The organism is Pseudomonas sp. BLCC-B112, assembly GCF_028550695.1.
GTDB lineage: Bacteria > Pseudomonadota > Gammaproteobacteria > Pseudomonadales > Pseudomonadaceae > Aquipseudomonas > Aquipseudomonas danubii.
The window spans coordinates 230,687-346,029 of sequence record NZ_JAQQGK010000004.1 but is presented as its reverse complement, the minus strand read 5'-3'; the positions used below and the strand labels follow the sequence as shown (position 1 = coordinate 346,029).

Here is a 115,343-nt window from a genome sequence, read left to right as displayed (position 1 = left end):
GAAGAGGCACTCATGATTGCCAGGGCCGGGCGTACGCGGTGCTTGGCCAGGCCCTGGATGAACTGCACACCGTCCATGCCAGGCATCAGCAGATCTGTCAGTACCAGATCGAAATGCCGTTGCTTGAGACGCTCGAGAGCCTCGGAACCGTTGCTCGCGACCTCCAGCTGGTAAGGCCCCAGCTCGTTGAACAAGTGTTGCAGGTACATGTACTGAAACGGCTGATCTTCGACGATCAAAATGCTACAGGACTTCATGAGGGGCTCTTTCATAGGGCGCCAGATAGTTGAACAACGCTCTTAGTGCAAAGGGCTTGACCAGGCAGTGGTTCATCCCGGCTGCAAGACAGAGCTCTTCTTCTCCGCGCATTGCATTGGCCGTCGCCCCGATGATCGGGATCGAACAGCCTTGACGTCGAAGCTCCTTGGCCAGTTCATAGCCGTTGAGCTTCGGCATGTTCACATCAGTCAACACCACGTCGAAGTGCCCGTTTCTCCAGATGGACAAGGCATCTTCTCCGTTCGAGGCCAGTTCCACGCTGCAGCCCAGCTCCTCCAACTGGTCCTTGAGGATCAACTGGTTGATCACGTTGTCTTCGGCCACCAGCACATGCAGGCTGAGTTTTTTCAGTTCGCGGCTGTCGGTATGTTCCTCGCTCTGGGCCACCCAGACGCCCTGTGCCTGGCTCACCGCCTGGTGGATCGCCCGCAGGTTGTTGGTGTTCACCTGCCAGCTGCCGCCACGGATCCGCGGTTCGTTGTGGCCGTCACCACTGGCGAGCACCAGAGGGCCCTGCCAATCGGGCTCCAGGCGATGCTCGACGATCCCCGGGTGCAGCTCGATCAGCACGTTGCCGCGGCTGCGATCCGACTGCGTGGGCAGGCTGAACTGGGCCCGGGCGCCCCAGCGCCGTAACCACCCGGCTACGGATTCCGCCAGTTCGCGGACCGGGGACACCACATAGATCATCTCCGGCAAAAGCGGGCTGATCAGCGGGGTGTGGGACACCATGGGGCAGGCTTCCAGGGGCAGGGTGAGGGTAAAGCTGCTGCCCAGCCCGAGTTCGCTGACCATGCGGATGTTGCCGTTCATCAACTGCGTCAGGCGCTGGCAGATCGGCAGGCCCAGGCCCGTGCCGGCGATGACATTGGTGTTGCCTTCGGTCTGGTAGAAGGGCTCGAAGATCAGCGCCTGGTCGTCCTGGGCGATGCCGCGGCCAGTGTCAGATACCTGCCAGAGGATGTTGCTGCGTTCGCCGTCACGACTGTCCACCCGGACTCGCAGGACGATACGTCCTGAGTCGGTGAACTTGACCGCGTTGTTCAGCAGGTTGCTGAGGATCTGGCGGATCCGTGTGACATCACCAAGAAGAATTTCCGGCAACTGCGGGTCCACGCAAGCATAGAACTGCAGTCCCTTGGCGTGGGCGGCAGCGGCATAGCCCTGGATGATCTCGTGCACCAGATCCAGGGAGGAGAATTCACTGAGTTCCAGGGCCAACTGCCCGGCCTCGATCTTGGACACATCCAGCACGTCGCAAATCAGTTGCAGCAGAGTGCCGGAGGAGCCTTCGATGGCCCGCAGGTAATCCTTTTGCTGGTTGTCCAGGTGGGTTCGGGAGAGCAGTTCAAGGGTGCCGAGCACGCCGTACAGCGGTGTGCGGATTTCGTGGCTCATGGTGGCCAGGAACAGCGTCTTGGCTTCGTTGGCGGTATCGGCCAGGCGTTTGGCTTCTTCCAGGGCCGCTTCGATCTGCTTGCGTGCGCTGATATCGCTGAAGGCACAGAACAGCACGTCCTCGCCGTTGTAGCGGGTCGGTGCCGAGCTGAGATAGAGATGGCGGCCATCGGCGGTTTCAAAGTAATCCGAACTATTGGGGCGGTTGGGATCGAAGGCCTGTTCGATCCAGCCGGCACAGAGTTGATCGCGCTCGGTGCCATTGCCCAGCCATTGCTGAGACAGGGTGTTCTCCAGCACCACCCGGCCATCGCTGCGACGCAGCACGCACAGGGCTACCGGAGCGATCTGGATCACGTCGCGACTGAAAGCTTCGCTTTCGATCAAGGCTTGGATCCGGTCCAGCGCTGGAGCGATCAGGCGCACCTCGACCCAGTGGGTCAAGAAACCGATCAGTGCCATGCCGAACAGGCTGATGAGCAAGGCTACAAACAATTGCGGCCAAAGACTCTTGAGCAGATTGTGCAAGTCGAAGGAGTACACCAGTTGCCAGTCCGATGACCCCAGTTGCTTGCGGATCACCAGATGGTCGGGCCACCAGCGGCCGCCGAGAAAGCCGAAGAAGCTGCCGCCCTTGACCTGCTGCACGTCCTCGCTCAGTTGTGCGCTGGGGGTGCTGCTGAAAATCAGCCCGCCGTGGGAATTGAACATCATGAAATCCCCGGCGCTCTGGTCACTGAGGGCCGCGGAGACACTCTTGCCGTCCATCTCCAGGCCCAGCCAGCCAGAGTTGGCGTAGCGCTCGTCAAGGCGGGTGAAAATGTACAACTGGGCAGTGCCCGAGGAGTGATCCATCAGCCACAACTCTTCACCCGGCGGGACTTCGGAGAACTTCAGCGTGGCCAATTTGGCCAGCAGCGGTCCGGGCAGATACGCCGATTCAGGCTGGGTACTGAACAGCCGTTGCACTTGGGATTGTTCGCCGCCGGGGACATACAGCAGGTTCAACTGTTTGCTTTTGAGATAGTCGCGCATGCGTTTGGTAAGCCAGATCCCCCATTGGTTTCCCTCCGGCCCACCCAGATGCAAGTGGATTTCCTCCGCCGGGTCGGCACTGGGCTCGTAGGCCTCGTTCTGCCGGGATTTGTGTACGGCGGACAGGCTCAGGCTTTCCAGCAGGGCTTCACGGCTGGTGAAGAAAGTCTGGGCTTCGGCAATGGCGCTGCTCATGTAGCTGCGCCGTTGTGACAACTCGTTGCTGATACTTGAACGCAAGAAGTTGTAAACGGCACCCAGCAGGCCGATCAAAAAAATCAGCGCCACGACACGAAGCAGCCGACGGGCTGCTTCAGGACTGGAAAAAAGGGGATTGATCTGATGCAGGTAGCTTTTTAATCTCATCCGCCAACTGTAATTGTGGGGCATGCCAACCAGGGATCAGACAATTCTTAAATAGCTGGGTACAAAGTAGCTTTGTGGTGTTTATGTTTATCTGGAACTTAGTTGTTTGTCTGAAACAGCAACTTTCCTATCAGCCATTTTCTTGCAACTAGTCTTTTGTAACTTTTCCTGAACTCGAGAGTTTCTTATTCCGTTACAGCGGTTTCAGACCATCTCCAGGTGCTGTTTACGCCGGGGCGGAGTAAACACTTGATCCAGGGCTTGCAGGTCCTGGGGTTCCAGTTGCAGTTCACCGGCCTGGGCGTTGAGCCGCAGGTGCGCCGGGCGCACTGCCTTGGGAATCACCAGCACCTGGTCCTGGCGCAGCAACCAGGCCAGGGCTACCTGGGCTGAGGTAACCCCGTGGTTCCGGGCAATCTGCTGCAATACCGGTTCGGCCAGCAAGGCGCCGCCCTGGCCGATCGGGCAATAGGCCATAAGCGGCATCCGTCGCTGTTGGCAGGCGGGCAACAGGTCGAACTCGATACCCCGCGACTCCAGGTTGTACAGCACTTGATTGGTGGCGCAGGCCTGTGCATCCAGTTCCTCCAGGTCAGCCACGTCGAAGTTGGAGACCCCCCAACGGCGAATCTTGCTGGCTTCGCGCAGCCGTTCGAAGGCTTCGACGGTTTCCGCCAGCGGATACTGTCCGCGCCAGTGCAGCAGGTACAGGTCGATGACCTCGGTACCCAAGCGTTGCAGGCTGCGTTCGCAGGCCAAAGGCAGACCCTTGCGACTGGCATTGTGGGGATACACCTTGCTCACCAGGAACACCTGATCGCGGCGCCCGGCAATGGCCTGGCCGACCACCTCCTCGGCGCCGCCTTCGCCGTACATCTCCGCGGTGTCGATCAGGGTCATGCCCAGCTCGATTCCGCTGCGCAGCGCGGCGATTTCCTGATCCCGCTGCCGGCGATCCTCCCCCATGCGCCAAGTGCCCTGGCCAATGACCGGAACCTGGGTATCCGCGAGCTCGAGCGTGCGCATGCTGCCTCCTGGGATCTGTAGCGAGTCGGATGGGGAGGGCACAGGGAAACAAAGCCATGGGCGGCGGTCAAGGCCCGCCAAGCCCAGGGCGAGGGTGGAAATCATATATTCCTAAAATGCATAAAATTCTAATTATTTATTCCTTTGAAGGCTTTGGCTAAAGGTGCATGTTTGTCACCAGCCGCTCAATTCCAGAGTCCGGTGCCAGCAGAGGAATTTTCAGCATGACCATTCAAGCGATCAACGTACGCAACCAGTTCAAAGGCGTGATCAAGGAGATCCACGAAGGCCAGGTGGTATCGGAAATCGACGTGCAGACCGCTTCGGGCATTGTCACCTCGGTGATCACCACCCGCTCGGTGCGCGACCTGGAACTGAAGATCGGCAGTGAAGTGATCGCCTTCGTGAAGTCCACTGAAGTGTCCATCGCCAAGCTCTGAGACACGCACCTCGGACGTCGTCAATTCACAGGGGAGTGAAACATGCCGCACTCGCTGGATATCACCGCGTTACCCGTGCTCGACCTGAGCCAGTTGGAGGGGCGCCCGGAGCAGCGCCAGGCCTTTCTCCAGAGCCTGCGCCAGGCGGCGCGGGATGTCGGGTTCTTCTACCTCACCGGGCACGGCATCGACAGTGGCCTGCTGCGTCGGGTGCAGGATCAGGCCCGGGCCTTCTTTGCCTTGCCCGACGCCGACAAGGCGGCGGTGGGCATGATCCACTCGCCGCATTTTCGCGGCTACAACCGCGCGGCCTCGGAGATTACCCGAGGCCAGCCGGACCTGCGCGAGCAGTTCGACCTGGGCGCCGAGCGCCAGGCCTTGCCCCAGGACCCGCAAAGTCCACCCTGGGCCCGCCTGCAAGGTCCCAATCAGTGGCCGGCACAGTTGCCGCACTTCAAGCCCCTGTTGTTGGAGTGGCAGCAGGCAATGACCGGCATGTCGCTGCGCCTGCTGCGAGGTTTTGCCCAGGCCCTGTCATTGCCGGAGCATGCTTTCGATCCCTTGTACGGCGAGCGGCCCAATGAACATATCAAGCTGATCCGCTATCCCGGCCGCGCCCCGGGACAAAGCAACCAGGGCGTAGGCGCCCACAAGGATTCCGGATTCCTCAGCTTTTTGCTGCAGGACCAGCAGGCCGGTCTGCAGGTGGAAGTGCAAGAGGGCCGCTGGATCGACGCACTCCCCAGGGACAACACCCTGGTGGTGAACATCGGCGAGCTGCTGGAACTGGCCACCCACGGCTACCTGCGGGCCACGGTGCATCGGGTGCTCTCGCCACCGGCGGACCGCGATCGCTTGTCGATTGCCTTTTTCCTCGGCGCCCAACTGGACGCCCGAGTGCCGCTGTATCCCTTGCCCGCAGCCCTGTTGCAGGAAGCCCGGGGCCCGGCCAGCGATCCGGACAATCCATTGTTTCGTGAGGTGGGCTGGAACTACCTCAAGGGCCGCCTGCGCTCCCACCCCGATGTCGCCCAGCGCTTCTACCCCGATGCCCTGGTACCCAAGGCCCTGAGTGCCTGATCCCGATTCGCCGACCCAAGGACATAACCATGTTGAACAAGAACCTGTTTGCCCTGGCGCTGCTGGCCGGCCTGGGTCACCTCCTGCCGGCGGTTGCCGCGCAGCCGTTGCGGGTCGCGGCAGACCCGGTGCCCCACGCGCAGATCCTCGCTTATGTGCAGAAGCTCGACCCGCAACTGGCGTTGCAGATCATCGAGATTCCCAACGGCGTGAACTCCAATGAGTTGCTGGCCCACGGCGATGTGGACGCCAACTACTTCCAGCACCTGCCTTATCTCAAGTCCCAGGAACAGGCCCTGGGCCAGCCGTTCGCGGTGGCCGCCAGCGTGCACATCGAACCCCTGGGCATCTACTCCCAGCGGCACAAGAGCTTCGATCAGGTACCACAGGGCGGCACAGTGGCGGTGCCCAACAATGTCACCAACCTGAGCCGCGCCCTGTACCTGCTGCAGAGTTACCAGCTGATCCGCCTCAAGCCCGGCTTCAGCGATCCGGCCCGTGACCAGGCCACCCCCAAGGACATCGCCGACAACCCCAGGCAGTTGAAGATCCTGGAAATCGAATCACCGCAGATTCCCCGGGCCCTGGAAGATGTCGACCTGGCGGTGATCAACGGCAACTACGCCCTGGAAGCGGGCCTGGTGCCAGCCAAGGATGCCCTGGGGCTGGAACAGGCCGAACACAATCCCTACGCCAATATCCTGGTGACCACCCCCCAGCTGCAGGACGACCCACGCATCCGGCAGCTGGCCAAGGACCTGCGTTCTCCTGAAGTGGTCAAGTACATCACCGAGTCCTACAAGGGTTCGGTGATCCCGGCCGCGGACCGCCAGCCATGATCCAGGTGGAGCAGGTCAGCAAGGTCTATGGCGAAGGCCAGCCGCCGGCCCTGGATCGGGTGTCACTGACGGTTCCCGCCGGCGCGGTCTACGGCATTCTCGGCCGCAGCGGTGCCGGCAAGTCGACCCTGTTGCGCTGCCTGAACCTGCTGGAGCGCCCCAGCAGCGGGCGCATCCTGATCGATGGCCAGGACCTCGGCACGCTGTCCGAAGGCCAGCTGCGCAGGCAGCGCCAGGGCATCGGCATGATCTTCCAGGGCTTCAACCTGCTGCATTCACGCACGGTGCAGGACAACGTCGCCGTGCCCCTGGAAATCGCCGGCCTGGGCAAACCGCAGCGACAAGCCCGGGTCCTCGAACTGCTGGACATGGTAGGGCTGAGCGACAAGGCCCAGGCCTTTCCTTCCCAACTGTCCGGTGGCCAGAAGCAACGGGTAGGCATTGCCCGAGCCCTGGCCGCCGGCCCCCGTTATCTGCTCTCGGATGAAGCCACCAGCGCCCTGGACCCGGAAACCACCGCCTCGATCCTGCAACTGCTGGCGCAAATCAACCGCGAGCTGGGGCTGACCATCGTGCTGATCACCCACGAATTGGAGGTGGTCAAATCCATCTGCAGCCATGCCGCTTCCCTGGCCCAGGGCCGGTTGCTGGAGTGCGGTGCGATTGCCCAACTGCTTGCAGACCCGCAATCGGCCCTGGGTCGCGCCTTGCTGCCGGGCTACAACCTGCCGTTCAACGGCAGCCAGCCCGAGGCCGAGCTGACATTTTTCGACAACCAGCGTGCCGCGCCGCTGCTTGCACAACTGAGTCGCCAGCAGGCATTGGAGCTCAAGGTGCTGGCTGGCGGGGTCGAGTCGGTGGGCGGCCGGCGGGTAGGGCGCCTGCGCATCGCTGCCGCCGGTGCCGACGTCGGAAAATTCCAGCAACTGCTGACGGCCCTGGCCCAGCGAGGCATCCGGAGTGAACGCCTGTGAACCGCAGTATTGATTGGCAGGAACTGGCGCAACTGCTAATAAACGCCACCGGCGAGACCCTGTACATGGTGCTCCTGGCCTCGCTGTTCACGGTGCTGATCGGCTTGCCTCTGGGCGTGCTGCTGTTCGTTAGCCGCAAGGGCGGTCTGCGCCCCATGCCGCGGATCAATCGCCTGCTGGGCACCCTGGTCAACCTGGGACGTTCCTTGCCCTTTGTGGTGCTGCTGATCGCCTTGATTCCCCTGACCCGGCTGGTGGTCGGCACCACCCTGGGCAGCACCGCAGCGGTGGTGCCCATCACCATCGGCGCCTTTCCATTTTTTGCACGGATCGTCGAGAACGCCCTGGATGAGGTGGACAAGGGCCGGATCGAAGCGATCCTGGCCATGGGCGGGCATATCGGCCATGTGATCTTCAAGGCGCTGCTGCCGGAGGCCTTGCCGGCACTGCTGGCGGGGCTGACCCTGACCCTGGTGATGCTGATCGGCTTCTCCTCCATGGCCGGGGTCATCGGGGGCGGCGGCTTGGGCGACCTGGCGATCCGCTACGGCTATCAGCGTTTCAACAACCAGATCATGGTGGCCACGGTGCTGGTCCTGGTGTTGCTGGTGCAGGGAGTACAGAGCGGCGGCGACAGGCTGGTGCGCTCCCTGGTGCACCGCCGTTAAACCCTGTGCGGGTGCCACTCAGCGCCCTTCATGCTGCTTGCGATAGGCCCCGGGCTGCAGGCCCACGGCCTTGGTGAAGGCCCGGGTGAAGGCGGCGATGGATTGATAACCCACGCTCGCCGCTGCCTGCTCCACGGTCTGGTTGGCCTTGAGCAATTGGCAGGCATGGCGCATGCGCAGGGCCAGCAGCACCTGCCCCGGGGACTGCCCGGCCAGTTCATTGAAACGCTTGAAGAACGCCGAACGCGACAGCCCGGTCAGGGCCGCCATGCTTTCCAGGGGCCAGGGCTGGCCGGGTTGCTGGATCAACTGTTCCAGCAGCGGGGCGAATCCCGGATGCCGAGCCAGGGCCACCAGGCCGCCGAGGTCCTGGTTGTCGCTGACCTGCTGGCGCAGCACATAGAGGAACAGCAGGTGGCTGAGACGCTCCAGCAAGGCCGAGGACGGTGCCGGGGTGCGCTGGCACTCGTCGAGAATCAGTTGGAACAGCGCACGGGCGGCGCTGAGGGACGGATCGCCGGCCCGCAGGATCAGCCAGCCCGGCAAGCCGTCGATGATCAGCGAAGACAATCCCGACTTGAAGTGGAAGAAGCCGCAGACCAGGCCCACGCCATCCTGGGCGCTGGAATCCAGGGCCGTCATGGCCATGCGCGGCAGTTGTTGCGCCACTGCGGACTGCTGGGCGCTGGACAGTCGATAGCCCAGGTCCTGTAGCAGAAACACCGCATCTCCGGCGTCCAGGCGCAGCGCCTCGGGCAAGCCATCGATGTGCAGCCAGCAATGGCCCTGGACGATCAGGTGGAAACTGGCCCGGGCCAGCCCCTGGGTGCTGGCGTGCCAGCCACCGCAGTAACGCCCGACATGAAACAGGCTGGCATCCAGTTCCAGGCCTTCTAATAACCAATCAACCAAGGGGCTTGATGAAATCATCTAAGGGAAACACTCAGGAGCAAGTAATCGCTACTTTAGAATATGGATCGGAATTCTTATAACCAACAGACTTGACGCACACCTACATACCAGGAGTCCACTCCATGTCCCGCGTCACTCTACACACCTTGCACAGCGCCCCAGAAGCCGCCCGGCCATTTCTTGAAAATGCCCTGAAAAATTCCGGCTACATTCCCAACCTGCTGGGCATCCTGGCCAACGCCCCGGCCGCCCTGGAGACCTACGTCACGGTCTCGGGCCTCAACGCCAAGGCTGATCTGAGCCTGGCGGAGCGGGAAGTGGTGCAGTTGATCGCCGCCACCACCCATGGCTGCGATTTCTGTGTCGCAGGTCATACCGCGGTGGCCCTGAACAAGGCCAAACTCCCGGACCCGGTGATCAGCGCCCTGCGTGAGCAGAGCAGCTTGCCCGAGGCCCGTCTGGAAGCCCTGGCGGCCTTCGCTCGGGAAGTGATCGCCACCCGGGGCAAGGTCAGCGACCAGGGCTACGCCCAGTTCAAGGCCGCAGGGTACAGCGAAGGCAACGCCCTGGAAGTGATCCTGGGCATCAGCCTGGCGACCCTGTGCAATTTTGCCAACGTGTTCGCCGGGACCGAACTGAACCCCGAGCTGGCCCAGTATCGCTGGTCGGCCCAAGGTCAATGATTCAAGGCGCCGGTTATCCAACGGCGCCCCCTTCAAGGAGAAAACCACATGCTCAGTGCGCACTTGAGTGAATGGCTGGATGCCCAGGCCCAGGCGCTGGACCAGGGTCACTGCGATCCCCAGCAGGTACTCGCTCGCCTCGCCGGGGCCGATGTGCTGCGGGTCGGCATCGACCAGGAACTGGGGGGCAGCGGCGGCGAGCTGACCGATGCCCTGGAAGTCATGGCCGCGGTGGCCAGTCATTCCCTGGCGGCCGCCTTCGTGTTCTGGGGCCAGCGGGCCTTTATCGAATACCTGCTGCACAGTCCCAACCAGGCGCTGCGCGAGCGCTTGCTGCCCTCGTTGCTCAGTGGCGAGCTGGCCGGGGCCACCGGGCTGTCCAACGCCATGAAATTCCTGTCCGGAATCGAGGCGCTGCAAGTCAAGGCGCGGGACCAGGGCCAGGGCTGGAGCCTCAACGGCCGCCTGCACTGGGTCACCAACCTGCGCAAGAGCGGTTTTGTGGTGGCGGCGGCCATCGAGCACGAGGAGGGCGGTGCGCCCTTTATCCTGGCGATCCCCGATGCCTTGCCCGGGCTGCAGCGCTCCGACGATCTGCAACTGATGGGCCTGCAATCGAGCAACACCGCGGCCCTGGACTTGAGTCAGGTGCAGGTTCCGCGAGACTGGCTGCTGCACGAGGACGCCCGAGTCTTCCTGCCGGCCGTGCGCCCGGCCTTTCTCGGTCTGCAATGTGCCCTGGCCATCGGCCTGGCGCGCCGGGCCCTCAGGGAAGTGGAAAGCCATGTCCAGGGCGCCCGCTCGATTCTCATTGAGCCGTTGCACGAGCAGCGCCAGCACCTGGAACAGACCGTTGCCGAGCTCAAGGAGGGTCTGCTCGACGGGCGTTTCCTGACCCAGCCCGCAGCGCTGTTCCGGGTGCGCATCGCCTTGGCCGAGGCCACTGCCAACGCCGTGCAACTGGAGTTGCAGGCCAGCGGTGGCAAGGCCTACCTCAATGAATTCGGCAGCGGCTTTGCCCGGCGCTGGCGCGAGTCGGCCTTTGTGCCCATCGTCACGCCAAGCCTGGTGCAATTGCGTGCCGAACTGCAGCGCCAGGCGCGTAACGCAGCATGAGCGCGTTGTTGAATGCGCAGAACATCAGCCTGGGCTATCCCGGGGCCGAGGGCTGGCACGTGGTGCTGGAAGACTTCGAGCTGCAACTGCAAGCCGGCGAAGTGGTGTCCATCCTCGGCCCAAGCGGGGTCGGCAAGTCCAGCCTGTTGCGGGTCCTGGCCGGCCTGCAGCAGCCCCACAAGGGGCAGGTCAGCCTGTTGGGCGAGGTGCTCAGCGGTCCTCATCCTCGGGTCGCGGTGGCCTTCCAGGACCCCAGCCTGTTGCCCTGGCTGACCCTGGAGCACAACGTCGCCTTCGGCCTGGATTTTGCCCGCCAGCCGCACTTGAGCCAGACGCAGCGTCAGGTCCGTATCGACCACGCCATCGCCGCCGTTGGCCTGGACCATGCCCGTCGGCAGTACCCGGCCCAGCTCTCCGGCGGCATGGCCCAGCGCACGGCCCTGGCCCGCTGCCTGGCCCGGCAGCCGCAAGTCTTGCTGTTGGACGAACCCTTCGGCGCCCTGGACGAGGTGACCCGGGCCGACATGCAGCAACTGCTGCTCAAGGTGATCGGCCAGCACCGCACGGCCGCGCTGCTGATCACCCACGACATCGACGAAGCCCTGCTGTTGTCCGATCGGGTGCTGCTACTGGGTAACAGCCCGGCGCGCACCCTCGGCCAGTGGCACATCGACCTGCCGGCGCCCCGCGCCGAACGGATCGAGGAGCTGGGCGCCTTGCGTATCGAGATTCTCAAAACCCTTCGGCGGGCGAGCCGCAACCCCCTTAATTCCCCATTGCCTGCACCGTCGGAGATTGACCATGTGCCTGGACGACTTCACTCACACGCGTCGTGACTTCCTCAAACTCAGCGCGCTGCTGACCGCCGGCGGCGCCTTGCCGCTGCTCAACAGCCTGCACGCCCGCGCCGCCCAGGAGCCGGATGCGCCGGTACGCATCGGCTACCTGCCGATCACCGACGCCACGCCGTTGCTGGTGGCCCACAACAACGGCCTGTTCGAGGCCGAGGGCATCAAGGCCGAACGCCCGGTGCTGCTGCGCAGCTGGGCGCAGGTGATCGAGGCGTTCATTTCCGGGCAGGTCAATGTCATTCACCTGCTGTCGCCGATGACCGTCTGGGCCCGCTACGGCAGCCGGGTGCCGGCCAAGGTGGTGGCCTGGAACCATGTCGGCGGCTCCGGCCTGACCGTGGCCCCGGGTATTACCGAGATCAAGCAATTGGCGGGAAAGTCGGTGGCGATTCCGTTCTGGTACTCGATCCACAACGTGGTGGTGCAGCAACTGTTTCGCGACAACGGCCTGGTGCCGGTGAGCAAGGCCGCCGACAGCGCCCTGGGCGCCAACGAGGTCAACCTGCTGGTGCTGCCGCCATCGGACATGCCGCCGGCCCTGGCCAGCCAGCGCATTGCCGGCTACATCGTCGCCGAGCCCTTCAACGCCCTGGCCGAAGAGCTCAAGGTGGGGCGGGTACAGCGCTTTACCGGGGATGTCTGGCGCAATCACGCCTGCTGCGTGGTGTTCATGCATGAGCACGACCTGAACAACCGCCCCGAGTGGTCGCAGAAAGTGGTCAACGCCATCGTCAAGGCCCAGCTCTGGACCCGGGACCACCGCGCCGAGGCTACGCAGTTGCTGTCCAAGGACGGCAGCAATCGCTACACGCCCCATGCGCCCCAGGTCCTCAACCGGGTGCTGGCGCCAGCGGCCAGCGACCGTGAGGCTTATCTGGCCAGCGGCGCGATCCAGCACAGCCACTGGGACGAGTCGCGCATCGACTTCCAGCCGTATCCGTTTCCCAGTTACACCGAGGAATTGGTCAAGCGCCTCAAGGACACCCTGATCGAGGGCGACAAGGGCTTTCTCGCCAACCTCGACCCGGCGTACACCGCCCAGGACCTGGTGGACGATCGCTTTGTGCGCAACGCCATCGCCGCAGTGGGCGGGCTCAAGGCCTTCGGTCTGGCAGACAGCTTCGAACGCAGCGAGGAGTTTGGTCTTTGATGGGCAAGCAACCTTCCTCCCTGAGCCATTGGGTCCTGGGCCTGGCGGGGCTGCTGAGCCTGCTGCTGGGCTGGTGGCTGGGGGTGCACCTGCTGGGAGGCGGCAACGGCCTGGCGGCGCGTTTCTCCCCCGAGGCGACCTTCGCCAGCCTGGTGGAACTGCTGGGGCGCGGCGAGCTGTATGAGCATGTGCTGGTGAGCCTCAAGCGCATCTTGGTAGGGCTGCTCCTGGCCTTGCTGATCGGTGTGCCCCTGGGCCTGCTGGTGGGCAGCTACCGGCACCTGGAGGCGGCGACCACCCCGGCGTTCCAGTTCTTGCGGATGATCTCGCCGCTGTCCTGGATGCCCGTGGTGGTGATGCTGATGGGGGTAGGGGACCAACCGATCTACTTCCTCCTGGCGTTTGCCGCTCTGTGGCCGATCCTGCTCAACACCGCGGCCGGCGTGCGTCAACTGGACCCGCGCTGGCTGCAACTGAGCCGCAGCCTCAGCGCCACCCGCTGGGAAACCTTGCGCAAGGTGATCTTGCCCGGGGTGGTGGGGCATGTCCTGACCGGGGTGCGACTGTCCATCGGCATTCTCTGGATCGTCCTGGTGCCCTGCGAAATGCTCGGTGTCAGCGCCGGCCTGGGCTACTTCATCCTCGACACCCGGGACCGCCTGGCCTACTCGGAACTGATGGCCATGGTGCTGCTGATCGGCGTGCTCGGGTTTGCCCTCGACGCCCTTGCCCGTGGCCTGCACCGACGCTGGTCCCATGCCTGATCCGGCTCCCTCTCCCGCAGGCGCCGGCTTGTCGGCGAACAGGTCATGGAGACAGTCGTGCGTGCCGCCACGCCTTCAAGCCGGGTCAGCGCTGCTCTGCTCCGGCTGAACCTGGGCCTGACGGGCCTGTTGCAGCAGAGCGACCCATTCATTGGCAAAGCGGTGACAGTCCCCCGGCCAACGCGCGGTCAGCAGGTTGCGGTCGCGCACCACAAAGCCGCGCTCGGGGTGCTGCGCTGAATCCCGGCGCGGCAGCCAGGGCCCGGAAAGAAAATCTGCCGGGCTGGCCAGTACCTGCTTGATCTCTTGCTCGACGCTGTGGTCGTAGGTGCGGTAATAGCGCCCCAGCCACGGCGCGGTGACGATCCAGGCCGCCAGTTCCATGGGTCCTGCGAGCAGGGCGGTGACCTTGCGCCCGTAGAGCACCGAGCGTCCGCTGTCGCGGTCGATGCAGCGGGCCAGCGCGAGTGGGCCGTGACACACCGCGGCCACGGGTTTGTCGGCCTTGAAGAACGACAGAATGATTCGCCTCACATCCGCGGACTCCAGCAGGCTGCGCATGCCCCGGGCATGCCCGCCCGGAATCAGCAGGCCCTCGAAGGCTTGCGGATCGACGTCGGCATAGTTCAGGGGGCTGAGAAACGCTGGGTCGCGGGTCATGCTGTGGTAGTGCTCAAGGTCAGCGGCGGGGGTCATCAACAGCGGATTGAGCGGACCGAAGCCCAGGCTCACCAGGCGCGAGTCGGCGTAGGCCGGGAACCCCAGGGGCGTGGCGAATTGCGCGTCAAAGCCAGCGTCCCTGGCGGCCTGCCAGGGCAGGCTGCTTTCAGTGGGATCGTAGTCGGCGTGGGGCAGCAAGATCAGGATCATGGCGCGCGCTCGCAGCACAAAGGGTGCGCTGCAGGTTAGCAGCCCCTGGCGTGCGTGCAGGCGCTCATGGCACGCCGCTGGCACAGCGTGTCATGGCTGCCCACTTGGCCGCTCACTTGGCCGCCACGGCGGCGCGGGTGCGTTCGATCTCTTGCACCAGGCCGTCGATGCGTTGCAGCTGCTCGCGGTTGTCGTGGTCCCAGGGATGGAAGCCCGGCTTGAAGAATTGCAGCCAGGGCAGGGCGATGCGCGGGAACACGCCCTTGGGACCGTAGAGGTACTTGATCACCTGCCACAGGCCGCGCCAGTGGCCACCGCGACGGCGGTCGGCGATGAGCATGCGCACATGGAAGTCGAACACCACCAGCCAGAAGGTCAGGGTGGTGAAGAGCATGGTCCCGGTGCGGATCAGGTAGCGCTTGGGCCCGGGCTTGAGCACGGTGTTAAAGACGTCGTAGGACACCGATTTGTGTTCGGTTTCCTCCAGGGCGTGCCACAGCCACATCTGCCGGTAGCCTTCTACCGAATCGCCGAAGCGACTGGGGTCGCGCAGCAGCAGGTCGGCAAGGATCGCCGTGTAGTGTTCCAGGGCCACGGTGATGGCCAGGTTGAAGGCCGCAGGGAAGTGCTTTTTCTGGAAGTCGAGGATCATCCGCAGCCGCCGATCCAGCAAATGGGCCGGCAGCCCGGCGTCCTGCAGCAAGTCGTTGTAGCGCACGTGCTCGCGGCTGTGCATGGCTTCCTGGCCAATGAACCCCTGGATCTCGCGCTTGAGCTCGGGGTCGTGAATCTGCTCGCGGTAGTGGCGCACGCTGTCCATGAAGAACAGCTCGCCGGCAGGAAACAGCAGGGACAGGGCATTGAAGAAGTGGCTCACGTGGCTGCCTTGTTCGTGCCAGTCGCAGGCACGTTCGGCAGGCAGTTCGACCTGGATGTCGCGGCGGATGGGCAGCATGGCTGGCGCTCCTCTAGACATGAAATGGGTACGCGGCGCTACAGGCCGCGCTCGTCCTGGGCCTCGTAGACTGCCGGCCGTTCCTGGCTCGGCTTGGGCGCCATGCGCCGGCTGATCCACACCACCAGGGCCTGATAGGCGCCGGGCAGCAGGCGCACCAGCAGATCGAGGAAGTGCGCGTCGCGGCCGATCAGCACCCGGCGCTTGTTTTTGCGCACCCCATGCAGGATCACCTTGGCGGCGGTTTCGGCGCCGGTGATGAAGAGCTTTTCGAAGTCATCCCGGGCCTGCTGTTCGCTGTCGATCAGGAAGCCCTTGACGTTGTCGCTGATGCGGCTGCTGCGGGCGATGTCGGTACGGATGCCGCCCGGGTGCACGCAAGTGGCAGAGACGCCGTTGCCTTGCAGGTCCAGCTCCTGGCGCAGGGATTCGGTAAAGCCGCGTACGGCGAACTTGGTGGCGTTGTAGCCGCTCATGCCCGGTTGGGAGAACAGGCCGAAGACGCTGGAGGTGTTGATGATATGGCCGTCGCCGGATTGCTTGAGGTAGGGCAGGAAGGCCTGGGTGCCGTGGACCACACCCCAGAAATTGACGTCGACGATCCACTCCAGGTCCGCCAGGCTCGAACCTTCCACGGTGCTGGACAGGGCCACGCCGGCATTGTTAAAGATCAGGTTGATCTGCCCGTGTTCGGCGGCGCTGGCGGCGGCCCAGGCGAACATCGCTTGGCGGTCGCCGACGTCCAGTTCCTGGCTGCTGATGCGCAATGGCAGCAAGGTCGCGGCCCGGGCCTGGGTCACGGTCTGGGCTAGTCCCTGGGGGTTCTTGTCGGCCAGGGCCAGGTGGCAACCCTCGCGGGCCAGGGCAATGGCCAGGGCACGACCCATGCCGGAGGCGGCGCCGGTGATGGCCGCGACTTTACCGTTAAAATTTTTCATCGATGGCGGCCTCTTGCAGGTTCAACGGGCGCGCTGCGGCCGGCGTGGCGGCAGTCCCGGGGTGGAGCAGGTGAGTGGTCAGGTAGTCCTGGAGCTGGAAGTGCTGCACGGTCTTCCTGAAGCTCCAGGTAGAGCCGGGCCAGAGGGTGGTGTTCTGGCCGCTGCGGGGGTCCAGGTACCAGCTGCGGCAACCGCCGGTGGACCAGATGGCCCCGGCCAGGCGCTGTTGCAGACGCTGGTTGTACTGGCTCTCGACCTGGGGCTTGACCTCCAGGCTGGCGATGCCGTCCAGGCGCATCCGTTCCAGGGCCTTGAGGATGTAGTCCACCTGAGCCTCGATCATCAGGATCATCGAGTTGTGCCCAAGACCGGTGTTGGGGCCGACGATCATGAACAAGTTGGGAAAGCCCGGCAGGCAGGTGCCGAGGTAGGCATGGGCGCCCCCGGACCAGGCGTCCATCAGGTCCTGGCCCCGGCGGCCGAAGAGCAGGCCCTGGGGAATCGGGTCGGTGGCCTGGAAGCCGGTGCCAAAGATGATGCAGTCCACCGGGTGGCGGGTGCCGTCGGCGGTGATCACGGCATCGCTGTCGATGCGCTGGATGGCATCGCTGATGACCCCCACATTGCCTCGGGAGAGGGCCGGGTAGTAGTCGTTGGAAATCAGGATGCGCTTGCAGCCGATGGTGTAGTCGGGCGTCAGGCGTTGGCGCAGGAGCGGATCGGCGACTTGCTTGCGCAGGTGCCGCAGGGCCACGCGCTGTACCACTTTCATTAGTTTCGGCCTGCGGGCGAAGGCGATCACCCGGCTTTCCAGGGCCCAGTACAGAGCCGAGCGCACCAGCCGCTGGGTGAAGGGCAGGTGCTTGAAGGCCCAGCGTTCCGCCGCGCTGAGTTCGCGGTCGGGTTTGGGCATGATCCACGGCGGGGTGCGCTGGAACAGCTTGAGCTGCGCCACCCAGGGAGCGATTTTCGGGACGAACTGAATGGCACTGGCGCCCGTGCCTATGACCGCCACGCGCTTGCCTTGCAGGGAGTAGCGATGGTCCCACTGCTGGGAGTGAAAGCGCTTGCCAGTGAAGGTGTCCAGGCCGGGAATCTGCGGGATCGCCGGACGCGAAAGGCCGCCCATGCCGGACACCAGCACCCGCGCGCTGACCTTGCGGCCATTGCCGAACCTCAGTTGCCAGCGCTCTGAAACCTCATCGAAGACCGCCTGCTCCAAGCCCATGTTGAAGTGCAGAAAGGGCGTCAGGGCGAAGTCCCTGGCGCAGTTCTCCAGGTACTCGCGGATTTCTGCCTGGGGCGCGAACTGCCGGGTCCAGTTCGGGTTGGGTGCGAAGGAAAAGGAGTAAACGTGGGATTGCACGTCGCAGGCGCAGCCGGGGTAGTGATTGTCACGCCAGGTGCCCCCCAGGGACGCGGCTTGTTCGGCGACCAGGAAGTCTTGCAGCCCGGCTTGCTTGAGCTTGATCGCCATGCACAGCCCGGCGAAACCGGCGCCGATGATGGCGATGTCAACGACCTCGGGGTCGTTGGGTGGCGAGTACGCATTCATGGTGTGTACCTCGATTGTGGTGACGCTTGGGGTGACTTTCGTCGGTGAGTGAAACCTCAGGATTGCACAATTTAAAATAATGTTTTAAAAATTAATTTAAATAAATCACCTGAAAAAGTCACCTACGCCATTCGCTTGTGGATCTTGCAGGGCTCATCCGGACCTGGGATGAGACGCCACAGGCAGTACCGGGCCAAGGCGACAGCCACTGCGGCGGATCATCCTGGTCCTGCAGCGCGGCGCAGGGAAGCTGGGGGGACGGGTTATGCAGTGGCTGGTAGCGGCGGCGGTATTTCTGGCGGTCAGCGCGGTGCTTTGGGTGGTGAGCTTGCGTATCAACCGCAGGATCGAACGTCAGGTGCCGATCAACGGACGCTTTCTCGAAGTCGGCGGTGAACGCCTGCACTACACCGACGAGGGCCGCGGCCCGGCACTGCTGATGATCCATGGCCTGTCCGGCTGCGGTCGCAACCTGACCCATTCCCTGGCGCCGCAACTGCGCGAACGGTTCCGGGTGATCACCCTCGACCGCCCCGGCTCAGGCTATTCCACTCGGGCCCGCGGTGCGGCGGCGGACCTGCCGGCCCAGGCCAGCCTGGTGGCCAAGTTCATTCGCACCCTGGACCTGGGGCAGCCGCTGGTACTCGGGCATTCCCTGGGCGGCGCCGTGGCCCTGTCTTTGGCGCTGGATCATCCGCAATCGGTGTCCGGGCTGATCCTGGTGGCGCCCTTGACTCATCCGCAACGCATGCTGCCCTGGGTGTTCCTGTCCCTTGGAGTACGTCCGGCCTTCCTGCGTCGCTGGATGTCCCTGACCCTGGCGGCGCCCATGGCGATGCTCGGCCGTCGCGGTCTGGTGAAGGCGATATTCGCCCCGGACCCGGTGCCTGAGGACTTCGCCGAGCGTGGCGGCGGCTTGTTGGGGATGCGTTCGGACAACTTCTATAACGCCTCCAGCGAGATCGCGGTGGTCAATCGCGCCTTGCCGGGCATGGTCAAGCGCTACCCCAGCCTGAAGCTGCCGGTGGGGCTGATCTATGGTTCGGCGGACTCGATACTCAATTACCGCCGGCATGGCGAGACCATGGTGGGCAAGGTGCCTGGGTTGCAACTTGAGATCGTTCCAGGTCGGGGGCACATGCTGCCCATCAGCGCCGTCGAGCGAGTGGTGGCCATGGTCGAGCACATTGCTGCACAAGCCGTACCACAGCGCAGCGCCACCGTGCTGCGCCCGCCGTTCGCGGCATCCCGAGCAGGCTAGGGGCGTTGTAGGTGGCGATTGCGATCGTCGCGCAACGACTCTGGCAGCAGCTGTAAAGGCTTCACGGGCGACATTCAAAACAGGCCGAGAAAATAGTTGACGAGCTAACGAACCCGAGCTATTTTTTTAAAAAAATGTTTTGAATGTTTTTTTTGAAAGTGCAATTGAGCGATTAAAATAATGAAAATAACGCCATTTCACGCTTTTGTTTTTTCATCTGTTCACGCTCCCTACAGCGCCGTCGCGCTGTCCTCTATGGCATCCCTGCCGACGGCCATCCTGCGGAGGCTGCCATGACTGTCTCCGTGGCGGCACCCGGCGTCTGGACCGATGGCAAGCGTCACCTCTGGTGGCTGGGCACCTTGCCGATGATCACCCCTTTGCTCGCAGGCCTGTTCGCACTGACCACCGGTGTCCAGGTGTTCTGGTGGAGCGGGGTGGTGGTGATCTTCGGCCTGATTCCCCTGATTGACGGCCTGCTCGGAGAGGACGCCAGCAACCCGCCGGAATCCGCGGTTCCCGATCTGGAAAAACAACCCTACTACCGTTTCATCGTCTACAGCTGCGCCGTGCTCTCGGTGGTGTCCCTGGTAGTCACCGCCTGGATGGCCATCAAGGGGGTCGACTGGATCATGGCCGGTGGCTTGTTGCAGCTTAGTGAACAGCTGCACCTGCAGGGCAGCCTGGCGAGCTTCGCGGCCTTCCTGACCGAACGTGCGCAACTGCATGGCAGCGTCGGCTGGTTCACTTACCTGGGCATGGCCATGTCCACCGGTGCCGCCACCGGCATCGCCATCAACATCGCCCATGAGCTGGGGCACAAGAACCGCGGGATGTCCAAGTTCCTGGCCAAGCTGGCCCTGGCCTCGACTTTCTACGGGCACTTCTTCGTCGAACACAACCGTGGTCACCACGTGCGCGTGGCAACCCCTGAAGATCCCGCCAGCTCTCGTCTTGGCGAATCCTTCTGGAGCTTCCTGCCGCGTACTGTGTGGTTCAGCCTGCGCTCGGCCTGGCACCTGGAAAGCGAGCGCCTGCACAAACTCGGGCTGCCGACCCTGCACTGGAAGAACGGCGTGCTCAGTGCCTGGCTGTACAGCGTGGTGCTCTGGGGCGTGCTGATCGCCTGGCTCGGCGCGGCGGTGATTCCCTTCCTGGTGATCCAGGGCATCTACGGTTTCTCCCTGCTGGAAGTGGTGAACTACGTCGAGCACTACGGTCTGCTGCGGCAGAAACAGCCCAACGGCCGGTATGAGCGCTGCTCGCCGCGTCATTCCTGGAACAGCAACCGCATCGTCACCAACATCTTCCTGTTCCAGCTGCAGCGTCACTCTGACCACCATGCCAACCCGACCCGTTCGTACCAGGCCTTGCGCCACTTCGACGAGTCCCCGCAACTGCCCTATGGCTACGCCACCATGATCGTCTGGGCCTATGTGCCGGCGCTCTGGCGGCGACTGATGGACCACCGGGTCCTGGCCCATTACTCGGGGGATGTGCGGTTGGCCAACCTGCATCCGGCCAAGCGTGCCGAACTGCTCAAGCAATACGGTTTCACCGACACCGATTGAGACACCGCTCTTTAGTTGGACCGCTCACCCCTTCAAGTGCCCGTGAACCGCCTGCGTTTGCCTGCTTGAAGGGTGAGCCCCGAATACAGAAGTCCTTGAACACGTTGACCGACAACAACAATAAGCAACTGTAAGGAAGTCACGGATGTCTATTTCACCTCTGATCGCTGCCCGTCTGTTTGTGGTCATGCTGGGTGTGTCACTGATGGGCGCCGCCGATGCGGCGCGCATCGAGCCGGCCAACACCGAGTTCACCGCCAAGGGGCCCATCAGCTTCGCCAAAAGCATCATCAATGCCGACTGCACCATCCAGGTCAGCGGCAAGGTCAGCCCCGACGGCAGCTTCGCCAGCGTCGAGAAAGTCGACTTCAGCGGCGGCCTCAAGTGTGGCCAGGTGGAAGCCACACACCTGCCCTGGAAGCTGATTGCCAAGGATGAAACCAGCGGCGCCATGTCCGGCATCCAGGTCACCGTACACGCCCCCCTGGTGGGCGGCGATTGCGGGCCGAGCACCGCCGAAGGCAGTTGGAACAACCGCACCGGCAAGCTGGAGGCGACCCAGGTCAGCCTTGAGGGCGGCTGCACCATCAAGACCGTATCGATCCAGATGCCGCCCACGTTCCGGGTTGCGCCCTGAGTCACAACAGATTCCATGGAGGGACGCTGATGAACTTGCGATCAAGTAGTCCGAAAGCGCCGGCAGCTCAAGCCCGGTCGGTATCGCCATAGCGTGCTCCAGCACCGAATTCGGTCGAACTGGAGAGCCGATGGCGTCATCGACACCCTGGCGAGGCTGATAACCCCCTGGCAACTGCCTGTTGCCTAAATCTTGAGGAAAACAACAATGCAAAGCATCAAGACTCTGGTATCCGTAGCTTCTTTCGCCATCTGCCTGGGCGCCGCGTCGATGGCCAACGCTGCCACCATTGCACCTGCCGGTGCGTCCTTCTCGGCACCGGGCACCATCTCGGTGTCTTCGCCGGCATCGTTTGGGATTCCAGTCAATTGCAACATCAACTTCACCGGTACCGTGGCGGCCAACGGCTCCAATGCCTCGATCACCGGCGCCACCGTCAGCGGTAGCAACTCGCTGTGCGGCGTGCCGGTTCTGCTGAACCTGCCTTGGACCCTGACCGCCTCCAGCGCTACCGCGGGCACCGTGACCGGGGTCAACTTCAAGATCCTCTCCAACTGCAGCAGCACGCCGGTGACCATCAACGCCACTTGGAACAACGCCACCAACACCCTGAGCATTCCTTCGGCGCAATCCGTCGGCAGTTGCAAAATCACGGCGTTGAGCGTCAAGCCGAACCCAGCCTTCACCGTAACCCCTTGAAGTTGATCTGACTTCAGCCTGTTGATCACTTGCTGAAAAAACAGGCGCCTCGTTTGAGGCGCCTGTTGCAACGCCCTGGATCGGTGGTGGCCGATCGCGGTCGATAATAATAAGGAGTGGGGCATGAATAATAAGAAACACAAGATCCAGGCCGCTATTGGCCTGGCGGTGCTGGGTGGCCTGATTGGTTCCGGGTCGGTGCAGGCGGGTGGTTTCTCAACTCCGACCTATGGCGCTCCAGGCTGGGGTCGGGCGTTTGGTGGTGGTTCGCTGTTCAAGAATGATCCCAGTGCTGCGTACAACAACCCGGCAGCCATGGCGTTCATCGATCACAACGTGGCACAGATGACCGTGGATTACGCGCGGATCAAGATGAAGTTCAAAGGCAACGTCAACGACTATCAGGGGAATCCGGCCTCCATCACTCCCGTGGATGACACCGGCGCTCCCAGCGGCGCGGCGATGCCCCTGACCGGCGATGGCGGGGAGGGTGGTTTCACCGCCTGGTTGCCCACCGGTTTCATGGTGATGCCGATCAACGATCGCTTTGCTTTTGGCCTCAGCCAGGTCGTGCCCTTGGGCATGCGCAGCACCTGGGACGAAGGCTGGAAAGGTCGTGACTTCGCCGTGGATACCAAGATTGAGACTGTCGGCCTGACCGGGGCCCTGTCGTTCAAGGTCCGTGAGGATTTCTCCATCGGTGCCGGGGTCATCGTGCAGCACAGCAAGGGCTTCGTCAGCCAGAACCTCAACGTCAGTGGTTCGGCGGGCATGTCGGTGCTTCCTGGAGCGCCCTCGGGCATTGGCTCCAACCTGATGCGGGTCAAGGTCGATAACACTTCGGTCGGCTGGTTCACCGGCATCACCTGGAAACCCACCGAGCAGGACACCCTGGGCCTGAACTATCACGCCAAGATCAAGAACAAGATGGAGGGCAAGTACAACATTCGTGCCGACGCCCTGGGCCGCAATTTCATGACCCAGCCGGCCGGTCCCAACGGTGAAACCCTGACCGAACTGGCTTATCCGGGCCTCAAGCTAAACCCCGATGGTGCCAACGCCAGTACTCAACTGGACATTCCGGCTACCGCCGGCCTGGACTGGGTCCACGTGTTCAACGATCGCTTCACCATGGGCGCCAGTCTGCTCTGGACCCAGTGGTCGTCGTTCAAGGACCTGACGCTGAAGTCTGATGGCAACACCCTGGTGGCGATTCCTTACAACTACAAGGACTCGATGATGTACTCCCTGGGTGGCGACTATCGCTTCACCGATGAGCTGACCCTGCGCGCTGGTGTGGCCTTCGACCAGACCCCGACTCGCAATTCGACCCGTGACCCACGGATTCCGGATAACGATCGCTGGTTCACTTCCATCGGTTTTGGCTATGACATCAAGGCCATTCCCGGGCTGACCATCGACGGCGCCTATTCCCGGCAGTTCGTCAAAGAGGCCAAGCTCAAGACCGTCAACGTTGACCGTCTCGGCGGTTCCACCATCGACGGCAAAGTCGACTCCAAGGGCGAAGTGGTGAGTCTCTCCGCGACCTATCACTTCTGAGGCCTCGCGCTTCATCCATGCCTTGAGATAACGGCAGTACCAAGGGAGTGTGCGACTGCCGTTGGCTGGACGGGTCACCTCAGGACCCGTCTCGACCTGCCTGCTTTTCCAACCTTTGGCTGACATCGTTCAGCCGTTATGCGTTGCCGAAAACACTCAAAACAATATTTAAAAATAAAATTTGAAACATGCTTCTTTCCTTTGTAGGGTGATCGTCGAGGGGCCGGCACAACGCCCGGGCTCCCAGTGGTTGTCTCGTTAGAACAAGAGAGGTATTCCATGATTGTCTGGTTATTGGTGGGACTCGCCGCAGCCTGTGCACTGGCCTATCGCCAGGCCGCCGCGGCCCTGTGGCTGGGCAGCGGCCTGGTGTGGCTGGCGGCAGGTTATCTGTTCAATCTGGTGGGCACCCTGGGACTGACCCTCGGCGTGCTGCTGGTGCTGGCGCCGGCCGCGCTGCTGAGCATCAAGCCCCTGCGCCGTGCCTTGCTCACCCGCAAGGCCCTGGCCATGTTCCGCAAGATCATGCCGGCCATGTCCGACACCGAGCGCGCCGCCATCGAATCCGGCACGGTCTGGTGGGACGCCGAGCTGTTCAGCGGCAAGCCCGACTGGCCACGCCTGCTGCAGGCCGCCCCGGCCAGTCTGAGCGCCGAAGAGCAGGCGTTCATGGACAACGAAGTGGAAACCCTGTGCAACATGGCCAACGACTGGGAGACCACCCAGATCTGGCAGGACCTGTCGCCCAAGGCCTGGCAATACACCAAGGACGCGGGTTTCCTGGGGATGATCATTCCCAAGCAATACGGCGGCAAAGGCTTCTCCCATTACGCCCATTCCCAGGTGGTGATGAAACTCTCCACCCGCTGCTCGGCGGCGGCGATCTCGGTGATGGTGCCCAACTCCCTGGGCCCGGCCGAGCTATTGCTGCACTACGGCACCGAGGCCCAGCGCCAGCATTACCTGCCGCGCCTGGCCCGTGGCGAAGACATTCCGTGCTTTGCCCTGACCAGCCCCTATGCCGGTTCCGACGCCGGGGCCATTCCCGACGTCGGGGTGGTGTGCAAGGGCCAGTTCGAAGGCCAGGAAGTCCTGGGCTTTCGCGTCACCTGGGACAAGCGCTACATCACCCTGGGCCCCATCGCCACGGTGCTGGGCCTGGCCTTTCGCGCCGAAGATCCGGACGGCCTGCTGGGTAGCAAGGGCAGCCTGGGGATTACCTGCGCACTGATTCCCACCACCCATCCGGGGGTCAATACCGGGCGTCGCCACTGGCCGCTGAACGCGGTGTTCCAGAACGGCCCGACCACCGGCAAGGATGTGTTCATTCCCCTGGAATGGGTGATCGGCGGTGGCGCTCAAGTGGGCAACGGCTGGCGCATGCTGATGGAGTGCCTGGCGGCCGGGCGGGCGATTTCCCTGCCGTCGGCCAACGTCGGCCTGGGCAAGGTGGCAGTACGCGGCACCACGGCCTATGCGGCGATGCGCAAGCAGTTTGGCCTGCCCATCGGCAAGTTCGAAGGCGTTCAGGCGCCGTTGGCACGCATGGCCGGGCACCTGTATGCCTGCGATGCGGTGCGCAAGGTCTCAGTGGCGTCCCTGGATGCCGGCGAGAAACCTTCGGTGATCTCGGCGATTGCCAAATACCACGTCACCGAACGCGCCCGGGCTATCGTCAACGACGGCATGGACATCGTCGCCGGCAAGGGCATCTGCATGGGCCCCAACAACTTCCTGGCCCGGGCCTACCAGCAAAGCCCGATTGCCATCACCGTGGAAGGCGCGAACATCATGACCCGCTGCCTGATCATCTACGGCCAGGGGCTGATCCGTTGCCATCCTTATGTGTTCCGTGAAATGGAAGCCGCTCGCGATGGTGGACGCAAAGGCCTGGAAGCGTTCGACAACGCCATGTTCGGCCATATCAGCTTTGTCTGCGCCAACACCGTGCGCGCTGCGGTGCATGCGCTGACTGGCGGACGCCTGATCAAGGCCCCGGCCAACACCGACAAGGCCCTGGCTGGCTATTACCGGCAGATCCAGCGTCTGTCAGTGGTGCTGGCCCTGGCTTCGGACATTTCCATGGGCGTGCTGGGCGGTGCCCTCAAGCGCAAGGAAAGCATCACCGGACGCCTGGGGGACATTCTTTCCCAGCTGTACATCCTGTCCTGCGTGTTGAAGCGTTTCGAGGACGATGGCCGACCCCAGGCCGATCTGCCGCTGGTGCATTGGGCGGCCCAGGATGCCCTGCTGCGGGCCCATGAAGCCCTCGCCGAGGTGCTGGACAACTATCCGTCCAGAGCGGCTGCGCGGATTATTCGTGGCCTGAGCTTCCCCCTGGGCATTCCCCAGCACAAACCCAGCGACCGCTTGCTGGCCGAGGTGGCCGAGCTGGTGCAAACCCCAGGCGCCACCCGCGACCGCCTGTTGGCCGACTCCTACATCCCGCAACCGGACATCGACAAACTGGCCTACGGCGAACTGGCGTTCCGCCTGCAACCGCAAGTGGAACTGATCGAGGCCCGGCTCAAGCCGGCGATCAAGCAGGGTGCCCTGGCGCCGTTGCCGATCTCCCGCGAGGCCTTCGGCGTGTGGCGGGTCCAGGCTCTGGAACAGCAATTGATCAGCCAGGACGAAGACGAGCTGCTCAGTCGTTACGTGGAATACGGCGATCACGCGATCCAGGTCGACGACTTCCCCCAGGACTTCGGTCTGCTGGAAGCCTTGCAACAGCGTCAGGCGCACTTCGAGCAAAGCGCCAAGCCGGCCTCGCGCAAACGTGCCGCCAGCAGCGAAGACGCGGTGCTGGCCAGCGATTCGGCCTATTGAGCCTCTACTGGATTGGATCGGGATCTCTTTATGTCTGACGGTTATCTTTCGTTCGTCAATTCCGGGTGGGGCCGCTGGCTGGCCCAGCGGACCGGCCTGCCACAACCGCTGCCGCTGCAACGCCAGCGCGAGGGGCAGGGCGGCAACCTGATCAACCCGGTGGTCCTCGCCGCGGCGCCCGAGGGGCGCCTTCTGGGCGAGCTGCAACGGATCTTCGCCGCCACCGACACCGTGGCGGCCCAGGCCGCAAGCATCAACGCGCCCTCGACCGTGAAGGTCCAGGGCCTGGTCTTCGACGCCAGCGGGCTGGCGGATATCGCCCAGCTCGATGAGCTGTACCGCTTCTTCCACGCCAATGTCCGGCGCCTGACCGCCCACGGTCGGGTGCTGGTGCTGGGCACGCCGCCGGAGCACTGCAAGGCGCTGGCCCAGGCCGTGGCGCAGCGGGCCCTGGAGGGTTTCGTGCGCTCCCTGGGCAAGGAGTTGCGCCGGGCCATTACCGCGCAACTGCTGTATGTCGAGCCCGGTGCCGAAGGTGAACTGGACAGCAGCCTGCGATTTTTCCTGTCCCGTCGTTCGGCTTATGTTTCGGGTCAGGTGGTGCGCATCGGCGAGCCGGTGGATGTGCCCCGGCACATCGACTGGGCCCAGCCACTGGAGGGCCGGCGGGCCCTGGTCACGGGGGCCTGTCGCGGCATCGGCCTGGCCATTGCCCAGGTCCTGGCCCGGGAAGGCGCCCAGGTGGTGTGCCTGGACATTCCCCAGGTCGAGGCTGAGTTGCAGCAGGCGGCAGCGGGCCTCAAGGGCAGCGCCCTGGCCCTGGACATCACCGCTTCTGGTGCCGGGCAGCGGCTGCTGGAGTTCGTCGGTGAGCACGGTGCTTTCGATATCGTCGTGCACAACGCCGGCATCACCCAGGACAAGACCCTGGCGAAGATGACTGAAGCCGCTTGGCGCAAGGTCATGGCCGTCAACCTGGAAGCACCGCTGTTACTGAGCCAGGCGCTGCTGGAGGGCCAGGGCCTGAACCCGGGGGGACGGATCGTCTGTGTCTCGTCGATTTCCGGGATCGCCGGCAACCTCGGGCAGAGCAACTACGCCACGTCCAAGGCCGGGGTTATCGGTCTGGTGGAGAGTCTGGGGCCACTGGCGGCGCGTCAGCAGATCACGGTCAACGCGGTGGCACCGGGCTTTATCGAAACCCAGATGACCGCGAAGATCCCGCTGCTGATTCGCGAGGCCGGACGGCGCATGAATTCCATGTCCCAGGGCGGGCAGGCCGTGGATGTGGCGCAAACCATCGCCTGGCTGGCCCATCCGGCCTCCGGCGGGATCAATGGACAGGTGGTCCGCGTCTGCGGACAAAGCCTGCTGGGGGCCTGAACCATGAATGCCGACTCTGCCATTCGCATCATCGAACCGCCGCCGTCCCGGGGCCAGTTGCTGTACGACGGCATCCGCAGCTTGCGCAAGCCCAAACTGGAGGCCGTCCCCAAGCTGCCCAGCGAGCGCCTTGTACGCCCGGCGGTGGAGCTGCAGGCCGCCGAAATCGCCCGTTATGCCCAGGCCTGTGGCTTTCGCCGGGAGCACGGTGTGCCGCTGGCCTTTCCCCATACCCTGGCGTTTCCCTTGCACCTGTTGCTGCTGACCCACCCGACGTTTCCCTATCCGGCCAGCGGCATGGTCCACCTGGCCAACCGTATCCGTCAGTACCAGAAACTGGAGGAAGGGCAGGCCCTGCGCCTGGAAGTGTTTGCCGAGCGTTGGCTGGCCCATCCCAAGGGCCAGGCCTTGTCGATTGCCACCCGGGCCCACAGTGGCGGCAGCCTGGTCTGGGAAAGCGACAGCCTGTATCTGCGCCGTGGCGTCAGCGCGCCCATTGGTGAGCCCTGGCAAGGCTCGCTGCCGCTGGATGAACATGCCCTGGTGCGCACTCAACGTTGGAGCCTGGGGGGCGACCTGGGGCGGCGCTTTGCCCAGGTCAGCGGCGATTTCAATCCGATCCACACCTCCTGGCTCGGCGCCCGGCTGTTCGGTTTCCGTCGGCCCATCGCCCACGGCATGTGGACCCTGGGCCGGGCACTGGCAGCGCAGCAACCACCCCATCCACTGGCGGCGGCGGAGCTGGACTGCGAGTTCAAGCTGCCGATCTTCCTGCCGGCGGCGGTGACCCTGTGGAACCGTCTGCCCGACGGTCCGCGCCATGCGTTCGAAGTGCGCAACAACGCGGGGGACAAACCCCACATGCGCGGCCTATTTATCTGGGGAGCTGGGCAATGACTGAGTACAGTTTCAATCCGGCGCCGGTGCGCCGGGTGGCGATCATCGGCGGCAACCGGATTCCGTTCGCCCGTTCCAATACGGTGTATGCCAACGACAGCAACCAGGACCTGCTGGTGGCGGCGTTGCAGGGGCTGGTGGATCGCTACGGCCTGTCGGGCCAGCGCCTGGGGGAGTTCGCCGCGGGGGCGGTGATCAAGCATTCCCGGGATTTCAACCTGGCCCGGGAAAGCCTGCTGTCCACCACGCTGTCGCCGCAGACCCCGGCCTACGACGTGCAGCAGGCGTGTGGCACCGGGCTGGAGGCGGCGCTGCTGGTGGCCAACAAGATCGCCCTGGGGCAGATCGAAGTGGGCATCGCCGGTGGTGCCGACACCACTTCCGATGCGCCCATCGGCATCAACGAAGGGCTGCGGCGGACCTTGCTCCAGGCCAATCGCGCCAAGGGCGCCGGCAACAAACTGCGCAGCTTGCTCAAGGTGCGCCCGGGGATGTTCTTCAAGCCGCTGTTGCCGCGCAACGGCGAGCCACGCACCGGCCTGTCCATGGGTGAGCACTGTGAAGAAATGGCCAAGCGCTGGCATATCAAGCGTCTGGCCCAGGATGAACTGGCCCTTGCCAGCCACCAGCAACTGCAGGCCGCTTATCAGCGCGGCTTCTTCGACGACCTGATCACCCCGTATCGCGGCCTGACCCGGGACAACAACCTGCGGGCCGATGCCAGCCTGGAGAAGCTCGCCGGCCTGGGCCCGGCCTACGACCGCCACAACGGCACCCTGACCGCCGGTAACTCGACCCCGCTCACCGACGGCGCCTCAGTGGTGCTGCTGGCCAGCGAGGAGTGGGCCGCCGCCCACAACCTGCCGGTGCTGGCCTACCTGCGGACCGGGGAAACTGCTGCAGTGAACTTTGTCGATGGCACGGAAGGGCTGCTGATGGCTCCGGCCTACGCGGTGCCGCGCATGCTCGCCCGGGAGGGCCTGGGCTTGCAGGATTTCGACTTCTACGAGATTCACGAGGCTTTTGCCGCCCAGGTGCTGTGCACCCTCAAGGCCTGGGAAGACCCCGACTACTGCAAGGACAAACTCGGCCTCGACGGCGCCCTGGGCAGCATCGAGCGCAGCAAACTCAACGTCAACGGCGGCTCCCTGGGCTGCGGGCATCCCTTTGCCGCCACCGGCGGGCGCCTGTTGGCGACCCTGGCCAAGGCGATCCACCAGCGCGGTTCCGGCCGCGGGCTGATTTCCGTTTGTGCAGCCGGCGGGCTGGGTATCACCGCCATCGTCGAAAAATAAAATAACCAGGAGACTGCCAATGAGTGTCGTGAGCCTGCAACCCGCCGAGCGTATCTGGCTGAACGCTTACCTGCCGGGTGTGCCCAGCGATATCGAAGCCGACATCGACCGCTACCCGTCGCTGCGGGAAGTGTTCCTCGAACACGTGGACAAGTACCGCCACCGGGTGGCCTACGTCAGCATCGGCACCGAGATGGGCTACGACCTCTGGGAGAAGCGCGTATTCGCCTTCGCCGCCTGGTTGCAATCCAAAGGGGTGAAGAAGGGCGATCGGGTGGCCCTGATGATGCCCAACTGCCTGCAATATCCGATCTGCCTGTTCGGCACCCTGTTGGTGGGGGCGGTGGTGGTCAACGTCAACCCGCTGTACACCGCCCATGAACTGCGGCACCTGCTCAAGGACAGCGGCGCCGAAACCGTGGTGATCTTCGAGAACTTCGCCCACACCCTGGAGCAGGCGATGCCGGGCAGCCAATTGAAGAACGTGGTGGTGGCCGCCATTGGCGACTTGCTGGGCACCTTCAAGGGCGCGGCCTTGAACTTCGCCCTGCGCCACGTGCAGAAGCAGGTGCCCAAGTTCAACCTGCCAGGCTCGATCCGCTTCCCGGCGATGATGAAACTGGCCGCGGTGCTGGAGCCCCGTCCAGTGGAGCTGAAGCAGGATGACATCGCCTTTTTGCAATACACCGGCGGTACCACCGGCGATGCCAAAGGCGCCATGCTCACCCACCGCAACATCCTCGCCAACCTGATGCAGGCCAAGGCCTGGGTTGGCGACCAGTTGGACGAAAACCAGCAGGAAACCAACGTCACCTTGCTGCCGCTGTATCACGTGCTGTCACTGACGGTGAACTGCCTGATGTTCATGTGCCTGGGCGGGCGCAACATCCTGATCGCCAACCCCCGGGACGTGAAGCGGGTGCAGATGATCCTGCGCAAGGAGAAGTTCAGCGGCATCGTCGGGGTCAACACCCTGTTCAACGGCTTGCTGGAGAACGAAGAGTTTCGTGGCCGGGACTTCTCCGACCTGAAGCTGGCCATCGCCGGCGGCATGGCCACCCACACCGCCGTGGCCCGGCGCTGGAAGGAAGTCACCGGGGTGCCGATCATCGAAGGTTACGGCCTGACCGAATGCTCGCCGGTGGTGAGCATCAGCCCCATCGACATCGCGCGCATGCGCGAGGGTGACTTCACCGGGACCATCGGCGTGCCGCTGCCGTCGACCTGGGTGCGTTTCGTGCGTGAGGATGGCGAACTGGCGGAGCTGGGCGAGGAGGGCGAGTTGCAGGTGCGTGGCCCCCAAGTGATGAAGGGCTACTGGCAGCGTCCGGAAGAAACCGCCAAGGTCCTGGACCGTCACGGCTGGCTGTCCACCGGGGATATCGGGGTGATGAACGAGCAGGGCTTCATCCGCCTGGTGGACCGCAAGAAGGACATGATCCTGGTGTCCGGCTTCAACGTGTACCCCAACGAGATCGAAGATGTGGTGGCCTTGCATCCGGGCGTGGCGGAAGTGGCGGCGATCGGGGTCGAGGATGGGGTGACGGGGGAGAAGGTGAAGATCTTCGTGGTTCGCAAGGACCCGAACCTGACCCAGGAGCAGTTGCTGGCCCACTGCCGCGAGTACCTGACCGGCTACAAGGTGCCGCGCTACGTCGAGTTCCGCACCGAAGAGTTGCCCAAGACCACCGTGGGCAAGGTGCTGCGCCGCGCCCTGCGTTAGTTCCGAGGGCGCCTGAGGTTGTTCTGAAGATCGCCAAGCAAGGCCCTGCGGGCCTTTTCGCAGCCTCGCCGGGGCTCGGCAGCGGCTACGATCGGTGTAGCCGCTGCCGAAGGCTGCGAACGGCCCGCAGGGGCGCAAGAGTCCCGAGGGCGCTAGAGGTCTTCGGGCGATAGCCAGGCAAGCCTGAACCTACAAGGCGTTGGGCAGGCGGACCTGGCCCGGCTGCAGGCCAAACACTTCGACACCCTCAGCCGTCGATTGGCCGACGCTCACCGGCAGCCGTTGTGCCGGCTGATCGGCGCTCGCCCGATATTCCACACTCATGCCATCTGCGCCGCGCTGGATCGCTGCCGGCGGGATGACGATTGCCTGGTCGTTGCGGTAGGTGATGATGGTCAATCGCGCACTCATGCCCAGGCGCACCCGCTGCAGTTGTTCGCGGGTCAGCGTAGGGATCGACAAGGTCACCGGGAATTGCGCGCTGGCGCCGCTGGCGTCGCCGGGCAGGGCCAGGCTGCTGACGATGTCCACCTGGCCATTGAGGCGTTCGCCATCAAAGCCGTCACCGAGGATTTCCACGCTCTGGCCCTGACGCAACTGGTTGATGTCCAGCTCCGAGACCTTGCTGACGATCTTCAGTTGCTCGATGTTGGCCAGGCCGAACAGGGCCTGGCCCTGGCCGACCTTGCTGCCGGTTTGCACCGGGCCCGAGGCCCCTGCCGAGGCGATTTGGCTCAGGTTGACGCCCGGCGCCGGCACCACGATGCCGGCAAACGGCGCGGTGACGTCCTTGCCCGCCAGCAGGGCGCGCAGGGCTTCGTATTTGACCGTGGCATTGGTCAGTTCCATCTCGGCAATCTGCCGGTATTCGCCCTTGCCCTGATCCAGGGCCTGTTGCAGCTCGCCCTGGGCCGCGCTCAGGTCCAGGCGCTGGGTCTGCAGTTGTTGGGTCAGGTCGTCCAGTTCGTTGCGGGGAATGATGCCCCGGGCAAACAGGCTCTGGCTTTCACTGAGCTTGCGCTCGGAATTGCTGACCGCCATCTGCGAGGAACGCAAGGTCCGCCGGGCACGGGTGACCTGGGCGCTGTTGTTCCAGTCCTGCAGTTCCTGGACGCTGCGTCGGGCCTTGAGCTGGACCGACAAGGCTTCGCGCAACTGGATCTCGATCAGGCTGGGGTCCATTTTCAGCAGGGTCTGGCCGGCCTCCACCCGTTGGCCCTGTTCCACCAGGTTGGCCAGGACAATGCCGTCGAACGGCGCCGTCAGGCTGATGGTGCGCTGGGGTTCGATCTTGCCCACCAGGCCGATCTGATGAATCAGCGGCGCGCTGCTGACCTCGATCCAGCGGCCCTTGTCGGTCGCTGTGTGGTCCGGGGCGTGGTAACCGATCAGCGCCACGCCGGCCAAGGCCAGCACCACCAGCGCCGCGCCCCCTTGCAGGTAGCGTTTGCGCGAGCTTTTCTGCTCAGTAGTCATTGAGCGCAATGTCCCAGGTCTCCAAGGTCGTGCCCAGGGTCAAGTCCAGTTGGGTCTGGGCGTTGAGGTAGGCGATAAGTGCGTTGAGGCGGGCGTTTTCACTGGTGCGCAGGTCGCTTTCATAGCTCAGCACCTGAAAGTTGCTGGAGCGTCCGGCGCTGAGCTTTTCCCGTTCGATCTCCAGTTTGCGCTTGGACAGTTCCACCGCGCGCTGGGCAATTTCGTACTGGCGCCAACGGGTGCCGAGGTCGCGCACCACGTCATTGACACCGCGCTCCAGGGCCTGGCGGGCATCGGCCAGGACCAGCGCCTGGTTTTCCACGTCGACCCGGGCATGGACTTCCGCCTGGCGGGTACTGAGGTCGCCAATGGGGATTTGCACCTGGACCCCGGCATAGCTGTCCCAGGTCCTGCCCGCGCCATTGCCGCCGTCGTTGTCGTAGCGGTTGCGCACCTGGTTGGCACCGGCCACCAGGGACACGTCCCAACGGCCCTGGTCCTTGGCGATCACCAGGTTCAGATCGGCCTGCTGGCTGCCGAGCAAGGTCGCCAGGTAACTGGGTTGCTGGAGCTGGGCCAGGCGCAGGGCGTCCTGCTGGTCGATGCTGATCCTGGCGGCTTCCAGGGCGTCGCTGGCGCGAATGCGCGTGGACAGGTCCAGGGCCAGCAGCCGCAGCAGCGACAGGCGATTGATGTCCACCTGATTGCGCGCTTCTTCGACCCCCAGTTCCTGGCTGGCGATATCGGCTTCGGTCTGCACGATCTCGAACTCGGCCATGCGCCCGGCGGCGATCAGCGCCCTGTTCACCTGGAGCAGGGCATTGGCGCGCTTGAGGGCATCCTCGACGATCGCCAGCTGTTGCTGGGCCCGCAGCAGCTCGCGGTAGGCGCCGATGATGTCGCTGATGGTCTGCGCCACGTTGGCCTTGAGGTTGAGGCGATAGGCCTGTTCGTTGATCCGCGCCAGGCGTAGCGGGGCGGTGGTCACATCCCAGCCGGCGCCCTTGAGCAGGGGCTGGATAATCGCCAGGTCGAGGCCGTCGCGCCGGTAGTAGCCGGCCCGATTGGCATTGCTCAACTCTTGCCGCCAGGCCATGTTCAAGCGGGTGCCGTACTCCCCCAGCAAACTGGAACTGGGCGTGAGCATGGCGTTGCGTACCCCGTCGTTGCTGCCCTTGTTGGCCTGATAGGTGCCACTGAGCAGCAGCTTGGGATTGAAGGCATCTTCCGAGACCCGCAGATCGAACTTCTGCGCCACGCGCTGCAAGTAGGCGCTGCGAATCCCGCGGTTGTTGCGCAGGCCCAGGTAGACCGCATCGGCGAGGGTCAGGTCGGTCTGCTGCTGGCTCAACAGGACGCTGCGTTCATAACCGCTGTGCAGGGTCGGGGCTGACGCTTGGCGAGCCACATTCATGTCCTGGGAGGCGGCTTGCCCCAAGGGGCTGATCAGCCACAGCAGCAACAGCCCGGCGCGTTGGCGATCATTCATCGCGCAGCGCCTCCACCGGTTGCAGGCGCGAGGCCGAGATGGCCGGGTACAGGCCGAAGAACAGGCCGATCAACAAGGTGCTGCCGATGCCCAGGGGCAAGGATGCAGAGGCCAGGGAAAACTGCCAGCCGGAAACCCGGGCATAGAGGTAGGCGGCGCTCATGCCCAGCACCGCCCCGGACAGGGCACCGACGGCCGTGAGGGTCACGGCTTCGAGCAGGAACAGGTTGCGGATATCCCGGCGCCTGGCGCCCAGGGCCATGCGGATGCCGATCTCCCGACGCCGTTCCGAGACGTTCATCAGCATCACGTTCATCACCCCGACCCCGCCCCCCACCAGGGAGATGCCCCCCAGGGCCATCAGCAGGTAACCGAAGGTGCGGCTTTGTCGGGTCATGCCGTCGATGATCTTTTGCGGTATCTGTACTTCCACGCCCCGTCCCGGTAGCTGTTTTTTCAGCGCATCGCCCAGGGCCGTGGCCAGTTGGTTCATGTCCTGGGAGGGCGCGGCGCGGGCTATCAGGTTGCTGATCTGCGCACTGGAGGATATTCGCCGCATGCCTTCCAGGGGCACGAACAGGGATTCGTTGGTCTGCACCGGGATCAGCACGGCAGCCGGTTGCGGTTGCAGGATCCCAATCACCTGGAACAGATAGTCATTGATGCGAATTCTGTCGCCCAGGCGCAGTGGTTCATGGGGCTGGCTCAGGGCCTGGGCCACTTGTGCCCCCACCACCGCGTAGGTTTCGGCGGCATCGAATTCCGAAAGGAAGCGTCCTTGCTGCAGCTGCAGGCGCATGGCGTCGTTCAGTGCCGCAGTGCTGCCCACCAAGTTGGCGTTGGTGGTGCGTCCCTGGAATACCACTGGGCCGCTGAACAACGCCACCGGGGCGATGTGCAGCAGGTTGGGCAGGGCCTTGTACAGGGTGGCGAGGTCCAGCGCCGCCGGCATGGGCGTGCGCGCCCCCGAAGTGTCGGGGAACTGCACCGCCAGGGTGTCGGTGCCCATGTCCTGGAAGATCGCCGCGGCGTCTTCGGCGGCGTTGTGGCCGATATTGATCAGGGCCACCACCGATGAACTGCCGATGACGATCCCCAGCAGAGCCAGGATCGAACGCTTGCCCAGGGTGCGCAGGCTGACGAAGGCTTCGTGCAGCAACTGGCTGGCGCTTTGTTCGACCTTGAGGCTCATGCCGGGCAGACCTCCTGGACCACGCCGTTGGTGACCCGGATCTGCCGCTCCAGGCGCTGGGCGATGTCCGGATCGTGGGTGACGATGATCAGGGTCACCTGGCGCTCGCGGTTCAGCGACAGCAGCAGGTCCATGATCTCCTGGGCAGTATGGCTGTCGAGGTTGCCGGTGGGTTCGTCGGCGAGGATCACCGAGGGTTCGCCCACCAGGGCCCGGGCAATCGCCACCCGCTGGCGCTGACCGCCGGAGAGGTCCGCCGGGCGGTGGTGGGCCCGCTGCCCCAGGCCCACCTGATCGAGCATGTGCTGGGCGCGTTCCAGCGATTCACGCCGCGCCACTCCGCGATAGCTCAGGGGCAGGGCGACATTGTCCAGGGCACTGAGGCGTGGCAGCAGGTTGAAACTCTGGAAGACGAAACCGATCTGCTGGTTGCGGATCGCCGCCAGTTGGTCGGGGCTGGCGCGGAAGATATCGTGCCCGGCAAAGCGGTAGTCGCCGTTGTCGGGCAGGTCCAGCAGGCCGAGGATGTTGAGCAGGGTGCTCTTGCCGGAACCGGAGGCACCGAGAATGGCGCAGCTTTCACCGGCTTCGATGGACAGGGAAACGTTCTTGAGAATGTGGAGCGGTTGCTCCGCCAGCCGATAGCTCTTGCCTATGCCTTGCAGGGAGATAAAACCTGGGTCGATTATCGTCGCTGTCATCGCTTACCGCGCCGGCTGGCTCGACTGAATGCTTGAACACTCCCACCACGTACGGCTCGTGCAGCGGGGGTTCAGGGGCAACGCCAAGCTCTGGTTTTATTTATTATTTTAAAAAATTTGTTTGAATAGTAACTGCGTTCATCCTGGCGCGCCAGCTGTCTGAACCGGGTAATTGCGGGCTTTTTTCGGGATTTTTCTACCAGGAACCCGTGGGTCACAAAACGGCCTCGGGCCGCTGGGGACGTCCCTGGGACGCTTGCTTTTAGGGCTTCTCGCGGGTATAAAAAATCAAATTTTTTTTTAAAACACTGTTCGAACGGTCAGTTTTTCATCCCAGCAAAGGTTAGTCCTCCATGGTCGCCAAGAAACTCAGTGCCCCCAATGTCACCAAGACCCGACTGCTGGAAGCGACCGAGGCATTGTTCATCAAGTACGGCTACGACGCCGTGCTGCTGCGTCAGATCACCGAGCGCGCCCAGGTCAACCTGGCGGCGGTGAACTATCACTTCGGCGACAAGGACTCGCTGATGAAAGCCCTGCTGATGCAGCGCCTGGGCCCCCTCAACGATCAACGCCTGGAACTGCTGGCCAAATGCGAAGAGCAGGCCCAGGGACCGCTGGATTGCGAGACCCTGCTGGGGGTGCTGTTCGCCCCGGCCATGGGCCTGGAGCGCAGTGATGAAAGCGGTGGCCTGGAAGGCCGGTCGTTCATCCGTTTCCTGGGCCGGGTGTACAGCGATACCTCGCCCTTCATTCAGGAATACCTCAAGGAACACTACCAACCGGTGTTCGAGCGCTTCTTCAAGGCCTTTGCCCTGGCGCTGCCGGACCTGCCGCGCAACGAATTGGGGGTGCGCCTGCAGTTTGCCCTCAAGGCGATTTCCGGGGTGATGGCCGGCACCGAACTGCGCCTGCTGATGCAGGCCATGAGCCTGGGCCGTCCGGCCACTGACGCCGAAGTCATGGCCAAGCTGATCAGCCTGGTGTCGGCGGCGATTCGTGCGCCCATGCAGGATCCCGACTCCGAGCAGGCCCTGGAAAAGGTCTTGAACACTCAGCGCCTGATTCGTCAGCACAGCCAGTCCCAGGTCGGAATGATTTCCGCCTGAGGGGCTGCCGCTCCTGCCAGCACCGCACAGTGCCGGCAGCAGCGGCAGTGTCATTCGAAGCATCAATATTGCTCAGGGCTGCGGCCGCCATCTGCCAGGTTCTGCGCCTCGCATCGCCCCTGGAGCGCCCGGCATCCAGAATGAGCAGCCACAACGGGTTAATGCGCTGTTGCTGGATTTTCCGCAGCGACGGTTCACCTGGAGAACCTGCCCGCTCCGTAGCAAGCGAGATGGGCCGGCGAAGGCGGGCGGTCAACCGAGCATTTCCCGCATCCGGTGCCAGAGCATGCCCAGGGCCAGCAGCGGTGCGCGCAGGGCTGGGCCGCCCGGGAAGGTCATGTGGGGCACGGCGCTGAACACATCCAGGCCATGGCTGTGGCCGGCATGAATGGCTTCGGCCAGCAGCCGTGCGGTCCAGTGGGTGACATTCAGGCCATGACCGGAATAGCCCTGGGCGTAGTACACGTTAGGGTACTGGTGCAGCCGACCTACCTGGGGGAAGCGATTGGCGGTGATGCCGATCTTGCCGCCCCATTGGAAGTCGATGGCCACATCGTTCAATTGGGCAAATACCTTGAGCATCTTCGGCCGCATGTAGGTGCCGATGTCCGCAGGATCACGCCCTGAATAGTGGCAGGCACCGCCGAACAGCAGGCGTCGATCCGCCGTCAGCCGGTAGTAGTCCAGGCCCACTTTCTGGTCGCACAGCGCCAGGTTCTGCGGGATCAACTGTGTCGCCAGCGCCTCAGGCAGTGGCTCGGTGGTGATGATGTAGCTGCCGGCGGGCAGCACCTTGCCACTCAGGCGCGGTTCCAGTTCATCCAGGTGGGCGTTGCATCCGAGCACCAGGCTGGCGGCGCGCACGGTGCCTGTGGCGCAACGCACCTCGACGCGGTTGCCATGCACCAGTTCCAGCACCGGGCTCTGTTCGAAGATCCTCACCCCCAGGGACGTCGCGACCCGCGCTTCCCCCAGCACCAGCTTGAGTGGGTGCAAATGCCCCGAACCCATGTCCACCAGGCCCCCGGCATACACCGGGGAGTCCACCACCTGATGCATGTCCTGGGGCGCCACCAGGCGGGTAGGGTGGCGGTAGCCCAGGCTCGCCAGATGCTCCTGTTCTGCCTGGAACGCCGCGAACTGGGCCCGGGTATTGGCCAGCTCGCAGAAGCCCCAGCGCAGGTCGCAATCGATGCCGTGTTCGGCGATACGCTGGCGCACCACTTCCACTGACTCGATCCCGGCATGCTCAAGGTATTTCACCCCCTCCTTGCCGACGTAGCGGGCAAAGCCGCTGACGTCGTGGCCAATGCCGCGAATCAGTTGGCCACCGTTGCGCCCACTGGCGCCCCAGCCGATGCGACGGCCTTCCAGGAGAATCACCGACAGCCCGCGCTGGGCAAGCTCGATGGCGGTGTTGACGCCGGTGAAACCACCGCCGATGACACAGACGTCGGCGCTCAGGTCACCGTCCAGGGACGGGTAGCCGGGCAGGCTGCCGGCGGAGGCGGCGTAGTAGGAGCGGGCATGCTCGCTGGCGCTGCCCGAGTGTCTTGGCTGAATCATTTGTTGGACTTCACTTTGCTCCAGGAGCGGGTCATCAAGCGCATGATGGCCGGCGACTGGGTGGTGGAAATGTACAGTTTGTCGAGCACGTCCTGAGGCGGGTACACCTCGGGATTGTTCACCAGCTCGGCGTCCATGTACGGCTGGGAGGCCGGGTTGGGGTTGGCATAGCCGACATAGCCGCTGACCTTGGCGATCACTTGCGGGTCCAGCAGGTAATTGATGAAGGCGTGAGCCTCCTTGACGTTGCCGGCATCGGCGGGAATCGCCAGCAGGTCGAACCACAGGTTGCTGCCTTCCTTGGGAATGGCGTAGGCGATGTTCACCCCGTTCTTGGCTTCCTTGGCCCGATTGGCGGCCTGGAACACATCCCCGGAGTAGCCGAAGGCGATGCAGATATCACCGTTGGCCAGGTCCGAGACGTACTTGGAGGAATGGAAGTAGGTGATGTACGGGCGCAGGGTCAGCAGCTTGGCCTCGGCTTTCTTGTAGTCCTCGGGATTTTCACTGCGCGGGTCCAGCCCCAGGTAGTTGAGCACCGCCGGAAACACCTCGTCCGACGAGTCCATCATCGACACCCCGCACTGCTGGAGCTTCTTCAGGTTCGCAGGCTCCAACAGCACCGCCCAGGAGTCGATGCGCTCGATGCCCAGCACCTGCTTGACCTTGTCGACGTTGTAGCCGATGCCGTTGGTGCCCCACAGGTAGGGCACCGAGTACTGGTTGCCGGGGTCGTTCTGCTCCAGCAGCGCCAGCAGCTTGGGGTCCAGGTTCTTCCAGTTGGGCAACTGCGAGCGGTCCAGCTTGAGGAACGCGCCGGCCTTCACTTGGCGCGCCAGGAAATGGTTGGAGGGCACCACCACGTCGTAGCCGGTGCGCCCGGCCAGCAACTTGCCCTCCAGGGTTTCGTTGGAGTCGAACACGTCGTAGATCACCTTGACCCCGGTTTGTCCCTGGAAGTCGGCGAGGGTGGTCTGGCCGATGTAATCGGTCCAGTTGTACACGCTGACACTGGGTTGTGCCTGGACGGCGGCGCTCATCAAGGCCGCCAGTGCGGCCGGGATCACTGCTTGCAAAAGACGCATATCGACACCTCTTCGGGTTGTTTTTATTGATTGCAGAAGGTGGGGAAATCAGACGCTGAGCAGCAGGAACTCGCGTTCCCAGGAGCTGATCACGCGCTTGAAGTTCTCGTGTTCGGCGCGCTTGACCGCCACATAGCCACGGACGAACTTGCGCCCCAGGTAGTGCTCGATAGTCGGGCAATCCTCCATGTGCGCCAGGGCGTCCTCGATGGTGATCGGCAGGCGCAGGTTGCGGCGTTCATAGGCCCGGCCTTCCACCGGGGCGCTGGGCTCGATGCCCTCGACCATGCCCAGGTAGCCGCACAGCAGGCTGGCGGCGATGGCCAGGTAAGGGTTGGCATCGGCGCCGGGAAGGCGGTTTTCCACGCGCATGGCATCGGGGCTGGCGGTGGGCACACGCAGGCCGACGGTGCGGTTTTCCTCGCCCCATTCGACGTTCACCGGGGCCGAGGTGTCCGGCAAAAAGCGGCGGAACGAGTTGACGTTGGGGGCGAACATCGGCAGCACCTTGGGGATGTACTTCTGCAGACCGCCGATGTGGTGCAGGAACAGCTGGCTCTTCTGGCCATCGGCGTCGACGAAGATCGGCTTGCCGGTGGCGATGTCCACCACGCTCTGGTGCAGGTGCATGGCGCTGCCGGGCTCATCGGCCACCGGCTTGGCCATGAAGGTGGCGGTGACGTTGTGCTTGAGCGCGGCCTCGCGCAGGGTGCGCTTGAACACGGTGATCTGGTCCGCCAGATCCAGGGCGTCGCCGTGGCGGAAGTTGATTTCCATCTGTGCCGGGCCGTCTTCGTGGATCAGCGTGTCCAGGTCCAGGCCCTGGGCTTCGCACCAGTCGTAGACATCCTCGAACAGCGGGTCGAACTCGTTGGCGGCATCGATGGAGAACGACTGGCGGCCGCTTTCCGCCCGTCCCGAACGGCCCAGGGGCGCCTTGAGCGGCAGGTCCGGGTCTTCGCAGCGCTGGGTCAGGTAGAACTCCATTTCCGGGGCGACGATCGGCTGCCAGCCCTTGTCGGTGTACAGCTGCAGCACTTTTTTCAGCACGTTGCGCGGCGACAGCTCGATGGGGTTGCCGAACTTGTCGAAGGTGTCGTGGATGACGATGGCCGTGGGCTCGATAGCCCAGGGCACCAGGTAGATCGATGACGAGTCGGGGCGGCAGATCATGTCGATGTCCGCCGGGTCCAGCAGTTCGTAGTACAGGTCGTCGTCGACAAAATCCCCGGTTACCGTTTGCAGCAGGACACTTTCCGGCAGGCGCATGCCGCGCTCATGCAGGAACTTGTTGGTGGGCGCGATCTTGCCGCGGGCAATGCCGGTCAGGTCGCTGACCACGCACTCTACTTCGGTAATCTTGTGATCTTTCAGCCAGGAGGAAAGCTGATCGAAAGGGGCGTTCATAAAGACCTCGATGATTGGTTTTGTCTGCACCGAGGTGAGCGGGAGTATCCCGGCAAGGCTTCCCCTGCGGCGCATTGGCGACTATCTTGGGCGAGCCTTGTTGTTCCATCTATCCACTTTAAGCAGCACCAAAGCGCACCAAAAGAGTGCGCAAGGTCCCCCGATGACAGCGTCCAATCCGCTTCAGGTCCAAGCCTTCAACACCTTCGATGTCGCCGATCAGATCCGTGCCACCCCGGGTTGGGTCCAGCACTACCAGCAGATGTCCCCCGGGCATTTCAACGGCCTGGTGCGCTACCTCGACCTGCAGGGCGTAGAGATCTACGAGGAATGCATGAACACCCGGGTCGAGCAGAATTTCAGTGCCCCGCAAGGCGCCCTGGCGTTCTGTTTCGATCGCAGCGACAACGCCCTCTACCTGCTCAATGGCGAGAGCCGCAACATCTGGATCACCCCGGAGAACTACCAGGAAGTGGCGGTGGTGTTCGGCCCCGAATTCGTCCAGCGCCAGGGCCTGGGAGTGGAACGCCTGGAGGGCCTGTTCATGGCGCCGCTGACCAACCAGCAGAATGCCCTGTTCTGCCGCTGGCTGAGTTCCACCTTGACCCGTCTGTCCCAGACCCTCGACCCACCCAGCCGCGAAGCCTTGACTCAGCAATTGCTGGACGACTGCCTGTACATCCTCGACAACGCCTGCGTGCGCCTGGACCCGGGCGGCCTGCAACGGCGCAACGAGGAGCGGGGCATCATGCAGCGGGTGGCGCAATGGGCCGCCGACGTGCCCGAAGAAACCCTCAACCTGCTGGAGCTGTCCCAGGTGGCCGGGGTCTCCCTGCGCCAGTTGCAGAGTGCGTTCAAGGCCTTTACTGGCATGGCCCCCAGTCAATGGCTGCGCCTGCGCCGGCTCAACAGCGCACACCGGGAGTTGCTCAGCCGTGGCCCTGGTGAAACCACCGTGGCCGAAGTGGCGATGCACTGGTCGTTCTGGCACCTGGGACGCTTCTCCAGCAGCTATCGAGCGCTGTTCAAGGAGTTGCCCAGCCAGACCCTGAAACGCCATGGCCGCGCCTGACCCATAGCGAAGAAGCCCGCAAACCCTGCATCGCCCTCAACACTGCCTTCGCCGGCAAGCCGGCTGCTGCAAGGCGCTGGGCCGCCGATTCGCGAAAGCGCCGGCAGCGCTCTATTCTCGGTGTGGGCTGTCTTCCTGGGGGGCGCAATGCTTGAAACCATCGACCTGACCAACGCCGCCGCGGCGCTGGGGATCGGCATGCTGGTGGGCCTGGAGCGCGAGCGGCGCAAAGGGCAGGGGCCTCAGCGTGGCAGCGCCGGGTTGCGTACCTTCGCCATCACCGCGCTGTTGGGGTTCATCGGCCAGCGAGTCGGCGGCCCGCTGCTGCTGGCCTCGCTGGCCATTGCGGTGGCCGGGTTGGTGACGGTGGCCTATTGGCGCAACGAGCAAGAGGACCCGGGGGTCACCAGCGAAGTGGCGCTGCTGGCGGTGCTGATCCTCGGGGCCTTATGTGGCACGGCCCCGGAGCTGGCGCTGGCCATCGCCGTTGTCATGACCGCCTTGCTGGCCTATCGACAGACACTCCATCACTTTGTGCGCAGTCAGTTGAGCGACCGGGAAATCGCCGATGGTCTGACCCTGCTGGTGGCGGCGCTGGTGATCCTGCCATTGGCGCCCGACCGGTTCATCGGTCCCTATGGCGCCTTCAACTTGCGCACCATAGGCACCCTGACCGTGCTGTTGATGGCGGTGGGCGCCTTGGGACATGTGGCGGTACGAGCCCTGGGCACCCATTACGGGTATGCCCTGAGCGCCGTAGCGTCGGGGTTCGTGTCCAGCACCTTGACCATCGTCTCCATGGGCCAGCGGGTCGCCAACGCGCCGCAGCAGGTTCGGACCCTCGGCGCGGCGGCGATTCTCTCTAACCTGGCCACAGTGGCGCAGATCGGCCTGATCCTGGCGACGGTCGATAGCGCGCTGCTGCAGGCCATGTGGCTGCCCCTGCTGCTGGGGGGCGCGAGCACGGCGCTGTATGCCGCCTGCCTGATGTTTCCCCGCACCGATCCCGGCAGCGTCGAACCGGTCAGCGACAAGGGCGCGTTCAATCCCAAGCTGGCCTTGATCGTGGCCCTGACCATGAGCGCCATCACCTTCGCGTCTTCCCTCATGCTCAACTACTTCGGGCAGTTGGGGGTGATGTTGACCGCGGTGATTAGCGGTTTTGCCGATGCCCATGCGTCCACGGCGTCCATTGCTTCGCTGGTCAAGTCCGGGCAATTGCCCGGCGCGGCCATCGGCAGCGTGGTGATGCTGGCCGTCAGCAGCAACGCACTCAGCAAGTGCGTGCTGGCAGCCATCAGTGGCGGGCGGCGCTTTGCCCTCTACGTCGTTCCAGGGCAGGTGCTGTTGACCCTGGCGATGTGGGGCGGCGTCTGGCTGCAGTAACCAGGCCCTGGAAAAAAACGCGACGCCTGACAAAGATCAACTCGCCTCTGGCCAGAGCGCTCAGTCTTGAGTGCCCCTTGCGGTTTTTTTTCAAGCGCTTGAGCCGAGGTGAACCATGTCGCAAACACCACGTTTACTCTTGATCGCGCCCCAGCAGATGCAGCGCACCGCGGCTTTCGAGCGCACTGCGCAACTGGCCAAGGCCTTGCAACTGCCGGTGCACATGGTCGCCCTGGATCATCTTCAGGCGCTGACGCTGGCAGGGCTGTTCGACAGCGGCCAGGCCGAGCAATTGCAGGTGGCCTATCTGCAACAGCACCGGCAATGGCTGGAACAACAGGCGCAACCGATGCGCGAGCAGGGCCTGCAGGTGACGTGCGAGGCGCTGTGGGTCACCCAGCCGTATCAGGCGATCCAGCAGTTCGCCAATGAAATGCCCCTGGCCCTGATCATCAAGGATGCCCATGCCGAGTCGGCGATGCGGCGGATCTTCTATACCCCGCTGGACTGGCAACTCTTGCGCGACTGCACCTTGCCGGTGCATCTGGTGACCGAAGCCCGCCACCCGCGGCCGCGGCGGGTGCTGGCGATCATCGACGTGCTGCGCAGCGAAGTGCAGGACTTGCAGTTCAACGATCAGATCGTCGACGCGGCGGTAAAACTGGCCGAGCAGTGCGACGCCGAGCTGGACCTGCTGCATGTGTATGACTGGGTGGCGGTCTATGCCAAGGACACCGGCGCCGGCGCGCTGTCCTTGGCCAGTGGTTTGTATGAAGCCCTGGGCGCGGCGCAACACGAGGTTTATCGCGCGCTGGCGGAGCGCCACGGTGTGCCCCCGGAACGCAGTCACTTCATTGAAGGCATGCCGCTGCAGCAAATCTGCCGCTTCGCCGAGGAGCATCAGAGCGATGTGATTGTCATGGGCACCACCCAGCACCGTGGTGTGCACAAGCGCCTGGGCAGCACTGCCGAGCACCTGCTGTTGCAGGCACCCTGCAGTATCTGGGCGGTCAAGCCACCGCGCGAACCCCAGCAGTGACAGGGGCCGGCCACGCCCGCCATGGGGCGGCGTGGCAGCTCGGGTCAGAGGAACAGGCGGTGCAGCACCTGATGGGCATCGTCGGGATCGGTACGGGTGGTGAAACCCAAGGCAGCGGCCAGCTCACGCATCGGCTGGTTGTTGGCGCTGTCCACTGAATACATCTGCTGAAAACCATGCTGGCGGGCTGCGCGGATCAGGTGGGTCATCAGCAATGAGCCCAGGCCCAGGTGCTGCCATTCATCGGCGACAGTGACCGCGCATTCGCATTGATCGCCGGTGGCGGCGGCATAACGACTGACGCCGATTTCAATCAGTTTGCCGTTTTCATGCACCAGGGCTATGTATGCCAGGCGCTGCTTGCCATCGACGTCCATCAACTGGTTAAGCATGGCGGTGTCGGGCTCCTTGATCTGGGCCAGAAAACGCATGTGCCGGGAATCGGCGGACAGCCGCTTGATGAAATCGTATTCGCGCTGCCGATCCTGCTCTGTCAGGGGCCTGATCAGCACGTGGCGGCCATCATCAAGGGCTTCGATCCAGTGCTGACCGGTCACGCAGCCATAGGCTGCGGCGGCCTGGTCATTGTGTTCTTTGATGCTGAACATGGGGGCGATCCTCTAGGGATGATCAAGCGTGGCCCGCGACCCCAGGCCGCGTGGTTCCTATCCTTTACGCCTGTTGCAGGGGGCAGGATCTGATCTGGATCAGACGCGGCTCAGGGGGGCGGGTTTTCACTGCCGACGCGGTGTTAACCCGCCGCTTTGTGATTTTTATCAAGCCGGCGGCGTAGGTGGCGAGCATCATCGAGGCATCGGCTGGGGGCGCCCTGGCCGTTGTTCAGTGCGCCGTCCGGGAGGTGCCCATGTCCACACTGCAACGCGTGCTATTGATTGCACCTACGGCCCTGTCCCGCAGCCCGGCATTTGATCGCGCAAGCGCGTTGGCCCGGGCCTTGGGCGCCAGTTTGCACATCGTCGCCTTTGACTTCGTCGAGGTGCTGGAGGTGGCGGGGCTGTTCGATCATCAAGCCATGGCCCAGGCCCGGGAAGGCTACCTGCAGGTGCATCGGCATTGGCTGGAACAACAGGCCCGCTTCGAGCGGGCCCACGGTTTGCAGGTGAGCACCGAGGTGCTGTGGGCCAAGGCTCGCCTGCAGGAGATTCTCGACTATGTGAGCGACTACCACCCGGACCTGGTGGTCAAGGACGCCCAGCCGGTGCCAAGCCTCAGGCGCATCTTCTACCAGCCTCTGGACTGGTTGCTGCTGCGCGAGCTGCGCCAGCCGTTGCACCTGGTAACGGACTGCCGGCACCCCTTGCCGTTGAAGGTACTGGCCGCCCTGGACCTGTCCCATCTGGAATACCTGACCCAGGGCCTGAACCAACGCATTCTCGAGATGTGCGCGACCCTGGCCAAACACTGCGGTGCCCGGGTGCACTTGCTGAATGTGGTGGATTGGGCCACTGAGAACGCCACCGGCCTGCCGATCTACAGTCCTGACACCAACATCAGCTTGCGCGATGCGGTGAATGATGCGCAGCAGGAAGCCTTCGAGACCCTGGCCGAGCGCTACGCCATTGCCCCTGAGCACTGTTATCGCCTGGAGGGTGTGCCGCATCAGGTCATCGCACGCTTCGCCGCCGACAACGATTTCGACCTGATGGTCCTCGGGCGTGTGCATCGCCGAGGCTTGCAACGCTTCATCGGTTCCAGCGCCGAGCAACTGCTGTATCACACACCTTGCAGCCTGATGCTGGTGGAGCCTCAGGAGTGAGATCGGGCTTGAGCCGTGGCCCTGCCCGGCAGCCAGGAGATGACGATGCGCATTAGCTTTCTCGGTGCCGCCGGCACTGTCACCGGCAGCAAATACCTGTTGCAGCACGAGGGCCGGCATGTGCTGGTGGACTGCGGGCTGTTCCAGGGCTACAAGCAACTGCGCCAGCACAACTGGGAGGCCTTTGGCCTGCCACTGCGTGAACTGGATGCCATTGTCCTGACCCATGCTCACCTTGATCACAGCGGTTACCTGCCGGTGCTGGTGCGCAACGGCTATCGCGGGCCGGTGTATGCCACGGCGGCTACCTGCGAGTTGGCGAAGATTCTGCTGCGCGACAGCGGTCGCCTGCAGGAAGAGGAGGCGGCCTATGCCAATCGTCATGGCTATTCCAAGCACTCCCCGGCATTGCCGCTGTATACCGAGCGCGATGCCGAACAGGCCCTGAAACTTCTGCACCCGGTGCAACTGCAGCACCGAGTGGAAGTGGTGCCGGGGATGCACATTCAATTGCGCGGTGCCGGGCATATTCTTGGCGCCGCCACGGTCCAGGTGGATGCCGCAGGCATGACACTGGTGTTCTCCGGCGACCTGGGACGCATGCAGGACCCGGTGATGTTCGCCCCGCAAAGCATCGAACAGGCCGACTACCTGCTGGTGGAGTCGACCTATGGCGATCGCCTGCATTCCCGGGACGACCCCGAGCAGCAACTGGCTGACGTCATCAACCGCACCGCCCAGCGTGGCGGCATCACCCTGGTGCCGTCCTTTGCCGTGGGCCGCGCGCAGTTACTGATGTATCACCTGTATCGCTTGCGCCAGCGCCAGGCGATTCCCGACCTGCCCATCTACCTCAACAGCCCGATGGCCACCGACGCCACCCATCTGTACCAGCGCTTTCGCAGTGACCACCGGCTGTCCCGGGAAGAGTGCGAAGGCATGTGCCATGTCGCGCACATCGTGCGCAGCACCCAGGAATCCATGGCCCTGGACTCGCTCAAGACCCCGGCGGTGATCATCGCCGCCAGCGGCATGGCCACCGGCGGTCGGGTGCTGTACCACCTCAAGGTACTGGCGCCCGACCCGGCCAACAGCCTGTTGATTCCCGGGTTCCAGGCCGGCGGCACCCGTGGTGCGCAGATCATCGCTGGCGCCGAGTCGGTACGTATCCATGGCCGGGAAGTGCCGATCCGCGCCGAGGTCACGGCCATGCAGAGCCTCTCGGCCCATGCCGATGCCGACGAGATCATGCAATGGCTGCGAGGCTTCAAGCGCCCGCCGAAACACACCTACGTGGTCCACGGCGAGGCCAACGCCGCCGACACCTTGCGCCGGCGCATCAGCCTGGAACTGGGCTGGTCGGTGTCGGTGCCGGAATACCGGGACAGCGTGGAGTTGCAGCCTTGAGGGGCCGGGGGACTATTCCCTGGCGGCGTTATGACAACCCGCCACCCGCTGTTTCAGGCCTTCCAGATCGAGGATCTGGACCTGCTTGCCATCGATGATCACTAAGCCCTGATCCCGCAGATGGGCGATGCACCGGCAAATGGTTTCCAGGCGCAGGCCCAGGTAGGAGCCGATCTCCTCGCGGCGCATGCGCAGGACAAAGGCCCGTGACGAATAGCCCCGCAGGCTCAGGCGTTGCGACAGATTGAGCAGAAAGGCTGCCAGACGCTCGTCGGCGTTCATGTTGCCCATCTGCAGCAACATGCTGTGATCACGCACGATCTCCCGGCTGAGGATCTTGTTCAGGTTGTGCTGCAGCGAAGGCAGGGCCTGGGACAGCTGTTCCAGCTGGGCAAAGGGAATCGGGCACACCTCGCCATCTTCCAGGGCAAAGGCGCTGCAGGCGTGCAGGTTGCTGCTGATGGCATCCAGCCCGAGGATCTCCCCGGCCATCTGGAACCCGGTGACCTGTTCACGACCGTCCACCGACAGCACGCTGGTCTTGAAGAACCCCAGGCGCACCGCGTACAGCGAGTGCAAGGGATCGCCGGCGCGATACAGCGTGTGGCCTTTCTTCACCCTGACCCGTTGCAGGATCAAGGTGTCCAGGCGTTCGACCTCCTGGTGGCTGAGGCCCAGGGGCAAACACAATTCCAGAACGCTGCAACTTGAGCAGGCGGCTTTGAGGTACTGCACCTGGATAGGGCGTGTCTCGAATGGCGACATGGGGGGCTCGCTGCAGTTGAGTCGGCTCAGGCCAGAGGAGGAGGGCGAGCCTGGTGATTGAATGTAGACCGATGCGGCCCGGGGAGCACGGTTAAACGGTTTTAACATTCGCCGGTGGCGCCTGATGCTGATCCGGAGCGAGCAAGAGAAGGGGGATGGCAATACGCCATAAAGCATTTAAAGTGAGCGCCCCCTCTCCCATGTTCAAGGATTGACGATGCGCAGGACTGGATTCTGGACCCGTTGCCAAACGACTTTGCTGACAAGCTGCCTGCTTAGCCTGCCATTGGCGGTACTAAGCCTTGAGACTCAGGCAGCGGAGCCTGATTTCATCACCCTGGTGATCGAGAACGAAGGGGACTATCCCATCACGTTTGAGCCGCCGTTCCACGTCGATTCTTCGGATTTCGAGCGCAAATACCCGGTAAGCGTGCCCAAATACGCCACCGCCAAGGGCCTTGAGTCCGGTCCCGTGGTGATCGGCGCGCGCCAGCAGGGCATGCTGGTGATGGCCTTGAGCAAACCGATGTTCAACATCTTCGATATCTTCCACAAGGATTGGGGTTTCAACCTCAAGTTCTGCCAGGAACGCGGGGCCTGCGACGAAGCCCGGCTCAGCGGGACCATCAGCTCCACCACCAGCTTCAACTGGAACCAGTCGAAAAACTTCAGCCAAGCCCAAGTCAGCAACATGACCAACGACGAGCTGGAGGCCTATGCCAAGACCAAGGCCATGATCTCGGGCATTCTGAGCACCCTGGGCAGCGTTCTCGGCCTGCCGATCGGTGCGGGTGGCATGATCGGTGGCCTGCCGGATGCGCAGAACTTCAAGGTGACCCTGAAGCAGCAATGCAATGCACGCTTCTCGATGAACCTGGAGCCTTCGCTGGCACAGAACGGCGATTTTCTCGTCGACTTGCGGGTCAACCGCGTGCTGCCCAGCGACATGACCAACTTCAACGGTTTTGTCATCGACGACAGCGCTGTGGTCGGCAAGGGGTTGCGCCTGGTGGAAAACAACTGCCGCGATGGCCGGCAAGCCCAGTGCCTGATCAGATTCAACGGCGGCACCGATATCAAGAACCTCAACACCACCGAGTTCTCCGTCACCGATCGCGCCGGTTGCATCGCCGGCGACAAGCTGGCCTATTCCCAGGGCGCGTTCATGCTCAGCAACAAGGTCGGCTTCCCTGTGCGCTACACCCTGTTCATCAAGGACCGCATGGTCGACAACGGCGAAGTCTGGCCCGACCAAAACAAGGACCTGCGCCAGTTGGTGGGCCAGGTCATGGCCACCGTCGGCGACCAGGAATGCCCGCAGGCCCAGGACCCCTGGATGGGTGGGCGGCGCATGGGTGTCTGCCCGTTGCGCCTGGAAGTCCAGGGTGACGGTGGCCCGGGGCTCAAGGGCAGTCTGCGTTGCAGCCTGTCCATGCGCCAGGGCACCGTGGGCGACCCCAATGCCGACTACATGAACCTCTACAGCCTGACCGGTTGCACCCCGGCCATGCCGGCGTCCATCAGTCCGGTGGCCGGTTTCTACCAGATGGACGTCAAGCGTCTGGTGCCCCTCAGTGGCATGCACAAAATGATTTCCATCGAGCTGATCAAGCCGCAGCAGTAAGGACGTAAGCAGATGTCAGCCACACAGGCTTTTACCGCCCCGGGCGGGCACGACGCGGCGCTGACCCGACGCGAGGACGACCTTCTGGACCGCTGGCCGGTGGCCAAGCTGGTCTACCGCATGATCACCGCGACGCCCTTGGGCTGGTCGGCGCGGATCGGCCTCTATGGTCAGTGGGGCAGCGGCAAGACCAGCGTGCTGAATTTTCTGCAGCAGATTGCTGAGAAGAACGACGATATTGTCATCCGGCTTCCCGCGTGGCGCACCACCGGGGAGCAGGAGTTCATCGTTCAGTTCTATCTGGCGCTGGCGGATACACTGCAACGTTCAGGTGTTGGCGAACCCTTCAAGCACTGGACCAAGCGCCAGTCGAAAAAGATCGCCGAGATCCTGGGAAAAGCCGCCAATAAAACCGCTGACCTCAAACTGCCCGAGTCGGCCAGCTACAGCGAAATCGTAACCTTGGCCGCCGGCGCGGCAGGGTTGGTCTTCGAGAAACTGAGCGAAATACTGCAACTGGAAAAAAGCGACCTGGATGCCCTGCGCAAGCAACTGGGCGATAGACGCATCATTGTCTTTGTCGACGACCTCGACCGTGCCGATCCCCGGATGCTACCAGCGACCCTGTTGACGCTGCGGGAACTTCTGGACTGGCCGGGATTTGTCTTTGTCCTGGCCTTCGACAAGGACGTGGTGGGCAAGGCACTTTGCTCCTATTCCGAAGCCTTCGGCGAGTCGGCCCAGCACTTTCTGGACAAGATCATCGATGTACCGGTGACCCTGCCCGAGCCAAGCCCGAAGCAGGTGCAGCGAATGGTCGCCAGGAATCTGAAATACTGCTGCCCATTCCTGCCGGACACGGCCATCGCGCAGACCGCCGAGTGGTTTCCCACCAATCCGCGCCAGGCCAAACGCATCTGCCGCAGCTTGTCGGTGTTTGGCGCGGCGGCTGATCGACATGCCGAGGGCCAACTGGACTGGCGCGGAATCATCCTGCAGACCATCTTGCGTGAGACCGAACCCAAGGTGGCCCAGGTGGTTGAAGAGCACTTGTTGGGTTTCCACTCGGCCTTCAGAGCCAACATGTTCGGCAATGCCAATACCAAGGAACAGGAGCAGCACAAGCAAGTAGCGCTCAACGCCGCACAATCTCCCAAGGATGAGATTAAGAACAAGCGCCTGCTGAAGTTGATCGAAGAGCTGGGCCATGCCAGAAGCAAACTGTCTCTGGCAAACATTCACTATGAGATGAGTCTGGCGGTCCGCGAAGTGGAGTTCACCATTCCCGAGTTTTCCCGGTTGGTGAAATCCTGGGGTGAATTCCAGAACGTCCAGACCCTCAACGACTTTATTCGTGATGCGGCCAGTCGTAGCGATGAAGGAGAGGTTGCCGTGGCCAGCGCGATGCTCAACATGGCGAATTTCCAGTATGGCGAGCAGTTGGGCAGAACCGCCTCGTTCTACTCACGGGAAGCCTTTGAGCGAGCGTTGAGCCGTGCCGGTGAGCTGCTGGGGTTGATCGAGTTCTGTTACACGGCCGATCTTCAGGGCGCCATATTCAAGGCTCGCAGCGAATATGACGTGTGTATCGGCTTTATCAGGAGCTTTTATGGGAGCGTCTCAAAGGACGGCAGCCAACCGGAAAGAGCGCTCCGTGAACGCGAGCTGCGATTGGCGGCGATCATTGCCGCTCAGTGCGATGATCCACAGCGCCTGTATCTGGATGCAGAGCCTATACAGGGCACGCTGCGTGTTCCTGCCTGGGAAGTTGCCCGAGCATATGAGCACTATGTGGATGCGTTGCGGACGGTGCTCGCGCCGCCTCTGATACACAGTGCCATCCAAGTGTTCGCCTTGCCCAATGGCGTAGCGAATGCACTGGGCCAGGATGATGCGCGACTGAAGTGGGTACTGACTGAAGAGCGCTCACCCCTGTATACCCAGGCCAGCAAAGACTTGGGATGCGCAGCCTTGAAGGAACTGATCGGCAGCACCCAGGAGCTGGGCGCCAGGGAAATATTGGCGAAGAACGCCTTGTCCTACCTTGGTGCGTTTACTGATCGATGGGAGTCTTCCTCTACCTGTGCAGAGCAGGCCACGCGCTACCTGGAATATATCCAGCTGGCTTGGCAAGCCCTCTGCCAGTTGGAGCCGACCATCCAGACCCGGGTATATCTGAAGAAGTTGAAGTCGCAGCTTGAAAAGCAGGTGGCAAGCCCGGGGTTGCTTGACACTCCCGACTGGTGGAGTGGCAAGCCCGATGACATCGAGCACGAACTGCGAGGCATTTGACTCCGCGCAGCCTCCGCTCAATAGCGCGAGAGGCCATCGCCCCGGGTTTCGTTGACGTGCCTTGGCCCTGGGCGCAGGGGTCTTGTTGCACTCACCCCGGCGGCAACAACCGCAATGGGTCCACGGGTACGCCATTGGCGCGGATCTCGAAGTACAACTGGGCGCGGTCGGTGTCCTGGGACCCGGCCTCGGCAATCTTCTGGCCCTTGATCACCATCTGGCCTTCCTTGACCACCAAGCGGCTGTTGTAGGCGTAGGTGCTGGTGTAGGAGGGGCCGTGCTGGAGGATCATCAGGTTGCCGTAACCGCGCATGTAGCCGGCGAACGCCACTTTGCCGCCCAGGGTGGCGTGGATGGGCTGGCCCTGAGTGGTGGCGATGCGGATGCCCTGGTTGAGCTTGCCGGTGGGGGAGAAACGGCCGATCAGCACCCCGCGCAGCGGCCAGCTCCAGCCTTGCAGGGTGACCTTGGGCATCGGCGGGGCGGGCGGTGCGGCCTTGACCTTGCTCTTGCTGGCGGTGCTGCGCGACTTGCTGCTGACCACGCGGGTGGTCCTGGTCGCGCCGCCAACCCGCAGCACCTGGCCGACTTCCACGGTGTAGGGCGCCTTGAGGCCGTTGAGCCGCGCCACTTCCTTCCAGTTGGTGCCATTGCGGCTGGCGATCGAATACAGCGTGTCGCCACGCTTGACCCGGTATTCACCGGCCTTGAGCGGCCCAGTGCCGCCAGGGCTGGAGGAATTGGAGCTGCAGGCCGATACCGCCAGCAGTAGTGCAATCAATAGAAGTCTTACCAACACACGGCAACCATTAAGTCCTGATAAAGCCCTGCAGCCCGAGCTGCCCGCGACGCGCCAGGCAAGCCGGCAACTATACCTGTTTGCGGCTTGAGAGGCGCGTTATAGACCGCAACATACAGCGTTAAATTCAATGATTGTGTTGCTGGTTGAGCGCTGGGCCATCAAGCGTCAGGACTTATGACGCCGCAACGATCAGGCAGCGCTACGCCGATACACCGTCGCACTCCAATAGCGGCTGCCGGAGCGTTCTTGGCGACGCCAACCGGCGCCAGCCAGCTGTTTGCCAATCAGCCGATTCATCCAGCCATGGCCGAGCAACAGCACGGGGCCCTGCTGGGTCAGGGACTGAAGTTGCAGGGCGGCGGCTGCCGCCCGACTCCGGGCCGCAGTGGCGGTTTCGACGTGCCTGGAGTAACCGCAGCACCACAGGATTCGCAGAATGGCCGCCCAGGTAATAGGTGACAGGCGTGGTTGTCGCCAAGGTCCATAAGGCAGTTGCGCCTCGCAGAACAGTGGGTCCACCAAGGTCGGTTGCAGCCCCAGGGCCTGCACCGATGCCAGTGCTCGAGGAGCGCTGCTGGAGACAATCACGGCGGCGCTGGCGGCCAGTTGCAGACTGGATGGTGGGGCCGGGTGCGCAGTGATTGCCGAGCGATCGTAGTCCTGGATCCAGCCCTGCATGTCGAGTGCTGAAATCCTGTCGTTCGCTATGCCTTCGGGTTGACCGTGACGCATGAGGATGATGGTGCTGTTCAAGGTCTGGTTACGTCCTGCTTGGTGCGGTTCGAGGAATGGGCGGCCGGCGCCTGTCTGGGAAGCCAGCCATGGTCCTGATACCAGGCCAGGGTATCGCTGATGGTGCGTTCCAGGGACCGGAAGCTCAGGTCCAGTTCCTGTTCGCTCTTGCTCGGGTCGAAACGGCTGCGACCGGATTCCTGAAGCATTAGACGCACCGTGGCCAGGCTCAGCAACACCGGCTTGCCGGTCAAGCGGGCATAGATTTCCTGCACTGCCGCCAAGGTATAGAGCAAAGGGACTGGCAACGGGCGCACTGGGGTCCTGACGCCAGCGACACGCCCCAGCAGCGGTACCAGTTCGGCCATGGTCATGTGCCGGCCCGCCGCCAGGTAGCGTTCGCCCCGGCGTCCCTGGCGCGCGGCGGCAATCTGCGCCAGTGCCACATCACGGGCGTCGACCACCGAGAAACTGCCTGGAACCAGGCCGGGCAGGCGGCCAAGCACCACGTCGTTGAGCAGTTGTCCGGAGGACGTCGGCCCGATGTCTCCGGGGCCCCACATCCAGCCGGGCAGAACCATGCAGGCATGCATCTGCGGATGGCTCTCAAGGAACGCCAGCACTGCTTGATCGGCGAGGATCTTGCTGCGGTAGTAGTCATCCGCATCGGCGGGGTCACGCAGGCACGTCTCGTCGATCAGTTGGCCGGGCTCGCCCTTGAGCACGGCAATCGACGAGGTGTGGATGAAGCGGCGGATACCGGCGCTGTAGGCCCGTTCCAGTAAGCGCTGGGTGCCCAGGACGTTGATCCTCTGCAGTTGTTGCCAGTGACTGCCACCCTTGTAGTTGTCGCGAAAGAACGCCGCGGTGTGAAACAGCGTGTCGCAGCCATGCAGTGCAGCGGCGAACCAGTCGACATCGGCCATGTCGCCCACCACCAGTTCCAACCCTGGCAGCGAACCGAACTGCTGTTCACCCTTGGCTCTTGAACGTACCAGGGCCTTGACCTGGCAGCCTCGGGCCAGCAGTTGCCGGACCAGATTGTTGCCCAGCAGGCCAGTGGCCCCGGTGACAAAGGTGTAATGCATTTCAGGGCGATAGCCGGCATCGGCGTTCGCTTGGGTGCGGTGTTCGGGGGCAGTGCTCATACGGTCCGTTCCATGGGTTTGGAGGGCGCTAGATATACCTTGGCCAGCACCACGGAAAAACAGCGAGTCCTGCATAATGGCTTTGCGAATTTGCAAAGCGACCAGCAGGGAGTAGGGCTTTGGAAGCGAATTGGGATGATCTGCGCCTGTTGCTGGCGGTCTGGCGGCGCGGCAGTTTTCTGCAGGCCGGCCAATTGCTGGGGGTGGCGGCCTCGACGGTGTCCCGTCGCTTGAGCCAATTGGAAACGGCCCTGGGCGAGCCACTGCTGCAAAGAGGTGTCGAGGGCTGTTGGCTGACGCCGCGGGGACAATCACTGGTGGAAGTCGCCCTGGCCGCAGAGGAAGGACTGAGGCGCCAGAGCACTGTGGGCCTCACGCAGTCGCAGAGCGAACTGCGCGGCAGCATCCTGGTCAGTACAGGCGAGGGCTTTGCCCCTTGGGTGCTGGAGGCAGCCCATCGGGTGACGTCGGTTCATCCAGGCTGCTCGGTGGAGCTGCAGGTGAGCGCCGAGTTTCACAAGCTGGCCCGCGGCGTGGCGGACATCGCGGTGCGCACTGCGCATCAGGGTGAGCCTTCGCTGATCTATCGCGCATTGGGCAAGCTTGAGTATGGCGTGTTCGCCAGTGCTGACTTGTTGCGCAGGTGCCCGGACATCACCCCGGCGACGGCCGCCACCATCGGCTTGCTTCCACCCCTGGACAACCTGCCGCAGATGCGCGCGGCCAAGGCCGCAGGCCTTGAGGGCCGGCAGATCAGGGTGAGTTCGTTCACGACTCAGGTCGAGGCGGTACGGCGCGGGATGGGGATTGCGGTCATGCCGCGGATTCTGGGGCGCGATCTGGTGGAGCTGTTTGCGTCGATGACGTTTCCAGCGATGGAGATCTATCTGGTGACCCGGCCTCAAGCCTTGAAGCAGGCGCATATCAAACACTGCTTCGAGGTTCTGGAGCAGGTTTTGAGTGAGGCACTGGCGCCTGGACAACCCGGCGCAATCCCTTAGGACTGCGCCGGTGCGTCACTCAGTGCGGCGCGCGGGGAATGGTCTTGAGCAGGTCTTCGGGGCTGATGTGGCCGACGACGGCTTCGGCGGCGGCGCTGCCCGGCAGCGGCAGGTCGAGGATGTGGCCCTTGATCTTGCCCACGACGTGCATTTCGCAGGGCTTGCAATCGAACTTCAAGGTCAGCACTTCGTCACCGTGCACCAGTTGCATCGGTGCCACCTTGGTGCGCACGCCGGTTACGCCCTTGGCCTGCTTGGGGCACAGGTTGAAGGAGAAACGCAGGCAGTGCTTGGTGATCATCACCGGCACGTCGCCGTGTTCCTCGTGGGCCTCGAAGGCAGCATCGATCAGTTGCACGCCGTGGCGGTGGTAGAAGTCGCGGGCCTTCTGGTTGTAGACGTTGGCCAGGAACGACAGGTGCGACTCCGGGTACACCGGCGGCGGGTTGCTTTCGGCCTTGCGCGTGCCCCGTGGATGAGCCGCGACGCGGGCCGTGTCCAGCGCTTCGATGACTTCCCGGCGCAGGGCCTTGAGCTGGGAATTGGGGATGAAGTACGCCTGGGGCGCATCCAGCTTGATGTCCGTGGCGTGGTAGAGGGTGGTGCCCAGTTGCCCCAGCAGGTCCTGCAGCTGCCCGAGGGCCTGCTCCGGCTTGTTGGCCACGCCGAACGGACCGTCCAGGGTGACGCTGGCGCTGATGCCTTCTTCGCTGGTGGCGGTCAGTTGCAGGCGTTCTTCCCGCAGGGTGGCCAGCCAGGACAGGCCAATGCGCCGCTCGGCGGAGGTGCGGGTCAGGGCCTGCTGCCAGTTGTGGTCGAGGTTGCGGCTCAGCGGATGGTTGGGCCGCAGGCGTTGCAGGGCTTCGGGCATCTCGTTGGGCTCGACCCGATAGCGGTAGCGTTTCTCGCCGTCTTCTTCGAATTCGCCGCGGGCTTCGGCGATGTTGGCGCGAAAACCCACCACCTCACGCTTGACCAGCAGGTTGAGGCCGTCGCCGTTGGACAGCGGCTCGAAGGTCACCACTTGCAGGTCGCGCTTGCCGACTTTTTCCACGGTGCCCACTGGCAGGCCGGTGAAGGTCGGCGAGTCGAAGGCGCCGATGTCGATCTTGCGCTCGCTGACGAAGTAGTCGGTGCTGCCACGGTGAAAGGTCTTGTCCGGATCGGGGACGAAGAAGTGCGCGGTGCGGCCGCTGGAGGCGCGGGCCAGGTCCGGACGGTCTTCGAGGACGTCGTCCAGGCGCTGACGGTAGTAGGCCGTGATGTTCTTCACATAGGCCATGTCCTTGTAGCGCCCCTCGATCTTGAACGAGCGTACGCCGGCTTCCACCAGGGCGCGGATGTTGGCGCTCTGGTTGTTGTCCTTCATCGACAGCAGGTGCTTCTCGTAGGCGATCACGCCGCCGTGCTCGTCTTTCAGGGTGTAGGGCAGGCGGCAGGCCTGGGAACAGTCGCCGCGGTTGGCGCTGCGGCCGGTCTGGGCGTGGGAGATATTGCACTGGCCGGAAAAGGCCACGCACAAGGCGCCGTGAATGAAAAACTCGATGGCCGCGTCGGTTTCGGCGGCGATGGCGCTGATTTCCTTGAGGTTCAGTTCACGGGCCAGCACCAACTGGGAGAAACCGGCCTGGTCGAGGAACCTGGCCCGCTCCAGGGTGCGGATATCGGTCTGGGTGCTGGCATGCAGCTCGATGGGCGGAATATCCAGCTCCATCACCCCAAGGTCCTGGACGATCAACGCATCGACACCCGCGTCGTACAACTGATGGATCAGCTTGCGCGCCGGCTCCAGTTCGTTGTCGTGGAGGATGGTGTTGAGGGTGGTGAACACCCGGGCGTGATAGCGGCGGGCGAACTCCACCAACTGGGCGATCTCGCCCACCTCGTTGCTGGCGTTGTGACGGGCGCCGAAGCTCGGGCCACCGATGTACACCGCATCGGCGCCATGCAGGATGGCTTCGCGGGCGATGGCCACATCGCGGGCAGGGCTGAGCAGTTCCAGGTGATGTTTGGGCAAGGACATGTTTTTTTAGTCAGGCTTATCAGGGTCAAGGCGCGCATTGTAGCGGCGAAACGCGTGCCCGGCACCCGTATGCTGCCCGGTGGCGGCCACGCATTGCGCGCAGCCGCGAATAAACCCGCGGCGTCAGGCCTTGGCGGCCATCGCGGTGACTTCCACACGCATGCCTTCCACCGCTAGGGCGGCCACGCCAACGGCGGCGCGCACCGGCCAGGGCTTGGCGAAGAAACGCTGGTAGACCTCGTTGAACGCGGCGCGGTCGGCCATGTCGGTGAGGTAGATGGTCAGGTGCATGACCCGATCCATGGAACTGCCGGCCCGCTCCAGGGCCACTTTCAGCGCCTGCAGGGTGCATTCGCTCTGCAGGGTGATGTCCCCCAGTTCCAGGCTACCGTCGGCGCGGGTCGGGATCTGAGTGGAAACCAGGATGCCGTTGAACGCGGCGACGTCGGAGGAGATGGAGTCCGCGTCCGGGTCGGGGGTGAAGATGAGGTCTGGGTTGGCCATGGGTGTCTCTTGTTCGAGGGAAAACGGTTCGCAAGGATGAGTGGGTGCCGATTGAAGTTCAAGTTATGAGGGTCTTTTTCCGGTCCTCATCCCATGCGTCGTCCAGGTCACGCTTGCAGGCTCAGGAGCCTGTTCACATCGCGGACCCGTTGCGCGTCGGCTGCGGGAGCGCTTTTGAGCATGACGCTGAGCTTGTCGTCAGCGAACTTCATTCCCGGCTACCGGCCTGGAACAGTTGCAGGAAGCCTTGCAGGGTGTTGTCGACGAAGCGCTGGTCCGAGGTGCCGGCGGGAAAGTGCAGGACGCCATGGATCACCAGCGACGCCAGGCCGTGGGTATAGGACCAGCCGGCGAGGGCGGCCCGACGGACCTCGGGGTGTTCGATGTCCAGTTCGAGGATCTCGGCAATGATCCGTCGCAGCTCGCCAAAGGCTTGGTTGCGGGCATTGAGTAAGAGGGGCGGCATCTCGCCAGTGGCGAACTCGGGGCCGAACATCAGTTGGTACAGCGCCGGGTTGGCGCGGGCAAAACTGAAGTAGGCCAGGCAGGCATCGCGCAATTTTTGCAGGCCACTCTGGGTACTGTCCCGGGGCAACACCTGGGCCAATTCGTGAAAGCCTTGAGCGGCCAAGTGGCCGATGAGCTCCGCGCGATTGGCGTAATGGTGATAGGCCGCCGTGGCACTGACCCCGACCCGTTCGGACACCGCGCGCAGCGACAGCTTGGTCGGGCCGACTTCCTCAAGCATGTCCCGGGCCGCATCGAGCAGTTGCGGTGCCAGATTGCCCACGTGGTAGGAATCCCGTGAGCGCGAGGAGTGCTTGGTCATGTTTGGAAGGCCCCGAATGACTTCGACTGAAAGGCAAAAAAAACGCCGAAATCTTATCATGAGCCATAATCTTGACGGCGCTAAGATTGGCTCGTAGCCTGGGCGCCACAACAACAAGACCGCTTAAGGAAGCCCCCTATGTCAGAACTGAAACTGCAACCCCAGGCCGCCGTATCCTTGCAACGCTGGCACGCCATGGTCGCCGGGCAAGACCTGCAAGACTTGCCCGGACTGCTGGACCCCAAGGTGGTGTTTCGTTCGCCCATGGCCCATACCGCCTACCCGGGAGCTCAGGTCGTGGCGACCATCCTTGGCACGGTGCTCAATGTCTTCGAGGATTTTGCCTATCACCGCGAGCTGGCCACCGCCGATGGCCTGAACGTGGTGCTGGAGTTCAGCGCCCGGGTCGGCGACAAACAGGTCAAGGGCATCGACATGATCCGCTTTGACGAGGGCGGCAAGATTGTCGAATTCGAGGTCATGGTGCGGCCCATGAGTGGGTTGCAGGCCCTGGGAGAGGAAATGGGCAAGCGTTTGTCCGCCTACCTCGCCGCCAGCAAGGGGGCGCCGTCGGCACCCTGAGAAGCCGGGTTATTCGAGGGTTTCACCGGCGGCCGGGCTCAGCCAGGTCGCCACCACCCGCCGATCCAGCTCTTCCCAGTCCGCCATTCCCAGCACCCGAGTGGTGTTCAGGCCGCGCAAATAGCCGCGCAGTTGGTAGGCAACCGCCTGCAATGCCTGCGGTTCTGCGCTGTTGTCACGTAATACGCTTTCATACTCGATCAGGTAGTCGGCCACCCGCTCGCGAAATTCGGGCAGGACGGCATCGCGGATAAGGTCAAAAGTTCGCACGCAAGAATCCCTTTTAGTTGTAGTTGGACTGCCGGGCAGTCTGCCCGCAGGGCAACTATTGGTTCAAGTGATAGTGACAATCAAAAAACAGCTATTTTGTCGGACGCGTCAACCGTGGAAAATCGCCGCCCTCGATAGCGCCCGCAGGGTTCAACCCGTGGCGCCCTGTACCCGCGTTCTTGATTCCAGGATGTGTCCGATGCGCCTTTTACCCCTGTTTGCCATGACTTCTGCCGCTGTTGTGCTGGCCGGCTGCGCCTCTGCGCCGAACAACCCGAGCCTGGTCATGCAGACCCGCAAAACCCCCGCCCAATACGCCGATTGCGTGATGCCCAAGCTGCAGAGCAGCGACCAGACCGCTACCGTTTCGCAATCACAGCGCGGCTACCGGATCGTGGTCACCAGCAAGGTCGCGGCGGACAACGTGCTGGAAGCCTACAAGGCGCCCAACGGCGGCAAGGTATTCCTCTATGAGCGGCATTTGCTGGCCTCCAGCTTTGCCCCGTCCCATTTCGAAAAGACCGCACAAGACTGCCTGTAACCCGCCGGGGCTCATGGCTTCCTGGCGCGGGCGCTGCGGCGACAGCGTTCGGAACACCAGCGCACCTCATCCCAGCAACGCGCCCAGCGCTTGCGCCAGGTGAAGGGCCGGCCGCAGGCGGCGCAGTCCTTGCGCGGCAGGTCGGATTTCTTCACAGGGGCTCTCCGGCGTCCAGGCGCGCCAGCAACTCCTCGCCCCGTTGCCAGATGGCTTCCCGGCGCGGGGCGTCCATGCGCTGCAGGTTGCGATAGGTCAGCGCCAGGCGCGGATTGGCGCCCAGTTGCTCCTGGTGGCGGATCAGGAAATGCCAGTACAGGGCGTTGAACGGGCAGGCATCGCTGCCGGTGGCCTGGTCCACCCGGTAACGGCAGCCGCCGCAGTAGTCGGACATCCGCTGGATATAACGACCGCTGGCGCAATAGGGCTTGGAGCCCAGGTAGCCACCGTCGGCGTGCATCACCATGCCCAGGGTATTGGGCAGTTCGACCCAGTCGAAGGCATCCAGGTAGACCGCCAGGTACCAGTCGCAGATGGCCTTGGGGGCGATGCCGGCCAGCAGGGCAAAATTGCCGGTGACCATCAGCCGCTGGATATGGTGGGCGTAACCCAGTTCCAGGGTCTGGCCAATGGCCTGGGACATGCAGCGCATGTCGGTGGCGCCGCTCCAGTAGAACTCCGGCAGGGCCCGGGTATTGCCCAGGCCGTTGAGCTCGGCGTATTCCGGCATGCGCAGCCAGTAGATGCCGCGTACATACTCACGCCAGCCGATCAGTTGGCGGATGAAACCCTCCGCGGCATTCAGCGCCACCCGGTTCTCGCGGTAGGCACGCTCGACATCGGCGCAGAGTTGGCGCACATCCAGCAGGCCGATGTTCAGCGCGGCGCTGATCCGCGCATGAAACAGAAAGGGCTCGCCCTCGGCCATGGCGTCCTGGTAATCGCCGAACGCGGCCAGGGAAAAGTCGAGGAAGTGCTGCCACAGCTCCTGCGCCTGCTCGTGGGTCACCGGATAGTCGAAGCGCGCCAGGTCACCGTAGTGATCGCTGAAGCGCTGGCCTACCAGTTGGAGTACCTCGCGGGTAATGGCGTCGTGGCCGAAGCGCGCCGCAAAGGGCCCGCGCAAGCCCCGGGGCAGGGCCTTGCGGTTGTCGGCATCGAGGTTCCAGGTGCCACCGCAGGGGCGGCCATCGGGCTCCAGCAGCAGGCCGCTTTGCCTGCGCATCTCGCGGTAGAAATACTCCATGCGCAACGACGTCCGTCCGGCCGCCCAATCGCGGAACGCTTCGCGCGAACACAGGAACCGCCGATCCACATGAACAGTCAGGGGCAGGCCGGCATCGCGCAGGGCCTGTTCCAGCCGCCATTCTCCGCACTCGGTGACATGCAATTGAGCCGCACCGAGGGCCGTCTGCCAGCGCCGCAACTCGCCATGAAGGCTGCCGCTGTTGTCAGGGTCGTCCAGCTTGACGTAGATCACCCGCCAGCCTTGCTCGCGCAGGCGCTCGGCAAAGTGGCGCATGGCGCTGAAGATCAGCAGGATTTTCTGTGGATGATGCCGGACATACCGCGCTTCGCTGTCGACTTCGGCCATCAGCAGTGTGTCGTGGACCGGGTCCAGGACCTTGAGCAACTCCAGGTCGAACGACAACTGGTCGCCCAGCACCAGCCCCAGTCGGCCGCCAGCGCCGGCGGCTACCACGGCAGACGCTCGCCGTCGTAGGCAAAGAACTGGCCGCTGTCGGCTGCACTCAGGCGGTCGATCAGCGTCAGCAGCTCCCAGGCCGCCACGCTGGCCGGACGCGCCGCTGCGGAGCCGCGAAACGGTTGCGACAGCGGCGACACCACGGTGCCGGGATGCAGGCTGAGCAGGCGGGCCCCGGGCCGGGTTCGCGCCAGTTCGATGGCCGCGGTTTTAACCAGCATGTTCAGCGCGGCCTTGGAGGCGCGATAGGCGTACCAGCCGCCCAGGCGGTTGTCGCTGATGCTGCCGACCTTGGCCGACAGCAGCGCCATCGCGCCCTGGGGCGCCAGCAAGGGCAGGAAGTGCCGCAGGACCAGGGCCGGGCCCACGGCATTGACCTGGAACACTGCCTTGAGCGCCTGGTCTTCAAGGGCGGTGTAGGTTTTTTCCGGTTTGATGTCGGCGCGATGCAGCAGCCCGGCGGCATGCACAATCAGCTGGTAGGGCGCCTCATCCGCCAATTCGGCGGCGGCCCGGGCAATGCTGTCGGGCTGTTCAAGGTCGAGCGCGGGAAGCGTGCCGCGGGACAGGGCGCGCACCCCGGCGCAGCGCGGGTCCTCTTCGAGCCACTGGCAAAAGGCCGAGCCCAGCGCGCCGCTGGCGCCAATCACCAGAGCACGATAGCCCGCACCCAGGGACTGCATGTTCAAGGTAGTGCTCATTGTGTTTTACCCACCGATTGACGTGGCAGCGAGCCTGACTCCCTGCTCGCACTGTCAAAATCCATGAGTAATAGTTGTACATAAAATTTAATTTTGTACAGGATTTTTGCAGCGATTGCGGCTAAAAAGTCTTCAGGGTGAAGCCGCTGCCGGCTTCGGCAATGGAAGGAGAGGGCAATGTGGGGTTTTTGCTTGATGCTTGGCCTGGTATTGGTCGTGGCGCTGTTCCTTTGCCTGCGCCGTCGCTGGTCGAGGGTGCGGCGACCGGTGCGCAAGGCCAGTGCCTGTCTGGGCGGCGAAGAGCAGCACCCGCTGGATTAGGTTGTACGTGTGCGATTGTGCTGTACAGCTTTGCTCTATGGCTGTGCTGATCATGATTCGCCCGCCGGCACAGGAATCCGGCGGGCGGAGCGCTCCATCAAGCAGCAACCCCCAGCCAAGGCAGCGCCAGGTACAGCTTGATCACGATGGCGTTGCTGATGTCGATAAAAAATGCCCCCACCATCGGCACCACCAGGAATGCCATCGGCGATGGTCCGTAGCGCTGGGTCACCGCCTGCATATTGGCGATGGCCGTCGGCGTCGCGCCTAGCCCGAAACCGCAATGGCCGGCAGCCAGGACCGCAGCGTCATAGTTGCGGCCCATGACGCGGAAGGTGACGAAGACCGCAAACAGCGCCATCACCAGGGTCTGCACGGCCAGCAGAATCAGGATGGGCAGGGCCAGGCTGGCCAGATCCCACAGCCGCAGCGACATCAAGGCAATCGCCAGGAACAGCGACAAGCTAACGTTGCCCAGCAGCGACACTTCCTGATCGAAGACCTGATGCCAGCCCAGCGCCGACAGGCCATTGCGCAACACCACCCCGACGAACAGCACACAGACGAAGGTCGGCAGTTCCAGCGCCGTGCCCTGGATCAAGCCGCTGAGAAAACTCCCGGCCTGCAGGCTGATGGCAACCAGGGCCAGGGTTTCGATGAAACTCAGCGCGGTGATCTGCCGCTCCTTGTAGGGCTGCTCATAGCCTCTGGGCAAGCGCGGTTCGCCTTGCACGGCCCCAGGGGTTTGCACCCTCTTGACCAGCAGGCGAGCGACCGGCCCGCCGATCAAGCCCCCCAGCACCAGGCCGAAGGTGGCCGAGGCCATGGCGATTTCGGGGGCCGAGGCCAGGCCATACTGCTCCTTGAACACTGCGCCCCAGGCTCCGCCCGTGCCGTGACCGCCGGACAGTGTCACAGAGCCGGTCAACAGCCCCATCAAGGGATCAAGCCCCAGCGCCTTGGCCAGGCCAATGCCCATGGCGTTCTGCACCAGCAGAAAACCGGTGACCAGCAGCAGGAATACCGCCAGGTTGCGCCCACCTTTTTTCAGGCTGGCAAAGTCTGCGCTCAGGCCAATGGTGGCAAAGAAGGCCAGCATCAAGGGCGCCTGGAGTGAGGTATCAATGTGGACTTCCATGTCCCCCATACCCCGCAGCAGCAGAAGCAGCAAGGCCACCACCAAGCCTCCGGCCACAGGTTCGGGAATATTGTAGGCACGCAAGAAACCGACTCGGGTGACAAGGCCACGCCCCAGTAACAGCACCAACGATGCGGCCACCAGGGTTCCATAGAAGTCCAGTTGGACCATTCGCACACTCCTCAGTCTGGGTTTCTGGACGCACTGTCTGCCAGTCGCGCCAGCGGCTAGGGTTGAGAGGCCTCAACCTGATTGATTGCGGGCTGGACGGCGGTTACTGGCTTGCGACCTGCACGGATAGCCACGCACATTGCCTGGCGCCGATCGATCAAGTCGGGCCGTTGGATAAGGCTGTCGCGCAGCGGCAGGCGCATTGAGTGGTCGCGCCGCTGCCGGTAGTCGGTCTGGTGTTCTGCGTGGGAGGTTTTCAAGTAATTGATTCACGCCCGCACTTTGCGCCCGCAATGGCGGGCTGATTGCATTGCGCTGGCGTTAAGAGCGGATTAACAGAGGCCCAGGCGTGCGTGGAAAGCGGGTTTTTAAGAAATGTCTGATCAGGGGGCGAGATCAGGCGAGGGCGCATCCCCGAGCAGGATCGATTTGAACTACTGGTTTTGCAGGCACTCCACGGCAGAAGGGACAAGATTTCTTCGCCCAGACGTGTCGCCACCAGGGAAAAACCATGAAGTCCGTCGATGATTTCCGGCTTGAGGCGTACAAGCTGCTACTGGAGCTGGATGCTGCAACGACGAGCATGATGATGCTGGTTTCCGCACGACAGGCCTGCGGGCCTGAGTGGGAGAACGCAACCCGCAGGCATCAACAGGCTTTTGAGGCCTGGACGCTGTTTCTTAGAAGCCAGGCCCCGGAGCCCTCTTTATAGGGACAGGGCCACATCCAATAGCGCTTCTATACGCGGCTATAGGGTGTACTATCGAATTCTTCTCACCCACTATCAGCCAACCATGTCCACGCTAAGCGAAGAGAGCCGCCAGATCGTAGCTTCTCTGGCGCGAAGTGTTGGCCCGGAGGCTGACGTTGCAAGCATCGCCCAGGCGATTGTCTCAACCTTGCAGCGCATGAGCCGCGCCCTCACGCCGATTATCGGTGAGCAGGGGGTTGCCGCTCTTTACTGCCGCAGCCTTCATCTGTGCATCTCGGCGCAACCGCGCCTGGCCGGCCTCTATGACGGGCTACAGGCCGAATTGAACCTGACGGCCCTCAAGTCAGTACTCATAGAGCAAAGCCCGGCCGAGGCGCTGTTTTTCGGTGAAGTGATGCTCACCACCTTCTATGAACTGCTGACCACGCTGATTGGTCCCTCGCTCACTGCACGCTTGCTGAGTGGCGTGTGGGAGCCTTTCTTGAGCGATCCCCCTTCGCAGGAACATGCGCCATGAGCAGCAAAGTCACGATCAACCGCTTGGCCACTGGCGTGCCAGGACTGGACGAGGTGCTGGGCGGAGGATTGCCGGAGTTTTCGTTCAATCTGATCGCCGGCCCGCCGGGCTGCGGCAAGACCACCCTGGCTCACCAGATGATGTTCGCCCTGGCGACGCCGCAGCGTCCGGCGCTGTTCTTTACGGTGCTCGGGGAGCCGCCGTTGAAGATGCTCCGCTATCAGCAACAGTTCGACTTTTTCGACAGCGCAGCGATCAACCAGTCGATTCACTACATCAACCTGGCCGACGACACCCAGGCCGGCGACCTCGACGAGGTACTACGGCGGATCGTCAGTGAGGTCCAGGCTCACTCGCCGGGGTTGGTGTTCGTCGATTCCTTTCGTTCGGTGGTGCTGGCAAGCCAGACCCGGGACAACCCCAACAACAACCTGCCGCTGTTCGTCCAGCAGTTGGGCATGTTGATGACCACATGGCAGGCGACCACCTTCCTCATCGGTGAATACTTCAATGAAACCGACACCAACCCGGTGTTCACCGTTGCCGACGGCTTGATCTGGTTGCGTCAGAGCGTTCAGCGCAACTCCATGGTGCGCAAGATGGAAATCATGAAGATGCGTGGCCAGCCGACGCTGCCGGGGCTGCACACTTTTCGCATCGCCACTTCGGGAGTCCGGGTCTTTGCACCGGCGGCTATCAGCACCGTTGAAACGCCACTGGAGTTCCCCATCAAGCGCCTGAAGATGGGCGTTGCGCGTCTTGACGACATGCTCGGTGGCGGCCTGCCTCAGGGGTATTCGCTGCTGGTGGCCGGACCGTCGGGCTCGGGCAAGAGCATTCTGGCGGCGACCTTCCTCGCCGAAGGCGCGCGCAACGGTGAAACCGGCGTGATTGCGGTGTTCGAGCAACGACCCAACCATTCGCAGAACCCCACCCTGGCGGCCCTGATCCACAGTGGCCAGGTTGGCCTGGTGGACAGCCGGGCCGCTGATTTGTCGATCGATGAAATAGTCCATCTGCTGCTGACCGAGATCACCCGGATCAAGGCGACCCGAGTGGTGGTGGATTCACTGTCCGGCTTCGAGCTGGCCCTGGCGCCGACTTTTCGCGAGGACTTTCGCGAATCACTGGCGCGGATGGTCAGCGCGCTGACCGGCGCCGGCATTACCGTGCTGCTGACCTCGGAGTTGGAAGATCGCTACACCGACCTGCGCTTCAGTCCCTACGGTACGGCGTTTCTCACCGATGCCATCATCGTCCAGCGCTACATCGAAGTGCAAAGCCGTTTGCAGCGCATCATGGCGGTGGTCAAGGTGCGAGCCAGCGCTCATTCCGATGAGCTGCGCCTGTACCACATCGATGATGACGGCTTGCAGATCGGCGAAATGCTGCCTGATCAGGAAGGCCTGCTCGGCGGTCGTCCCACCCGGCAACACGTGGACAAAGGCGAGGTGTGAGTAGAAAACAATGAACGAGGTCAATGGCAAGACCGACCAGGCCGCCACGGCGGCTCGTGAACTGTTGCTCCTCGGCCAGAAAATCGTCCAGGCGCGCGCAGTTCTGGCGTCGTTGCAAAAAGAACTGGGCGAAGCCAACACCCGGGTCGGCGATAGCCAGTACATCGAGCAACTGATCGAGGCCAATCAGCAACTGGTACAGGCCATCCTGCTGGCGCAATCTAACGCGCAGGAGGCCTTGCGCATCCAGCAGGAGCAGCCGTTGAACCTGGAGATGCGCGAAGCCAATGAGCAGTTGGTGATTGCAGCGCTCAGCGCGCAACACCTGCAGGCCACCGCCGAGCAACTGCTGGAGCAACAGCGGCACATCCTGGTACTGGTGGCCCACGAACTGCGCCACCCACTGACGCCCATCAGCATGATTGCCGGCCGCCTGGCCCGGGTCCCCAGTGAAGAGCTGCCACGAATGCAGGCACTGATCGAAGGTCAGGTGCAGCATATGTCGCGGCTTGTGGATGATCTGCTGGATGTCTCCCGGGTCAGCACCGGCAAGCTGCACCTGGATCGCCAGGTGGTGGACTTGAGGCAGATTGTCGATGACGCCATCGAGACCTGTAGACCCTTGATGAAGGCCCGGCATCTGCACTTCAGTGCCCAGCGACCGGATGATCCGTTGCCGGTCGAAGGCGACCCGGTGCGTCTCAAGCAGATTCTCGGCAACCTGCTGGGCAATGCTGCCAAATACACCCCCGCAGAGGGGCAGGTGACGCTTTCGGTCAGCACCCGGGGCGATGCCGTGCAACTGACGGTTTGCGATAACGGTATTGGCATTTCTGCCAAAGCCCTGCCGTTTATCTTCGAACCCTTCATTCAGGACGCCCATGCTATCGGCTTCAATGGCGCCGGGCTGGGCATCGGCCTTACGGTGGTGCGCGAACTGGTGGAAGCCCATGGCGGAACAGTGCAAGGCATGAGCGAAGGCAGCGGCAAAGGCAGTCGCTTCGTCGTGATTCTGCCCCTGGTGAGCGATTTAATTTCCACCCCCAACCCGTAGCGGTGATCGCCTGATGCCATCACTGCCAAGGCTGATAGCCTTGATCCAGAGCCTTGAAGCGCTAAGTCGTCAATATATTGGCCCTTGTTTGGCTATGCAGCTGAAAAAATAATAAATCGACGCAATATTGACGCGATAGTATTTTTATCCCAGTATCCGGCCGCTGAACGCTTGATTTTATTGATGTTTTTTTGACGTCAGGGTTTCGGGAGTTCTTCCAGAAAGGCGTTTCAGCCTTTGAATAAGCGTGAGTAACCAGGGAAATATTGGCCATAGGGGCTAATAGCCATGGCGTATTCAGTGGGTGTGCTAGTTTCAAACGGCGCAGCTGCGATATTTTTCTTCGGGATGATCTATGTCTACTGAACGGATACTGGTGACAGGGGGCGCAGGCTTCATCGGTTCTCACCTGGTTGATGCGCTGTTGGCCAAAGGCTATGGGGTCCGGGTTCTGGATGACCTTTCGACCGGCAAGGTCAGCAATCTGCCGGTGGACAATCCGCAACTGCAACTTGTAGTGGGGGATGTGGCCGATGCCGCGGCCCTGGCAGAAGCCATGCACGGCTGTGGCGCGGTGGTGCACTTGGCGGCTGTCGCTTCGGTCCAGGCCTCGGTCGAGGACCCGGTGCGCACCCACCAGAGCAATTTCATCGGCACGCTGCGGGTGTGCGAGGCCATGGTCGCCGCCGGCATCCGTCGAGTGGTGTTTGCGTCCAGTGCGGCGGTCTATGGCAATAACGGGGAGGGCACCCCGATCAACGAAGACACGCCCAAGCCTCCCCTCACGCCCTATGCGGCGGACAAGCTCGCCAGCGAGTACTACCTGGATTTCTACCGTCGCCAGCATGGCCTGGAGCCGGTCATCCTGCGCTTCTTCAATATCTTCGGGCCGCGCCAGGACCCATCGTCGCCGTACTCCGGCGTGATCAGCATCTTCAGCGAACGGGCCAAGCGCGCACGCCCCATCACCGTGTTCGGTGATGGTGGCCAAACCCGCGACTTTGTCTATGTTGAGGACTTGGTGAAGATCCTGGTCCAGGGCCTTGAACACCCGGCACCTGCAGCCGATGCCACCAACGTCGGCCTCAGCGGCGTGACCACCCTCAATGACCTGATTGCCGCCCTGGAACAGATCAGCGGCCAACCCCTGAACGTCAGCCATGGGGCGGCCCGTTCTGGCGATATCCGCCATTCCAAGGCCGACAACCGGCGTTTGTTGGAGCGCTTCGACCTGGGCACGCCCACCAGCCTGACCGAAGGCTTGGCTAGGCTGTACCGCAGTCTTTAGCTTTGCGGGCTTGCACAGACCCGTTTCCGGGGACTTGAGCGTTTGCTGTTGTGCGGATTGATTGACTTGAAGAGTGAGTGATGGACATGGAGTTTCGCCGGGGGAGTGTCTGCACAGTGGTTCGGCGTCTGTTTACTGCATTAGCGTTATGTGCCGGCCATTCGCTGGTACAAGCCGCCCCGGCGGCTCCCGCCAGCGTCGGTTTCTGGTACGCCGAGCAACCGCCGCTGCCGGAGCTGGCGCAGTTCGAGTGGGCGGTGGTCGAGCCCGGTCATATGGCCCCAGGGGATGTCGCTACCTTGCGCAAGCTGGGCAGCCAGCCGTTCGCCTACCTGTCGGTGGGCGAGTTCGACGGCGATCGCGCCGCACTGGACAAGGAAGCCCTGAGCCACGGAGCCAGCGCCATCCGCAACAAGGCGTGGAACAGCCAGGTGATGGACATCGCCACCCCGGCCTGGCGCGAACACCTGTTCAAGCGCGCCAAGGCGTTGCAGGACCAGGGTTATGCCGGTCTGTTCCTCGATACCCTGGACAGCTTCCAGTTGCTTCCCGAAGCCGATCGCGAACCGCAACGCCAGGCCCTGGCGTCGTTCCTGCGGGAACTGCACAGCCGCCTGCCGAACCTCAAACTGTTCTTCAACCGGGGGTTCGAGGTCTTGGGCGAACTCGACGGCGTCGCCTCGGCCGTGGCGGTCGAATCGATCCATGCCGGCTGGGATGCCTCGACCAAGCGTTATCGTCCGGTGTCCGAGTCCGATCGCAACTGGCTCGAAGGCGAACTCAAACCACTGCGCGCAAAAAACATTCCACTGGTGGCCATCGACTACTTGCCGTCCAACCGTCGTGAAGAGGCGCGCAAGCTGGTGCGCCAGTTGAGTCAGGAAGGCTTTATCCCGGTGGTCACCACCCCGGACCTGAATGCCATCAGCATGAGCACCGTGGAAGTGCAGCCGCGGCGCATCGCCATGCTCTATGACCCGCGTGAAGGTGAACTCTACGACCACGCCGGGCACCGGATGCTGGGCGGCCTGCTGGAATACCTGGGCTATCGGGTCGACTACCTGCCCGCCGATGACAGCCTGCCGTCCTACAGCTTCGCCGGCCTCTATGCCGGGGTGGTGCTGTGGATGACCAGCGGCCCGCCCCAGGACAGTCGTGCCTTTAACAGCTGGATTGGCCAACGCCTGGACGAACAGGTGCCGTTGGCCATCATGGCCGGGCTGCCCATCGAAGATCGCGCACTGCTCAAGCGCCTGGGGCTGAACCTCGCAGCGCCAGGGGCTCGCGGGGCACTGCAGGTGCTGAGCCAGGACAAGACACTGATCGGTGGCTTCGAAGCGCCGGTCGTGGCCCGTTCCCGTGAACTGACCCGGGTGACGCTGCTGCCCGACGGGCCGAAACCGGCACTGTTGCTGGGCGATGACAAGGGTGGCAAGTACGCCCCCGTGGCCATCGGCGCCTGGGGCGGCATAGCCTTGGCGCCTTATGTGGTGGAGTCCAATATCGAGCGCAGCCGCTGGATTCTCGACCCCTTCGCCTTTATCCAGAAAGCCCTGCGTCTGCCGGCGCAACCGCGCCCGGACACAACCACCGAGAACGGCCGGCGGATCGCCACCGTGCATATCGACGGCGACGGTTTTCCCTCCCGCGCCGAAGTGCGCGGCACCCCGTATTCCGGGCGCCAGGTGCTGGATGACTACATTCGTCCCAACCCGTACCTGACCTCGGTGTCGATCATCGAAGGGGAGATCGGGCCCAAGGGCATGTCGCCGTTTCTGGCCAGGGAACTGGAGCCGATCGCCCAGGAGATCTTTGCCGACCCCAAGGTCGAGGTGGCCACCCACACCTACAGTCACCCGTTCTACCTGCAGCCGGAGAAGGCCAAGAAGGACGAGGACTTCAGCGCCGAATACGGCCTGCGCCTGAATATCCCGGGGTACAAGAACCTGGATTACAAGCGCGAGATCCTCGGCTCGCGGGACTACATCAATAGCCGCCTGACCACCGCGCAGAAGCCGGTGAAGCTGCTCTTCTGGCCGGGGGACGCGCTGCCCAGCGCCGAAACCATCAAGCTGGCCTACGACGCCGGACTGAAAAACGTCAACGGCGGGCAGACCATCCTGACCAAGGCCAATTCCTCGTTGACCGGCCTGTACCCCTTGCTGCGTCCCACCGAAGGCGGCTTGCAGTACTACGCGCCGGTGATCAACGAGAACATGTACACCAACCTCTGGAAAGGCCCGTATTACGGCTTTCGCGACGTGATCGACACCTTCGAACTGACCGACAGCCCACGGCGCCTGCGGGGCATTCACCTGTACTACCACTTCTATTCGGGGACCAAGCAGGCGTCGATCAAGGCCATGACCGACATCTATCAGTTCATGCGTGGCCAGCAGCCGATGTCCTTGTGGATGAGCGACTACCTGGATCGGATCCATGGCCTGTACCAGGCCAGCCTGGCCCGTACGCTCAATGGTGACTGGCAGGTTCGCGGCATGGATGGCTTGCGCACCCTGCGCCTGGACCCGGCGCTGGGCTGGCCGGACCTCGGCCGTTCCCAGGGCGTAGCGGGGGTCCGCGATCTGCCCCAGGGGCGATATGTGGCCTTGAGCCGCGATCATGCGCTGCTGGCCCTGCGTCCTGAGCGTGATCCACGTCCGGCTCTGGAGCTGGCGAACATTCCCCTGCGTGACTGGCGCTATGTCAGCGATCGACAGGTGACGTTCTCATTTGCCGGTCAATTCAACCTGGAGTTCTCGGTGCGTTCGGCCAGCCCCTGCCGGGTCGAGGTCCAGGGCCAACGTTATGCCGGCAAGTCCGAGCAGGGCCTGTGGCATTTCCAACTTCCCATGAAGCAGGTGAGTAATGCCCAACTCCTCTGCAACTAAGGCCCCACGCGCGCGGCTGCTCAATCCCTGGGCGTTGCTGGTGGTGGCGATTGTCGTCGGTATCTTGCTGTGGGCGACCTATCGCAACGAAGATGCGTTCCGTCCTAAGGGCGGCCAACCGGATGAAGTGTCCGCCAGCTATGCCGAAGTCCTGCTGGCGGCCCACCCGGAAAACAACGAGTTGCGCACTCAGTTACTCGATCTGCTGATTCAGCTGGGCGACTACCCGAGAGCGGAAAAGCACCTGGCGCAGTGGTCACAGCCCGATCCGGCGCTGAAGGCCTACTACCGCTTGCAACTCGATGCCCTGGCGCTGAACAACAGCACTGACAGCGCCGCGTTACAGGCCCTGGCCGAGCGCTTCAAGGCCTTTGACTACAAGGCACTGCCCAGCCCGCAGCTCGAGCGCCTGGCCACTCTGGCCTTGAGCGCCCAGGCCCCGGGACTGGCAGCCGATGCCTATACCGAGCTGGCCCGTCGCGATCCCAAGCAGCGCGATCAATGGCTACCCGAGGCGGCCAAGTGGTACCAGGCCAGCGAGCAACCCGGGCGCGCCGCCGATCTCTACGTGCAATTGCTCGATGCCAGCCAGACGCCGCAAGAGCGTCGCCAGTTCCTGGAGAAAGCCTTCAAGAGCCTGGTGGCAGCGGATCGTGGCGATCAGGCCGCCGAGCTGCTGGCCCGGGAGCTGGCCACCCAGCCGGACGCGCTGGATGCGGCGCTGCTGGATCAGGGCGTCGACGTGGCGGTGGCGCACAACCGCAGGGACCTGGCCGAGCAGTTCTTCAGTGCCTGGCGCAAGTTGCAACCCGACAGCCCGGAAGTGCTGGCCAAGGAATTCAAGCAGCGCCTGGCCTTCGGTGACCTCGAAGGGGCATATGCCGTGGGCTCGCAGCTGCTGGAGCTGCATCCGGATGATCCGCTGCTGCTGGAACAGATGGCCCATATTGCCGAATGGCAGGGCGATTCGGCCTCGGCCCTGGGCTACTGGATCAGCCTGAGCAAGCTGCGCAACAACCCGGCCGAGTTCGAGCACACCTGGCGCCTGGCGATGCAGACCTACGATTTCGACCGGGGCATTCCACTGTTGGCGGGGATCATGGAGACCCGGGCCTTGAGCGATGTCGAACTCGATGCCCTGGTGTACGCCGAAGAATCCAGGGGCACGCCCGAGCAGGGGGAACAGTGGCTGCGCCGCTATGTCGGTAAATACCCGAAACACCGGCTGGCCTGGGTCCGTCTGTTGCAGAACCTGGAAAACACCGCGCAGTACCCGCAGCGGCTGGCGGTCTGGAAGCGCTTCGCCGGCCTTTATCCGTTGACCAGCACCGAGCGGGTGGACTGGGCCAACAACCACCTCAAGCTGTTTGACAGCCCGTCGGCCTGGAAGGTGATCACCGCAGTCGACGGCAACAAGATCGATGACTTCAACTACTGGCAGTCCCGTGCCGCACTGGCTTGGGACCTGGAGTTGGACGATGAACTGCAGCTGGCACTGGAGAAGATGCTGGCCATCAAGGGCTCGCTCAATAGTGGCGACGAGAGTGAGTTGATTGCCCTCTATCGCGTCCGCGATCCGCGCAAGGCCTTGCAGTTGACCGTTGACAGTTGGCGCCGTGAGCACAATCCGCAACGCCTGATTGCGGCCCTGCAACTGGCCCAGGAGCTTCAGGACTGGCCACTGGTGGTCGACCTGCTCAAGGAAGCCGACCAGTACCCGGATGCCTCCGACCGCTCCCAGGTCCTGGCTGCCCGCGGTGCGCTGGCGGTGCAACAAGGCCGTACCGACGAGGCCCTGCGCCTGTATCGCCTGGGCTTGAGCCGCTTCCCGGATGACAACACCTTCCGCGAGCGCCTGATGTGGCTGTATGTCGACCTGGGTCGCACTGGCGAGCTCAAGCCGCTGTTGCAGCAATGGCGTTCCCTGGCCCGCGGTGACAGCACCCTATGGTTGCCGTTTGCCGCTGCCAGTCAGTTGCTCGGGCGCAATACCGAGGCCCTGGCCTGGTACCGCCTGTACCTGCGGAGCAACCCTCAGGACTGGATGGTCCAGGCGGCCTACGCCGACGCCCTGGAAGGCGCGGGTTATGCCGACTCGGCCCAGCGCCTGCGACTCAAGCTCAACCGTGAAGTAACGCCTGAGCAGATCCGCGCCACGCCTCAGGGCTATGCGACCTGGCTGCGCCTGGTGGCCAGCAGCTACTCGTCGCGCAAGGCGCTGAACAAGGCGATGCAATGGCAGGACGGCTCCAAGCCGATGCTGCAGTTGTGGTTCGACCAGATGCTGGCCCGCCTGGATGAGATCAATCAGTCGACGCAGAAAGATGACTGGCTGGCCTGGGCCCGCGCCCGTGGCCTCAAGGTCAATCGCTACGAACAGATCCAGGAAGCCCTGCGCGGCAACAACCGCCAGGCCCTGGAACGCCTGGTGGCCAGCGGCGACCTGGACCCGGCGCAACGGGTCGAGGCCCTGAACAGCCTGGGGCGCAGTGGCGAAGCGCTGGCCGTGGACCTGTCGGCGCTGGGCGAGGACCAGTCTGCGTCGCTCCGTGAGCAATTGCGGCGCCAGGCCATCGAATTGACCGAGCGCACCCCCCAGGGTGTGCAGATCGCCTGGGATCGCCAGGACTACGGCGGACTGGTGTTCAACGGCCCGCGCCTCACCGCGGCGCGTTACCTGAACGACAACTGGTACGCCAAGCTGGTACTGGAGCAGGGCCGATACAGCGGCGATGTCCTCGACCCATCGCGCCTGGGCAACGAGACCAATACCGAATTGACCTTGCAGCGGCAGTTGGAGAACGGCAACTACAAGCTGATTTTCGACAGCAGCCTGCGCAAGGACGATGACCGCAACGGCCTGGGCGCCAGCCGTACCTGGCAGGTGGACAGCGGCAACGAACTGGACGTCGGCGCCGATTGGCATCGCAAGAACGAGGACAGCGGCTACATGCGCACCTTCGGCCGGCAGGATGATGTCTGGGTCGGTGGGCGGCATCGCTATTCGGCCCGTGACCAGTTGTCCTGGAGCCTGGCCCAGCGCTGGTTCTCGACCCGCGGCGGCGATGATCTGGGCAATGGTCAGGCGTTGAAGATCGAGTTCGACCACACCCTGCAGTTCGAAGGGCCGAACTGGCAATTGCGCAGCGGTATCGATTACCAGCAAAACAGCCTGAACAACCGTTCGCTGCCCAACCTGGCCAATACCCTGGGCGGGGGCATCGACCTGATCGGGGCCGAACTCGACAATCCGGACCAGATCAACAGCCAGACCCTGCTGCAGAAACACTACGGCCAGCTGTTCTTCGGCAGTTCGTGGCGGCGTGGCTTCCCGGGGGCATTGAACCGCACGCGCGGGCAATACACCTGGCTGGTGGACGTCAGCACCGGCTGGCAGTGGACCGACAACACCATCAACTACGCCATCAGTACCGGTATCGGCACCGAGGTCATAGGGGATGACGAATTGGCAGTGACCTTCGGCTACCAGTCGGCGCCACAAGGCGGAACTGGCCAGTCCGGTGGCACCGCAGGTGTCAGCTACAGCGTGCGTTTCGGACGCTGATCATGGAATTCAAAGAGGAGTGAACCTTATGCAATCCATTCGTTGCGTGAGTCTGGCGATGGCCGCTTTGCTGATGGCCGGCTGCACCAGCTTTACCGGTCAAGACAGCCCTGAACTGTCCAAGAGTGCGCGCTGGGGCGTGTTGCCGCTGGTCAACTATTCCCAGACGCCCCAGGCCGGGGAGCGCAGTGAGCAGATTCTGCTCAGCGTGCTGAGCAGCCGCGGCCTGCAACCCCAGGTCTACAGCGGCGCGCCGGGGCAGGGCGAGCAGGCCTTGCTCGACGACAACGAGCGTCTGGCCGGTGCCATGGATTGGGCCCGCGAGCAGAAGCTCGACTATGTGGTGTCCGGCAGTGTTGAAGAGTGGCAGTACAAAAATGGCCTGGATGGCGAGCCGGCGGTGGGCATCAGCCTGCGGGTGGTCGAGGCGGGCACCGGCAAAGTGCTCTGGAGCAATAGTGGCGCCCGTGCCGGCTGGTCTCGTGAAAGCCTGGCTGGCGCAGCGCAGAAGGTGCTCGACAAGCTTGTCGGTGGCCTTAGGATCGAGTGACTGTCATGAGCTCTCCACACATGGACTACGCGCTGGCGCCCCGCGCCAGCGGTCCGGCGTCATGGCTGGAAACATTCCTGGTGACCGGGCTGGTCATCGGCTTGGGGCTGTGGCTGACGCCGCAGGACCCGCTGCAAGTACAGGCCGAGTTCCCCTGGCCGGTGCTGGCGCCGTTGTTGCTGGGCGTGCGCTACGGCTTTGTCCGCGGCCTGATCAGCGCCAGCCTGCTGGTGGCGGCATTCTTCATCCTGCGTCAGTCGGGGCTGGAGGCTTACGCGCCTATCGCTTCGTCCTACATCGTCGGCGTGCTGGTCTGCGGCATGCTCGTGGGCGAGGTGCGCGACCTGTGGGAGCGGCGCCTGTTGCGCTTGCAGATGGCCAACGAGTATCGCCAGTACCGACTCGACGACTTCACCCGGGCGCACCAGATCCTGCGGGTGTCCCATGATCGCCTGGAGCAGCGTCTGGCCGGCAGCGACCAGAGCCTGCGCAGTTCCTTGCTGGGCCTGCGCGAGCGCCTGCGTGCGGTGCCCAATGGCGATGATTCGCTGACCCTGCTGGCCGAGCCGGTGCTGACCCTGCTGGGCCAGTACGGCTCGTTGCGGGTGGCCGGGCTGTACCGTGTGGAGCAGGCCGGTAGCGCGCCTCCCACCCTGACGCTGCTGGCCTCCACCGGGACCATGGGCCCCCTGGACAACCAGGACCTGCTGGTGCGCTTGTGCCTGGAGCGCGAAGAGCTGGTGAGTGTGCGTGAGGAGCTGCTCGACAGCGGCGGGCAGGCGTCGGTGTCGTCCCTGCAGGCCTGTATTCCCTTGGTCGACACCCAGGGGCGGGTGCTGGCGATTCTCGCGGTGCGGCAGATGCCGTTCTTTGCCTTCCAGGAGCGCACCCTCAGCCTGCTGGCGCTGCTGGCCGGGCATATCGCCGACCTGCTGCACCCGGATTCACAGGTACTGCAGCTGGAAAACGCCGACGCCCAGCACTTCACCCGCCAGCTCAAGCGTTCGCTGGTGGATGTCGAGCAACACGGTCTGTCCGGATGCCTCTACGCCTTTGAACTGACCCAGCCCAACGATGAACTGGCGCGGCTGTTCGAGCGCAGCCAGCGCGGGCTGGACCTGCACCTGAGCCTGGTCAACGGGCGCGGGCACAGGCTGTTGCTGGTGCTGTTGCCACTGACCAGTGCCGAGGGCGCCCAAGGCTACCTGGCGCGCCTGGGCAGGCTGGTTCACGAGCACTTCGGCATGAACGTGGACCTGGCCAGCCTGGGGGTCACGGTGCTGCCTTACGACCTGGAGTCGGCCCGGCAACGCGATGGGCTGCGTAACTTCCTGTACAACGAGTGTGGCCTGAATGATCAGCAAGTGGCTGTTTAGCGGAGCGCTGTTTTTCGAGGTGGGGAGCTGGGCCAGTCTGACGACTCAATTGCCCGACCTGCAGATCGCGCTGCTGTATGCAATGTCCCACGGTATCGCCTGCGGCCTGCTGACGGCGGCGGTGTGGCTGCTGTTGCCGGCCCGCTATCGCCGGCCGTTGCCCTGGAGCCCGCTGTTCATTTTCAGCCTGGCGTTCTTTGTACCGTTGCTGGGCTCGGTCGGGGTGATTGCCGCGATCTTTCCGGCGCTGTATCTGCCGCGCAAGCGCGAGACGCAGATGTGGCAGGCGGTTGGCATTCCCGAACTGCCGTTTCGCGCCCAGACCCATCTGCATTCGCCGACCTTCGGCGACAGCGGCTTGCAGGATGTGCTGCGCCACGCCCCGGACCCCGACCAGCGCCTGGCAGCGCTGCTCGCCACCCGCAAGATGCCGGGCAAGGAAGCGGTGCCGATCCTCAAGCTGGCCCTGGGAGATCCCAGCGACGATGTCCGCCTGCTGGCCTATTCGATGCTCGACAAGCAGGAAACCGACATCAACCAGCGCATCCAGACCGCCCTCGAACAGTTGCCCGGTGCCGCGCCGAAGAAGGCCGGCGCCTTGCATGCCACCCTGGCGCGCTGGTACTGGGAGTTGGCCTACCTGGGCCTGGCCCAGGGCAGCGTCCAGCAGCACGTGCTGGGGCAAGCCGGCGAGCATGCCGAGCTGGCGCTGGAGGCGGGAGAGGGCGGCGAGTTGCTGTTGCTGGCCGGGCGTATCGCCCTTGAGCGGGGCGACATCGGCAAGGCGCGACTGCACATGCACCAGGCCCAGGAAGCGGGCATGGACCCGGCCAAGGTCTTGCCGTTTCGGGCCGAGATCGCCTTTGAAACCGGCAACTATTCAGAGATTCCCGCGCTGCTCAAAAGCTTGCCGCCGCAGATGCAACAACGTCCGCCCTTTGCCGGGCTGGTAAGGACCTGGACATGAAAACCGCCGTCAACCCAACGCCCATTGCCGATGTCTGCCTGTTGCTCGAGGGCACCTGGCCTTATGTGCGCGGCGGTGTGTCCAGCTGGATTCACCAGATGATCCTCGGTCTGCCGCAACTGACCTTTTCCGTGCTGTTCATTGGGGGGCAGCGCGAAGCCTACGGTCAGCGCCGCTACGAGATCCCGGCCAACGTGGTGCACATCGAAGAAGTGTATCTGGAGGAGGCCTGGCGCAATCCCAAGCACAAGCGGGTTGCCCACACGGCGTCCCTGGAGGAATTGAGCAACCTGTACCGTTACCTGCACAACCCGGAGAAACCGGCCGCCGAGCTGGGCATTGGCGTGCTCGATTCACTGGCCCAGGCGCGTATCACCCTGGATGACGTGCTTTACAGTCGTCCCAGCTGGGAGGCGCTGACCGAAGGTTACGAACAGCACTGTGCCGACCCGTCCTTCGTCAACTATTTCTGGACCCTGCGCACCATGCAGTCGCCGTTGCTGATGCTCGCCGATGCCGCCCGGCACATGCCGCGGGCCCGGGTCCTGCACTCGATTTCAACCGGTTATGCCGGGCTGGTGGGCTGCATTCTCAAGCAGCTGTGGGGCTGCCAGTTGCTGCTCAGCGAACATGGGATCTACACCAAGGAGCGCAAGATCGACCTGGCTCAAGCCAGCTGGATCGCCGAAAGCAGCAACCAGGCGCTCAACGACAGCATGGACGCAGGCTCCGGTTACATCCGCATGCTCTGGGTGCGCTTCTTCGAGCGCATCGGTCATCTGGTCTACGAAAGCGCCGACCAGATCATTGCCCTGTACGACGGCAACCGCCAGCGCCAGATCAAGGACGGCGCGCCGGCCGAGCGCACCCAGGTGATTCCCAACGGCATCAACCTGGACGTCTGGACCCAGGCCCTTGAATCCCGGGCCGACGGCATCGCTCCGGTGGTCGGGCTGATCGGCCGGGTGGTGCCGATCAAGGACGTGAAGACCTTCCTGCGGGCCATGCGCGGGGTGGTCAGCGTCATGCCCCAGGTCGAAGGCTGGATCGTCGGGCCGGAAGAGGAAGACCCCGAGTACGTCGCCGAGTGTCGCAGCCTGGTGGCCAGTCTCGGCCTGGAGCAAAAGGTGCTGTTCCTCGGGTTCCAGAAGATCCAGGACATCCTGCCGCAACTGGGCCTGATGGTGCTGACCTCCATCAGCGAGGCCCAGCCCCTGGTGATTCTCGAAGCCTGGGCCGCCGGCACGCCGGTGGTGAGCAGCGACGTGGGCTCTTGCCGTGAGCTGATCGAGGGCGGCGAGGCGGCCGACCGCGATCTGGGGCTGGCCGGGGAAGTGGTGGCCATCGCCGACCCCCAGGCCACGTCCCAGGCGATCATCGACCTGCTACGCAGTCCCGAACGCTGGAAGTCCGCCCAGGCCGCCGGTTTGCTGCGGGTGCACCGCTATTACAGCGAAACCCTGATGATCGAACGCTATCGCGCGCTGTATGACACCGCCATGAGCACCGCACACAAGGAGGCTGTGTAAATGGCCGGCATCGGTTTTGAACTGCGCAAGATTCTCTCCCGCGACTCCTACACGGCGACGCTGCACGCCTATGTCTATGCCGGGCTGATCAGCTCCGGGCCCTGGGTGCTGTCGATTCTCAGCGTGATGCTGGTGGGGGTCATCAGCCTGGGGCTGGTGATTCCGGAGGTGTTGATCCGCCAGTTCCTGATCACCGTGACCTACCTGATGGCCACGTCGCTGATCCTCACCGGCGGTTTGCAGCTGTTCTTCACCCGTTTTGTCTCCGACCGCCTGTTCGAGCGCAAGTACGAGCAGATCCTGCCGAACCTGGTGGGTGTACTGCTGCTGGTGACACTGGGCTCCGGGGTGCTGGGCATCGTGCTGTTGAGCTCCTTGTTCGACCAGCCGCTGCTCTACCGCCTGCTGACCCTGGCCAACTTCGTGGTGCTGTGCAACCTGTGGCTGGTGATCATCTTTCTCTCGGGGATGAAGGCCTATAACCGCATCCTGCTGGTGATGCTGGTGGGCTACGGACTGATGGTCGGCAGCGCATTCTTCCTGCGGCACATGGGCATGGAAGGCTTGTTGCTGGCGTTGCTGCTGGGGCATAGCTCGCTGTTGTTCCTGTTTCTCTACGACATCCTGCGCGAGTACCGGGCGGAAAAGCTGGTGGCCTTCGACTTCCTCGACCGTCGCCAGGTGTTCCTCAGCCTGCTGTTGACCGGGTTTTGCTACAACCTGGGCATCTGGATCGACAAGTTCATCTTCTGGTTCAACCCGGACACCTCCAGCCAGGTGATCGGGCCGATGCGCGCCTCGATCCTCTACGACTTGCCGATCTTCCTCGCCTACCTGGCGATCATTCCCGGCATGGCGGTGTTTCTGGTCAGGATCGAAACCGACTTCGCCGAGTGGTACGACCGGCTGTTTCGCGCGGTGCGCGACGGCGAGACCCTGCAGCATATCGGCTCGCTGAAAGCCGAGATGACCTTCTCGATCCGCCAGGGCCTGCTGGAAATCTGCAAGGTCCAGGGGCTGACGGTGGTGCTGCTGTTTCTCTTCGGTCCGCGCCTGCTGGAGTGGCTGGGGATGTCCAGTTATTACCTGCCGCTGTTCTACATCGACCTGATCGGGGTGAGCATCCAGGTGGTGTTCATGGCGATCCTCAACGTGTTTTTCTACCTCGACAAACGCGCGATCGTGCTGGAGCTGTGCCTGTTCTTCGTCGCCCTCAACGCCGCCTTGACCCTGCTGAGCCTGCACCTGGGGCCGAGCTACTTCGGTTATGGCTTTACCCTGTCGCTGCTGATCTGCGTATTGCTGGGGCTGGCGCGGCTGTCGACGGCGCTGGATGACCTGGAGTACGAGACCTTCATGCTCTCGCGTTGAGGCGTGCACGGCCCCTCCAGGCTCGCAGTCATGACGCCAGCGCAAGCCTGGTACAGGGCCGAGGTGCTGCTGTGCACTGCGTGAGTTGACCCCTGGCGCGAGGTGCTGATTGACCAGCGCCGGGGCAACGGATCACGGCTCTTTCAGGTAAGCGTTTTTTATCCGCTCCAGCGTACCGTCCTTGCGCAGTGTCTCGACTGCCGCCTGCAAGTGGCGCACGAGCAGCGCATCGCACTGTCTGGAGCAGGCCAGATACAGATCGGTCTTCATCAAGGACGGACTGACCTGCAACGTCCTGTTTGACAGCTTGCGCCAGATAGCTTGCGTTTCAGGAATGCCGTTGAACCAGGCATCGACGCGCCCCATCAGCAGCAATTGCGCCGGATTCTCACCAATCTCAAACGGATAGATCTGGGCATCGCTAAAGCCCTCTGCCCGCAGTTTTTGCTCTTGGGCGCTGCCTCGGCCAACGGCGATACGGGCAAAGGTTTCCCGTGCCTGCTGCATGCTCTGGACGCGTTTATCGAGGCTGAAAAACGCTCTGTCCATGCTCATGATGGGCGCGATCCAGGTGTAATCAGCCTCTCTTTCTGGCGTGCGCGACAGCGGAATGATCAGCTTGTCGACGCCTTTGCGTACGTTTTGCTGGGCTCGTGCCCAAGGCACTTCGACAAAGTGCAGCGTATATCCGGCCCGGGTCGCCGCTTCCAGTGTCGCGTCGCCGACGATGCCATGCAGGCCGGACTGGTCCAGCATCGATAGAGGCGGCGCTTCGGCGATGTACAGGTCGAAGCTACGGGACTCTGCGCCAGACACTGCGGGCCCCCAGACCATCAGCGCGAGCAGCGTCGTCAGGATCAGCGCCCCCCGCTGGCGCAACGTTTGACTCACATGAGTCATGGCAGTAACTCAACAGACAGTGGCATTTCATGCTCTCGGATTAACGCTGCGTATTCGACACCAACAAAGACCGACCGCAACGACCTGCAAAACGTGCCGCCAAGATTAGAGGGTTATGTGCAGAGATGGATGGATTTGACGGATTATTTTGACCGCTGATTGCCATCACGGTTCAGGGCTGGCGCAACCGGTGAGGGCAGCGACTGCTACGCGCTGACACTCAGGTTGAACAGCCGTGGGCAGCGCTGTATCAGTAGCCTCGCCAGCCTGGGACCAGGTCCCTCTGCATGCGCAGCCTGGGCATGCAGGGGATTTAGGGGACAGCCTTAAGTTTTAGTTAAAACGCTTCAATCAAACTGCTGATTATCATTCGCAATTGGCTGACTCAGACTGCGTTCGTGCCTCCACGCTCCCTGGAGCAAGCAACGAGCGGTCTATGCCAGTCACTATTGCACCACCCCGCAGCCTGTTTTCAGCGGACGCGCCGCTATGACGACGCTGTCTGCCACCTCATCCGCGGCCGATACGGCCGTTCACTCAGCCTTGGCCTGTTGCCATCTGCTGCTGCAACTGACCCAGGAACGCCTACCGCCTGCTGCGCAGCCGCCATCCCAGGAGCAGCCCCCCTCGTCGGACCTGCGCCAGGCCCTCAGGGACTATGCGCGCAACGCCGGCGTTGATCTGCGCCTGGAGCGCCTGGCGCTGGCCCGACTGACGCCGAAGATGCTGCCCCTGGTCTGGCGCAACCACAGCGGCGAATTCATGCTGCTGGCGCGGCTTTCGGACACCCAGGCGCTGGTGCAGCGACCTTCAATGCCGACCCCGGACATGCTCGATCGCCAGCAGTTGGCCGAGCAGTGGAGCGGGGAGGTGATTCGCCTGCGCCAGAGCGGTTTGCGCTTCGATCTGTCCTGGTTCGTACCGGAGCTGCTGCGCCATCGGCGGATACTCGGCGAAGTGTTGCTGTGCTCGCTGTTGCTGCAGGTGCTGGCCCTGGCGACGCCGCTGTTCTTCCAGGCGGTGATGGACAAGGTCATGGTGCACCGGGCGCTGTCGACCCTCGACGTGCTGGTGCTGACCCTGGTGCTGGTGGGCCTGTTCGAGGTGCTGCTCAAGGGCTTGCGTGAATACCTGGCGGCGCACACCGCCAATCGCATCGACATCGGCCTTGGGGTCAAGCTCTTGCGCCATCTGCTGGGCTTGCCGTTGCTGTACTTCAAGCAACGCCAGGTGGGGGCGATCATCACCCGGGTCCAGGAGCTGGACAGCATCCGCGAGTTCCTCACCGGTTCGCTGCTGACCCTGTGTGTCGACGTGGCCTTCACCCTGGTGTTCTTTGCGGTCATGGCCTGGATTTCCTGGCCATTGACCCTGCTGGTGCTGCTGACCCTGCCGCTGTATGCGCTGCTGGCCTGGTTCAGCACCGGTCCGCTGGAGAAGCGCATCGAGCGCCAGTTCTACAGCGCGGCGCGCAACACCGCCTTTCTCAATGAAAGCGTCAGCAGCAGCGAAACCATCAAGAGCCTGGCGGTGGAGCCGCGCATGCAGCGTCGCTGGGAGTCGCAGACGGCGCAGATGGTCGAGGCCGGGTTTGCCAGCCAGACCCTGGGCAGCGCCATCAGCCAGAGCGTGATGCTGTTGCAGAAAGTCACCGCGGTGGCGGTGATCTGCTGGGGCGCGAGCCGTGTCATCGACCTGCAGATGAGCATCGGCCAGTTGATTGCCTTCAACATGATGCTGTCCCACGTCAGCCAGCCTGTGGCCAAGCTGATCGAGGTCTGGCAGCAGTTCGTCCGGGTGCGGGTGTCGGTGGACAAGCTGGGCGACATGCTCAACCTGCCGGTGGAGCAGGCCGAGGGGGATTTGCGTCCGGCACAGGCCTTGCGTGGCGAAGTGCGCATCGAACAGTTGGTGTTCCGCTACCGTCCGGAACTTGCGTGGGTGCTGCGCGGCCTGGACCTGCATATCGCCGCCGGGCAGACCCTGGGCATCGTCGGGCCGTCCGGCTCCGGCAAGAGCACGCTGACCCGCCTGCTGCAGAAACTCTACACCCCCGATGGCGGGCGCATCCTGATCGACGGCTTGCCCCTGGATCAGTTGCAGCCGGCCTGGTTGCGCAGCCAGATTGGCGTGGTGCTCCAGGAGAACTACCTGTTCAACCGCAGCGTGCGCCACAACATCGCCCTGCGCCATCCCACGGCTTCCCTGGAAAGCGTGATTGCCGCAGCGCGCCTGGCCGGTGCCCATGATTTCATCCTGCGCCTGCCCCTGGGCTACGACACCGTGCTGGCCGAAGCCGGCAGCTCGTTGTCCGGTGGCCAGCGGCAACGCATCGCCATTGCCCGGGCACTGATGGGCGATCCGCGCCTGCTGATCTTCGACGAAGCCACCAGCGCCCTGGATGACGAATCCCAGGCGCTGATTCAGGACAACATGGCGAGCATTGCCCAGGGACGCACGGTGATCATCATTGCCCATCGGCTGTCTGCGGTACGGCATTGCCAACGCATCATCGCCCTGGAACAGGGGCGTATCAGCGAATCCGGCAGCCATCAGCAACTCTTGGCCAACGGCGGTTGCTACGCGCGCCTGTGGGCGTTGCAGCAGGCGCTGAGCAAGGAGGCGTCATGATGTTCGGCACGCTGTTGTCTCGCTGGCGCCGCGCCTGGCAGCGCCTGGGTGATGCGCGGACGCGGCTCAAGCGCAGCCGCGACGAGTACGAGTTCCAGCCCGGCTACCTGGAAATTGTCGAGCGGCCACCGGCGCCCTGGGCGCGCTGCACGGCGCTGCTGCTGATCCTGGCGATCCTGCTGGCCCTGGGCTGGGCGATCTTCGGTTTTCTCGACATTCATGCCAGTGCCGCCGGGCGCCTCATGGTCTCCAGCTACACCAAGGTGATCCAGGCCCACGAGGCGGGTGAAGTCCGGGCCATCCACGTACGTGACGGCCAGCGGGTCAAGGCCGGCGAGGTGCTGGTGGCGCTGAACCCGATTGGCATCGACGCCGAACTGAGCGAGTTGCGCACGCAACTGGACTTCAAGCGTCTGGAGCTGGCCCGGGCCCGCGCACTGCTGACCCCGGAGCCCTTGCACAGCTATCAGGCGCCGGCTGGCCTGGATGCACAGCAGGTAGCAGCGGCCCGGGAGCAACTGCTCAGTACCTGGAAGGAAATCAGCGCCAACCTGGACAGCCTCAACGCCGAGATCGCCATCAACCAGGCCAATCAGCGGGCCCGGGGCAGCGAGATCAGCGCCCTGGGCAAGCTGTCCAGCAATGTGCGCAAACGGCTCCATGCACGCCGGGCGATGGCGGCTGAACAATTGATGCCCATGGTCGAGTTGCTTGAGCAGGAAAAGGAGCAACTGGAGGTCGAGCGTTCGCTGGCCCAGCAACAGGCCGAGCTGCAGGTGCTCAAGGCCCAGGCGCAGAACCGTCGCGAGCAGCGCGACAGCTTCCTGGCCAGGACCCAGCGCGAGCAGCACGAATTGCTCAATCGCAGCCAACAGGAGATCGCGGTGCTTGAGCAGCAACTGATTCGTGGCCGCGACCGCCAGCGCCTGCAAACCCTGCTGGCACCGGTGGACGGCGTGGTCCAGCAACTGGCGGTGCATACCCTGGGCGGCGCCGTGCAAGCGGCGCAACAGTTGCTGGTGATCGTGCCCGAAGGGGCCGAGCTGGATGCCGAGGTCATGGTGCTGAACAAGGACGTGGGCTTCGTCAGGGCCGGCCAGCCTGTGGAGATCAAGGTGGATGCGTTTCCCTACACCCGCTACGGCACCTTGCGCGGCACGGTGGAGCATGTCTCCGGTGATGCCATCAAGGACGAACAGCTGGGGCTGGTATTCCCCACGCGGATTCGCCTGGAGCGTGCGGCCATTGCCGCGGGGCAGGGCTGGATGCCCTTGCAGGCGGGGATGAGCGTGACCGGCGAGATTCGCACCGGCGAGCGGCGGGTGATCAATTACCTGCTGAGCCCGATTCGTGAGTATCAGTCCGAAGCGTTGCGGGAGCGTTGAACATGACCCGCGCTTTCGATGCCGCTTGCGAACCCTCAGCGACGCTGCTCGACACCGGCCTGCACGCCCTGGCCTGGGCCGCCCGGCGCTTCGACCTGAACATCAGCGTGGCGCAACTGACTCACCGCCTGGGACGGGTTGAAGGTCCGGCCGACAGCCTTGACCTGCGGCGCTGCGCCGGCTGGATCGGCCTGCGCGCACGGGCGGTGCAGAGCCGGGTGCAGCGCCTGCATCACCTGCCGCTGCCGGCACTGTTGAACACCACTCACGGCTGGGCGGTGCTGGAGGCGGTGGAGGACGAGCAGGTCCGGGTGTTCTGGCCGCTGCAGGGGCAATGCCAGAGCCTGTCGCGCCAGGAGCTGGCGACGCTCTGGCAGGGCCAGGATCAGCGAACGGGAGAGGTGCTGCTGCTGGCCGAGCGGCACGTGCAACTCAAGACCGGTGGTTTCGGCGTCTCCTGGTTCCTGCCGTCGATCCTCAAGCATGGGCGCCAGTTTCGCAGCGTGCTGCTGGTGTCGCTGATGCTGCAAGGGGTGGCGCTGGTCACGCCGCTGCTGTTCGAGAACATCATCGACCGGGTCCTGGTCAGTCGCGGCCTGTCGAGCCTGCAAGTGCTGGGGATCGCCATGCTGGCCCTGGCGCTGTTCGAGCCGTTGTTCGGCCTGTTGCGGTCCTGGCTGTTCAGCAATGTGGCGAGCAAGATCAACGCCGAGCTGTCCGCGCGCCTGTACCAGCACCTGATCCAGTTACCGCTGGAGTATTTCCAGCGCCGCCAGAGCGGCGAGATCATCGCCCGGGTCGGCGAGATGCAGCAGGTCCGCCAGTTTCTCACCGGCTCGGCCTTGACCCTGGTGCTGGACCTGGCGTTCTGCGGGCTGTTCATCGCCGTGATGTACAGCTATGCACCGCTGCTGACCTGGGTGGTGGTGGGTTCCCTGGCCCTGTATTTCCTTTTCTGGCTGTGCGTGGGGCCCTTGCTGCGCAGCCGGGCCTTGCGCGAATACGAGTTGAATGCGGCCAACACGGCGTTTCTCACCGAGACCGTGAGCGGCATCGAGACCATCAAGACCGGGGCCATCGAAAGCGCCTTCCAGCAGCAGTGGCAGCGCCAGCTGGCGGCCTATGTGCGGGCGGCGTTCCACACCCGCATCGTCGGGATCTGGGCCGGGCAGGGCATCGGCCTGATCCAGAAGCTGACCGCGGCGCTGTTGCTCTGGTGGGGCGTAATGCTGGTGCTGGACGGCCAGTTGAGCCCCGGTCAGCTGGTGGCCTTCAACATGCTGGCCGGGCATGTGGTGGAGCCGATCCTGCGCCTGGCCCAGGTCTGGCAGGACTTTCAGCACACGCTGATTTCCCTGCGTCGCCTGGGGGACATTCTCGACAGCGACTGTGAAAGCGGTAGCGGCGGTCTGGCCTCGGTGCCGGCGTTGCAGGGCGCCGTGAGCTTCCAGGGCGTGCGCTTTCGCTACGAAGAAGACGGCCAGGAGGTGCTGCGCCAGCTGGATCTGGAGATCCAGCCGGGCGAGTTCGTCGGCATTACCGGGCCCTCCGGTTCCGGCAAGTCGACCCTGACCCGCCTGCTGCAGCGCCTCTATGTGCCCCAGCACGGCCGGGTGCTGGTGGACGGCATCGACCTGGCCATCGCCGACCCGGTGGCCCTGCGCCGCAACATGAGCGTGGTGCTCCAGGAGAGCGTGCTGTTCGCCGGCAGCATTGCCCAGAACATCCGCCTGTGCCGGCCTCAGGCCAGCGATGCCGAAGTGCAGCACGCTGCGAGTCTGGCCGGGGCGGCGTCCTTTATCGAGGCCCTGGCCCAAGGCTACGAGACCGAGGTGGGCGAGCGGGGCGGCCAGCTCTCCGGCGGCCAGCGGCAACGCATTGCCCTGGCCCGGGCCCTGCTGACCAACCCCGGCATCCTGTTGCTGGACGAAGCCACCAGTGCCCTGGACTACGAGTCGGAAGCGGCGGTGATGGCCAATCTGCAGGGCATCGTCCGCGGCCGCACGGTGATCAGTGTCGCCCATCGCCTCAACACCCTGCGCCACGCGGACCGGATTCTGGTCATCGATCAGGGCCGGGTGCTCGAACAAGGCACACATCAACAGCTGCTCGCCCTGGATGGCGTGTATGCCCGGCAATGGGCACTGCAGATGAAGGATTGACCCCACCCACGGCAGGAGGACTCAGCCACCCGTCATGTCTCCCCACTCCGCATATCCATAGGCAGCCCTGCGCAATACGCAGGGCCCGGCTCAAAACAGACAAAGGATCATTGCAATGGCTTTTATGTCCAAGGACTTCACGCGCCTGCTCAATACCCTGATCGACCAACAGATCAAGACGGCAGGGCGGCAAACCGAATGGTTCCACATGAGCGCCGACGAGCGTGCCGAGTACATCGGCCAGGTCGGCGAGCGGCTGCTGGAAATGCAGCAGAGCACCCTGAGCGTGCTGGCCGCCCAGCACTACCAGATGCAGGACAACCCGGTCTCGGTGGGCGACCAGTTGCAGGTGCTGCGACAACGCCGCAAAGAAATGAAGGCCATCGCCGACACCCCGGCCACCCTTGCCTACAAGCAGCAACTGGACCGCGACATCCTGTTGTACAGCCGCCAGGACACGGCGATCAGTCACTATGACAGCACCTGGAACAAGGCCCTGCGGCTGCTCAGTCCTGGTGGCGCCAAGGCCGAGGTCCTGCAAGCCGATGCGCCGGCCAAGCAGAAAGAGCTCAAGGGCCGGATCAACCGCCTGGAGAAGCTCCTGAGCGTGCAGGTTGCCGACTCCACCTTCAGTCAGGCCTACGTGACCCTGTTCTCCGAGCTGCAGGCCTACAAGGAGGTGAGTACTCGCTACAACGCCTTGCTCAAGGCCGCACCGCAGCAGCAGGCCGCGAGCCTGGCGGCACTGGCCAAGCCGCCTCGGGCTTCCGACGAGCTGCCGGTGAACCTGTCACTGCTGATGATGGAAGAGCGCCCGGGTTACATCCGCATGAACGTGGCACTGGTCAATGCCAGTACCGATGGGCGCTTCAAGGACTTCTACCTGGACCACGGCCGGCTGGTGGTGCCCACCGACGGCGTGCTGAATTTTTCCTTTGGCACCGCGGCCCGGTCCCTGGCCTGGCAGCAACAGTACCGGCTCAAGAGCGAGCCGCCGTCCATGCGCTCGCCGACCTATGCACCGATTCGCTCAGTGCTGGTCAAGACCGGGTTCGTCGAGCAGTACTTTGCCAACCATCTGGTGTCGGAAAGCTCCCTGCGTGAAGGCTTCAAGGCCCAGGTGCTGAGCAACGGCCACAAGCTGCTGTTGACCAACGTCGATCGCAAGGTGCCCAACCAGGTCGGCATCCAGGTATCGGGCCAGTCGCCCGGCACCAGCGTGCCCCGCGAAGTGCCCCTGGCCAGCGCCTTGAGCGAGCTGATCAACCAGAACGCGGACCTCAGCAGCTTCCAGACCCTGGGCGTCGAAGACTATCGGCAGAACAGCTACCACCCGGACCGCGACGGCCTGTTCGTCAATATTCATGAGCTGGAGCGCTCGGTCGGCTTTGCCGAGCACCAGTACCTGCTGGAAATGCCCCAGGGCGACGCTTTCCGTTCGGCGACGCCGTTTGCCCTGATGACCGTCGAGGGCGACAAGGTCAGCAGCAGCCACCTGAGCAAGGCTCAGACCGAGGCTTTGTACCAATACAACGCGGCGTTTTTCGAGCGCCTGGAACAACTGCGCGACAAGGGCTTCAAGGCCAGCCGGCTGTTCGAAGGCAGCAGCGAGCGCGCCACCTTCGTGCAACAGCTGACGCGCTTGCTCGAACGCAACCACATCACCCCGGCCGGGGTACTGCTGGCGCAACACAGCCGTCCGAGCCTGCGGGATATCAAGGGCAACAACCTGAACAAGGTGCTGTGGGAACAGGCCTTCGCCGCGTCGGTCTGGCAGAGCCACGACAACGATCAGCTGCTGTTCGACCTGGGGCAGAACCTGGTGCAGAGCCAGGCACTGGGCAAGGTCCTGCAAGGCGGCTATCTGCAAAGCGACATTGCCCAGGCCAAGTTGCTGCTGGCACCGCTGTACGAACAGTGGCGCGCCCAGGCGATCGAGGTGGAAACCCAGCGCGTGGCCAGCGCCAACGCCGCGCAGCATCCAGGCAACCCGAAGGTGCATGTCTTCGATCAGGTGGCGCTGGAGCGCGGCCTGGACAGCAAACTGCTGAACCTGTTGTTGAGCGGCCCCCAGGGCCTGGCGCCGGCCGACGGCGCCTTGCGGCCGACGGTCGAGGCGCTGTTGTCCGGCGACCAGGGCCGCAGCCTGCGCAAGCAGGCGTTGTTCCATGCCCTGCGCCCCGTGGCCGACAGCTTTTCCAAGGCTGCGGTGCCGGTCAATGCCCATGCCGCGCTGACGCCGAAAACCGGCGCCGACAAGGTCATGATCAACAACCGGCTGAATCAGCCCGACCCCTACCTGATCCTCAATACCCACCCGGAGCAGGCCCAGACCGATAAAGCACTGCTGATCCAGGACGACAAGTACCGCAGCTACAGCCAGTTCCGTCCCGACCCGAACAATGAAGCCACGCGCTACATGAACGATTTGGACACCCCGTTCGTGGGGGGCATCTCCGGGACCACCCAGACCGTCAGCAATGCCTTGCCGGAGTTGCTCGGTAGTGTGCCGAGCGTCAAGCAGTACTGGCAGTTCCAGATGGCCAACGCGGCCTTCATGATCCGCAACGGCTATCACTCGTTCTTCGAAACCCTGTATGTCGCCGCCCGCTATGAACCCCAGGGGCCGGAAAGCATCGGCCAGGACCTGCTGCAGACCTTCGACCGCTACCGTGCCCAAGGGCGCCGCGAGGCCTTGCACGGGGAGCTGTACGACGCGGTGATGGCCCGAGTCCTGCCCATCGTCAATCAAGGCCTGGCGCCGAGCGAGGAGTTCCATCCGCCGCGCTTCACCGACCTCGGCCCGCTGCCCGCGCTGTTGGGGCAGGCCGCCAAGGACCGGCAACTCAAGAGCGGATTGGTGGGGCTCGAGGCCGGCTTCGAACCACGCCAGGGCAGCGCCGACATTCATCAGTTTGCCGCCGACCCGGTGCAGTTCGCCCAGACCCACACCCTCAGCGCCGAGGCCCTGGTCAAGGCGGGACGCTTGCCGGCCCAGGGCAACGTGCAGTTGGTGGAAGTCGCGCCCAAGCTGTATGAGCTCGAATACACCGAGCACAGCGCCAACTCCGTAAGCGCCGCGAGCGCGGACAGCGTGCCGGCGTATTTCCTCGGCTACAACGGGCCGAACCAGGCCAACGCCGCGCCGGCCTATGTGGACATTCCCCGGCAGGCGCGCCCGGGCAGCTTCCTGTTTACCGGTAGCTTGTCGGGCTGCTCGCTGGTGGTGACCCGCCTGGACGCCGATACCTATCGGGTCTATCACGACGGTCGGGTCAACAGTTCGCTGCTGTACGACAACGTGGTGATGGCGGTCGACTACAAGGACTACCAGGTGGCCGGCACGGCCGAGGGCCTGGCTGCGGCGTACATGCAATTCGTCGACGGCCAGTGGCAACTGGTGTTCCAGCGCCAGGAGTACCAGCGCGAAGGGCAGATGGTCTGGCCGAAGTTGCGCGAGGGGGCAGAGCCGCTTGCCATCCAGACCGCCGACAGCCAGGTGCAGGAGCGCAACCGGACCCAGTTCGCCGAGTACCGCGAACAGGTGCACCAGAACCTGAAGAAAGTCGCGAGCCAGTTCGGCGTGTCCAGCGAAGGGGTGGCCGATGGCGTCTACAACGGCGGCGATTTCTCTGCCGAGCATCCGGCCATTGCCGCCTGGAATCGGCTGCGCGAAGCGGTCCAGGCCAAGGTCAGTACCGACATCGAACAGCTCAGCAACCAGCGCTATCAACTCCAGGAGCAGCGGCGCGGGGCGGGCGACAAGCGCCTGATCGACCAGCAGATCAAGCAGCTCAACCTCACCCAGGATTTCTACCGGGCGCAGTACGAGCCGGTATTGCGTGAGGCCGCTTCGGTGGAAAAGACCTGGCTCTGGCAGCAGATCCAGGCCCAGCAAGGCAGCGCTGCGGTGGTGCGCACCGACGACACGGCGATCCAGGGTGGCGGCGATGAGCGCAGCACCAGCGTCGGCGAGCGCTACGCCATAGCCGAGGCCTATCAGCGCGGGGCCCGGGGCACGGCCTTCAGCGATGGCGTGCGGGATTTCCGCGAGATCAAGATTCCCGGGCTGGACGGCAAGCAGTCGGCCCTGGAAATGAAGCGGCTGTTTCTCGACGGTCAGCTCACGCCTGGGCAGCGTGGCGCCTTGAGTGCTCGCATCAGCGAAACCAGCCAGGCCGAATACATCGACAAGGTGCTGCGCCAGACCGCGACCTTCAGTGAAGATTTCCAGGGCGCTGGCAGTGTCTTCAGTCAGTTGGCGCCCCAGGATTTCTACCTGTCGCTGGTGGGTGACCGCTCCGGCGGGCGCTGCTACCCGCTGGTGCGGGCCATGGCCGTGGCCCTGGCCAATGGCGGCGAGGCGGGGGTCAACAGCCTGGTGCAGAAGCTGTTCCTGGCCTCGGCCGATCCCCAGGCCGGCAGCTCGACCTTGCTCAAGAACAGCCTGATCCGCCTGCATTCCAATGTCGACGCGGTCCAGGCCTCCAAGGCGCTGGGGCAGTTCCAGTTGTCCGACGTGGTGGCGCGGCTGGCCAACAGCAGCAGCGACTCGATGTTTGCCCTCAACACCCAGAACCACTCGATGCTGGTGGGCAGTACCCAGGGGCCCGAAGGCCGTCGCTACTACTTCTATGACCCGAACGTGGGGATCTTCGCCTTCGATTCCAGCAAGGGCCTGGCCAAGGCCATGGAGCAGCACCTGGTGCGCCGCAAACTGGCGGCGCACTACGGCTCGTTCGGCAGCCAGTCGCAGCCGGCCTTCAACCTGGTCGAGATCGATACCCACAAGATGGCCGAGGTGCCGCTGGGCAGCGGGCTGAATGTCGCCGATCTGTCTCGTCCCGAGGAGTTGGCCGGCGTCATCGGCCAACGCCGCCAGGTGGAGCAGGCGGTAGGTGCCCAGCAGCGCGTCAGCCAGGACCTGCGCCTGGGTGCGGCGCTGACCACCTTCGACGCCGAGCAATGGGGCGCGCGCTTCGATGCCGCCAGCACTCGACTGGCCCAGGAGCACCAGCTGAGCAGCCAGTGGATACCGATCATCGCCAACACCGAGGCGCAGCCGGAGGGCGGCTATCGGGTGCAGTTCATCAACCGTGACCAGCCCGAGCAGACCCGCTGGCTGAGCACCGACGACGGCACCTTTGTCGAATTCCGTCGTTTCGTCGATGAGCACATGAGCGTGCTCAGCGAGCACTTCACCCTGGAGCACGGGCAGATCCGGCCCCGCGCCGGGGTCAGCGAAGCGGCGCATGTGGACGGCCTGAACGCGGGCTTTGCGGTCCAGACCCTGATCCAGTGGTTGGCCGACAAGAACCGCAAGGACGCAGCCCAGGGCGTGGTGTCACCGGACCTGGCCACGGCCCTGAAGATCCATAGCTATCTGGGCCTGGCGCAGATCGGCCACGGCACCCTGCAAGATGTGGCCAAGGTCACCCAACTGGTGCAAACCGCGTTGCGCGGCGAGGCCCTGGCCGCCGAGTCCTCGCTCAAGGACTTTGCCTCGACCCTGGGGCACACGGTCAACGAGGGTGCAGGCGTGCTGTTTGGCGGGGCCATGGTCGGCCTGGATGCCTACGAGCTGGCCCATGCCGAAAACGATGTGCAGAAAGCCGTATTCGGCACCCAACTGGCGTTCGACTCGGCGAGCTTCGTCAGCGGCGCGGCGGGCATCGGTGCCGGGTTGGTCGGCGCCTCGACCACTGCGGCGGTGCTGGGCGGCGCGGGGGTGATCCTCGGCGGCCTGGCGGTAGGCTTCACGGCACTGGCCCAGGCCTTTGGCGCGGTGGCCGAAGACGCCAAGGCGGTGGGACGTTACTTCGATACCCTGGACAAGGCCTATCAAGGCAACGGCTACCGTTATGACGAGAAACAGCAGGTGCTGGTGCCGCTGCCCGGAGCGGTGGTCAAGCGCCTCGACCTGCGCTCAAGCGAGGTCGGTTTCGACAGCCAGTACATCTACCGCACCCATCACGGTTCTACCGGCTCCGGGGCGATCAACTACTTCTTCTGGGTTGGCGACTTTCCGCGGATGATCCACGACCGCGCCCAGGCGATCGAGGTGCGCAGCGGCATTGGCCACGGCGCCCAGCCGCCCAAACTCGACCACGGCGACAGCCGGACGGTGATCCTGCCGGGCACACCCAAGTCCTACATCAGCTACGAGTACATGATCCTGCCGGGGGCCACTACCCGGCATGACACGGGCTTCGATGTGATTCGCAGGCTCGAGCAGGACCGGCGCTTCGACTACGACTTCTACATCTTCCCGAGCGAGGAGACGATCCGGCGCATTCACCAGGAGTACGTCGAGACGCCGGTAGAAGTGCTGCTGGATGGGCGCAACCGGCAATTGGTCGTACCGCAGCTGCCCAAGGAACTGTACGGCTATCTGCGCTACGACATCCAGGGCGCCGGCGGCGAATACCTGATCGGTCTCAACCAAGGCGCCGAGGTCAGGCTCAGCAACGAGGCCGGCAGTCAGCGGTCACGCTGGATCATCGACAGCAGCCAGCTGGAGAGCGACAGCATCACGGTGGCCAAGGACCATTTGCTGGTGGGCGGGGTCAAGGTCAGGCTCGATCCGGCCCAAAGCGGCGAGGTGCTGCTGGTCAACGCCAAGGGCGAAGTGCGGGCAGTCGATTTTGTCGGCCAGACCACTGACGTGGTCAAGGAAGACGCCAGCCAATGGCAAGTGCCCGGGCAGCGCATCGAACAGCACCTCAAGGACCTGGCCCAGGCCCACCAGTTGCACGGCCAATACGTGCTGGTGGAGAACTACAAGCACGGTGAGCGCAATGTCGGTCGGGCGTACTACGACGTCGCCAAGGACCGCATGCTGTTCACCGACACCGATGTACAACAGGCCGGCAACGCCCAGCTGGGCGCGGTCATCGGCGAGCATGCCTACTTCGTCGATGCCCAGAACGCCGCCGCCTGGCGGGTCGACATTGCCAGCGGCAAGGTCGATGCGCAGTTCGCCCCGTCGTTCAACCAGAGCACCGGCCAGATCAGCCGATTCTGGCAAGAGGGCGATGCGGTGTATCTGGCCCGTCGTTATCAGCTCAAGGAACGAGAAGCCGAGCTGAGCTTCCGCATCCTCGGTGACCGGATGGAACTGGTGGGGGTGGTCGGCGATGACTCGCTGCTGCAACTGTCGGCAAGCAACGGTCAGCATGGCAAGGACGCCAAGACCCTGCTCAGTACCCTGCTCAAGGGCTACGAGGCACAGACCACCCCGCGCGACACCCCGGTGTACAGCCTGGGCGCGCCCCTGCTGGAGCCGACCGCGGCAGAGCTGATCACGGTATTTGGCCTGGATAACGCCAAAGTCGCGCACCGCTACTGGGTGCGCAGCAGCGATGGTGTGGTGATCAAGCCGAACCTGGCGCCACCGGCCGGGCAGGCGCCGAGTGCCGATGCATCGGGGCAGGTGCAAAGTGCCTGGAAGATTCCGGCGGACCTGGTGTTGGCCGGCAGCCTGGCCCAGCCCGGTGGCCAGGAGGTGTTCTATTTCTACAGCCAGGCGCAGCAGGTGCTGTTCCGCCAGGAAGGGCCGGGGCAGCAGGTGCTCGATGCCGGCCAGCCAAGCGCCTTGCGCCTGACCACGCCGCCCCTGGCCAATGTGCTCAATCTCAACGGCCATCTGCTGGCCGTGACCAAGGACGGGCGCATCGCGCGGATCGAGGCGACCGGGCGCCTGAGCTATGAGGCGGTCAACGAGCATTGGCTCAAGGGTCGCAGTAGCTGGTGGAAGGACCTCGCCGAGGTCGCCGGCAGCAACGCCACCCTGGCGGTATTCGGGGTCAAGGCTGCCGACGGCAAGCGTGCGCTGCCAGTGTGGTACCACAACGCTCAGGTGGTGGTGGCGTCGTCCGCGCTGCAAGACAAGCCGCTGCAGTTTCTCGGCTTCGACGGTGCCAGTGGCAGTGCCCGGCTGTTCGAGCCCGAGAGCGGCAAGCTCTATCTGCAGCCGCCGCTGACATCACAGGCACTGCCGAACGCGTTTGGCAACGATGAGGTGCTTGAGGCCTCGGCCCAATTGCCGGCCGCCATTGACTGGATGCCCACGCTGCAACTGCGCTCGGCAGTCCAGGTCGATGCCGGCTTGCGCTTGACCACCGTGCAGGGCGAAGTGCTGCTGCGCAGCAACAACGGCGATGTGCAGTTGGTGGCCGTGGACAAGGGCTGGCAGCAGGCACATCTGGGCAATCTGCCCCAGGCCCTGGCGACCGTGGCCGGACAGTGGGGCGCCAAAGGCGTGTTGACCTTGCAGGATGGCGCCAGCCGCGGCTGGTTCGATATCGCCAGTGGGCAGATGTTTGCCAGCAACGGCATTGCGGGCAGCGACCTGCGCTTTATCGGGGTCGTCGCCGGGACGCCGAACTCGGCCTATGTCTATAGCCCGACCGAGCAGGCGCTGTATCAGCTCAAGGACGGCAAGGCACTGCAGCTTGGCCATTACGCCAATGTCGAGCGCATCGGCTCCTCGCTGCTGCTTCAGGGCGCCAGCGGCAATGGTCATCAGGATGATCTGGCGCCGCCGTTGATTGCCGGGGTCGACAGTGTGGTGCTGCACGGCGGCGCCGGGGATGACACCTACCGCCTGACTCCGGCGATGTGGGCGCATTACCGCTCGGTGGTCATCGACAACGACGATCCGGGCCTGGCCCTGGACCGGGTGATCCTGCCGGTGGCCGATGGCAAGCACATCCTCGTCAGCCGGCGGGGTGAGGACGTGCAGCTGACCGACACGGGCAATGGCACGGCCCTGGTGCTGCGCCAGGTGCTGGGCAACCAGGCGGCCGCCCATGGGCATTTGCTGATCGAGCTCAAAGGCGATTCGTCGATGCTCAGCGTCGAGCAGCTGCTCAAGGGCTTTGGCCCGAGCGGATCGGCCCGGGACAGCGTGTTCGAGCTGGCCTGGAGCCAGCGCGAGACGCTACCGGCGGCGAACGCTCTGAGCTCGGCGGCGAATGAGCTGGACTCGGCTCCGGATGGCCAGGGCCCCAGCCTGGCAAAACTCAGCGGGGCCATGGCGGCCTTCGCTGACACGGGCGGCGCTCGCGAACAGCTGCCCAAACACCATCAGGCCGCGCAGGCGGTGCTGGTGCCTTCACTGACCTGACCGCGCAGAAGCAACACAGGAGGGGCGCAAAGCCTCTCCTGTCTGCGGCTCCCTCTTTTCCCGGTGTTAGATCCAACCATGAGCAAACCCATGAATTCGCGGCAGCGAGCCTTTGCCGGCTGGCTGCTTGTCGTCCCGCTGCTGGTGGCGCCCCTGGCGCAGGCGGTGCCATTGCCTCAGCAAGACCTGCCACAAGACTCAGCGCAGCATCCGCCACCCCCTATGTCACAACAGCGGCCCCAGGCGCTGCCCAGTGACCTGTGGCGGGTGTACCTGGATGCCCGGCAGAACAACAGCGAGCTGGCGGCGGCCCAGGCCGATCAGGCCGCCCGCGCCGAGGCGGTGCCCCAGGCCAGGGCCGGCCTGCTGCCCACGCTGTCCGCCAGCGCCGATCTGAATGCCACCCGCACCTCCCTGCAGCAGCCACGGCAGGACACCCGGCGCGGTGGCAGCAGTTATCAGGCGGTGCTGAACCAGCCGATATTCCGCGCCGATCGCTGGTTCGCCCTCAAGGCGGCACAAGCTGAAGACCAGCAGGCCCAGTTGGAGCTGGCCGCCGCCGAGCAGAAACTCATGTTCGACAGCGCCCTGGCCTATTTCGGCCTGCTCAAGGCCCAGGATGCCCTGGCGGCGGCCAAGGCCGAGGAAGCGGCGCTCAAGCGCCAGCAGCAACTGGCCGAGCGCGGCTTGCAACTGGGCCTGTCGGACCGCACCGATGTGCTGCAGGCCCAGGCCGGGCATGACACCGCGCGGGCCAACCGCATCGTCGCGCAGAAGCAGACCGATGACGCCTTCCAAGCCCTGGACACCCTGACGCATCAGCAGTACCAGGCGATCCAGGGGCTGCGCCACGACATGCCGGTGCTGTTGCCCGAACCCAACGACGCCCGGCGCTGGGTGGACACCGCCGTGCGCCAGAACCTGACCCTGCAGGCCAGCCAGTTCGCCCTGGAGGCGACGCAGCAGACCCTGAGCGCGCGCAAGGCCGGGCACGCGCCGACCCTGGATGCGGTGCTGCGCTACCAGATCGGTGACAACGACAGCCTGGGTTACGGCAACAGCGATATCCGTGGCAACGGCTACGGCGGCAACGTCGAGCAGCGCACGGTCGGGCTGCAGTTGAATATTCCGCTGTTCAGCGGCGGCCAGACCCGCTCCCAGGTGCGCGAAGCCCACCAGCGGATGAACCAGCGCGAGTCCCTCAACGACGGCTTGCGGCGTCAGGTTGTGGAGCAGACCCGCAACCTGCATCGTGGCCTCAACAGCGGTGTCGATCAGGTGCAGGCACGGCGCCAGTCGATCATTTCCAACCAGGGCGCGGTGCTGGCCTCGCAGATGGGCTTTCAAGTCGGAACCCGCAATATCGTCGATGTGCTGGAGGCGCAGCGTCAGCTGTACAACGCCGTGCGCCAGTACAACAACAGCCGCTATGACTACATTCTCGACACCCTGCGGCTCAAGCAAGCGGTGGGAACCTTGTCGCCCCAGGACCTCAAGGCGCTTTGTGATTACCTCAAGGCCGACTACGATCCGGACCTGGATTTTCTGCCGCCGGAGTTTCCACGCCGGCTGGCAAAACGCTGACAGGGCCTGGCAAGACACCGGGCCGGGGTTGGCGGGCATGGTTTTTTCAAGGTAAAGGGGCGAGCGGTTGTACGGGTTATTGGACTTCTTCCACAGTCACAAACGCTGCTGTTATGCCTTGGGTGTGGTGATCGCGGTCGGCGCCGCAGTGGCGTTGGGCAACTACTACCGGGTGCAGGTCGAAGACGTCTACCGGGCCAGCGTCCAGATGCAGACCCAGGAGCAGGCCCAGGACCTGGAACAATGGAAGTCCAACGGCTTTGCCATTGGCGCACTGTCGATCCTCGGGCGCCACAACCCCTGGCTCAAGCGCATCGTCCTGGAGCCTGCGCCCTCTGCCGAGCTGATGGAACGGGCCACCCAGCCGCTCAAGACCCTGTCCCTGGTGGTGGATGCCAACCATGCGTTTGTCCTCAACCGGGACGGGGTGGTGGTGGCCGCCTACGACCAGCAGGGACAGACGCCCCTGGGGCTGAATGTGGCCTTTCGTCCCTACTTCAAAGTGGCCCTCAATGGCGGCAGCAGTGTCTACGGCGCCATCAGCACCAGCACCGGCACGCGCATGTTCTACATGGCGGTGCCGATCTTCGAGTCGCGTACGCGCCAGGACAAGGTGATCGGGGTGCTGGTGGCGCGGTTTGACGCCGATACGCTCGATGCCAGCTTGAGCAAGCCGTACAGCGCCGATCTGCAGATGATCCTGTCCCCCAGTGGCGTGGTGCTGGCCGCCAGTTCCCCGGACTTGGTCCTCAAGTCCGACCGCGCCTGGCCCTGGAACCGCTTCACCGGGGAGATCCGCCGCCAGTTCGGCGACTATCGGTTTGCCAACGGGGTGCCCGAGCGCTTGCCCTTCGATGCCCACCAGCCGGTGGTCCGGCTGGACGGCCGGCGCTACAGCCTGTCCCGGGTGGATTTCGACTGGAATGACCCGAGCGGTCCCTGGACCCTGATCACCCTGGGCGACCTGGATGCACTGTTACCGGCGGAACAGGTGCTGCTGATCGAAGGAGTGAGTGCCCTGGTGTTCTTGCTGTTGCTGTGGGGCGGTCTGCGGCGTCTGGCCGACGCCCGACGACACAAGCGTGACGTGGCGCAGATCGAGCAGAGCGAACAGCGCCTGGACATGGCCCTGCAAAGCGGGGCCCTGGGGCTGTGGGATTGGAACCTGCGCCTGGGGACCGTCATCAACAACGATGTCTGGCTGCAGATTCTTGGCTACAGCAAACAGCAGATGGAACAGGCCTTCGGCCATGGCCTGGAGCGCTGGACCGCTCTGGTGCACCCGGATGACTACGCGCCGGTGATGGCCCGGCTCAAGGCGCACCTGAACGATGAAGTCGGCGAATACCGCGCCGAATACCGCATGCGCAATAAAGAGGGGCAATGGCTGTGGGTCATGGACATCGGCAAGATCATGCAGCGCGACGCCAGTGGCGCGCCGACGCGGGTCACCGGGGTGCTGCAGGACATCAGCGAGCGCAAGGCGGTGGAAGCGCAAGTCCAGCAATCACGGCGCGATGCCGAGCGAGCGACCCAGGCCAAGTCGGAATTTCTCGACTGCATGTCCCATGAAATCCGCACGCCGCTGAACGCGATCATCGGCATGGCCCATCTGGTCCAGGACTTGCCGTTGGAGCCGGTGCAGCGCGACTACATCGAAAAGATCGACCGCGCGGCCAAGCACCTGATGGGCACCATCAACGGCGTGCTGGATCTGTCGAAGATCGAGGCCGGCAAACTGAGCATGGAGCAAACCGGCTTTGACCTGCGGGAGCTGGTGGACGATGTGTTGCTGCTGGTTCGCCAGCGCGCAGAGGAAAAGGCGCTGCGGCTGCAGTTGGATATTCCGGCGTCACTGCCGCGCCGTTATGTCGGTGATCCCCTGCGTCTGGCCCAGGTGCTGACCAACCTGGTGGACAACGCGATCAAGTTCACCGAGGCCGGCCATGTCTGTATCGGTGTGTGCCTGGTGCGCCAGTGGGATCATCAGGCGCTGCTGTGCTTCAGCGTCACCGACACCGGGGTAGGCATCAGCGACGAGCAGCAGGCCCGTTTGTTCAATGCCTTTGTCCAGGCCGACCGGACCATCAGTCGGCGTTACGGCGGCAGCGGCCTGGGGCTGACCATCTCGAAGAAAATCGTGCAACTGATGCAGGGCGATATCTGGGTCAATAGCCGGCTGGGGCAGGGCGCGACGTTCAAGTTCAGCGTGCAGCTGGGGCTGGCGCCGCCAGCGCTTGAGCAAGGCGGCACCTCAAGCGGCACCGCGCCTGCCGGGCCATCGATGGGCGACGTCGCGGCCCCGGGTCTGGTCAATGCCCCGGCACGTTGGCTGGCGGGGAAACGGGTGCTGGTGGTCGAGGATAACCGTCTCAACCAGGAAGTGCTGCAGGGCCTGCTGCAGCGCGTCGGGGTCCAGGTGATGCTGGCGGTCAATGGGGCCGAGGCCTTGCGCCTGTTGCTGGAGCAGGGGCATTTCGATGCCGTGCTGATGGATTGCCAGATGCCGGTCATGGACGGCTTCGACACCACGCGCAAGATTCGTGGCTACCCCCATTTGCAGTCCCTGCCGATCATTGCCGTGACCGCCAGTAATCAGACCGATGTGCAGGGCAGGGCGCTGGCGGCCGGCATGAGCGATCTGCTGAGCAAGCCCCTGGAGGTCGCGGCGTTCTATCGGACCCTGGTGCGCTGGATCGCAGCCACGGACATACCGCTCGCGCAGAGCGCAGCGCTGCCGGATGCAAGCGTCTTGACCTCGACCTACGAAGGAATCGACACCGCGCTGGGGCTGGCGGTGGTCAACCAGGACCTGGCTCTGCACCGCAAACTCTTGGTCGACTTTCGTGACGGCCAGCAGCAGGTCATCGAGCGCTTGTGGCACGCCCATGCCGCCGGGGACTTGGCCGCCATCGGCTTTCTGGCCCACAGCCTGCAGGGCAATGCCGGGAGCATCGGCGCCACGGCGGTCAAGGAGGCCGCTAGACAGCTGGAGGAACAGGCGGCCGGGCCAGCAGCGCTGGGGCCGCTGATCGAGCATCTGGCGCAGTGCCTGGAGCCGGTACTGGCCGGCCTGGCCTCCCTGCCAGTGGCGAACGAAGATCTGGCAGCGCCGAGCCAGGGGCTGGACGCGGAGCAGGTGCTGGCGCTGGAGCGGCTGGCCCAGCTGCTGCGCAAGCATAATGCCCAGGCCCTGACGCTGATCGATGAGCTGTACGAGCAATACCCATGCGGCCCGCTGCGGGCCATTCAAGAGCGGATCTACCGCTTGGAGTTCCAGCAGGCCCTTGACCTGCTAATGGACTTGCAGGGCTAGCGGCTGTTCTGGCTCAGGGCCTGATAGCGGGCCATGCGGTCAGTGCAGTGCTCGACCAGGCATTGATGCAAGGCGCGCAACGACGAAGTGATCTGCGAGCGGTGCGATACCACCAGATTCAGCGGCGCAGGGTCCGATTGCCAGCCCGGCAGCAGCGCCAGCAAGCGACCGGCGAGCAGGTCCTCGACGACATTCAGCAGCGGCAGGTTGACCACGCCGTGGCCGGCCACGGCCCAGCGCCGTGCGGCATCGCCATCATCACAGCAAAAGTGCCCTTGCACCGGCACGTCCTCAACCTTGCCGGCGCCATGGAAACGCCAGCGACTCTCCGGGCGGCCGATGCTGTGACAGATGATGCATTCGTGTTCGCTCAACTGTTGCGGCGACTCAGGCAGGCCATGTTCCGCCAGGTAATCGGGCGCGGCGCAGGCGATGAAGTAATGCTGCTTGAGCACCGGCAGCTCGACCAGATCCAGCGCCTGGTTCTTGCCATAGCGCAACGCCGCATCGAAGCGGCCCTTGAGCAGGTCCTCTTGCTTGTCGCTCAGCGCCAGCTTGATGTACATGCGCGGCCGCTCATGCTTGAGCCGGGCGAGCATGTCCAGCAGCAAGTTGCGGCCCAGGTCGGAAGACACCGTGAGTTCCAGCATGCCGTCATCGTGGCGCAACGAGCGCTTGCCGTTGGCCAGGATCTTCAACGCGTGCTGGGCACTGTCCAGGTAGCGTGCGCCTTCGGGGGTGAGCTTCATGGTGCGAGTGGAGCGGGTGAACAGCCGCACCCCGAGGCGACTTTCCAGGCGCTTGAGCCCCAGGCTGGCGGCAGCCGGGGTGATCGACATGACGCGGGCAGCGGGGGACAGGCCCTGCAGCTCGGCGATCAGAATGAACAGCTCCAGATCCGCGAAGTTAGGCATTGGCCAGGCTCACCCTCCGTTCACCGGCCAAAAAAGGTCTGTGACGAACTGAGCAAGGCCGCCGACAGCGCCTGCGGGTCGCCGTCGATGCATTGCTCGAACCCGGGCTGGCGGCACAGCTGGCCCATGGCATGCGCATGCCGACTGTGGAGGTCCTCGGGCGCGCTCTGCAGCAGGCTCAGGTGGTAGTTCAGCGCCAGGGCGAACAGACGGGCCGAGAGTGGCAACTGCTCGCCGCTGGGCAGCTCCCCAGGGCCCTTGAGCAAGGCGTCGGCGTGGGTCATTTTCCAGGCGAGGTTGAGGATCGGATCTTCCGGCTCGGCGTGGGCGAGAATCTCTTCGATCAGCAGCCTGCTGTGGCCCAGGGCCTGATCGATGCGGCTGCCCGGCTGATTGAGGCCCATCAGCGCCAGGCAGGCGGCGCTGCGAAAGGCCGCGGGGTCGCGCCGGCTCAGGCTGCTGCGCAGCACAATCGACAGGCTGTCGAGCAGGGCTTGGAGACGGATCAGCGGATTGCCGGCCAGTTGCAGGGTCAATGCACTGACAAAACCGTCGCGCATGTCGCTGCCGGCGCAAGGTCCGGGCGCCGCTGGCAGGCCATGCAGGGGCTTGTTGCGGTAGCCCAGTTGCGTGGCCACCCGGGCCAGTACCACCGGCGGCGAAATCGGCTTGGCGATGTAGTCGGCGGCGCCCAGCAGCAGCCCCAGGCGTTCATCTTCGACGCTGCTGCGCGAGGTGAGGAAAATCACCGGAATGCTTGCAGTCGCCGGGTCGCTCTTGAGCGCGCTGAGCACCTGGAAGCCGTCCATCTCAGGCATCAGGATGTCGAGAATGATCAGGTCGGGACTGGCACTGCGCGCCAGGGCCAGGCCGCGCTCGCTGTTCTTCGCCAGCAGCACTTCATACTCGCAGGTCAAGGTTTTCGACAGCACGATCAACGACTGCGGATCGTCGTCGATCGCCAGGAGGGTATAGGGCTTGGAAGCATGCTCTGCGGGCATGACGAGGGGCCTGAACAAAATAGGCCGGCAGTCTAACTTATTTGCGTTATGGGCTCCTAGCGTCCAGCTGCCGCAGTCGCTGCGCCCACGCTTCGGCCGGTACACAGGCCGGGCGCGGGGAGGGGATGCAAGACCGAGTATCAAGGCTTTTCGTACAAAGCCTAAGGATGGGACTGATGGTTGATAACCTGCGTCAGCTTCGCCAGGACGCCAGGAACCGCAGCATTCAATAGCGCCAGAAAACCGGAGTAATCAGCACCAGCACCGTCAGGATTTCCAGGCGCCCCAGAAGCATGCCGATGGTCAGCAGCCATTTCGCCGCATCAGGCAGCGATGAGAAGTTGCCGGCAGGCCCGATGATGCTGCCCAACCCGGGGCCGACGTTGCACACTGCGGTTGCAGCGCCGCTCAGTGCCGTCGTCCAGTCCAGGCCGATCAGGCCAAGCCCCAGGGCCAGTAGTGCGATGGTGATGGTGAAGAAGAACGAGAACGTCAGCAGCGAGCGCACAATATCCTCGTCGATGGGATGGCCGTTGTACTTTTTCTGAATCACCGCCCGTGGGTGAATCAACTGCTTCAGACTGCTGATCAGCAGACTTGCAGCGACCTGGAAACGGAATATCTTCAAACCGCCAGCCGTGGAGCCCGAGCAGCCGCCGACAAAGGTCAGGTAAAAGAACAGCAACACTGCAAAACTACCCCACGAGGTGTAGTCACCCACGGCAACGCCGGTGGTGGTGACCACTGACGTCACATTGATCGCTACAATCCGCAGTGCATCCCACCATCGGTAATCGCTGTGCCAGGACAGCCAGGTTCCCACCGCCAGGGAGATGACGATGAGGAAACCCAGGAAGCCACGGACCTGATGATCCTTCAACAGTGCACGCCGATTGCCCCGCAACGTCGCCACATAGAGCGTGAAGGGCAGGCTGCCGAGGATCATGATGACCACCGCGATCCAGTGTATGGCCGGTTGAGTCCAATGTCCGAGCGAAGCATCGGAAGTCGAAAAACCTCCAGTTGAAATCAGTGACATGGCGTGATTGACCGCTTCGAAAGGCGTCATCCCGGCAATCCACAGCGCCAGGGTTGCCAAGCCGGTGAGCCCCAGATAGACCAGCAGGATCGACTTGGCTGCGACGTGGGAGCGAGGCGCAACCTTTTCCGACCAGTCCGAGGATTCGGTCTGGAACAAGCGCATGCCCCCGACCCGTAGCAATGGCAGCACCGCCACTGCCATGCCGATGAAACCGATACCGCCCAGCCAGTGCAGCATGGAGCGCCAGATCAGCAGACCAGGCGAGGCCGAGTCCAGCCCGGTAAGGACGGTCGAGCCTGTGGTCGTGATACCCGACATCGTTTCGAAGAAGGCATCGGTGTAGCTGATGTGGTGAATGAACACCATGGGCAATGCGGCAAAGATACACACAACCAGCCAACTGCCCGTGGTCAGCAGGTACATGTCGCGGGGCCGCAGTTGAGTGCCTTCGCGGCTGCGCTGCATAACCAGCAACAGGCCCGTGACAAAGGTAATCATGCTGGACCAGAGGAACGCGGACAGCTCATCGTTGCGGTCATGGATCAGTAACGTGATCATCGGAATAGCCATGCTGATGGCCAGGGTGATCAGAAAAATACCCAAGATGAAACCGATAAGCCGCATTGCCGCGATTGACATAAAAACCAGCCTGCTGAGTGATAACCGCGCAGCATCGGATATCTGTGCCTGGAGCGCTATAAAGTTTCAGTAAATATTTGCCGGGAGGGCGCTCACGCCATTGAGGCCCTGCTTCATCCGTTGTGTTGTTCGGTGTTAAAGTCGCCGCCATGAAATTGTCCCGCCCCGACCGTTCGCTCATTGCCTGGACCCTGTATTTTTGTGTCCTGTTCAATGTGTTCGCCTGCGGTTTGGGGCACGGCCAGATGATGGGCTTTGCCCTCAACGGCGTAGGCGGGCAGTTCTGCTCCTCCCTGGGCAGCAAGGCCCCAGTGCAGACATCCGACTTCAGCGATCAGAGCGCCAGTACCTGGGCCGGCAGTTTTTCCTGCCCGGTCTGTTCGGGAGCCGCGCTCAGTCTGGTCCTGCTGTTTTGCCTGAGCTGGCTGCTGCGTATCGGCCAGCTCAGGCGCCGGGCGCTTGAACCGCGCTGCAAAGCGCCCCCGCGCTATTCCTGGCCATCGGCCAACCCCAGGGCTTCTCCCCACACTTGCGCATGACCTTTGTTATTCGCACGTCCCCCGGTCAATGGGCCGAGGACGTGTGCATGGTTATGGCTGAGATGGAAAGGAGCACGAGATGCCTCGAATCATTCAAGGTTGGCAACAGCGTCTGCTGCCCGTAGCCCGCAAAGCGGGCAAGCGCCGCTGGAGGCTGACATGCGCGCACTAGCAATCCCTTCTGGCGCCTCCCGTCTGGTGAGTAAAAGCACACGGGTAAACAACCACGGCGACTTTCTGCTGCCGTTTCCCGATTACCCGAGCAATGCTCGCAGCTTCGTGCACCTGGATGCGCGCCTGCTGCCGTACTGGCACACCCTGTTCGATGTCTGTCCGGGGCTGCTCAAGCTTGATCCTCCGGATGGCTTGAATATCTTCCGCGGGTTCATGACCTGGGCCTATCGCAATCATCCGCCGCTGAACTGGACCTATTACCTGAGCGTGTGCCGCTGGCTGCTGGGTTCACGCTACCAAGCGCGGATCAACGAGGAACACATAGAGGCATTCATGAGCGCAGCGGCTGCGCGCTGGATCAACACCGACGACAGTCAGGCACGCGGCCTGGTGCTGGCCTGGCGCGAGTCACCGGACTGGGTGTTTGACTGGAAGGTGGCGTCGCGTTCGGTGCCAGCGGTCAATGGCGAGCCGGAAGAATATCCGCCGGTGCCTTGGGACTTTGCCTGGTGCCCGTTAAGCGGCAAGGGGGGCTCGGGTTTCCGGCGCTGGTTGCCGATTCCTTGAGGGGAACGCGAACGGCTTGTGAGGGTGACCGGCACGATAAGCAGCCCTCTGTTGCAGAGGGCTGCTATCAAGCACATTTTTCGAGGGGCGGTGGGTTGCTTTCCTGGAAGGGAGGGGCAGGCGCGCTTGACTTATCGGGAGCAGGAAGCTTTTACCCTTGCTCACCCAGTCAGCCTGAAGTCGCTATCAGGCATGTAGCCGATTGGTGTGCAAGGTGACCGTTGGCCACCAGTCTTTCAGAAGTGCTTCCAGCTCAACATCCTCGATCAATCCGACTGGGTATCGCTTTAAGAGCACGGCCCTGTACTCAGCGGTTTGCAACTGCGGAATCTGGCGCTTCCGTTGTGTCGCGTTTTTCTTTTCTCTTGAGTAGGTAAGTCGAACTTTTCCTCGGCACGCTGCGCTCATAAGTCACCTGTGGCTTGTTGGCGAGGGAAAATTACGAGGTTTTTATGACATAAAAATGACAGTTTGGTAACGACCGTCGGTTATCTACTCAAGCGCGGAAAAATACCTTGCTGCCTACCCTCGAAACCTGGCTTTCAAGCGTCTGGAGCAGAGGTGACCTGATGGTGAATCGCTTCGAGATACTGAAGTCTCAGTTGCTCGGTGAGTGGGCCGAGTATCGGATTGCTCCTGAAGTCCATGTGCTTTGAGGTCAAGGCTTCATGTGGCCGGGAACTGGGGCCGAAGAGACGAATCCCTGGCTGACATGAAAATGAAATCAAACTGTAGGCTAAGGTTAGCGCTCGATGCACTCGACCTGTCCCTTGTCGTTTTCATGTGAGGGAGACGCTTCAGGTCGCCAACTAAGCAAGTCCGGCAATCTCTCGATGAGGTTCTTTCCAATGTCATTTGTAGACAAGTTTGTAGCCGAAATTTTGACTCTTCAGGTCGCTCTGTATCACGCGCACGCACGCTTGGAATTGCGCACAGACAATGAGGCATTGCACGACCTGCGAATAGCCGTGAGGCGGATTAGAAGCCTGCTCAAACCATTTCGCTCACTGCAGGGAGTTGCCACTTTAAACGGTGCGGCAGCCGAGGTCGGCAGGGAAACGACACCGGCCCGGGATTTGGAAGTGATGATCCTGGAGCTTCAGGAGAGGGGGTTTTCTAGGCAGGCGCACATCAGGGCGTCTCGATTGGGTTCAAGCTACGAGAGCATTCTCAAGGGGACGTCCATCAAGAACCTGTTGGTTCAACTGGATGAATGGCCATCCAGTTTTCGCTTGATTGAGCTCAATGGCGGCTTGAAAGATATTGAGGTGCAGATCAGGAAGGCGCTGCGCAAGCAGATCGATCGATTACATGCTGCCGTGGACGACCCGCAATATGATCGCCATGCACTGAGGATACTGGTCAAACGGACCCGTTATCTGACGGAGGCGTTCCCCGAACTGTCTCCACTATCAAAAAGGGCGACTAGGGCGCTTAAGGCATTGCAGTCGGCATTGGGCTCCTGGCATGACCATTACCAGTGGTGTCAAAAAGCCCTGGTTGAGACAGACCTGGGGCCTCTGCAGCAGGTCTGGTTGTCTGCTGCCGCTACGGCACTGCAAAAAGCTGAGGTCCAATTGGCCAGTCTGGCAAAGCTGCTCCCAAAGCAAGCGAGCAAAAAAAAGCTGCCTTAGGTGGCAGCAGAAAAAGAGCTCGCTTTGTATGCAGAGTATTGCAGGTGAATTATTACAAAATGATGATGCAGTTGATGTGGCAGGAGAAGTTCAGCCCTCAGAGAGCTCTTTCAAGGGCCTGTTAATGCTCACGGGTAAAAGGTGGAGCGCATTGATGCGTTCCTTGAGTCGTTCTACGAACGCTTCAGCTTGCGCATAACTACAAAATCGGATGCGCCAAGTATCAATGACTACAAAACAGGCGCAGGCTTTGTCTGTTTCTTCAATGTCGATCAGCACCCGGGGAATCCTTTCGTCAGGCGGAACGGCTGATGTCGAGTTGGAGTAAGCGGGATCACGATGTCTTCAATGCGGCGATTCCTTTTCTGATCGCCTCGGCATTCAGGTCGAGTGTGGCGATGGCCCCAAGAACTTGGCTGGAGACGCTAGTGGAGCCCCTCTGATCTATCCATAGGCCTATCGACTCAAGGGCGTCGGTTAGCGCGAGCTGGTTTTCGTGGAGTTTTTCCAGAACTTCCGGCAGTTGAGGGGCCGTTGGCATGGCTGAGTCTCCTTGTGGGGGAGCCCAAAGCGTAGCAGTAGTCGTACAGGATACTTGGACGACGGCGGCCAGGTTCCCGGCAGGCGTTGTACCTGCCGGGATCGCCATGTCACTTGGGCATCAGAACGGTATCGACCACGTGAATCACCCCATTGGACTGCATGACATCGGCGATGCTGATCGCGGCCTTGGCGCCTTTGGCATCGATGACCCAGAGCTTGCCTTCATAGGGTTTGACGGTCAGCGCTTCGCCCTGGACGGTCTTGAGCGTGACCTGTCCGCCATTTTGCTTGGCCTCGGCCATCAGTTGCCCGGCGGTTTGGGTTCCGGGCACCACATGGTAGGTCAAGATCTTCGTCAGGTCGGCCTTGTGCTCAGGCTTGACCAGGGTCTCGACCGTGCCGGCCGGCAGCTTGGCGAACGCCTCGTTGGTGGGCGCAAACACGGTGAACGGGCCTTTGCTGTTGAGGGTGTCCACCAGCCCCGCGGCCTTGACCGCCGTGACCAGGGTGGTGTGGTCCTTGGAGTTGACCGCATTCTCCACGATGGTTTTGCTGGGGTACATCGCAGCGCCACCGACCATCACCGTATCGGCGGCGAAAGCGCTGAGGGGGGCAGCGACGGAGAATACGGCGAAGCAGACAGCGGCCAGGCGTTTGCTAAAGGTTTGCATGATGCAGCTCCTCGATTATTCGGCCCTCCTGATGAGGGTGCTGAATGTACGGTGCGCATCGGCAAACGGATGCAGCGCTGGCCGATTTTTGCGGCCAGCGCTCGGTCAAGCGACTCGGAAGCGCCAGCCCGGGCTGCGCTGCAAGCGCAGAACAGGGCCGGGCGCGCGGCGCCTTACTTCGACATCCAACTGATCACCGCTTGGTAATCCTCGGCGCTGCAATCCATGCACAAGCCACGGGGCGGCATGGCATTGAAGCCTTCGGTCACGTGCTTGACCAATACGTCAGTGCCTTGAGCCAGGCGCGGCTTCCAGGCTTCCTGATCGCCTTTTTTCGGCGCCATGGGCAACTGCCCGCTGTGGCAGGCGGTGCAGGCGCGGTTGAACACTGCCTGTGGGTCCTGGGCGGCGTGAGCACTGGTGAATGCGAGTAAACAGGCGGCAGCCAATAGGGTCTTCATGATGGTCCTCATCGTGTTCTTATCATCAGGTTGTCGTGCAGGTGCGCGATCGAGGCAGTGTAGGGAGGGGGTTCTTACGCACCCACTGCGACAGCCTGCCGCAGGTGCCGGCGGCGAGTGCTCGGTTGGGCGATCCGTCTGGAGGTGACCGTCGCCCTATGGCAGGTTGTCGCACATCAGGCCGGCAACGCCTGCGTGCTACATTGCAGGCCGACGGGATGCTTTCTCCAGGCAGGGTTACATCACGTCACTGAGTGCCGGTGTTTCGCGAGGAGCCCGGCACTCTCATGATCTACTACCGGCACCGCATGCGGCAGGTTTTCAACGGCTTGTGGGTGGCGCCTCAAGGCCGTGCCGTCGGCGGCGAACAGATGCAGGTTGTCGACTTCCAGCTGCAGTTCGACCCGATCACCCGCCTGCCATCCGGCGCTCACCTCACAACGGCAGACCAGGGGCTCGTCCTGACCTGTTTCGAGGTGCACATAGGTTTCGCTGCCCAGGTATTCGACCCCGGTCACGACCATGCCGGCGGCTCCCTCAGCCGCTTTGAGCGAAATGTGCTCCGGGCGAATCCCCAGGCTCAGCGGCGTGTCTGCCGCCAGGTTCGAGCTGTCGAAGGGCAGGGAGCTCATGCCCCAAACGGGGGTGTCGACCAGGCTGATTTGGCCAGGTGTATGCAGGTGCGCCGCCAGAAAGTTCATTCTGGGCGAGCCGAGAAAGCCGGCGACGAAGCGACTGGCCGGACGTTCATAGAGTTCGCGCGGTGAACCGACCTGCTCTACGCGACCGCCATTGAGCACGACAATTTTGTCGGCCAGGGTCATGGCTTCCACCTGATCGTGGGTAACGTAGATGATGGTCGAGCCCAGTCGAGCATGCAGGCGGGCGATCTCGTTGCGCATCTGCACCCGCAAGGACGCATCCAGGTTGGAAAGCGGCTCATCGAACAACAAGATGTCCGGTTCCCGCGCCATGGCTCTGCCCATGGCCACACGCTGACGTTGCCCTCCAGACAGTTCTTTGGGCTTGCGTTGCAACAGTTTGTCCAATTGCAGGATGTGCGCGGTTTTCAGCACCCGCTCGCGCAAGCTGCTCTTTTCAGTCTTGGCCAGTTTGAGACCAAAACTGATGTTGTCGTAGACGCTCATGTGCGGGTACAGCGCATAGGACTGAAATACCATGCCGACGCCACGCTCGCGCGGCTCCAGGTCGTTGACCCGTCGCCCATCGATCAGCAGGTCGCCGGCGCAGATCGAATCCAGTCCTGCGACCAGTCGCAGCAGGGTCGACTTTCCACAGCCCGAAGGGCCGACGAAGACCACGAATTCGCCCGCAGCGATCTCCAGGCTGACATCACGAAGAATCCGCACGCCGCCCAATTGTTTGTTCACGTTGTCTAGCTTCAGTTTGATCACGATGCTGTTCCTTGTAGTTGTTGGGCATCAACCCTTTAACGCGCCGGCCGTGAGACCGGAAACAATTCGGCGCTGGAAGATCAGCACCAGAATCACCAGGGGCACGGTGACCAGCACGGATGCGGCCATCAACAGTCCCCAAGGCAGCTCGTGGGGACTCCCGCCGGAAATCAGGGCGATGGCGACCGGCACCGTGCGCTGGGTGTCTGTGAGGGTGAAGGTCAGGGCAAACAGGAACTCGTTCCACGCGGCGATAAAGGCCAATAAGCCAGTGGTGACCAGTGCCGGCCAGAGCAGCGGCAGCAGCACACGAGTCAGCGCGACCCAGGGCGAAGCGCCATCCATGATTGCCGCTTCCTCCAGTTCGTGAGGGAGTTGCCCCATGAACGTGGTCAGCACCCAGACAGTGAAGGGCAGGGTGAAAATGGTGTAGCTCAGGATCAACGCCCAAGAGGTGTTGTACAGACCCAGGGCGCGGATCACTTCGAACAGCCCCGACAGTACAGCGACCTGGGGAAACATCGACACGCCGAGAACCATCATCAATACCGTGCCACGCCCACGGAACTTCACCCTTCCCAAGGCATAGGCGGCCGTCACACTGAGGAACAGCGCCAGGGCCACCACACACAGTGCGACCATCAGCGAGTTACCGATCGCCCGCAGGAATGAGGCTTGGTGAAGTACCGCCGCGTAGTGGGAGAAGTCGGGACTGTCGATCCAGTAGCTGACTGCGAACAAGGCACTGGACGGCTTGAGTGAGGTCACGATGGCGTAATAGAAAGGGAAGACCGCATACAGCAACAGCACCCCGATCAGGCACCAGAATCCGCAGCGCAACAGCGCTTTTTTGAGGAGGCGCGGGCTCATGCTCGAACCTCCATCTGACGGCGTCCGAGGTACAGGTAAAGCGTGGCGATTAGCGCAACGACCAGAAACAGCAGAGTCGAAGCCGCGCTGCCATAGCCAACATCCTGGAACTCCACCAGGTGTTGGCGGGCATAGACCGACATGCTCATGGTGCTGGACGAATTTGAGGTCAGCACATAGATGACATCGAATACCCGCAGGGAGTCGAGGATGCGGAAAATCGCGGCCACCAACAGTGCCGGCATCAACAGTGGAAGCGTGACGCGCCAGAACACTTTCAGCGGATGAATCCCATCGACCCTGGCGGCTTCGTAGCAATCGCTCGGCAACATCTGCAAGGCCGCCAGCATCAGCAGCGTGACAAAAGGCAAGGTCTTCCAGACGTCGACGATGATCACTGCCCACATCGACAGATCCGCATCTGCGGTCCAGGCCAGAGGAGCGTCTATCAGCCCGAGGCTCAGCATCAGGTGATTGATGATGCCGAACTGGTCATTGAGCATCCATGACCAGATCTTGGCTGAGACAATGGTAGGAATCGCCCACGGAATCAGGATCAGCGCACGCACCAGGGAACGGCCTGTGAACTGGATGTTCAGCAGCAACGCCACCAGCAGCCCCAGGACGACTTCCAGTCCCACCGACACCAGGGTGAAATACAACGTGTTGCGCACAGCGTTCCACCACTGTGGATCGACCAGGATGCCCGACCAGTTGGAACCGTCGTGGAACAGATAATTGCTCAAGCCGACAAAGGTGCCGCCAGCGGTGTCCGCCAGGTTGGCGTCGGTCAGGCTGAACCAGAATGTGCGCAACAGCGGCCAGGCCGCCACCAGGGCCAGACACAGCAGCATTGGTGTCAAAAACAGCCATGCGGCGCGTACT

At 63.4% G+C, this 115,343-nt stretch carries 92 protein-coding genes (2 of these 92 running past the window's edge); 53 read left to right on the top strand and 39 right to left on the bottom strand.

Annotated elements, in window-relative coordinates; genetic code table 11:
• The 3 genes from PQT43_RS12895 to PQT43_RS12885 all read right to left on the bottom strand — a co-directional run.
• Positions 1 to 257 carry the 5' end (the start) of an EAL domain-containing response regulator gene (locus PQT43_RS12895; RefSeq protein ID WP_102879435.1) on the bottom strand. The gene continues 934 nt to the left of window position 1, outside the view, so 257 of the gene's 1,191 nt are visible here — the first part of the coding sequence; its start codon is at positions 255 to 257; its stop codon lies beyond the left edge, outside the window.
• Positions 244 to 3,078 carry an ATP-binding protein gene (locus PQT43_RS12890; protein ID WP_123391154.1) on the bottom strand — a complete coding sequence of 945 codons (2,835 nt, stop codon included), beginning with the start codon at positions 3,076 to 3,078 and terminating at the stop codon, positions 244 to 246. Before PQT43_RS12890 ends, PQT43_RS12895 begins: the two co-directional genes overlap by 14 nt.
• Before the next feature lie 204 nt (positions 3,079 to 3,282).
• Positions 3,283 to 4,104: an aldo/keto reductase gene (locus PQT43_RS12885; RefSeq protein ID WP_272754047.1), complete on the bottom strand. Its 822-nt coding sequence runs from the start codon at positions 4,102 to 4,104 to the stop codon at positions 3,283 to 3,285.
• Between the two features lie 224 nt (positions 4,105 to 4,328).
• Here PQT43_RS12885 and PQT43_RS12880 point away from each other — a divergent pair, with 224 nt between their 5' ends.
• Genes PQT43_RS12880 through PQT43_RS12860 form a run of 5 tightly spaced genes read left to right on the top strand, consistent with a single transcriptional unit; the run spans position 4,329 to position 8,105 of the window.
• Positions 4,329 to 4,544: a TOBE domain-containing protein gene (locus tag PQT43_RS12880; protein WP_102865121.1), complete on the top strand. Its 216-nt coding sequence runs from the start codon at positions 4,329 to 4,331 to the stop codon at positions 4,542 to 4,544.
• A gap of 42 nt (positions 4,545 to 4,586) precedes the next feature.
• On the top strand, positions 4,587 to 5,624 hold the full coding sequence (locus tag PQT43_RS12875) for an isopenicillin N synthase family dioxygenase (protein ID WP_272754046.1): 1,038 nt from the start codon (positions 4,587 to 4,589) through the stop codon (positions 5,622 to 5,624).
• Between the two features lie 29 nt (positions 5,625 to 5,653).
• Positions 5,654 to 6,463, top strand: coding sequence for a MetQ/NlpA family ABC transporter substrate-binding protein (locus PQT43_RS12870; protein WP_253084827.1), 810 nt, complete (start codon positions 5,654 to 5,656; stop codon positions 6,461 to 6,463).
• Positions 6,460 to 7,437: a methionine ABC transporter ATP-binding protein gene (locus PQT43_RS12865; protein WP_272754045.1), complete on the top strand. Its 978-nt coding sequence runs from the start codon at positions 6,460 to 6,462 to the stop codon at positions 7,435 to 7,437. The genes PQT43_RS12870 and PQT43_RS12865 overlap by 4 nt, the downstream gene beginning before the upstream one ends.
• Complete coding sequence (locus tag PQT43_RS12860) at positions 7,434 to 8,105, top strand: methionine ABC transporter permease (protein WP_442962465.1); 672 nt, start codon at positions 7,434 to 7,436, stop codon at positions 8,103 to 8,105. Before PQT43_RS12865 ends, PQT43_RS12860 begins: the two co-directional genes overlap by 4 nt.
• Before the next feature lie 18 nt (positions 8,106 to 8,123).
• Here the strand turns inward: PQT43_RS12860 and PQT43_RS12855 are convergent, their stop codons facing one another.
• A complete protein-coding gene (locus PQT43_RS12855; RefSeq protein WP_272754044.1) occupies positions 8,124 to 9,035 on the bottom strand; it encodes an AraC family transcriptional regulator in 912 nt (303 codons plus the stop codon).
• Positions 9,036 to 9,139: 104 nt separating this feature from the next.
• Here PQT43_RS12855 and PQT43_RS12850 point away from each other — a divergent pair, with 104 nt between their 5' ends.
• From PQT43_RS12850 to PQT43_RS12830, 5 genes are read left to right on the top strand one after another with little or no spacing between them, the layout of a single operon-like run.
• The gene (locus PQT43_RS12850) at positions 9,140 to 9,700 is read left to right on the top strand and encodes a carboxymuconolactone decarboxylase family protein (protein ID WP_102879428.1); all 561 of its coding nucleotides are present in this window, start codon (positions 9,140 to 9,142) and stop codon (positions 9,698 to 9,700) included.
• Positions 9,701 to 9,748: 48 nt separating this feature from the next.
• On the top strand, positions 9,749 to 10,816 hold the full coding sequence (locus tag PQT43_RS12845) for an acyl-CoA dehydrogenase family protein (RefSeq protein WP_272754043.1): 1,068 nt from the start codon (positions 9,749 to 9,751) through the stop codon (positions 10,814 to 10,816).
• Entirely contained in the window at positions 10,813 to 11,652 is an 840-nt protein-coding gene (locus PQT43_RS12840) for an ABC transporter ATP-binding protein (protein WP_272754042.1), read from the top strand. The genes PQT43_RS12845 and PQT43_RS12840 overlap by 4 nt, the downstream gene beginning before the upstream one ends.
• Entirely contained in the window at positions 11,618 to 12,817 is a 1,200-nt protein-coding gene (locus PQT43_RS12835) for an ABC transporter substrate-binding protein (protein WP_272754040.1), read from the top strand. The genes PQT43_RS12840 and PQT43_RS12835 overlap by 35 nt, the downstream gene beginning before the upstream one ends.
• Positions 12,817 to 13,581 carry an ABC transporter permease gene (locus tag PQT43_RS12830; protein WP_102865111.1) on the top strand — a complete coding sequence of 255 codons (765 nt, stop codon included), beginning with the start codon at positions 12,817 to 12,819 and terminating at the stop codon, positions 13,579 to 13,581. The genes PQT43_RS12835 and PQT43_RS12830 overlap by 1 nt, the downstream gene beginning before the upstream one ends.
• Before the next feature lie 75 nt (positions 13,582 to 13,656).
• Here PQT43_RS12830 and PQT43_RS12825 read toward each other — a convergent pair whose 3' ends face one another.
• The 4 genes from PQT43_RS12825 to PQT43_RS12810 all read right to left on the bottom strand — a co-directional run bounded on the left by PQT43_RS12825 (position 13,657) and on the right by PQT43_RS12810 (position 17,899).
• Positions 13,657 to 14,451, bottom strand: coding sequence for a type 1 glutamine amidotransferase domain-containing protein (locus PQT43_RS12825; RefSeq protein WP_272754039.1), 795 nt, complete (start codon positions 14,449 to 14,451; stop codon positions 13,657 to 13,659).
• A gap of 112 nt (positions 14,452 to 14,563) precedes the next feature.
• The gene (locus PQT43_RS12820) at positions 14,564 to 15,406 is read right to left on the bottom strand and encodes a metal-dependent hydrolase (RefSeq protein WP_123390953.1); all 843 of its coding nucleotides are present in this window, start codon (positions 15,404 to 15,406) and stop codon (positions 14,564 to 14,566) included.
• Between the two features lie 38 nt (positions 15,407 to 15,444).
• Positions 15,445 to 16,344: an SDR family NAD(P)-dependent oxidoreductase gene (locus PQT43_RS12815; protein ID WP_267268152.1), complete on the bottom strand. Its 900-nt coding sequence runs from the start codon at positions 16,342 to 16,344 to the stop codon at positions 15,445 to 15,447.
• Complete coding sequence (locus PQT43_RS12810) at positions 16,331 to 17,899, bottom strand: flavin-containing monooxygenase (RefSeq protein ID WP_272754037.1); 1,569 nt, start codon at positions 17,897 to 17,899, stop codon at positions 16,331 to 16,333. Before PQT43_RS12810 ends, PQT43_RS12815 begins: the two co-directional genes overlap by 14 nt.
• A gap of 265 nt (positions 17,900 to 18,164) precedes the next feature.
• Here PQT43_RS12810 and PQT43_RS12805 point away from each other — a divergent pair, with 265 nt between their 5' ends.
• From PQT43_RS12805 to PQT43_RS12760, 10 genes are all read left to right on the top strand, one after another.
• The gene (locus tag PQT43_RS12805) at positions 18,165 to 19,160 is read left to right on the top strand and encodes an alpha/beta fold hydrolase (protein WP_123390948.1); all 996 of its coding nucleotides are present in this window, start codon (positions 18,165 to 18,167) and stop codon (positions 19,158 to 19,160) included.
• Between the two features lie 293 nt (positions 19,161 to 19,453).
• On the top strand, positions 19,454 to 20,731 hold the full coding sequence (locus PQT43_RS12800) for an alkane 1-monooxygenase (RefSeq protein WP_102879419.1): 1,278 nt from the start codon (positions 19,454 to 19,456) through the stop codon (positions 20,729 to 20,731).
• Positions 20,732 to 20,876: 145 nt separating this feature from the next.
• Entirely contained in the window at positions 20,877 to 21,368 is a 492-nt protein-coding gene (gene praA / locus PQT43_RS12795; RefSeq protein ID WP_272754036.1) for an alkane oxidation protein activator PraA, read from the top strand.
• Positions 21,369 to 21,575: 207 nt separating this feature from the next.
• On the top strand, positions 21,576 to 22,067 hold the full coding sequence (gene praB, locus PQT43_RS12790) for an alkane oxidation protein activator PraB (RefSeq protein WP_102879418.1): 492 nt from the start codon (positions 21,576 to 21,578) through the stop codon (positions 22,065 to 22,067).
• 123 nt (positions 22,068 to 22,190) lie between these two features.
• On the top strand, positions 22,191 to 23,627 hold the full coding sequence (locus PQT43_RS12785) for an outer membrane protein transport protein (protein ID WP_102865102.1): 1,437 nt from the start codon (positions 22,191 to 22,193) through the stop codon (positions 23,625 to 23,627).
• A gap of 279 nt (positions 23,628 to 23,906) precedes the next feature.
• Complete coding sequence (locus PQT43_RS12780; protein ID WP_272754035.1) at positions 23,907 to 26,456, top strand: acyl-CoA dehydrogenase; 2,550 nt, start codon at positions 23,907 to 23,909, stop codon at positions 26,454 to 26,456.
• Positions 26,457 to 26,486: 30 nt separating this feature from the next.
• Positions 26,487 to 27,839 (top strand): 3-oxoacyl-ACP reductase, encoded by a 1,353-nt coding sequence (locus tag PQT43_RS12775; RefSeq protein WP_102879416.1) that lies wholly within the window; start codon positions 26,487 to 26,489, stop codon positions 27,837 to 27,839.
• 3 nt (positions 27,840 to 27,842) lie between these two features.
• The gene (locus tag PQT43_RS12770) at positions 27,843 to 28,736 is read left to right on the top strand and encodes a MaoC family dehydratase (protein ID WP_272754034.1); all 894 of its coding nucleotides are present in this window, start codon (positions 27,843 to 27,845) and stop codon (positions 28,734 to 28,736) included.
• Complete coding sequence (locus PQT43_RS12765) at positions 28,733 to 30,031, top strand: acetyl-CoA C-acetyltransferase (protein ID WP_102879414.1); 1,299 nt, start codon at positions 28,733 to 28,735, stop codon at positions 30,029 to 30,031. The genes PQT43_RS12770 and PQT43_RS12765 overlap by 4 nt, the downstream gene beginning before the upstream one ends.
• A gap of 19 nt (positions 30,032 to 30,050) precedes the next feature.
• Positions 30,051 to 31,754 (top strand): AMP-binding protein, encoded by a 1,704-nt coding sequence (locus tag PQT43_RS12760; RefSeq protein WP_102879413.1) that lies wholly within the window; start codon positions 30,051 to 30,053, stop codon positions 31,752 to 31,754.
• A gap of 189 nt (positions 31,755 to 31,943) precedes the next feature.
• On the opposite strand, the gene PQT43_RS12755 is transcribed toward PQT43_RS12760, so the two are convergent.
• From PQT43_RS12755 to PQT43_RS12740, 4 genes are read right to left on the bottom strand one after another with little or no spacing between them, the layout of a single operon-like run.
• Positions 31,944 to 33,230 (bottom strand): efflux RND transporter periplasmic adaptor subunit, encoded by a 1,287-nt coding sequence (locus PQT43_RS12755; RefSeq protein ID WP_110595635.1) that lies wholly within the window; start codon positions 33,228 to 33,230, stop codon positions 31,944 to 31,946.
• Complete coding sequence (locus PQT43_RS12750) at positions 33,220 to 34,719, bottom strand: TolC family protein (protein ID WP_272754033.1); 1,500 nt, start codon at positions 34,717 to 34,719, stop codon at positions 33,220 to 33,222. Before PQT43_RS12750 ends, PQT43_RS12755 begins: the two co-directional genes overlap by 11 nt.
• Positions 34,712 to 35,911 (bottom strand): ABC transporter permease, encoded by a 1,200-nt coding sequence (locus PQT43_RS12745; protein WP_272754032.1) that lies wholly within the window; start codon positions 35,909 to 35,911, stop codon positions 34,712 to 34,714. Before PQT43_RS12745 ends, PQT43_RS12750 begins: the two co-directional genes overlap by 8 nt.
• Positions 35,908 to 36,612 (bottom strand): ABC transporter ATP-binding protein, encoded by a 705-nt coding sequence (locus PQT43_RS12740; protein ID WP_272754031.1) that lies wholly within the window; start codon positions 36,610 to 36,612, stop codon positions 35,908 to 35,910. Before PQT43_RS12740 ends, PQT43_RS12745 begins: the two co-directional genes overlap by 4 nt.
• A 353-nt stretch (positions 36,613 to 36,965) precedes the next feature.
• Here PQT43_RS12740 and PQT43_RS12735 point away from each other — a divergent pair, with 353 nt between their 5' ends.
• Positions 36,966 to 37,721: a TetR/AcrR family transcriptional regulator gene (locus tag PQT43_RS12735; protein WP_102879408.1), complete on the top strand. Its 756-nt coding sequence runs from the start codon at positions 36,966 to 36,968 to the stop codon at positions 37,719 to 37,721.
• 252 nt (positions 37,722 to 37,973) lie between these two features.
• Here PQT43_RS12735 and PQT43_RS12730 read toward each other — a convergent pair whose 3' ends face one another.
• The 3 genes from PQT43_RS12730 to PQT43_RS12720 are packed head-to-tail and all read right to left on the bottom strand — an operon-like array spanning position 37,974 to position 41,779.
• Positions 37,974 to 39,287 carry an NAD(P)/FAD-dependent oxidoreductase gene (locus tag PQT43_RS12730; protein WP_272754030.1) on the bottom strand — a complete coding sequence of 438 codons (1,314 nt, stop codon included), beginning with the start codon at positions 39,285 to 39,287 and terminating at the stop codon, positions 37,974 to 37,976.
• Positions 39,284 to 40,372, bottom strand: coding sequence for a polyamine ABC transporter substrate-binding protein (locus tag PQT43_RS12725; protein WP_110651645.1), 1,089 nt, complete (start codon positions 40,370 to 40,372; stop codon positions 39,284 to 39,286). Before PQT43_RS12725 ends, PQT43_RS12730 begins: the two co-directional genes overlap by 4 nt.
• A 48-nt stretch (positions 40,373 to 40,420) precedes the next feature.
• A complete protein-coding gene (locus PQT43_RS12720) occupies positions 40,421 to 41,779 on the bottom strand; it encodes a glutamine synthetase family protein (RefSeq protein ID WP_110651646.1) in 1,359 nt (452 codons plus the stop codon).
• 163 nt (positions 41,780 to 41,942) lie between these two features.
• Between PQT43_RS12720 and PQT43_RS12715 the strand changes: the two genes are divergently transcribed.
• The 3 genes from PQT43_RS12715 to PQT43_RS12705 all read left to right on the top strand — a co-directional run bounded on the left by PQT43_RS12715 (position 41,943) and on the right by PQT43_RS12705 (position 45,276).
• A complete protein-coding gene (locus tag PQT43_RS12715; protein WP_272754029.1) occupies positions 41,943 to 42,851 on the top strand; it encodes a helix-turn-helix domain-containing protein in 909 nt (302 codons plus the stop codon).
• 147 nt (positions 42,852 to 42,998) lie between these two features.
• The gene (locus PQT43_RS12710; RefSeq protein WP_110651650.1) at positions 42,999 to 44,237 is read left to right on the top strand and encodes an MgtC/SapB family protein; all 1,239 of its coding nucleotides are present in this window, start codon (positions 42,999 to 43,001) and stop codon (positions 44,235 to 44,237) included.
• 115 nt (positions 44,238 to 44,352) lie between these two features.
• Positions 44,353 to 45,276 carry a universal stress protein gene (locus tag PQT43_RS12705; RefSeq protein ID WP_102879402.1) on the top strand — a complete coding sequence of 308 codons (924 nt, stop codon included), beginning with the start codon at positions 44,353 to 44,355 and terminating at the stop codon, positions 45,274 to 45,276.
• A 44-nt stretch (positions 45,277 to 45,320) separates the two neighbouring features.
• Here the strand turns inward: PQT43_RS12705 and PQT43_RS12700 are convergent, their stop codons facing one another.
• On the bottom strand, positions 45,321 to 45,884 hold the full coding sequence (locus PQT43_RS12700; protein ID WP_110651654.1) for a GNAT family N-acetyltransferase: 564 nt from the start codon (positions 45,882 to 45,884) through the stop codon (positions 45,321 to 45,323).
• 257 nt (positions 45,885 to 46,141) lie between these two features.
• On the opposite strand from PQT43_RS12700, the gene PQT43_RS12695 reads away from it, so the two are divergent.
• Both PQT43_RS12695 and PQT43_RS12690 read left to right on the top strand, forming a co-directional pair.
• Positions 46,142 to 47,053 (top strand): universal stress protein, encoded by a 912-nt coding sequence (locus tag PQT43_RS12695; protein WP_102879400.1) that lies wholly within the window; start codon positions 46,142 to 46,144, stop codon positions 47,051 to 47,053.
• Positions 47,054 to 47,098: 45 nt separating this feature from the next.
• A complete protein-coding gene (locus PQT43_RS12690) occupies positions 47,099 to 48,460 on the top strand; it encodes an MBL fold metallo-hydrolase RNA specificity domain-containing protein (protein ID WP_110595744.1) in 1,362 nt (453 codons plus the stop codon).
• A 12-nt stretch (positions 48,461 to 48,472) separates the two neighbouring features.
• Here PQT43_RS12690 and fnr read toward each other — a convergent pair whose 3' ends face one another.
• A complete protein-coding gene (fnr, locus tag PQT43_RS12685; protein WP_102879398.1) occupies positions 48,473 to 49,225 on the bottom strand; it encodes a fumarate/nitrate reduction transcriptional regulator Fnr in 753 nt (250 codons plus the stop codon).
• Positions 49,226 to 49,442: 217 nt separating this feature from the next.
• On the opposite strand from fnr, the gene PQT43_RS12680 reads away from it, so the two are divergent.
• The gene (locus PQT43_RS12680; protein WP_272754028.1) at positions 49,443 to 50,849 is read left to right on the top strand and encodes a hypothetical protein; all 1,407 of its coding nucleotides are present in this window, start codon (positions 49,443 to 49,445) and stop codon (positions 50,847 to 50,849) included.
• 99 nt (positions 50,850 to 50,948) lie between these two features.
• Positions 50,949 to 53,141: a KAP family P-loop NTPase fold protein gene (locus tag PQT43_RS12675; protein ID WP_272754027.1), complete on the top strand. Its 2,193-nt coding sequence runs from the start codon at positions 50,949 to 50,951 to the stop codon at positions 53,139 to 53,141.
• 91 nt (positions 53,142 to 53,232) lie between these two features.
• On the opposite strand, the gene PQT43_RS12670 is transcribed toward PQT43_RS12675, so the two are convergent.
• The 3 genes from PQT43_RS12670 to PQT43_RS12660 form a co-directional block, all read right to left on the bottom strand.
• Entirely contained in the window at positions 53,233 to 53,940 is a 708-nt protein-coding gene (locus PQT43_RS12670) for a peptidoglycan DD-metalloendopeptidase family protein (protein ID WP_102879395.1), read from the bottom strand.
• Between the two features lie 192 nt (positions 53,941 to 54,132).
• Positions 54,133 to 54,675 (bottom strand): histidine phosphatase family protein, encoded by a 543-nt coding sequence (locus PQT43_RS12665; protein WP_267270042.1) that lies wholly within the window; start codon positions 54,673 to 54,675, stop codon positions 54,133 to 54,135.
• Positions 54,676 to 54,692: 17 nt separating this feature from the next.
• Positions 54,693 to 55,763: an SDR family oxidoreductase gene (locus PQT43_RS12660; RefSeq protein WP_267270043.1), complete on the bottom strand. Its 1,071-nt coding sequence runs from the start codon at positions 55,761 to 55,763 to the stop codon at positions 54,693 to 54,695.
• A gap of 179 nt (positions 55,764 to 55,942) precedes the next feature.
• On the opposite strand from PQT43_RS12660, the gene PQT43_RS12655 reads away from it, so the two are divergent.
• Entirely contained in the window at positions 55,943 to 56,824 is an 882-nt protein-coding gene (locus tag PQT43_RS12655) for a LysR family transcriptional regulator (protein ID WP_267268161.1), read from the top strand.
• Between the two features lie 19 nt (positions 56,825 to 56,843).
• On the opposite strand, the gene PQT43_RS12650 is transcribed toward PQT43_RS12655, so the two are convergent.
• The 3 genes from PQT43_RS12650 to PQT43_RS12640 form a co-directional block, all read right to left on the bottom strand.
• Positions 56,844 to 58,847 carry a peptidase U32 family protein gene (locus tag PQT43_RS12650; RefSeq protein ID WP_110595649.1) on the bottom strand — a complete coding sequence of 668 codons (2,004 nt, stop codon included), beginning with the start codon at positions 58,845 to 58,847 and terminating at the stop codon, positions 56,844 to 56,846.
• 123 nt (positions 58,848 to 58,970) lie between these two features.
• Positions 58,971 to 59,351, bottom strand: a complete 381-nt coding sequence (locus PQT43_RS12645; protein WP_102865077.1) for a RidA family protein — start codon at positions 59,349 to 59,351, stop codon at positions 58,971 to 58,973.
• A 208-nt stretch (positions 59,352 to 59,559) separates the two neighbouring features.
• Complete coding sequence (locus PQT43_RS12640) at positions 59,560 to 60,180, bottom strand: TetR/AcrR family transcriptional regulator (RefSeq protein ID WP_110595654.1); 621 nt, start codon at positions 60,178 to 60,180, stop codon at positions 59,560 to 59,562.
• 138 nt (positions 60,181 to 60,318) lie between these two features.
• Between PQT43_RS12640 and PQT43_RS12635 the strand changes: the two genes are divergently transcribed.
• The gene (locus tag PQT43_RS12635; protein WP_272754026.1) at positions 60,319 to 60,762 is read left to right on the top strand and encodes a nuclear transport factor 2 family protein; all 444 of its coding nucleotides are present in this window, start codon (positions 60,319 to 60,321) and stop codon (positions 60,760 to 60,762) included.
• 9 nt (positions 60,763 to 60,771) lie between these two features.
• Here the strand turns inward: PQT43_RS12635 and PQT43_RS12630 are convergent, their stop codons facing one another.
• Positions 60,772 to 61,032 carry a hypothetical protein gene (locus PQT43_RS12630; protein WP_102879385.1) on the bottom strand — a complete coding sequence of 87 codons (261 nt, stop codon included), beginning with the start codon at positions 61,030 to 61,032 and terminating at the stop codon, positions 60,772 to 60,774.
• A gap of 199 nt (positions 61,033 to 61,231) precedes the next feature.
• On the opposite strand from PQT43_RS12630, the gene PQT43_RS12625 reads away from it, so the two are divergent.
• Complete coding sequence (locus PQT43_RS12625) at positions 61,232 to 61,573, top strand: hypothetical protein (RefSeq protein WP_102879384.1); 342 nt, start codon at positions 61,232 to 61,234, stop codon at positions 61,571 to 61,573.
• An 11-nt stretch (positions 61,574 to 61,584) separates the two neighbouring features.
• Here PQT43_RS12625 and PQT43_RS12620 read toward each other — a convergent pair whose 3' ends face one another.
• The 3 genes from PQT43_RS12620 to PQT43_RS12610 are packed head-to-tail and all read right to left on the bottom strand — an operon-like array spanning position 61,585 to position 63,976.
• Positions 61,585 to 61,728, bottom strand: a complete 144-nt coding sequence (locus tag PQT43_RS12620; protein ID WP_102879383.1) for a DUF2256 domain-containing protein — start codon at positions 61,726 to 61,728, stop codon at positions 61,585 to 61,587.
• A complete protein-coding gene (locus PQT43_RS12615) occupies positions 61,725 to 63,272 on the bottom strand; it encodes a cryptochrome/photolyase family protein (protein ID WP_272754025.1) in 1,548 nt (515 codons plus the stop codon). Before PQT43_RS12615 ends, PQT43_RS12620 begins: the two co-directional genes overlap by 4 nt.
• Positions 63,266 to 63,976 (bottom strand): SDR family oxidoreductase, encoded by a 711-nt coding sequence (locus tag PQT43_RS12610; protein ID WP_272754023.1) that lies wholly within the window; start codon positions 63,974 to 63,976, stop codon positions 63,266 to 63,268. Before PQT43_RS12610 ends, PQT43_RS12615 begins: the two co-directional genes overlap by 7 nt.
• A gap of 177 nt (positions 63,977 to 64,153) precedes the next feature.
• Here PQT43_RS12610 and PQT43_RS12605 point away from each other — a divergent pair, with 177 nt between their 5' ends.
• Positions 64,154 to 64,297, top strand: coding sequence for a hypothetical protein (locus tag PQT43_RS12605; RefSeq protein WP_268561374.1), 144 nt, complete (start codon positions 64,154 to 64,156; stop codon positions 64,295 to 64,297).
• Between the two features lie 97 nt (positions 64,298 to 64,394).
• On the opposite strand, the gene gltS is transcribed toward PQT43_RS12605, so the two are convergent.
• Positions 64,395 to 65,606 carry a sodium/glutamate symporter gene (gene gltS / locus PQT43_RS12600; RefSeq protein WP_272754022.1) on the bottom strand — a complete coding sequence of 404 codons (1,212 nt, stop codon included), beginning with the start codon at positions 65,604 to 65,606 and terminating at the stop codon, positions 64,395 to 64,397.
• Between the two features lie 511 nt (positions 65,607 to 66,117).
• Between gltS and PQT43_RS12595 the strand changes: the two genes are divergently transcribed.
• From PQT43_RS12595 to pelG, 12 genes are all read left to right on the top strand, one after another.
• On the top strand, positions 66,118 to 66,318 hold the full coding sequence (locus PQT43_RS12595; protein WP_102879380.1) for a hypothetical protein: 201 nt from the start codon (positions 66,118 to 66,120) through the stop codon (positions 66,316 to 66,318).
• Between the two features lie 82 nt (positions 66,319 to 66,400).
• Entirely contained in the window at positions 66,401 to 66,835 is a 435-nt protein-coding gene (locus PQT43_RS12590; RefSeq protein WP_249735884.1) for a hypothetical protein, read from the top strand.
• A complete protein-coding gene (locus tag PQT43_RS12585) occupies positions 66,832 to 68,292 on the top strand; it encodes an ATPase domain-containing protein (protein ID WP_102879379.1) in 1,461 nt (486 codons plus the stop codon). The genes PQT43_RS12590 and PQT43_RS12585 overlap by 4 nt, the downstream gene beginning before the upstream one ends.
• Before the next feature lie 10 nt (positions 68,293 to 68,302).
• Positions 68,303 to 69,346 (top strand): sensor histidine kinase, encoded by a 1,044-nt coding sequence (locus tag PQT43_RS12580; protein WP_110651681.1) that lies wholly within the window; start codon positions 68,303 to 68,305, stop codon positions 69,344 to 69,346.
• A gap of 355 nt (positions 69,347 to 69,701) precedes the next feature.
• Positions 69,702 to 70,634: an NAD-dependent epimerase/dehydratase family protein gene (locus tag PQT43_RS12575; protein ID WP_272754020.1), complete on the top strand. Its 933-nt coding sequence runs from the start codon at positions 69,702 to 69,704 to the stop codon at positions 70,632 to 70,634.
• 80 nt (positions 70,635 to 70,714) lie between these two features.
• Positions 70,715 to 73,525 (top strand): bifunctional glycoside hydrolase 114/ polysaccharide deacetylase family protein, encoded by a 2,811-nt coding sequence (locus PQT43_RS12570; RefSeq protein ID WP_253084803.1) that lies wholly within the window; start codon positions 70,715 to 70,717, stop codon positions 73,523 to 73,525.
• On the top strand, positions 73,503 to 77,090 hold the full coding sequence (locus PQT43_RS12565; protein ID WP_272754018.1) for a tetratricopeptide repeat protein: 3,588 nt from the start codon (positions 73,503 to 73,505) through the stop codon (positions 77,088 to 77,090). The genes PQT43_RS12570 and PQT43_RS12565 overlap by 23 nt, the downstream gene beginning before the upstream one ends.
• 28 nt (positions 77,091 to 77,118) lie before the next feature.
• Positions 77,119 to 77,640 (top strand): penicillin-binding protein activator LpoB, encoded by a 522-nt coding sequence (locus PQT43_RS12560; RefSeq protein ID WP_102865063.1) that lies wholly within the window; start codon positions 77,119 to 77,121, stop codon positions 77,638 to 77,640.
• 5 nt (positions 77,641 to 77,645) lie between these two features.
• Positions 77,646 to 79,016, top strand: a complete 1,371-nt coding sequence (locus PQT43_RS12555) for a PelD GGDEF domain-containing protein (RefSeq protein ID WP_267268167.1) — start codon at positions 77,646 to 77,648, stop codon at positions 79,014 to 79,016.
• The gene (locus PQT43_RS12550) at positions 78,994 to 79,983 is read left to right on the top strand and encodes a tetratricopeptide repeat protein (protein WP_102865061.1); all 990 of its coding nucleotides are present in this window, start codon (positions 78,994 to 78,996) and stop codon (positions 79,981 to 79,983) included. Before PQT43_RS12555 ends, PQT43_RS12550 begins: the two co-directional genes overlap by 23 nt.
• On the top strand, positions 79,980 to 81,512 hold the full coding sequence (gene pelF, locus PQT43_RS12545) for a GT4 family glycosyltransferase PelF (RefSeq protein WP_123390896.1): 1,533 nt from the start codon (positions 79,980 to 79,982) through the stop codon (positions 81,510 to 81,512). Before PQT43_RS12550 ends, pelF begins: the two co-directional genes overlap by 4 nt.
• Positions 81,513 to 82,883 (top strand): exopolysaccharide Pel transporter PelG, encoded by a 1,371-nt coding sequence (gene pelG, locus PQT43_RS12540; protein WP_110595666.1) that lies wholly within the window; start codon positions 81,513 to 81,515, stop codon positions 82,881 to 82,883.
• 132 nt (positions 82,884 to 83,015) lie between these two features.
• On the opposite strand, the gene PQT43_RS12535 is transcribed toward pelG, so the two are convergent.
• Positions 83,016 to 83,783, bottom strand: coding sequence for a substrate-binding periplasmic protein (locus PQT43_RS12535; protein WP_272754016.1), 768 nt, complete (start codon positions 83,781 to 83,783; stop codon positions 83,016 to 83,018).
• 489 nt (positions 83,784 to 84,272) lie between these two features.
• Between PQT43_RS12535 and PQT43_RS12530 the strand changes: the two genes are divergently transcribed.
• From PQT43_RS12530 to PQT43_RS12505, 6 genes are all read left to right on the top strand, one after another.
• Positions 84,273 to 86,414, top strand: coding sequence for a type I secretion system permease/ATPase (locus PQT43_RS12530; RefSeq protein ID WP_272754015.1), 2,142 nt, complete (start codon positions 84,273 to 84,275; stop codon positions 86,412 to 86,414).
• Complete coding sequence (locus PQT43_RS12525; protein WP_272754013.1) at positions 86,411 to 87,799, top strand: HlyD family type I secretion periplasmic adaptor subunit; 1,389 nt, start codon at positions 86,411 to 86,413, stop codon at positions 87,797 to 87,799. Before PQT43_RS12530 ends, PQT43_RS12525 begins: the two co-directional genes overlap by 4 nt.
• Positions 87,800 to 87,801: 2 nt before the next feature.
• On the top strand, positions 87,802 to 89,961 hold the full coding sequence (locus tag PQT43_RS12520; RefSeq protein WP_110651693.1) for a type I secretion system permease/ATPase: 2,160 nt from the start codon (positions 87,802 to 87,804) through the stop codon (positions 89,959 to 89,961).
• Between the two features lie 115 nt (positions 89,962 to 90,076).
• Entirely contained in the window at positions 90,077 to 99,088 is a 9,012-nt protein-coding gene (locus PQT43_RS12515) for a TcdA/TcdB pore-forming domain-containing protein (RefSeq protein WP_272754012.1), read from the top strand.
• Positions 99,089 to 99,166: 78 nt separating this feature from the next.
• A complete protein-coding gene (locus PQT43_RS12510) occupies positions 99,167 to 100,672 on the top strand; it encodes a TolC family outer membrane protein (protein WP_272754011.1) in 1,506 nt (501 codons plus the stop codon).
• A gap of 79 nt (positions 100,673 to 100,751) precedes the next feature.
• Positions 100,752 to 103,988 carry an ATP-binding protein gene (locus PQT43_RS12505; protein ID WP_272754146.1) on the top strand — a complete coding sequence of 1,079 codons (3,237 nt, stop codon included), beginning with the start codon at positions 100,752 to 100,754 and terminating at the stop codon, positions 103,986 to 103,988.
• Here the strand turns inward: PQT43_RS12505 and PQT43_RS12500 are convergent.
• From PQT43_RS12500 to PQT43_RS12490, 3 genes are all read right to left on the bottom strand, one after another.
• The gene (locus tag PQT43_RS12500; RefSeq protein WP_272754010.1) at positions 103,985 to 104,902 is read right to left on the bottom strand and encodes a LysR family transcriptional regulator; all 918 of its coding nucleotides are present in this window, start codon (positions 104,900 to 104,902) and stop codon (positions 103,985 to 103,987) included. The genes PQT43_RS12505 and PQT43_RS12500 overlap by 4 nt on opposite strands.
• A 20-nt stretch (positions 104,903 to 104,922) precedes the next feature.
• Positions 104,923 to 105,903: a response regulator gene (locus tag PQT43_RS12495; protein ID WP_272754009.1), complete on the bottom strand. Its 981-nt coding sequence runs from the start codon at positions 105,901 to 105,903 to the stop codon at positions 104,923 to 104,925.
• Between the two features lie 226 nt (positions 105,904 to 106,129).
• The gene (locus tag PQT43_RS12490; RefSeq protein WP_253084794.1) at positions 106,130 to 107,584 is read right to left on the bottom strand and encodes a TrkH family potassium uptake protein; all 1,455 of its coding nucleotides are present in this window, start codon (positions 107,582 to 107,584) and stop codon (positions 106,130 to 106,132) included.
• A 149-nt stretch (positions 107,585 to 107,733) separates the two neighbouring features.
• On the opposite strand from PQT43_RS12490, the gene PQT43_RS12485 reads away from it, so the two are divergent.
• From PQT43_RS12485 to PQT43_RS12475, 3 genes are all read left to right on the top strand, one after another.
• Complete coding sequence (locus PQT43_RS12485) at positions 107,734 to 108,123, top strand: DUF2946 domain-containing protein (RefSeq protein WP_110651824.1); 390 nt, start codon at positions 107,734 to 107,736, stop codon at positions 108,121 to 108,123.
• Between the two features lie 159 nt (positions 108,124 to 108,282).
• Complete coding sequence (locus tag PQT43_RS12480) at positions 108,283 to 108,864, top strand: putative natural product biosynthesis protein (protein ID WP_102879361.1); 582 nt, start codon at positions 108,283 to 108,285, stop codon at positions 108,862 to 108,864.
• 848 nt (positions 108,865 to 109,712) lie between these two features.
• On the top strand, positions 109,713 to 110,498 hold the full coding sequence (locus tag PQT43_RS12475; protein ID WP_272754007.1) for a CHAD domain-containing protein: 786 nt from the start codon (positions 109,713 to 109,715) through the stop codon (positions 110,496 to 110,498).
• A gap of 90 nt (positions 110,499 to 110,588) precedes the next feature.
• Here PQT43_RS12475 and PQT43_RS12470 read toward each other — a convergent pair whose 3' ends face one another.
• From PQT43_RS12470 to PQT43_RS12440, 7 genes are all read right to left on the bottom strand, one after another.
• Positions 110,589 to 110,777, bottom strand: a complete 189-nt coding sequence (locus PQT43_RS12470) for a hypothetical protein (RefSeq protein ID WP_272754006.1) — start codon at positions 110,775 to 110,777, stop codon at positions 110,589 to 110,591.
• 55 nt (positions 110,778 to 110,832) lie between these two features.
• Positions 110,833 to 111,039, bottom strand: a complete 207-nt coding sequence (locus PQT43_RS12465) for a hypothetical protein (protein ID WP_253084790.1) — start codon at positions 111,037 to 111,039, stop codon at positions 110,833 to 110,835.
• Positions 111,040 to 111,148: 109 nt separating this feature from the next.
• Positions 111,149 to 111,712, bottom strand: coding sequence for a fasciclin domain-containing protein (locus PQT43_RS12460; protein WP_221812255.1), 564 nt, complete (start codon positions 111,710 to 111,712; stop codon positions 111,149 to 111,151).
• 173 nt (positions 111,713 to 111,885) lie between these two features.
• A complete protein-coding gene (locus PQT43_RS12455; protein WP_373634190.1) occupies positions 111,886 to 112,176 on the bottom strand; it encodes a c-type cytochrome in 291 nt (96 codons plus the stop codon).
• A gap of 239 nt (positions 112,177 to 112,415) precedes the next feature.
• Positions 112,416 to 113,588: an ABC transporter ATP-binding protein gene (locus PQT43_RS12450; protein ID WP_272754005.1), complete on the bottom strand. Its 1,173-nt coding sequence runs from the start codon at positions 113,586 to 113,588 to the stop codon at positions 112,416 to 112,418.
• A gap of 27 nt (positions 113,589 to 113,615) precedes the next feature.
• Positions 113,616 to 114,458: a carbohydrate ABC transporter permease gene (locus PQT43_RS12445; protein WP_110595686.1), complete on the bottom strand. Its 843-nt coding sequence runs from the start codon at positions 114,456 to 114,458 to the stop codon at positions 113,616 to 113,618.
• Positions 114,455 to 115,343: the 3' portion of a carbohydrate ABC transporter permease gene (locus PQT43_RS12440; RefSeq protein WP_267268186.1), read on the bottom strand. 74 nt of this gene lie beyond the right edge of the window; 889 of the gene's 963 nt are visible here — the last part of the coding sequence; its start codon lies beyond the right edge, outside the window; the stop codon is at positions 114,455 to 114,457. Before PQT43_RS12440 ends, PQT43_RS12445 begins: the two co-directional genes overlap by 4 nt.

Bases quoted from the DNA above. Each gene is read 5' to 3' on its own strand.
- PQT43_RS12520 (WP_110651693.1), top strand. From the start codon at position 87,802: ATGACCCGCGCTTTCGATGCCGCTTGCGAACCCTCAGCGACGCTGCTC.
- PQT43_RS12650 (WP_110595649.1), bottom strand. From the start codon at position 58,847: ATGTCCTTGCCCAAACATCACCTGGAACTGCTCAGCCCTGCCCGCGAT.
- PQT43_RS12835 (WP_272754040.1), top strand. From the start codon at position 11,618: ATGTGCCTGGACGACTTCACTCACACGCGTCGTGACTTCCTCAAACTC.
- PQT43_RS12775 (WP_102879416.1), top strand. From the start codon at position 26,487: ATGTCTGACGGTTATCTTTCGTTCGTCAATTCCGGGTGGGGCCGCTGG.
- PQT43_RS12585 (WP_102879379.1), top strand. From the start codon at position 66,832: ATGAGCAGCAAAGTCACGATCAACCGCTTGGCCACTGGCGTGCCAGGA.
- fnr (WP_102879398.1), bottom strand. From the start codon at position 49,225: ATGTCGCCATTCGAGACACGCCCTATCCAGGTGCAGTACCTCAAAGCC.
- PQT43_RS12560 (WP_102865063.1), top strand. From the start codon at position 77,119: ATGCAATCCATTCGTTGCGTGAGTCTGGCGATGGCCGCTTTGCTGATG.
- PQT43_RS12745 (WP_272754032.1), bottom strand. From the start codon at position 35,911: ATGAGCCTCAAGGTCGAACAAAGCGCCAGCCAGTTGCTGCACGAAGCC.
- PQT43_RS12885 (WP_272754047.1), bottom strand. From the start codon at position 4,104: ATGCGCACGCTCGAGCTCGCGGATACCCAGGTTCCGGTCATTGGCCAG.
- PQT43_RS12845 (WP_272754043.1), top strand. From the start codon at position 9,749: ATGCTCAGTGCGCACTTGAGTGAATGGCTGGATGCCCAGGCCCAGGCG.
- PQT43_RS12570 (WP_253084803.1), top strand. From the start codon at position 70,715: ATGGACATGGAGTTTCGCCGGGGGAGTGTCTGCACAGTGGTTCGGCGT.
- PQT43_RS12595 (WP_102879380.1), top strand. From the start codon at position 66,118: ATGAAGTCCGTCGATGATTTCCGGCTTGAGGCGTACAAGCTGCTACTG.
- PQT43_RS12805 (WP_123390948.1), top strand. From the start codon at position 18,165: ATGCAGTGGCTGGTAGCGGCGGCGGTATTTCTGGCGGTCAGCGCGGTG.
- PQT43_RS12480 (WP_102879361.1), top strand. From the start codon at position 108,283: ATGCGCGCACTAGCAATCCCTTCTGGCGCCTCCCGTCTGGTGAGTAAA.
- PQT43_RS12610 (WP_272754023.1), bottom strand. From the start codon at position 63,976: ATGAGCACTACCTTGAACATGCAGTCCCTGGGTGCGGGCTATCGTGCT.
- PQT43_RS12475 (WP_272754007.1), top strand. From the start codon at position 109,713: ATGTCATTTGTAGACAAGTTTGTAGCCGAAATTTTGACTCTTCAGGTC.
- PQT43_RS12865 (WP_272754045.1), top strand. From the start codon at position 6,460: ATGATCCAGGTGGAGCAGGTCAGCAAGGTCTATGGCGAAGGCCAGCCG.
- PQT43_RS12665 (WP_267270042.1), bottom strand. From the start codon at position 54,675: ATGCGTCACGGTCAACCCGAAGGCATAGCGAACGACAGGATTTCAGCA.
- PQT43_RS12635 (WP_272754026.1), top strand. From the start codon at position 60,319: ATGTCAGAACTGAAACTGCAACCCCAGGCCGCCGTATCCTTGCAACGC.
- pelF (WP_123390896.1), top strand. From the start codon at position 79,980: ATGAAAACCGCCGTCAACCCAACGCCCATTGCCGATGTCTGCCTGTTG.
- PQT43_RS12735 (WP_102879408.1), top strand. From the start codon at position 36,966: ATGGTCGCCAAGAAACTCAGTGCCCCCAATGTCACCAAGACCCGACTG.
- PQT43_RS12840 (WP_272754042.1), top strand. From the start codon at position 10,813: ATGAGCGCGTTGTTGAATGCGCAGAACATCAGCCTGGGCTATCCCGGG.
- PQT43_RS12710 (WP_110651650.1), top strand. From the start codon at position 42,999: ATGCTTGAAACCATCGACCTGACCAACGCCGCCGCGGCGCTGGGGATC.
- PQT43_RS12580 (WP_110651681.1), top strand. From the start codon at position 68,303: ATGAACGAGGTCAATGGCAAGACCGACCAGGCCGCCACGGCGGCTCGT.
- PQT43_RS12555 (WP_267268167.1), top strand. From the start codon at position 77,646: ATGAGCTCTCCACACATGGACTACGCGCTGGCGCCCCGCGCCAGCGGT.
- PQT43_RS12740 (WP_272754031.1), bottom strand. From the start codon at position 36,612: ATGACAGCGACGATAATCGACCCAGGTTTTATCTCCCTGCAAGGCATA.
- PQT43_RS12700 (WP_110651654.1), bottom strand. From the start codon at position 45,884: ATGTTCAGCATCAAAGAACACAATGACCAGGCCGCCGCAGCCTATGGC.
- PQT43_RS12855 (WP_272754044.1), bottom strand. From the start codon at position 9,035: ATGATTTCATCAAGCCCCTTGGTTGATTGGTTATTAGAAGGCCTGGAA.
- PQT43_RS12770 (WP_272754034.1), top strand. From the start codon at position 27,843: ATGAATGCCGACTCTGCCATTCGCATCATCGAACCGCCGCCGTCCCGG.
- PQT43_RS12525 (WP_272754013.1), top strand. From the start codon at position 86,411: ATGATGTTCGGCACGCTGTTGTCTCGCTGGCGCCGCGCCTGGCAGCGC.
- PQT43_RS12660 (WP_267270043.1), bottom strand. From the start codon at position 55,763: ATGCATTACACCTTTGTCACCGGGGCCACTGGCCTGCTGGGCAACAAT.
- PQT43_RS12815 (WP_267268152.1), bottom strand. From the start codon at position 16,344: ATGAAAAATTTTAACGGTAAAGTCGCGGCCATCACCGGCGCCGCCTCC.
- PQT43_RS12590 (WP_249735884.1), top strand. From the start codon at position 66,401: ATGTCCACGCTAAGCGAAGAGAGCCGCCAGATCGTAGCTTCTCTGGCG.
- PQT43_RS12575 (WP_272754020.1), top strand. From the start codon at position 69,702: ATGTCTACTGAACGGATACTGGTGACAGGGGGCGCAGGCTTCATCGGT.
- PQT43_RS12445 (WP_110595686.1), bottom strand. From the start codon at position 114,458: ATGAGCCCGCGCCTCCTCAAAAAAGCGCTGTTGCGCTGCGGATTCTGG.
- praA (WP_272754036.1), top strand. From the start codon at position 20,877: ATGTCTATTTCACCTCTGATCGCTGCCCGTCTGTTTGTGGTCATGCTG.
- PQT43_RS12870 (WP_253084827.1), top strand. From the start codon at position 5,654: ATGTTGAACAAGAACCTGTTTGCCCTGGCGCTGCTGGCCGGCCTGGGT.
- PQT43_RS12825 (WP_272754039.1), bottom strand. From the start codon at position 14,451: ATGATCCTGATCTTGCTGCCCCACGCCGACTACGATCCCACTGAAAGC.
- gltS (WP_272754022.1), bottom strand. From the start codon at position 65,606: ATGGTCCAACTGGACTTCTATGGAACCCTGGTGGCCGCATCGTTGGTG.
- PQT43_RS12760 (WP_102879413.1), top strand. From the start codon at position 30,051: ATGAGTGTCGTGAGCCTGCAACCCGCCGAGCGTATCTGGCTGAACGCT.
- PQT43_RS12850 (WP_102879428.1), top strand. From the start codon at position 9,140: ATGTCCCGCGTCACTCTACACACCTTGCACAGCGCCCCAGAAGCCGCC.
- PQT43_RS12500 (WP_272754010.1), bottom strand. From the start codon at position 104,902: ATGCCTAACTTCGCGGATCTGGAGCTGTTCATTCTGATCGCCGAGCTG.
- PQT43_RS12755 (WP_110595635.1), bottom strand. From the start codon at position 33,230: ATGACTACTGAGCAGAAAAGCTCGCGCAAACGCTACCTGCAAGGGGGC.
- PQT43_RS12550 (WP_102865061.1), top strand. From the start codon at position 78,994: ATGATCAGCAAGTGGCTGTTTAGCGGAGCGCTGTTTTTCGAGGTGGGG.
- PQT43_RS12605 (WP_268561374.1), top strand. From the start codon at position 64,154: ATGTGGGGTTTTTGCTTGATGCTTGGCCTGGTATTGGTCGTGGCGCTG.
- PQT43_RS12690 (WP_110595744.1), top strand. From the start codon at position 47,099: ATGCGCATTAGCTTTCTCGGTGCCGCCGGCACTGTCACCGGCAGCAAA.
- PQT43_RS12720 (WP_110651646.1), bottom strand. From the start codon at position 41,779: ATGAACGCCCCTTTCGATCAGCTTTCCTCCTGGCTGAAAGATCACAAG.
- PQT43_RS12750 (WP_272754033.1), bottom strand. From the start codon at position 34,719: ATGAATGATCGCCAACGCGCCGGGCTGTTGCTGCTGTGGCTGATCAGC.
- PQT43_RS12695 (WP_102879400.1), top strand. From the start codon at position 46,142: ATGTCCACACTGCAACGCGTGCTATTGATTGCACCTACGGCCCTGTCC.
- PQT43_RS12800 (WP_102879419.1), top strand. From the start codon at position 19,454: ATGACTGTCTCCGTGGCGGCACCCGGCGTCTGGACCGATGGCAAGCGT.
- PQT43_RS12645 (WP_102865077.1), bottom strand. From the start codon at position 59,351: ATGGCCAACCCAGACCTCATCTTCACCCCCGACCCGGACGCGGACTCC.
- PQT43_RS12715 (WP_272754029.1), top strand. From the start codon at position 41,943: ATGACAGCGTCCAATCCGCTTCAGGTCCAAGCCTTCAACACCTTCGAT.
- PQT43_RS12810 (WP_272754037.1), bottom strand. From the start codon at position 17,899: ATGAATGCGTACTCGCCACCCAACGACCCCGAGGTCGTTGACATCGCC.
- PQT43_RS12485 (WP_110651824.1), top strand. From the start codon at position 107,734: ATGAAATTGTCCCGCCCCGACCGTTCGCTCATTGCCTGGACCCTGTAT.
- pelG (WP_110595666.1), top strand. From the start codon at position 81,513: ATGGCCGGCATCGGTTTTGAACTGCGCAAGATTCTCTCCCGCGACTCC.
- PQT43_RS12820 (WP_123390953.1), bottom strand. From the start codon at position 15,406: ATGCTGCCCATCCGCCGCGACATCCAGGTCGAACTGCCTGCCGAACGT.
- PQT43_RS12875 (WP_272754046.1), top strand. From the start codon at position 4,587: ATGCCGCACTCGCTGGATATCACCGCGTTACCCGTGCTCGACCTGAGC.
- PQT43_RS12780 (WP_272754035.1), top strand. From the start codon at position 23,907: ATGATTGTCTGGTTATTGGTGGGACTCGCCGCAGCCTGTGCACTGGCC.
- PQT43_RS12725 (WP_110651645.1), bottom strand. From the start codon at position 40,372: ATGCGTCTTTTGCAAGCAGTGATCCCGGCCGCACTGGCGGCCTTGATG.
- PQT43_RS12625 (WP_102879384.1), top strand. From the start codon at position 61,232: ATGCGCCTTTTACCCCTGTTTGCCATGACTTCTGCCGCTGTTGTGCTG.
- PQT43_RS12565 (WP_272754018.1), top strand. From the start codon at position 73,503: ATGCCCAACTCCTCTGCAACTAAGGCCCCACGCGCGCGGCTGCTCAAT.
- PQT43_RS12490 (WP_253084794.1), bottom strand. From the start codon at position 107,584: ATGTCAATCGCGGCAATGCGGCTTATCGGTTTCATCTTGGGTATTTTT.
- PQT43_RS12890 (WP_123391154.1), bottom strand. From the start codon at position 3,078: ATGAGATTAAAAAGCTACCTGCATCAGATCAATCCCCTTTTTTCCAGT.
- PQT43_RS12465 (WP_253084790.1), bottom strand. From the start codon at position 111,039: ATGCCAACGGCCCCTCAACTGCCGGAAGTTCTGGAAAAACTCCACGAA.
- PQT43_RS12730 (WP_272754030.1), bottom strand. From the start codon at position 39,287: ATGATTCAGCCAAGACACTCGGGCAGCGCCAGCGAGCATGCCCGCTCC.
- PQT43_RS12640 (WP_110595654.1), bottom strand. From the start codon at position 60,180: ATGACCAAGCACTCCTCGCGCTCACGGGATTCCTACCACGTGGGCAAT.
- PQT43_RS12515 (WP_272754012.1), top strand. From the start codon at position 90,077: ATGGCTTTTATGTCCAAGGACTTCACGCGCCTGCTCAATACCCTGATC.
- PQT43_RS12460 (WP_221812255.1), bottom strand. From the start codon at position 111,712: ATGCAAACCTTTAGCAAACGCCTGGCCGCTGTCTGCTTCGCCGTATTC.
- praB (WP_102879418.1), top strand. From the start codon at position 21,576: ATGCAAAGCATCAAGACTCTGGTATCCGTAGCTTCTTTCGCCATCTGC.
- PQT43_RS12495 (WP_272754009.1), bottom strand. From the start codon at position 105,903: ATGCCCGCAGAGCATGCTTCCAAGCCCTATACCCTCCTGGCGATCGAC.
- PQT43_RS12680 (WP_272754028.1), top strand. From the start codon at position 49,443: ATGCGCAGGACTGGATTCTGGACCCGTTGCCAAACGACTTTGCTGACA.
- PQT43_RS12535 (WP_272754016.1), bottom strand. From the start codon at position 83,783: ATGACTCATGTGAGTCAAACGTTGCGCCAGCGGGGGGCGCTGATCCTG.
- PQT43_RS12830 (WP_102865111.1), top strand. From the start codon at position 12,817: ATGGGCAAGCAACCTTCCTCCCTGAGCCATTGGGTCCTGGGCCTGGCG.
- PQT43_RS12765 (WP_102879414.1), top strand. From the start codon at position 28,733: ATGACTGAGTACAGTTTCAATCCGGCGCCGGTGCGCCGGGTGGCGATC.
- PQT43_RS12705 (WP_102879402.1), top strand. From the start codon at position 44,353: ATGTCGCAAACACCACGTTTACTCTTGATCGCGCCCCAGCAGATGCAG.
- PQT43_RS12510 (WP_272754011.1), top strand. From the start codon at position 99,167: ATGAGCAAACCCATGAATTCGCGGCAGCGAGCCTTTGCCGGCTGGCTG.
- PQT43_RS12880 (WP_102865121.1), top strand. From the start codon at position 4,329: ATGACCATTCAAGCGATCAACGTACGCAACCAGTTCAAAGGCGTGATC.
- PQT43_RS12530 (WP_272754015.1), top strand. From the start codon at position 84,273: ATGACGACGCTGTCTGCCACCTCATCCGCGGCCGATACGGCCGTTCAC.
- PQT43_RS12785 (WP_102865102.1), top strand. From the start codon at position 22,191: ATGAATAATAAGAAACACAAGATCCAGGCCGCTATTGGCCTGGCGGTG.